This is a genomic window from Pseudomonas sp. FG86 (genome assembly GCF_057808775.1).
The window spans coordinates 1-114,716 of the sequence record NZ_JBMDIS010000016.1 but is presented as its reverse complement, the minus strand read 5'-3'; the positions used below and the strand labels follow the sequence as shown (position 1 = coordinate 114,716).

Below are 114,716 nucleotides of genomic sequence, written 5' to 3'. Positions count from 1 at the left end.
GCCTGAAGAGTCCACCGAAGGCCACCGTCGCCTATACCACTGGTATAGTTGAACACACTGCCTTCCGGCAACGGTGGCGGGCAACGGACGCAGAATGCCTCACGCCACCCTCTCATCCGCAGGGAGGTGCAAGATTCCACTGCGGCAGTGCGAATTCACAAACAGGCGTTCATGCGGTGCGGTTTGATGACTGACACCCTTCCGGCCAATGCCGATGCTGGCGACTCGTTTCCTCACCGAGATTCGTCACGATGGCCACCGAACCCGAATCTTCCCTGCAGTTGAACCTTGGGTCACTGCGCAGCGCGATGTCGCTGACGCTGCATACCCATCATGCGTCCCGTATCTGGCATGGACGCGCGCCCTCCGAGGGCAAGCCCGGCATTGTCGGGCTCAACGGTTTTGTCGCCATCATGACCAAGCTCAAACGCGGCTCCGAGCAGGATGATCCGTACTCCGACTGGTGGATGCTGCGCATTGAGGACAAGCTCAGCGTCACCAAAAAACAACTTCAGGCCTTACGCGAACAGATTGATCAGGCGCTGGCCGATGTGCCGGCGGCACTCAGTCTGGGCGAGAACCTCAACGTCCAGCCGGTAAAGCTGCCCCTGTTCGTGGCCTCGCAACTCGGCTTCATGGCGGTCTATCTGCTGGCCGACTACGACGACCTGGCCCGGCGCCTGATCTTGGCGCATCACACCGCTCTGATCGACCGCAGTACCCTGGAACGCTGGCTCAATGAAGGCGCACATACGCTGCGCAGTCTTTTCAGCCTGGCGCAGCAGTACCGCTACTCCGGTACGAAGCGCGATGATTTCGCCGCAAACAACGCCGCGGCGCGTGCCGCCCTGGAGAAATACGGTGAACTGCCGCAGGACGTGCTGGAAGGCACGCGCCGTTCACGCTTTGCACCGCCGCTTCTCCGTCGCCCTGCTCTGGCATCCGCTCCAGGCACGCCGACGGTTTCAGAGGTTGCGCCAGCCGGTGAACCCGACGCGGCTGAGCCAACCGTATCTGCCGAGGGGCCTCTGGGCGACGACTCTTCCGTGTTGTTGGACGGCGAGGACCACCCAGCATGACCGCATCCAACCGTTTCTTGGCACTGGAACAGGCGGACTTCCAGAGGCTGGAACACGCAGGCTACCTAAAAGGCCTTTTAAAGCCTTTTAAAGGTAATGGGGAGCTTGCGACCTGGGCCAGCCAGTGCGAAGCACTGCGGGACGATCTGATCGGACTGGCGCAGCGCAAGGTGCTGGCGCAGGCCCGCAGTCACCCCTTCAACCTCCTTCCCGTGCAACTGGCCCAGCAAACCACCGGCGCAGGCACGACCTTTCTGCGCTGGCGCAACCTTGATCGCTCGCGCATGGGCACTGCTTTGTGGGAAGAGCTGCTTGCCAGCCCCGGCACACCGACATCGCTGATCGACGACCTCTACGCCATCGAGGTGCAGCGCATCGTGCTGAACCTGCAGATCAGCCTCACTCACAGCATCGTCCGCCAAACCTCGGAGTGCACCAGCAAGTTGGCCCATGCCGAGAGGGCTTACCAACGGCGTGTCCACGCCACCAACCCCCAGGAGTCACACTCATGAGCACGCATTTCTACGGCGAGGGCAACATCGGTTCTGCGCCAGAATTCCGGTCCTTCCCCAATGGGAACAACGAACCACGCAGGCTGCTGCGCCTGAACGTCTACTTCGATAACCCCGTGCCGGTGAAGGACGGTTTTGAGGACAGGGGCGGCTTCTGGGCGCCGGTCGAAATGTGGCACCGCGATTCAGAACACTGGGCGACGCTGTACCAGAAAGGCATGCGTGTGTTGGTCGAAGGTCGTGCGGTGAAGGACGACTGGGAGGATGCGGACGAGAACGAACGTGTCACTTTCAAGATCGAAGCCCGTCGCGTTGGCATCCTGCCGTATCGCATCGAGGCCGTTGTACTTGGGGCTAAACCTACGTCCACCGAGCCGGCTGAAAACGTATAGTTCATTCCCCCATGGCTGCATGTTGAGAGGCTGCGGCGGCTGTCAGTTGTTCATCGTGCAGCATGGGTCACTTCAATCTCAGCTTACATACAGGTGTCGCTAAACGGACTGCCCACAGCGAGCATCTGCAGGACTTGGTTACAGGTGGAGCTTGAGTGCATCCGTCGCATCACGCCGTGTATTTCCACCGAGGTCCACTGAGGGCTACCAGCCGAGGCCCATGGCGACGCTCCTGGAAAACCAACCCGATGCCTTGTTCCCAACACATCAGCATGGATCAACGAGATATCCTCTGTTTCCAGTGGCTGTCAGTCGAGATTCTCGGCAATGCGAAATACCAATTCCAGTGGCTTTTCACTATTGGCAATCTGGAACATCATATCTCGCTTGCTCCTGGGCAACGTTTTCGCACAGCGCTTCGCAGCACCACGCACGGCTTCATCCGTGCCATGTATCGTTGCGCATAACAGCAACACCAGGTATGCATCTGTTAACGTCTTCGCCATTACTCGTTCCCACTACACACGCTTATTGCAAGATTGCCACCACCGCAGTGGATCTGCCCTCCTCCTCGATCAGTCATCACACGGTAGTGTGCACTGATGAAGTGAAGCCACAGCTATGGCAACTTCTTCTCGGTTTCACTACGTCACTCAGCCCGCTCGATTGTGATGGTGCCTATAGGTTTTCTGACGTTCCTTTGGCTCACTGCTGGCTGGATAGAGCGATAGCATCAAACGTTATACATTCCATCGTTCACTGTCACGCACAGTCTCCCTGCTGCAAGTCATCTCCTCACTCACGCGAAATACGGGCTTACACCGGTTCGATTAGGTTTTCGACAAGGCCGACCATCCCCGGCATCAATGACCTCATATCCAGCCGCTCCCAGTCGAAAACCATTTGCCTCACCAGTTACGTCATCAGCAGCGATGCCACGTCCGAAACTGATTAGCCAGCCGAGGACCATGTTTTCGAGGATTGCATTCAGCGAACAACGTGTCTTGACCTCACATTGAAAGGAGGACTTATGCGACTGCCATTTGAGCTCGATCCGCAGATCATTCATCACATTATCTACAGTCAGGCCGGCTCCATCGGTAAAGCGATCATCGAGTTGCTGATGAACTCTGTCGACGCTAAAGCCAGCACCGTATGCCTTTCACTGACGCGTAACGGCTTCACATGCAGCGATGACGGTCAAGGGTTTACCAGCAAGACTGACGTGGTCCGATACTTCGGTCGATTTGGAACCCCGCACGATGAAGGTGACGTGACCTATGGCCGTTTTCGTCTCGGACGCGGTCAGATCATGGCTCATGCAACGACAGTCTGGCATTCCAACACCTGGATGATGACCGTCGATACTCGTGCAATGGGCTATCACTATGATCTTGAGGAGCAGCAGGTCCACCTGCAGGGCTGCGCTATCTCTGGAAATTGGTACGAAGTGTTGAGCGATGCCGAACTCATGTCGGCGATTCAGGAGGTTCGTGACCTGGTGCGCTACACGCCTGTCATCGTCGAACTGAATGGTCACTGCATCACCCGCGAACCACGCACCGAACAGTGGGATTTCGAGGATGAGTTTGCGTGGTATCGCGTGAAAGTGGATGGGGCCGTGTCCATCTACAATCAGGGTGTACTCGTGCGTCACGATCCCGCTCACATGTGGGGAGCGGGTGGTCTTATCGTTTCCAAAAAAGCGATTAGCCTGAACGTATCTCGCACTGAAATCCTGCGCAAGACCTGCCCAGCGTGGAAATCAATCGCCAAACAATTCGGTCTGATGGCTGATCAAATGGCCTCCCGCCTGGGTGAGCATCGCAAGACCGAGGCCCGCCGTGAAAAGTCCGCCAGGGCCCTACTTTCGGGCGACGCGAACATTGTCCAAATCTACTCAAGTGAGGAAGTCGTCACACTGCTGCCAGGCAAGCGACATATAACGCTGGGGGACTTCCTGCGCAAATGCCGTTATAGCCACAACAAACAGCAGGGAGGTCGGTTTGCGGTCGTGGAAAATGCCTTCGACGTACCCAAGGGCGAGGCCATCGCACGGGAAGGAATCGCCGTGATTGTTCACCCTCACACACTGGACCGCTTCGGCTGCTACAACGCACAGGATTTCCTGGACAGCATCACTCGGATCATTGCCAATCTGCACCACTATGTGACTCAAAACGGCACACGGTTCTGGGGCTTGAATGGTCTTCACACACCGGTGTTGATCGCCTTCTCAACCCTACGCGATGCGTTCATCGATAGAACCAGTATCGTGACCGAGAAAGACGCACTTGATCGCGAAACGCGGCGTGCATGGATCGCTTTACGTTGGTGCCTGCATCACTACGCAGCATTATGCACCGGTGGCCAACCTTCGTATGGGGGCCGTGCGCATGACGGCAAAGCGTTCCACATCCTTCTTGGTAAATCTAATATTGCTGAGGCCTGGACCGACGGCAACAACTATATCGCGGTCGACGCCACTATCGTGCGACGGCTCAAATCCAGTCCTATTAGAACCGCAGCCTATATCTTTACCCTCGTCGAGCATGAGGTCGCCCACCAAGGAGACAGCCTCGATTGCGCCCACGACGAAGCATTCTATCAGCGCTTCCATGACTTGGCCCTGCGTCATAGCGAGCAGCGGCAACGCTATATGCATATGTGGCTGATGAAGTACACCATGAGCATTGAGGGCGACGGGAAACGCGCACGCGGAGAGGCTTGGCGGGAACGCTATCTGGTCGACCGTGCTGGCAGTGGCCGAGAGAAACGCGATCTCCCGCCGGCCATTGAGGACGTCAGCAATGACCCTGTTATCGTCGGTTCAGTTCCTGACGAAAATATGGCTTTCATCGAAAGGCAGAACATCCTTTTGGGCGGAGCTGGCACCTGCCTTCCTGCACCTGACTGGCCGGATATCCTGGCACGCGCCGAAGCCGATCAGAAGCTCATCGCGGGGCAACTTCGCGCTGAATCGAAACGGGGTGCAGCAACGCAGATCCAAATCAACGAGGAAGCCGCATATTGGGCTGAAATGGAGCAATCTGACCAGGTTCAGCTTGATAGCGAAAATGCCGCGCGGCGACGCTTTTCAGCTCTGTTCGATGTGCCGTTCGATGAGATTCACCCAGACGCACTGTGCTATCTGATGCACGAGGGACTGACCGACGAGCAGCTCCACTTCATGTGGGCCGCGAAACCTTGGGAACAGGACCAGTATGATGGATACGAGGGCGATTTCGAAAACTATGGGCTCGACAATGTCGAGCCGGACGACGAGCGTCAAAGGGGATCATCCACCAATGCTGTGACCGGTTTTTCCACAGATATCCAGGCCTTGATCCATCCCGGCGAAACCGCATGGACGCTGGAGCGCAATGCGGCCGCCGCTGGTTTTCTTCATGTTGATGACTACCTGAAATGGCGCGCTGGAATGAGCGGAACGGTCTCAACTGGGCTATTCACCAGAGCCTATAGGCCGTGATTTCATTGCACCTCAATCACTCTCAGAACAGCTTTGCAGGCTTCCACTTTCCTTAGCAACTACCTATGAGACCTCTAAATATTGATGTGATAATTCACTGGCCTGCAGGAGGGGTTCACCTTGCCAGATCACATACAAAGTATTGACCTTATTCTGGCCTTGCTCATAGGCCTCAAATGGGACATCCCACCGGACTGGTTGCGCGTGTCGTGACGATCCTCCCGCACGTGTATCCCAATAGCGATGAAGCGGATGTGCCGGTGAAGATCGACTCACGAAACGGGTAATGATGTCTTTTTCTACTGTTTGATGATTCGACAACAAATGCATGCCAGCATCCGTGGGGAAAGCCACACACGCTAAACCGTTATCTACAGCGATCTGGATCGCTACCTGAAAAAACGCATCGACCATTGAAGAAACCGAGTAGCTCGCCATCGCCTCGATCGTGGGATTTATCGCTCGGATTACTAAGCTCGGTACATCGGGGTTTATCCTTGACAGCACTTCCACATAAAGCATGGCCATACCGACGATGCACTTGCCTGCCGGATCAAAAACCACCAGATGTGAATGTCGTGATTCACGCCACATTTCGGTGTTGTGACGCGTACAAAGCTTGGCAGTTTCTTTGGCAAAGAAAGCTGCAGGGTGTTTTGTGACAACAGCCGAGACAGATGTGATCTTCTCTTCTTCCTCCCTGTCGCGCCTGAACTTCGCCAGCTCTCGTTTGGCCCATTTTCCGTAAACAGCGACCACCCGCGTGCGCGTGTTTATCAGTGCCACGCGGAGTTGGGTATGACCGTCTGCTCCCGATGTCCGAGCAGCCTCTCTATCCAGACGTGCTGCCAGGAGTGCTGCCTCCTCTTTAGTAAACCTTCGAGGCAACTGATCAAGAACTGCGTCCAACGCATCAGGCAAGGATGTCTCAAAAAGTGTCTGCAAGTTCTTCACATACTGGTAAGCCAGGAAGCTTTCCTCATCAACTTGTAAGAGATCTTCGAAACCTTTGCTTCGCCATTCGGCGACCACTGAATCCTCCCCCGCAACGGCCAATAGCACTCCCAAGTGGTGCACTAAGGTAGTGATATCCGCAGAGGGCTCGGTCAAGCGTTTGGAAAGGAGTGGTTTATAGAGGAGTGCTTGACCATCATTGCGGCGCGAGGAGATCAATTCCGCATACTTTCCGGCACTCACAAGTGCACGCAAACCCCGACGATCCAAGAGCCCGGCTATCTGCCAGTGCACCTGATGCCACGCCATGGGGTAGTAACCGCGCAAAGAAAGGTGTGCGATATCCTGTTCATGGCCAACCAGGCTTGGCCAAGTGGATGTCACCGTGTGCGCCGTTGTCCGGTACACAAGGGCAATCGCGTCGGCTTCCGGCTCACTCAAAGTACTGTTCGTTGGTCCGCGCCCCTCCAGCAAATCGTTGAGTATTGGAGACAAGAGATTCAACTGTGCGGTTAGCTCTGCGGGACCGCTCCATGCGGCCTTGAGCAGACTGCCCAATAGGATACCGCCCGTACGCTGCAGTAACGAAGGCAAAGCCGATTGGAGGGTCTCGCTCTCCTGCAGAAGGGTATTTTTCTGCGTGCATCTGTAGGAAGCTTTCGTCGCTTCGTCTGCATCGTAGGGGAATCTTCCGATAATACCGACGATCCGCTCATGCAGCGCGTCGGCTACACAGCTTTGATTCCCCTCCAAAAGATTAAAGCTCTTTCGTGCGAATGCATCGTCGAGGATTATTATGTCTAACGCGCCATATTCTCCTCGCGCACGATATCCCTGAATACCTTTAGCATCTTTGGAGTACCAATCGCGAATCGCCTTCAGCGTCAACAGCCCTTGATGTTCTACCAGATAACGCAGCAGTGCAGGCCCGAGTGGGCTCAGCTTGACGGCCTGTTGGAGTGAACTCATATCCACCATGTCTATCGCTGCTATCAGATACTCGAAGGAACTGTAATATCCACCTTTCCCGGCAAGCAGTACCCAGTCAATAATTTCCTCAGTCGGCACTTTATGGCCACGATCACCAACGATAGTCAGCATCCGCTTAAGCGATGCTGTTCCAACAACGCTATAGCATCTCTGGAACGCCATTACTGAGGCCGCATCACCGAAACCATGCGCTGACAAAATGCCTAGGAATTCAGGTAGATCGTTCCCGCTGTCCAGATACTTCTCGCATTGGGCAATCTGCGCAACCGTCAACCCATGCTTGGCGGAGGCCAACAAATACATTTCCTTTACCGGAGGTTGACTGCCCTCGTGGCGCGCGATGGCCAGCAACATCGATTGGCAACTGGCAAGCCCAGGCACGTCGGCGCCAAGATCCCTCAACGCAAGAACCATCTCAGATGACACGCTGCGATACGCCTCCAGCGACTGATTGAACTGGCTCACGTCTTCTGCGCGCTTTACCCCGACCGTCTGCGTCAGGAACAACCACCGCTCGGCGGAGGATCGCCAGAGCAACTCACCCGATGCAGCGAACACAGTTGAGACATCATCGATACCGGCATCACGCAAGACCTGCACAGTGGCTTCGAGACCCGCAGGGTCAAAATAATCGATGTTGTACTTGTAAATCGCCGCGACCAATCGGCGTGAAACACCATTCGCCAATAACAAGCGAATCATTAATCTCGCTTTACAAAAATCAGTATTTCCAAGCGTAGGCTGATAGGAATCGCGCTTGCGCCCTGCGATCCACTGCATTTCCTCCGGAGCTTGTATCACCTCCTCTTCCACCAGGATCTGAATCAACCCACCATCGACTCCAAAACCTTTCGGCATCAGGAACTTCATGATGTCCGCTACTGTACGCAACCCCAGCTGCGTTCCAGCGTTGACCAAACCGACATCCAGATGCTGGATCCTCCGCAGATCATCGCCCAGTAGTGTCACGTCGTAATGCCGTATGACATGGTCAAACGTTGCGCTGTAATGCCATTGGCTCGTTTGCCCAGGAAATGATGGTCGAATGAAGTGCTCGAAGAGATACTTACGGCCTTCAAAGCGCTTTACCATGCCAAGCAGACGGCGAGCACGATAGACACTGAAACGATCTGGCAGAAATATGAGGCCTATATTGGTCGCCATATCCCACTTTGTCGGTACAAGATGAAACTGGGAAGATATGCCTAAGGCTTTGCGAACATGATGTTCTAGCTCGGGATTCTCACGCAGCATTTTACAGCCATAGAAGCACAGATGACTCTGATAGGCGGCGATGTGAGCGCGCAGGCCAGCAATGGGGTTCAAGGGCTCATGATTCCACCCTTGTCTCTCATTATCTTTCTTCGGATCGCATACCTTAAGTATGGTGTCCCGAAAAGCTCGATAGCCTAGGTCGTGGTTTATTTCATTCAACGATATCCCCTCCACTTTCACCTCATGCTTCCGGCCTTGATGTGAAATTTTCCATCTTTGATGTCAGAACAGAGTTGGTGGGCTACGGGCCCACAAGGCTGGTTGTATAGCGCTAAAAGTATGCGCCGGTGCCGATTGTCTGGCATCAAGCAAGATGATGGCAAATCACCACCATCTCAAGCAATTACGCTTTTTACCGCCAAAGGTGCTAGAGGTAACGCAGCATCTGGGTCTACATCTCTCGAGCATGGTTGCCGCCGCGGCTGAACAGTGATGCCATCTCTCTCGAGGTTTCATCTCCGCAGCGCGGTTTTTTCGATTAACAAGCCGGTGTGTATTAAGTTCCTCTTCTTTGCTGCCTGACCCTATCCCGGCGGACAGGCTGGTGTTCATTCAACGGACACCACGCTTTTTCCCCGGAGGCTGCATGCGCGTGTATCTGTGCGAAAAGCCGTCTCAAGGCAAAGACATCGCTCGTGTACTGGGCGCCAAACAACGCGGCTCGGGATGCTACAGCGGTCTGGGTATCGTCGTGACCTGGTGCATCGGACATCTTGTCGAGGCGATCCCGCCTGAGGGTTACGGCGAGCAATACAAGCACTGGTCCATCGAACAGCTTCCGATCATTCCCGAGCATTGGCGAGTCGAGGTCAAGACCAAGACCGCTGCGCAATTCAAGATCGTAAAACAGTGGATCGGCCAGGCCAGTGATCTGGTGATCGCAACCGACGCGGACCGTGAGGGCGAGATGATCGCCCGTGAGATTCTCGACCTGTGTGGTTATCGCGGCACGGTACAGCGTCTTTGGCTGTCAGCACTGAACGATGCCTCGATCCGTAAAGCCCTTGCCGCGCTTAGGCCTTCGAGTGAAACGCTGCCGATGTACTACTCGGCGCTGGCTCGTTCTCGCGCCGACTGGTTGATCGGCATGAACCTTAGTCGGTTGTTCACGTTGCTTGGCCGACAAGCAGGTTACCAGGGCGTTCTGTCGGTCGGCCGTGTACAGACGCCGACATTGCGCTTGGTGGTAGACCGCGATCGCGAGATTGCTCAATTTGTCTCGGTTCCGTATTGGACTGTCGACGTGATGCTATCCCATGCTGGCCACCCCTTCACCGCGAATTGGGTGCCACCCGCTAACACCACGGATGCAGCGGGACGGTGTCTACAGCAACCAATTGCGCAACACGCGGCAGATCTAATTCGGACGAGCCCTAAGGCGCAGTTGCTGACGGTTGAGACCGAGCGCGTACGCGAAGCCGCACCGCTACCGTTTGATCTGGGCACGTTGCAGGAAGTGTGCTCGCGCCAGTTAGGTCTCGACGTGCAGGAAACACTGGACATCACTCAATCACTATACGAGACCCACAAGGCTACTACCTATCCTCGCACGGATTCGGGTTATCTTCCTGAGAGCATGCTGGCCGATGTACCTGCAGTGCTGGATGCCTTACTCGCAACCGACCCAACCCTACACGCCTTGATCGGACAGATTGATCGAACCCAACGCTCACGTGCGTGGAATGACAGCAAAATAACCGCGCACCACGGAATCATCCCTACGCTGGAGCCGATCAAACTGTCGGCCATGACGGAGAAAGAGCAGGCCGTATATGGCCTGATACGAGCCAACTATCTCGCACAGTTCATGCCCCTCCACGAGTTCGACCGAACGACTGCTACATTTTCGGCAAACGACCAGGCACTGAGAGCCACTGGCAAGCAGGTAATAATCCTTGGATGGCGCCTTGCGCTGATCAACAGCGGTCCAGAGTTTACGGACGATGAACCTGCCCAGCGCAGCCAGACTTTGCCACCTCTCTCAATTGGTACGCACGGCCGCGTTGGGCATGTGGATCTGAAGGCGCTAAAGACATTACCGCCGAAGCCTTTAACCCAGGGCGAGTTGGTCAAAGCGATGAAGACCGTCGCCAAACTGATTACCGACCCACGCCTAAAACAGAAGCTCAGGGACACCACTGGTATCGGCACCGAGGCGACTCGTGCAGGCATCATCAACGGTTTACTCGACCGTGGTTATCTGATGAAAAAGGGTCGCGCTATCCGCGCATCGGAGGCCGCCTTCACACTGATCGATACGGTCCCTGCGGCGATTGCCGATCCCGGCACAACGGCAATCTGGGAACAGACGCTGGACATGATTGAGGCCGGCCAAATGACGCTGGAAACTTTCATTGAGAAGCAGGCAGCCTGGGTGACCCAACTCATTAAACAGCATCGCAGCCAAACACTTTCCATCAAACTGCCGCCTGCGCCTGCCTGTCCATTGTGTGGCGCATCGATGCGCCAGCGTACCGGCAAAAACGGCGCCTTCTGGTCATGCACACGCTACCCTGATTGCAAAAGCACGCTGCCAGTCGAGGCTTCGTCAAGTAAACGCTCACAACCGAGTAAACGGCGCGCCTCACCCAAGGTGTCCTGACCTCCGTCCGGATAGCCACTTTCCTGTAGTAAAGCAACCGCCCCGCGTCTGCGGGCGACCCAAGCGCACGTTCCCTTCTGCAACGGTGCGCACGTCCCTGCCTAGCTTTGCGGCCACGGGGGCGTGAAGGCAATTTTCTCCAAGAGTTGCGCTCCCAGGCATTCCCTTGATCGACCCTCTTCCGTTCATCACGAGAGGTCTCCTGACCGCTTGCAGACCTTGTATAGCGCTACGAGCTGCCAGGAGACCTCTCAGGTCGACGGTATTCGGCACCGGTGCCCACCGGTGAAACAACGGGTTCCCTTTGTGCGCGGATGTGTGCCAGAGGTTTCCGGCCCCAGCCACGACACGGGCCGGGTGTGAATGCTGATGCAAAAAAGGCTCTGACGACAGCCTGAATCCTGCTTCAGCCCACAGGTGGTTCTCTTCTTCTACAGCCAAAGGCCCTAGGGCCTTTGGCGTATTGGTCTTTGCCTCGTTCCCTATACACCCGCCACACCACAACCACCCAGACATTACAGACCAAGGAGAGCGTCCATGAACACCATAGCGCTACCACTCCAGTACGAAAGCCTATGACTTATTGAGGCCTACAGCGGGTTCGGATTATTCCGCGACAAGCCCTCACCGCTCTTCGAAGCTAAGTCCATATGTTGCTGATGTTGTCAGCGTCATACCCAGGCAGCTCCGGTCTTCAAGGCTGCGATGCGGTTCGCCGCACTGACCGAACCAGTCCGCTTCGCATCGCATCGCCTGTGCGGACGCCGCCACGAGATGGCGTCGATGCTCTCATTTCAACCCACGGGAAGCAGCCATATCCCGTCGGGGTGTGGCGTGTCTTCCTCTCAAGGAGAACGTCATGTCCCCTCATCCAAACCCCTTCATCCGTGGATATCAGAACCTACGTATCGTTCGCACCCTTTGCATCAGCTACGAGAACGGTTGCTCACCAGTATGGCGGCCGCTCCACGCCAGCCAGTTACACCTGACTGATGATCAAGTCGCTCAATTCTCCTGCATCTTTTGCGGCGACTTCGCCTTGATCATTGAAGGTCAACAGATCAGCGATGAACTCGATGATCAGTGCAAAACCGAAGGCATTGTCATTACCGTGATCTATGCCATTTTGAGCGACGATATGGGACAGCCCGTCCATGTCGGTGACCACTATTCAGAAGAGGATGCACACAAGGTCATCCGCCGACTGGCGTTCGAAACCGGTTTTTACAGCCGATGCTGGGAAATCAGTTCGAGCCACATCACCGAAGCGGCTATGAGCTACCTCGGTGCACTGGCTGACGTCGCCACACCATCAGGTCTGATGATGGAAGCGTTTCGCATGCCAGACAGCCCCGTTGTAGGCGTCAAACTCTTCTCTACTCCTTGGACCGACGACAACCTGAGGGTAGTCGATGGCTCAGACTCGGAAATGTTACGACGCCAACATCAGGTGGCAGGTGTTCCCGAGTCTTTGGAGCATGTACTGCATCTTGCAGCGCAGGCCGACACGCGCTTTCTGTTGTTCGATCCCGACGCCCCGTTACTCGACGATCTGCCGCAATTTGAAGAGTAATCGATCGAGCAGACATGTCATGCCCAATGCCTTCCCCGGTATGGCTTGATGGCTCTCCATCTTCTTAAGCGTCTTTCACGTTTTCTCTTAACCCGACAAGGGCAAGCACCCTGTCGGGGCGCCTGCTCGCATCAATCAGAGGTATTCATCATGCTGCGATTTGTAGGTAATGATCTTCGCTTGGTATTGGCTGAAGCGAAGGCCAACCGCTGCCGTGTCATTTTGGTCAAGGACCATGGGGTTTACATCATGTCCGAGATTGGCGTTTCGAATGAGCAGGGTCAGCGAACACTGCTCGCTTACACGGTCGGTTGTAACCCAGATAAGGACGACTTTGATCAATGGTGGGAGCTCGCTCGCTCCGAATTTGGTGGTGATGATTTCGGAGAATATCTCGACATCAATGACCCGCTGCTTTCTGGTTTGCTGGAAAGTAGCAATGACCTTGTTGTCCGCGCCACCAACACACATCTGTATCTTGAAGCAGTAAAACCACTATTGGACACAAACTAGATCGATCAGTGGAAGCACTCATCCAAGCCTCCTCTCTGGAGGCTTTCTTTTGCGCAGGGCCTGCGCCAATCGACCACATACGCGGTGTTCACCCATAGATCTTACGGTCATCCACCATCAATGCCAGCGCCAATGGGCGGGTGGAAACGCCAGAAAACTTAAGCGCGTCACCCTCTTCACCGCTCACACATCAGTGGAATAGGGTATGCCCTATGTGCCGATTCCTGGTCGCAGACAGCCTGCCTACGTGCCACGCTGCCACCATGCTCTGCTGACTTCCCGTCAGCGACATGCCCAGGTAGCCAAGATCCTCAAGGCTACGACGCGATTGTTAACGCGTTGATCACCCCAGCTCGCACCGGCATCCAAGCGCGAGCGACCATCGATTTCGATGGCGATGCCATGATCCTGTTCATCAACCCACGCGGGGGTTCCACACCTCCCGTCAGGGTCGGATGTGTCTCCGCATCTTTTCTTTAGGAGATTCACCATGACAACTTCCAACGATAAATCTTTCTTCGACCTTCACATCACCGGTCTCGGTTACCTCAACCGTATCCGCGAGGTAACACCCAAGAAAGGCGATGGATTTCTAGCCTGCGATATTGCTGCACTCAATGGTCCCAGCGATAACGTCTCGTATGTGCGCTTCGACACGCGTGTCTCAGGCTCCGAAGCGCAAAACCTCGTTCGTCGCTGCATCGAAGCCGTCGAGGCTGAGAAGAAAGTGGTGATCGGCTTTCGCCTTGGTGATTTATGGACCGACACCTTCACCTATTCCAAGGGGAAACGTGCCGGCGAACAGGGCGTGAGTCTGAAAGCCCGCCTGCTGTTTATCAATTGGATCAAGGTTGACGGCAAGCTCGTCTACAAGGCAGAGCCGAAGGCAACCGATGGCGATAACCGCGACACGCAAGCTCCCGAAGTTGCTGAATCGTCTTCGCCGGAGATTCAAGATCAGGTCGCTCCCAGGGAGACCGTCGATGCTGCCGCTGCTGATGCAGAATCTCCCGCACTGGCCGTTGCCGAATCGTTCTGATCCACAAGGCCCCACTCCAGAGGCCTTGCTTTGAGCCACTGACCCAGGACTGGCACTTCACCGCTGCCTGACCACGTCGCATCGCGACATTCTACCACCCGCCGGGGTTCCACCCCGTCGGGGAAGGCTCCGGCTTCATTTTTCAAGGAGACCCTCATGGGCTGGTTTTTCTCACGGCAATCCCGCCACGACCTGATTCAAGAACTGATCTCGCCGTGCGACAACGAGCAACTTCGCGCCGAGGTCATCGCCCACACACTACGCGGCAATGTGCTGTGGTCGGTGGTTCGAATTCTCGCCAAGTCCGCTGACTTCAAATCGGGGATTTCTATCGGTGAATCCTACTGCTATATCCGTTGCGACCTGTTGCACCGTTCTGGTGATCAATGGGGCTACAAACCGCTGGATGAGTCAATGCATCCGTATTACTACACATGCCCTTTGTCCTATCTGGATATGGCACCCGAGCAATCTAAAGAGTGGCGCGAAGGCGTGCGTACCTATCACGCACGTCGCCGCTCACCGGCCATTCTGGCCTGATAAATGTTCGAACCTGGCGTCAGCGAAACAGGCCATACAGGCGCTGACGTATCGGCGACATTATCTGATCGAGGTACCACCTCGGACTCACGCGAATTCATAACCCGCGACCTTCGTTTACCGCCCCATTAGCGGGCTATCGCACCGATGGCGCATCCATCTGCATCGGCATTGCCGACATGCAAATGGCCCCCTCGCCCATCGCCGTTCAACCCCAACCCCGGGGACTTTTGTCCTATGCATTCGTACTCGCCTGGCCCCTCGCCAGTCGTTGCCGACTGCTTAATTCTCAAGGAGTTTGCCATGCAACTTGCATCTCGTTTTGCATCACATTCCCCGATGCTGCGTGCTGATCATCCGCTCTCCGATGATCAGATCCGAGCAATCGCCCCTTCAATCTTCGCGGAAACACCGCATGAAAGTCGTTCTGAACGGTACAGCTATATACCGACAGCCTCCGTACTTGCCGAACTGCGCAGAGAAGGGTTCTCGCCCTTCATGGTGTGTCAGACCCGAGTGCGTCAGGAGGACCGTCGCGAGTACACGAAACACATGATCCGCCTTCGTCATGCCAGCCAGATCAATGGCGCGGAAGCGAATGAAATCATTCTCTTGAACTCGCACGACGGTACCAGCAGTTATCAAATGTTGGCGGGCATGTTTCGATTTATCTGCGAGAACGGCCTGGTATATGGCGAAACCTTCAACGATGTGCGTGTACATCACAAGGGTAACGTCAGTGAACAAGTTATCGAAGGCGCTTATGAGGTTCTGCGCGGTTTCGAACAAGTGCAGAACACCCGTGAAGCAATGCGGGCTATCACACTCGACGATGGCGAGGCGGAGGTTTTCGCCCGTTCGGCCTTGATGCTCAAGTACGACAGCCAGGACAAGGTGCTGCCGATTACTGAGCGACAAGTACTGATGCCGCGCCGCTTCGATGACAAGCGTTCAGACCTGTGGTCGACGTTCAACCGGGTGCAGGAAAATCTCATCAAGGGAGGACTGTCTGGTCGTACCACTAATGGTCGCCATCAGCGTACCAAGCCCGTTCAGGGGATCGACCAATCAGTTCGTCTCAATCGGGCGTTGTGGTTACTGGCAGATGGTCTTCGGCAACTGAAAGCCTGATCAGCGCGGCTCATAGCCATCTCGGGTATGGGCCGTAGCTATCACACCGCGTTCTGGTGATGCGTTTTCCAACCCTCAAGAGGTGGTATCAGCCTCGCCGAGCGGAACTCCACAACCTAGGTCGAGGAGTTGGTCATCCGCTGATCATTGTTTACAGACGGCTCGCCGTCGTTATCCACCTATCGGGGTTTCGTCACCCCACTTGGGTGCTGTGGCCCCATCCACTATGAAGGAGAAATCCATGGCATCCCGTATCACTCATAACCACAGTCGTGGAGTGTTGTTCTCGATCGGAGCATTGATTTTCAGTGAGGGTATTGACCGGCTGATGCGTGAAGGCCGGCTCGACCCGATCCCGTTTTTCCAGCGTCATACGCGCGGCGATTGGGGTGATGTCTCAGATCACAAGTGGCAAGAAAACAATGCCGCTCTGAAATCCAGTTCGCGCCTCGAATCGCTCTACATGGTCACCCGGGAGCTGAGCATCTGCGTCTACACCGAGGCGGACCGTAGCGCCACTCATGTCCTGCTGCCAACCGAATACTGACCGAAGCGACAAACGTATCGGCTGTAAGCAGTTGTCTTCGCTCTTTCCAACCACTGGGGCTCAGTCACCCGGTGGGGTGCCGTAGCCCCATCATTCTCCAGGAGCTATCACCATGGCACACGCAGCACTCTTCATCAGCGTTATCGCCCCATCTCGGTTTCCGACCGGGCTTCTAGTCATGACCGCCGGGGTTGAGGAACTGGTCCACCAGGGTCGGTTCAACCCCAATTCGTACCTGCGTCGCCATCTCAGTGGCGACTGGGGCGATCTGGACGACAGTGATCGGCAGCAGAACGACGCCGCGCTGCAGTCCGGTGAGGATCGGCTGTTCTCGTCCTACCAGGTCGCGCCAGAGCTGAAACTCTGGATCATCACTGAATGGGATCGCAGCGTCACCACGCTGTTGCTTCCGTCGGAGTACTGATTCTCCAACGTCTGTGCGCCGTCTTCTCTTCCCACCACAATGGCATGTCAGCGCCCCGCAGGGGTTGATAAATATGCATCCCAAGCCATCGGGCAGCGCTAAAAATTGATGTCATAGAGTACAACGGGAAGTGTATCCGCCTCAGAGTTCGACGTTCTCAACCGGATCGACGACTTGGATTAGGTAGCCCTGACACGACAATTGGCACAGTGATGTATTGGTGTTTTTGACGGTCCCTTTGGGGCCGTTTTTTATGGACGATCCTCCCCAGCGGATGGCATCACTTCGCGCGTCCTAACGAAAGACTGCGTCGGCCGAAACGCGGTCGAACGTCCATTCGGTTTGTCGGCTGTCTTGCCCCACGTAACAGGCCATGGTGTTGCTTCACGATTTCGTGGGGATCGACAGATGCCATTGCCCTTGCAAACTTTTCGCGGCGCTCTGCCCTTAACCTTAATAGTCTGTATTGGTTTCCTTACGGGCTGCGCAACGACGCCTTCGCCTCAGCCGTTTCAGCCTGTGGTGTCGGGATCGCCCCCCACAGTTACCGCTAGCGCGGAAAACGAGTACGTGCCCGTTGCACGATATGGACGCTACACCCTGATCGAACTGGTACCAGAGTTCTCTCAGCGCGATCTGCTCCAACAAGTCATTGAGATCTCGATTCCGCCCACGCTTGATGCAAGCGTAGGCGATGCCATGCACCACGTGCTCCTTCGATCAGGCTATCGACTCTGCGATAACGCAACGGCCAAAGCACTCTATAACCTACCGCTGCCTGCGGCACATCTGCACTTAGGTCCACTCATCCTGCGTGACGCCTTGCTCACTCTGGCTGGCCCGGCATGGGATCTGTCCATCGACGACGCAGCGCGGCAGGTGTGCTTTACCCGTCATCCAACATCCGCATCACCTCTTCCGGACTCCACGAACACCGCAGGAGCCATATCGCCCACCACTGCCGAGAGGTCCTTCGCCCCCTCTGAAGAGGCCCGATCATGACAGTTATCCAAACCTCGGCCGGACAGGCTGGTCGTATCCGCTGGCTGAAAATCACTACGGCATTTTGGCTACTGCTCATCAGCGCGGTGGCGATCATCAATAGTGTAGGTCTGTCACGTCTCGCTGAAGAAGCTCAAACCAGCGCTCGCGATGGCCAGGTCAAAGCACTGACAGCGCGCGTGGCCGACCTGGAGCAGAAAGTCGATGCCGTCAGTCATCAGCCCAGGCCGATCACTCAGACAGACTTCGATCTCGCTCAGCAAGCGCTTGAGCAACGGTTGTTACACGTTGAACAAGCACGCAACGACGCAGATCACACCAACGCGTTGCAAGCATTACTGGTGCGGCTCGGGGAGGTGGAAAACCGCCTGGATAAAGCGAACCAGCTTGTCTCACCAGCGCCGGATGTTCGACGGCATGCACCCATTGTGCATCAGCCTAAAACAGCGAGACCGCCGTTCCGCCTGATGGGGGTAGAACTGCGTGGCGGGGAGCGGTTTCTGTCTGTTGCGTCGACGGTTTCTTCGACCCTCGCAGACATTCGCCTGTTGCGCCTGGGCGATATCGAGGATGGCTGGCAACTGGAATCCATCGATGTACATGACGCCGTGTTCCGTGTGAACGGACAGATCCGGCGCGTTGCGGTGCCGTAGGAGATCATCATGTTATTTCGGTCGCTCTGCGCCACTGCCCTTACATTCGCAGCGGTCACGGCATCGGCGCAATCAGCGCTCGTGACGAATTCCCGTGACGTTCTGAGCCAGACACAGGCAAGTACCGACGCGGCTCATGATGATCGCCAGGCTCGGGATTGGGGTCTACGCGTAGATGAGTGGGCGCGCTATCAGCAGCTGATGCAGGGCCCCCTGGGTGTCTATTCACCGAATCTGGACCCGCTCACTGCACTCGGCATCGAGGCTCGCAGCGATGAGGAACGTGATCGCTACGCATCCCTCCAGGTGCAAACCGAAGCCCGGCGGGTAGACAAGACGCTCGCTTATCAGCGGGCTTACGATACCGCTTGGAAGCGCCTGTTTCCCGGGCAACAGCGCGTGAACTTACCCGGTGCCAGAGACACCGCTGGTGGGAATGTCGGTTCCGGCCGGATCGCGGTGTTTGTCAAAGCAGATTGCCTGCCGTGCGATCAGCGCGTTCGACAATTGCAGGCCGGTGGCACTGACTTTGATATCTACATGGTCGGCAGCCGTCAGGACGACATGCGAATTCGTCAATGGGCGACACACGCCGGCATTGAACCCGAAAAAGTGCGTTCACGCGCCATCACGCTTAATCACGATGCAGGGCGGTGGCTGTCGCTCGGACTGCCAGGCAACCTGCCGGCCGTGGTGCACGAGGTGAACGGCCAATGGCAGCCGCAATAGATCGGTCCGCACCCCCTTATTACTGGGCCGGCCTGGGTGCACATGCGGCCATGCTTCGACGCGCCATAGCGTTGTGCCTTTCGGTCAGCTCATGGGCGAACGTGGCGCTCGCTCAGGAAGTTCCGCCACCTGCCTATCAGATCGCCGCACAGCGGGCAGGCGTTCCATCGGCGGTGCTGTTCGCCGTGGCCCTGCAGGAAAGCGGCACATCATTACAGGGTCGTTTGATTCCCTGGCCCTGGACACTCAATGTCGCCGGCATATCGGAGCGCTATGCCTCGCGCGATGAGGCATGCACCCGCCTAAAGCAGGTCCTCAATACGACACCAGCCGACCGTCTCGACGCTGGACTCGGCCAGATCAATCTCGGCTACCAGGCGCACCGTTACACCCATCCCTGTGAGCTGCTCGACCCGTACCAGAACCTGGCCGTTGCCGCCGACATCCTGCGCGAACAACACACTCCGGGTGAGGACTGGCGACTTGCAATCGGACGTTATCACCGGCCAGCCGGTGGCCTACCCGCCGCGCGCTACCGGAGCAGCGTGAACCAGCACCTGCTGCGTGTGCTGGGCCCAGATGTCTCCCTTTCCTCCACTCTGATCACACCACCATGAATCGTTCTGTTGCTGCTCTCATCGGGCTGCTGTCCATTGCGTGCGCTTCGGCCCAGACCATATCAACACCGCTGATTGTGGTCGAAGACCGTGGTGGCGTTTCTGCGCTGTCGTATTACGAAGCGCTGAATCCACAATCAGTTGCGGCGGACGCGCCGCCACCGGCATCTCCGCCACAACTAATCGTGGGTGCGGCCGGAAGTTCGGAAGCCGCCATGTTGCCTGTTCAGTCGACGCTCATGTCACCGGGCGCGGTGCAGCCCCGCCCCATCCATGCACCGGGTCTCACGCCGGTATTTCTGATCGGCGATGACGAGCGTTCCCGGACCTGGCTGCGGCAGAAGCATATGACGCTACGGCAGGTCCGTGCCGTAGGACTGGTCGTCAATGTCGCTTCGCTGGATGGGCTGGAGGCCTTGCGGCGTCTGGTGCCCGAACTGACCCTTTCGCCGGTTTCCGGTAACGACCTGGCCCAGCGACTGGGGATCACTCACTATCCGGCGCTGATCACCGCCACCGGCATTGAGCAATAGGTACCGGAAGTGGCTCAGGCGCACGCCGTAGAGGTTCTCCTGCGTCCAGCGGTGGAACTCTATAGCGTTGCGGTATGCATGGGATCTGGCTTCCTGTGCCTGGTCGCACCGTGGTCGCTCGCGCTCAATCCGCTGCTTGGACTGGTCTCAGCTCTGGCTTTCTTTACCTTCGGCTCAATCCGTCTGAGGGAAGCCTGGATCATCCTGCGCTACCGCCGCAACATTCGGCGATTGCCCCGCTACGTCATGACCAGCCGCGATGTGCCGGTGAGCCAACAACGGCTTTTTGTTGGCAGGGGATTTCGCTGGGATCAACGGCATACCCACCGCCTGATGCAGACCTATCGTCCGGAGTTTCGTCGGTATGTCGAGCCCACCCTGCTCTACCGAATCGCCAGGCAGTTGGAAGCGCGACTGGAATTTTCGCCGTTACCCCTCTCGAAGCTAGCGCGGACGCTGGCATGGGACAGCCCGCTGAATCCCGCGCGGCCACTCCCTCCAGTGGGTGGCCTTCCGCGTCTACATGGCATTGAACCTCACGAAGTCGACGTCACGCTTCCGTTGGGCGAGCGTGTGGGCCATACCCTGGTGCTCGGCACCACACGCGTCGGCAAGACACGTCTGGCCGAACTGTTCATCACCCAGGACATTCGTCGCAAGGTCAACGGCCAGCACGAAGTGGTCATTGTTTTTGATCCCAAAGGCGATGCCGATCTTCTGAAACGAATGTACGTGGAAGCCAAGCGCGCGGGGCGGGAAGGCGAATTTTACGTATTCCATCTCGGCTGGCCGGACATCAGTGCGCGCTACAACGCAGTCGGTCGATTCGGACGTATCTCCGAAGTGGCCACCCGCATTGCCGGTCAGCTGTCGGGGGAAGGAAACAGCGCCGCGTTCCGCGAGTTCGCCTGGCGGTTCGTCAACATCATAGCCCGCGCTCTGGTCGAACTGGGGCAACGGCCAGACTATCTGCTGATCCAGCGCCATGTGATCAATATCGATGCGCTGTTCATGGAGTATGCCCAGCACTTCTTTGCGAAAAACGAACCGAAAGCCTGGGAAATCATCGTCCAGCTCGAAGCCAAGCTGAACGACAAGAACATCCCGAGAAACATGATTGGACGCGAAAAACGCGTTATCGCGCTTGAGCAGTACTTGTCGCAGGTTCGAACCTACGATCTGGTATTGGACGGTCTGCGATCAGCTGTGCGCTATGACCGTACCTACTTCGACAAGATAGTAGCGAGCCTCTTGCCGTTGCTCGAGAAGCTCACCACCGGCAAGACGGCGCAGTTGCTCGCACCGAACTATTCCGACTTGGCCGACCCGCGTCCCATCTTCGATTGGATGCAGATCATCCGCAAACGCGCGGTTGTCTATGTCGGTCTGGATGCGCTGTCGGACGCGGAGGTTGCTGCCGCGGTGGGCAATTCGATGTTCAGCGATCTGGTGTCCGTGGCCGGGCATATCTACAAATTTGGCATTAACGATGGACTACCGGGTGCCTCGGCGAATACCAAGTTGCCAATCAACGTCCATGCGGATGAGTTCAACGAACTGATGGGTGACGAGTTCATCCCGATGATCAACAAGGGAGGCGGCGCAGGTATCCAAGTGACCGCCTATACCCAGACACTGTCAGACATCGAAGCTCGGATCGGCAACCGCGCCAAGGCTGGCCAGGTGGTAGGCAACTTCAACAACCTGTTCATGCTGCGCGTGCGTGAAACCGCTACTGCAGAGCTGCTAACGCGACAACTACCCAAGGTGGAGGTGTATGCCACCACTCTGATGAGCGGTGCGACCGACAGTTCCGATCCGCGCGGCAATACCGCGTTCACCTCCAACACCCAGGATCGCATCAGCAGCAATAGCGTCCCTCTGATTGAACCGGCACACATTGTCTCACTGCCCAAAGGTCAAGCGTTTGGACTCATCGAAGGCGGCAACCTCTGGAAGATCCGCATGCCGTTGCCCGCCCCGGATCCAGACGAAGTGATGCCCAAGGATTTGCAGGAGCTGGCAGGCTACATGCGCCAGCACTATGTCGAGGCCGGAGATTGGTGGGACAGCCAAGGCGCGCCCGGGCTGCAGGAAAACGCGTTGCCAGCCGATCTGCTGGACGACTTCCAGCATCTGCCCACCGGTAGGGAGGAAAACCGTCTGTGAGCGATCCGGCCACCGCGGTGAAACATCAGCAAGATCGTCAACAAGGCCTGATAGCCGGCCTTGTCACATTGCCATTTCGTTTTCTTGGCGTGCTGTTCGGTTCACTGTTTCTCTGTCTTGTGATCGAATGCATCGGAATGTACTTCTTCTGGCCAGACCAGGGCTGGCACCATGCCCAGAGCATGGTCAGCTATGAGTTGAACCAACTGTCGGCAGACTTCACACGCAGCGTACTGGTGGAGGAACCTGGACGCACTGCGAACTGGGTGATTGAACAGGCTTACGAATGGATGTTCGTGAAGAGCGGGCTGGCGAACTGGATACGCGATGCGTCCACACAGACGAGTGCAGCCAGCCATAGCGGGGCCAGAGATTTCCGCTACTACATGAGCCTGGTGTATGTGCATCTGGAAGGTTATTTGATCGCCTGCGCGTACACCATGCTCGTGTTTCTCGTTCGGCTGCTGGTGCTTTTTCTGACTCTGCCATTGTTCCTGATGACGGCGTTCGTCGGTTTCGTCGACGGGCTGGTACGTCGTGACATTCGCCGATTTGGCGCGGGTCGAGAATCGGGATTCATCTATCACCGCGCCAAGGCTAGCCTGATGCCGCTGGCTGTGCTGCCGTGGGTGACCTATCTGGCGCTTCCGGTCAGCGAGCCCCCATTGTTGATCTTATTGCCCAGCGCGTTATTGCTTGGGCTGGCAATGAATCTCGCCGCTGGCAGCTTCAAGAAGTACCTGTAAGCAAGCGCCAGGCGGCCTTCATCTCTGTGTTCGACGAAGCGAGCATGGTAGGAGCAGGTTCAACGCTTTACTTATGAGTCAGCGCGAGCCGGATACCCAGCCCAATGAATGTGACACCGATCATTCTGTCTATCCAAAGTCTGATGTGCGGCTGACCACTGACAGCACGTGCGGCTCTGGCAGCTAGCCACGCAACGGCAATATCGTTCATTAACCCCAGCAACACAAAAACTGCACCGAGAACCAGAAACGCCGCAGTTTTATCGGCACTTTCGGGAACTACGAATTGTGGAAAAAAGGCGACGTAGAAAAGTAAGACTTTGGGATTGGAAGCATTCGTCAGGAAGCCCCGGAACAACAGCGTGCGATTATTTAACCGGGGCGTCGCAGGGCGAACATCGCTAGTCACGGCCTTAGCCCAGAGTGTCCGCATTCCCAGCCATACAAGATATATCCCCCCCAGATACTTAATCGCGATAAAGGCTGAAGGAGACGCTGCCAGCAAGGCTGTGAGCCCAACCGCACAACAAATCGTGTGCAAACATCCCCCCAAAGCAACGCCAAAGGCGGAAAGGATTCCTGCGCGCCGTCCATGCACCATGCTTTGCCCGGCGACATAAGCGACATCTGGACCGGGCGTCGCATTGAGGGCCATGACTGCCAGTACAAACAACGGGAACTGGACTATACCTAGCATAAAGCGTTCTCCTTCAAGGGTGGTAGACAATGGCCAAATGCTGGGATTGATTGGAAGACGTCCACCATAGCCCAAACGCGGGGATCAAGAGAGTGTGTCGTTGACGTTCGTCCATCATATATTGCATCACCAGATTGGCAGATTGGCGTCACTGTGCAGGCAATCGTGAAGGCACTTAGTCCCTAGACGGTCAGCGGAGAATGTGAGCACGCTGGTCCCCCTTGGATTTACAGATCTGACTGACGTACTTGATGTCGCACAGACCACTACACTCCTTGCAACCTATCTCACCGTTACTCAATAGGGCATCCTGATCGTACCGCCCTCTTCATCTCTGCAACGCCCTGTGCTGCTCCCTCTTCCTCCTAGCCCGCTTCACTTGTTTCCCCCTCATGTGCCATCCATGGATTAGGCGAGCGCTCCTCTGAGAATGCGGTGACTAGCGAGTATTGATTGTTTGCAGCGCAGGCTGTGTTTGCGCTGCAGCATCGGAGCCATTCGCATTCACTGGGGATGGCTCGATGAACCAGATCACCCGCCACGCATGCATTTGGCGATATCCGGTCGCCATGATCCTGACCGTGCTGGGCTTGGTATTGCAATCCGCCTCCGCTGCCGACAGCGCTGCAGAACATGAGTACCTCACGGCGCTCGCACGTCAGGTCGATCTTATCGATCGCTTGGCCGAGCGATCAGCCGAAATATCTCCACATGACCGTGCCCGCTACCACTTCGACTACATCCGGCTGCGGGAGGATCTAAAGCACGTTCGCGCTGGCATCCAGGACTATCTGGTGCCACAGCGTGCCCAACCACGCGATCCCGTTTCCTTTACCAGCGGCTACGTTCGCAGCGACCGGGACGACTCTGGTGAGGAGTCGTCGCCATGACCCCGTCAGCCGATCAGATCTCAGCCTTCCAGGCGGGCGGAGGTTTTACCCCGTCTGCCGTGTCCGCCGCGGTGCTCGGACTCGTATTCGCAACGCTGCTCCTTTGGGGTGTCTGGGCCATGCGCTCCACGTATGTCGGCTGGTCCGAACACCGCATCACTCAACGTCAGTTCCTGGCAGTCATCATGCGATTCATCGCGATGTACCTGGTACTGACTTTCCTTCTTCTGTCCTGACCGTCATGAAGGCTGCATCAAAATGAGCATCTCACTCACCGCCCACCGTATTTCGTCTCGCGTCGTCATGATGCTCGCCCTGCTCCCGATTACCAGCGTGCCACTGTCGGCATTTCCAGCCGGTCTGCCGACCATGGAAGACCCGTCACGCGGCGCGGGCAATGGCATCCTGCAGACGCTGCAGAACTATGGCTATGACATCGTGATGCTGATCGCATTGCTCGTCGTCGCATCGATGTTCGTCGGCGTCTGCTACCACGCTTACACACGCTACTCGGAGATTCACACCGGTCGCGCGACCTGGGGTCAATTTGGGCTGTCCGTCGCGGTGGGTGCAATCCTGCTGGTGGTTGGCATCTGGCTGCTGACCAAAGCCACCGGCGTGCTGTAGGGGGCAACGATGACTGCTCCTTCGGCGCTCCTTCAAGATGCCCTGGTCACTTTCCTGCCCCACCGTCTGAACCGTCAGCCGGTGGTCGTCCGTGGACTGACGGCCGACGAGTTGTGGATGTGCGCCGCGCTATCGGCCGTGCTCGGCTTTCTGCTCGGACTGCCACTGGCATGGATCACCCGCAGCATCGCCATGATCCCCACGATGATCGTTGCGAGCATCGCCCTCGGCGTATTTGTCGGCGGAGGTTTTTTACGCAGGCAGAAGCGTGGGCGTCCCGACACCTGGCTGTACAGGCAACTTCAGTGGCGCCTGGCCTTGCGTCACCCAACGCTTGCAGCCTATCTGGGCGGCAGTGCTCTGATCACATGGTCCGGCTACTGGAGCACCCGGCGCGACACAGGGCGTCACGCGGGTCGAGGTCGCGCATGAGCCGTTTCAAGAACGAGGTCATCCATCTACAGGCCCATGTGAAGACGTTACGCTTCGGCATCGGTGCACTACTCGTCGCGGCTCTATTACTCGGTATCGGCTGGTGGAACGCGCCCAAGAATCTCACGATCCATGTGCCACCTGATCTTCGTTCAGGCAGCACGCGCAAGTGGTGGGATGTGCCGCCAGAGAGCGTGTATGCCTTTTCGTTCTATATCTGGCAACAGATCCAGCGCTGGCCCACAAACGGCGAAGACGACTATCCACGCAACTTGCGGGCACTGTCGGCCTATCTGACTCCGAACTGCAAGGCTTTTCTGCAGCAGGATTTTGAATACCGGCGCAGCAACGGTGAGCTGCGTCAGCGAGTGCGCGGCGTGTACGAAATTCCGGGGCGTGGATACGGCGATGAGCCCACCACCCGGGTCAAGGTTGTCTCCGATCACGACTGGATTGTCACGCTCGACCTCAGCGCGGATGAATACTACGGCTCCGAACAGGTCAAGCGAGCGCTGGTGCGCTATCCGCTGAAGGTCGTGCGCATGGACGTCAATCCCGAACTCAACCCATTCGGTCTTGCGTTGGACTGCTATGCCAGCGCGCCTCAGCGGATTGAGACGCCGCCTCCGCTCGGGTCGGGGGCCAATGCGCCGAGGCAACTGCAAGGAGGTAGCCGATGATCAGGCTTGCCCTGTCGGTCTTCGCCAGCGTCATGCTGAGCGTGTGCCTGGTGCCCGTCAGTCAAGCGGTCGAGATCCTTCGCTGGGAACGCCTGCCCTTGGCTGTTCCCCTGATCGTCGGCCAGGAACGGGTGGTCTTCATCGATCGTAATGTGCGGGTTGGCGTTCCAGCCAACTTACGCGATCACCTGCGCGTGCAAAGTGCCGCAGGTGCCATCTATCTGCGGGCGAGCGACCCGATTGCCCCAACACGGTTGCAACTGCAGGATGTGGAATCCGGCACGCTACTGCTGCTCGACATCGTGGCCGAACCACCGAAGGATGGTCAGCAACCGCTGGAGCCCCTCCGCATTGTCGAAGCCGAGGTCTCTGCCAACCGCTACGGCGTCGCCTCAAGCCAGGACAGCGACGAGCCAGAAGACACGAAGGAACCGCCGGCAATGTCACGCGAAACGCCACTTCCGGTAATCCTGACGCGCTATGCGGCGCAAAACCTTTATGCGCCCCTCAGGACCGTCGAGTCGGCGCCGGGTATTGCCCGCGCAAACCTTCGCCGCGACCTGTCCCTGGAGACCTTGCTGCCCACACTGCCTGTGTATGCCAAGGCACTGGCGGCCTGGCGTCTGGAAGATAAGTGGGTCACAGCCGTGCGGCTCACCAACACGTCGGCGCGCTGGATTGATCTGGATCCTCGTGCGCTGCAAGGCGATTTCACGGCCGCCACCTTCCAGCATCCCAATCTGGGGCCATCGGGCCAATCAACGGACACCACCGTGCTCTACCTGGTCACGCGCAACCATGGACTGAGTGAGTCGCTGCTGCCTGCAATAAGCACCATCGATGCGGGCCTGAATCTGCCACCAGCCGCAGCGGCCGGGTCGATCGAAGGCACGCATGATGAAAAGTAACGGCCTGCTCAAATGGTTGATGATCCCGATGGCCCTGCTGCTGGTGTTCGTAGGCATCAGGCTTTTTTCCGGCGAGCGCGGCAACAACCCAACACCAGAGGGCACAGGCAGTCAGCTCACGCCGGAGGAGATGAAGGCCCTGGGTATCGAAGGCGACACGCCCCGCGATACCGTCGCCACCCTGGTCGCGCAGGTCAAGCAGTTACGCAACGAATTGCAGACGACGCAGGGTGACAACAAAAACCAGAGGGCTGAGAACGAGCGCCTTCGCGCGCGTGAAAGCACAATCGATCAGCGTATCCAGAACGCGCTGGATGGCGAGCGCAGCCGCTTGCAGCAAGAACGCGACCAGGTGAGTAGCGACCGGCAGCACACGCAAGGCCTGCTACAGGATCTGCAACGGCGTCTGGACGGCTTCACAGATAAGAGCTCCGCAGATTTGCCTGTTGGTCTTGGCCTGAAGGATGGCGATGGCAAGGATTTCGGCGCATCCAGCGGCATACAATGGATTGAGCCCGACGACGCCAGGACCAACACGAAGAACACTGGAGCGAGCCAGGGCCCTGACCTTCCCACCAGCTTCGGTCCTGCGCAGAAGACCCTGTCGACGACGGTGGATTCCGTAGCAGACGCCGGCGGTCGCGCCGTGGTTGCCTCGAGCAAGCCGGTCTACACCGTTCCCACCAACTCGACACTCATGGGTTCGATCGCCATGACTGCATTGATCGGCCGTGTGCCGATTGACGGCACGGTGAATGATCCTTATCCGTTCAAGGTCCTGATCGGTCCGGACAATCTCACAGCGAACGGCATCGATATCCCCGACGTGTCCGGCGCGGTAGTCAGCGGTACCGCCTCTGGTGACTGGACGCTTTCATGCGTTCGTGGACAAATCCGCTCAGTCACTTTCGTGTTCCAGGACGGCACCATTCGCACCGTGCCCGAGGACAGCGGCAATGCTAATGGCAGCACCAACAATGCCCAGAACAGCAATGGGTCGACGATTCAGAGCGGTCTGGGCTGGATCAGCGATCCCTACGGAATCCCCTGCGTGGCTGGGGAGCGGCGCAGCAATGCCCAGCAGTACCTCGGTTCGCAGGCCCTCATCACTGCGGCAGGCGCTGGCGCGGCCTCGCTGATCAAGTCTGACAGCGGCAACGTCTCCTACATCAGCAATGGCAACGGCTCCTTCGGTACGGCCGGTATCTCCGGCAATGAAGCCATGGGCCGCATCCTCGCCGGTGGCGTGCAGGAAATGTCGCAGTGGGTCAATAAGTTCTATGGCCAGGCCTTCGCGGCCATTTACGTGCAACCCGGCGCAAAAGTCGCCGTGCATCTGGAGCATCCCCTGAATATCGATTACGACGCCAAGGGACGTCGGGTCAATCATCGCCTCGGAGGCACTCATGCGTCAGACCTGGATTGAAGCGACCATCCTGCTGCTCGCAGCCGTCGTACTGGTCGGCTGCTCGACCAGCAAGGAAAAGATGCTGCCGCATGGGGATAACACCATGCTCGACATCTGGAATCAGGAAACCGGCGGCGGCACAGGTGGCGGTCAGGCCGCCCGGCAGCTGCTCGACGCCCGCCAGACGCTACGTCGGCCCCTGGACGATGCGCAGGTGCAGTCAACCTCTGCGATCAACAAGACCTACACCCGCACGTCGAGTAACGAAATCCATCGACAGTTTCATCGCCTGCCTAACCCGGATCTTGTGATGTACGTATTCCCCCACCTGGCAGGAACAGACCCGGTGCCCGTGCCTGGCTACAGCACGGTGTTCCCGTTGTACCAGCGGGTGCAATACGCCATGCCGGGCGAACGGATGGAGGACTATTGATATGGGTTGGTCGCTGCCGTGGTCGCGCAAGGCGCCCGCTCCCTCGATATTGGCTGCTGACGCGTCTATCGGGGCGGGTGATATCTGGCAACAGCACGTATCAAAGCTCGCGGCACATGGCATTGCTGAGCCCGGTAGCGTACTAGGCAACGGCAAGCGCAATCCGGCGACCCATGCCGATGCAGCAGCCCTCTATGACGTGGCACCTTCCTTTGTAGCTCTGCTGCCTTGGGTCGAATACCTGACGGACAGCCACAGCATGTTGCTGGAGGATGGCCAGTCTGTGGCTGGATTCTTTGAACTCATGCCTCTGGGGACCGAAGGTCGGGAGATGGCGTGGCTGTGGCAAGCACGCGATGCCCTGGAAAACGCACTGCAGGACTCGTTCGATGAGCTCGATGACAATCCTTGGGTAGTCCAGCTCTATGCCCAGGACGAGTCCAACTGGGATCACTACCTGCACTCGCTTTCTGCCTACCTTCAACCCCGCGCCCGGGACTGCGCCTTCAGCGAATTCTATCTGCGATTCTTCGGTCATCACCTGCGCGCCATCGCCAAACCTGGTGGACTATTCGAGGACACGACCGTCACTCGTCTGCCATGGCGCGGCCAGGTCAGGCGCGTACGCATGGTGGTCTACCGACGCACGCCTACCGCGGCAGCTTCCCGTCGCGGACAATCGCCCGAGCAGGCGTTGGCCACGATCTGCGACCGGCTAATAGGCGGTCTGTCCAATGCCGGCGTGAAATCGCAGCGTCTGGGTGCGGTCGACATTCACGACTGGTTGCTGCGCTGGTTCAATCCAGCCCCGTCCCTGCTGGGGAATACCGACGAGGATCGGGAGCGCTTTTATGCGCTGACCCGCTATCCGGAGGAAACGACGGAGGGTGACATCGAGCTGGCCAGCGGCACGGACTTCAGCCAACGCCTGTTCTACAGACAGCCCTGCTCGGACGTCACCACCGGCACGTGGTGCTTCGACGGCATGCCTCACCGGGTGATCGTGACCGATCGCCTGCGTACGCCCCCCGTCACCGGGCACCTGACAGGCGAGACACACAAGGGCGGTGATGCCGTGAACGCACTGTTCGATCAAATGCCGGAAGACACGGTGATGTGCCTGACGCTGGTCGCCACGCCGCAGGATGTGCTGGAGGCGCATCTGAATCATCTCAGTAAGAAATCCGTGGGGGAAACCTTGGCGTCCGAGCAGACACGCCAGGATGTGCAACTGGCACGCAGCCTTATTGGCAGTGCTCACAAACTCTACCGAGGCGCGCTGGCGTTCTATCTGCGCGGCCGCGATCAGGCTCAGCTCGACGATCGCGGACTGCAGTTGGCCAATGTGATGCTCAATGCCGGACTGCAGCCGGTCCGCGAGGAAGACGAGGTGGCACCGCTCAACAGCTACCTGCGGTGGTTACCCTGCGTATTCGACCCGGCCATGGACAAGCGCCAGTGGTACACGCAACTGATGTTTGCGCAGCACGTCGCCAATCTCGCACCGGTATGGGGGCGCAGCCAAGGCACCGGGCATCCCGGCATCACGTTCTTCAATCGAGGCGGGGGCACGATCACCTTTGATCCTCTGAACCGACTCGACCGGCAAATGAACGCGCACCTGTTCCTGTTCGGCCCCACCGGGTCGGGCAAAAGCGCGACCCTCAACAACATCCTCAATCAGGTGACCGCGATTTATCGCCCGCGGTTGTTTATCGTCGAAGCTGGCAACTCGTTTGGTTTGTTCGGCGACTTTGCGGCACGCCTGGGCCTGACGGTGCATCGTGTGAAGCTCGCACCAAGCGCCGGTGTCAGCCTCGCGTCATTTGCCGATGCCTGGCGCCTGGTGAATACGCCGAGCCAGGTACAGACGCTCGATGCTGATGCGCTTGACGACGATCCAGCCGATATCGGATCGCCCGCTGACGGCGACGAGCAGCGCGACGTCCTGGGTGAACTGGAGATCACCGCGCGACTGATGATCACCGGCGGGGAAGACAAGGAAGAAGCGCGCATGACCCGCGCCGACCGCAGCCTGATCCGGCAATGCATTCTCGACGCCGCGCAACACTGTGTAGCGGCCAAACGTACGGTATTGACCCGTGACGTGCGTGATGCCCTGCGCGAGCGAGGCCGTGATGCCACGCTGCCTGAGACCCGGCGCACGCGGTTGCTGGAGATGGCCGATGCGATGGACATGTTCTGCCAGGGGGTCGATGGCGAGATGTTCGACCGGCCAGGTACCCCGTGGCCCGAAGCGGATATTACCATCGTGGACCTGGCGACTTTCGCACGCGAAGGCTACAACGCCCAACTCTCGATCGCCTACATCTCGCTCATCAACACCGTGAATAACATCGCTGAACGTGACCAGTTCCTCGGCCGCCCCATCATCAACGTCACCGACGAAGGCCACATCATCACCAAAAATCCACTGCTCGCGCCCTATGTGGTGAAGGTGACCAAGATGTGGCGCAAGTTGGGCGCATGGTTCTGGCTGGCCACCCAGAACCTGGACGATCTGCCCAAAGCCGCAGAACCCATGCTTTCAATGATCGAATGGTGGATCTGCCTGTCCATGCCTCCCGACGAGGTGGAAAAGATCGCCCGGTTTCGCGAACTGAACCCTTCGCAGAAAGCATTGATGCTGTCCGCACGCAAGGAAGCCGGCAAGTTCAGCGAGGGCGTGATTCTGTCGAAATCGATGGAGGTGCTGTTTCGCGCTGTGCCGCCGAGCCTGTATCTCGCCATGGCGATGACCGAGCCGGAAGAGAAGGCCCAGCGTTTCCAGCTGATGCAAGAGCACGGCATCAGCGAACTCGACGCAGCGTTCATGATGGCCGAGAAAATTGACCGTGCGCGTGGCATTGAACCGCTACCGTTGGACGCCCTCGCCTAGCCGGAGAAATCCGATGCACTTGCCTCTCTTGGTTCGATCCCACCCACGCGCCTTCGTCGGCTTACTGGTTGCAGCGGCGCTCGTCATCACCGGTTGGGCACTCCTTCCGGCGATACAGTCCATCAATGCTACAACACTATCGGAGAATGACGATGCCTCGAGGCTGGCAGGTCCGCCTTGGGTCTATGGCCACATGGATGCCCGCTTCACGGTGATCGAATACGCCGACCTAGAGTGTCCGTTTTGCCGTGCGTATTTCCCCGTGCTCAAGCAGTGGATCGACACAAACCCCGAGGTGAACTGGCAGTGGCACCACTTGCCACTGTCTGTCCACGAACCGGCCGCAACGGCCGAGGCTCGTCTTGTCGAATGCGCCGGTGAGGCCGATGGACAAAAGGGGTTCTGGCAAGCGGTGGCCTGGATCTACTCGCATACCCGCGGCGACGGGCAAGGCCTGCCGAAAGACGTGCAATTCCCATCCGCCATTCCGTCCGTTCAACGCTGCCTCGACAGCGATCGCCCCGATGGAGCGATTCGTGCGCAAGCCGCTGAAGCGGCGCAAAACGGGATCGCGGCCACGCCCACGCTGCGTCTGCGCGACCGTCATTCCGGTAAGACATTGCTGCTGCAGGGGCCTGTGGAGGGCGACGCATTGACGTCCGCCATCGACCTGCTGAGCAGCGATGCTGAGGTCGCGAAGATGCCTGCTGACGCCGGTGGCAACGTACCCAAATAAGCGTTGGCGTGGAATCAGGGCAAGCATCCACCCGTGATTGAAAACGGGGTATGTCGAATGCGGTTTGTTTGTCGTTCTCTCTCCTCTTTTTGGGGTCGACTACGCCATGGTTTGAGTTGGCGGAACCCTATTATGCAGATCCCGTTGCCCATCATCGCCGCGCTGGCGAGCGTGCCCTACATCGCCCTGTTCAGTCCGGCCGCTGCCGCTGAGGTGCTCGTAGTCACCGACTCTCTACATCCCGTGCAGAGCCCTGCAGGGACTCGGGTCATCGAACTGGACCAAGCTGAACGCATCGAAGCGCAACTGACCCGCAACCTGCCCGCTGCACCCGACGCTGCGGCGGCGTTGTTGCAGCAACGATTACACGACGGTGGCAGTGAACTGCAGCAGCGAATTGGTCAGGCTTACCAGGGCGTCGCCGATGCCTGGGGATTAGGCATTGCAAAGCTTCCGGCCGTGGTGGTGGATCGGCGCCACGTAATTTATGGGGAATCCGACGTGGCCAAGGCCGTCGCGCATATTGATGCCTATCGGAGTACCCACCCATGAACCGCAAGCCCCGCGCCTGTTCACGACGCCTGCGGTTCGCCGCGGCCTCCCTGTTGCTTGGCTGGGCGATGTCCGTCTTCGCCCTAAGAACGGCGACCATCATCCCGTCGGCACTATCCCCTGACTGCCTTGAGTACCGGGTCGTCGGGGTCTGCTACTGGCTGTACTGCTCGCTGGGCGGCTGCACGGTGCGCACTTCAGTCAAGGTCCGGCACTACATTCCGGAGGCGGTGGTGTCGAGCTACTCCAACACCGGCGCGAACCCGTGGACCGAAGTGGCGCTGATGAGTGTACCCAACCCCACCGCCCAAGCCGGTGGCGACGGTACGAGCAATCATGACAACGAGAACAACCTCGCCAAGTTTAAGAATGCCGACATCATCGGCCATCCCGGCAGTGCTGTTTTCAGTCGCTTCGCCAGCCAGTCCGGCTACACCTGCGTAGGTGCGGGAACCCCGTTCATGCCGTATCTGCTGAGCACCCTGGATACGGTGGCATGGCGCTATAACGTACCGGAAGCCGTTTATCCAGAGTCGCTGATCCCGGGCATGCGGGAGATCGGTGGTCGCACATCGGTGAACCTGTGGGGCAGCGTGTACCCGCGCGGGGGATCCCTTCATCAGGTCGATGACTACAAGAGCGGTGCGGTCGTCGCTCAGCGCGCAGGCGACATCGTGACCCGCCGGGGCCAGATTCACGTGTACCAGCCTCTGTTGGCCAACGCGCGCGATGGTTACTGGCCCGCGAGCGATCTGGTGGAAAACGATGTCTCCACAGGCAAGTGGCAGGAGCTCGCGCCGACGCTCTCGGCCACCTGCGCCGTCTTCCCGAACAGCGACGCTCATGTCCAAGCCACAGAAGGCGACTATGCCTGGGCACTCTGGCGGCCTTACGCCTGCTGCCAGCGCCGAGGACAGGTCTTCCTCAGCAGCGTGGATTTCATGTGAGGGCCTGACGATGAGTGCGTCCCCTTCCCTTCTCATCTGCTGGTCTCGTTGGATTCATTGCATGGCCCTCCTCGCCGCCAGCATGGCGCTCCTCGCAGGCCCCGCCTGGGCGCAAACTCGCCTCAGCAATGACGTCAACGTCAGCGGTAGCGTGATCGGTGACGACGTGCTCTACAGCATTGGCGGCGGTCGGGCCGTGTCCATGGGCGGGGCTGGCGGCATGCAGAGTATTGGGGTTGGCGCAGGCTGGAACAGCAACCTCATTTGCGGCGACATGAGCATCACGACCACGCTGCAGAACCAGCTCAATGGCGTGAGCAATGGATTCCAGTCGATCATGAGCACTGTGATCCAGAACGCTACAAGTGCTGTGGCTTCGCTCCCAGCACTGATCATCCAGCGTGCTGATCCTGGACTGTACAACCTGCTGACCAATGGCATCCTGCAGGCTCGCCTGGACTTTGATCGCTCAAAATCGACCTGTCGCGCGATTGCCAACCGGATGGCGGATATGGCGGGTGGCCAGGCAGGCTGGGACCAACTGGCTGAAGGCATGGCGCTCAAAAGTGCGGTGAGCAGCAATGACGCCGTCGCCGCGATTGAGCACGCCGAGTCCAGCAAAGGTAACAACGGCGTACCCTGGGTCGGCGGCAACAACGCAGGCGGTGCCAGCCAGAGATCGATCAAGGTGGTCAGTGATGTGACCCGTGCTGGTTACAACCTGCTCAATGGCCGTGGCGTCGACGATACCTCTTCGATTGACCGCACTGCCTGCGGCAACCGCCTGACCTGTCAGACCTGGTCATCGCCGCAGATAGCGTCCGACTGGGCGACCCGTGTGTTGGGTGAGCGCGAACAGCGCACGTGCGAAAGCTGCACCAAAACTCAGACCACTCCTGGCGTCGGACTGACGCCGCTGATTCAAGAGGAGTTCGAAACCAAGCTGCAGGCTCTACAGGACCTGATGACGGGTGCCAAGCCTACGACTGCCGCCAACCTCGCCGCGGCGGGTAGTAATTCCCTGCCGGTGACACGGGGCGTAATCGAAGCGTTGCGCGATGAACCTGATCAGGACGTGCTGGGCAATCGACTCGCCTCGGAGGCGGCGCTTGCCAGCGTATTGGAGAAAGCTTTGCTGCTTCAGCGCACGCTGCTCACGGGCAAGAAGGAGCCCAACGTCGCTGCCAACGAACTGGCCGTTCAGGCGGTCGATCAGGAGAACAGTGCGCTCGAGCAGGAGATCAACAACCTCAAGACCGAGCTGGAACTGCGGCGCGAACTGGCCGGTAACTCGGCCATGACCATCATCCAGCGGCAGAGCACCCGTGCCTCGGGCTCGCGCGGTATCTATGAGGGCGATACCACGCGTGACCGGCTGGATCAGATCCAGCGGCCCAGGAGCGGGAGCGGCATACCATGATCTGGCCGTCCTGGTTGCACTTGTCGCGGCTTTTCAATCGCCGCGTGGGTACGGCGCTGCTGTGGGTCTGTCTGGTGGCCGGCGCCGCGGTAGCCGTGAACATTGCCGGCATCCACCTGGTAGGCGACATCGAAGGTTGGGAGAGCTGGATGCAGGCGCACGCCGGCGATTTCTTGTTCTGGCGGGTGTGTCTGTATGCGATGACCACTGTTGGTTGGTGGTGGATGCGTGACCGTCTGCGACAACGCGAGCCTTCTGTTGAAACCCATCGTCGCTTGTTGCGCACTGAGATCGCGGCCGTGATCGCCATCGTGTCGCTTGAAGCCAGCACATTGCTTCAGCACGGTTAAGACAGGGAAATGACCATGATGCTCTACACGACGGATTATCTGGAGTACTACCTGACGCTGGTGGGCTGGATCGTCAACAACGGCATCTGGAACATCCTGGTTGCCAGCGGCGCATTCGCACTGCCGTTCCTGGCAATCATCATCCACGAGTGGCTCAGGGCGCGGGCTGAAGGCGCCGACGAGGGCAACAAGGGGGTGCTGTCTTCGATGCGCATTGAGAATCGAGTGTGGGTGGCGATCGTGGTCATCATGTTCGCTGGCATCCCCTTCATCCCGGTTGACTTCAACACGATCAAATTCGACACCACCCGCTCCGCACAGTGTCAGGTCAATGTGCCGCAGCCGGCCGACACTGGCTGGTCCAACTCCTACACCGCACTCAACAATCAAACCGCTCTGGTGCCCGTCTGGTGGTTTTTCATGCATGCCCTGTCCAAGGCGGTCACGAGCGCGGCAGTGGCGGCGATTCCGTGTGGGACGGATTTGCGGCAAATGCGCATGGACATTGATTCCACTCGGATCGACGATCCGGTCCTGGCACAGGAGATCGCCGACTTCACCCACGACTGCTATGGCCCGGCACGCGCCAAGCTGTTCATGAACCGACCAACGCTGGCCGAGGAGCAAATGAATGACGTGACCTGGGTCGGCTCAAGTTATTTCCTCAACACCGGCGGCTTCTACGATACCTATCACTCCAGCACGCCACGCACAGCCTGGCCTTACGACGCAAACCGCGACGTGGGACTGGCGCAGGTGGACAGCGGTGGCGGTTATCCGACGTGCGGGCAATGGTGGACGGACGACAGTGAAGGTCTGCGTAGCCGCCTACTGGCTCAAGTCGACCCGGGTCTGCTCTCGCGTGTCGCTCGCTGGGCGGGATTTCTGACACAGAGCGAGGTCGATGACTCGGTGATTCGCGCCATCGCTTCGCCCAGGCAGCAGAAGATGAATCATGGGCAGATTTATGCGGACTATGGCGGCCAGGTAGGCATGACGGTGCCGAACATCGTCACCCGCGGTGCGGCCGATGTCGGCTTGGCAGTAGGATCGCTGGGATACTTCCCCGCCATGGACGTGGTACGCCAGGCACTGCCGATGGTTTTGTCGTTGCTGAAAATGGCGCTGGTCATCTGCATCCCGTTGGTCTTGTTGGTAGGCACCTATGACCTGAAGGCGGTGATGACCGTGAGCTGCGTCGAGTTCGCACTGTTCTTCGTGGACTTCTGGTTCCAGCTCGCCCGCTGGATCGACAGTACGGTCCTCGATGCACTCTATGGCTGGGGATTCGGTGCCAACCGCCCTCACACCAATTTCAATCCTCTGATGGGGCTGAACAATACCTTTGGCGACATGCTGCTCGACTTTGTCATGGGGACGATGTTCATTGTGCTACCGGGTTTTTGGGTCGCTGCGCTGGGTTGGGTTGGCGTACGGGCAGGCAATATCGCGCAGATGCTCAACGCTGGCAGCGATGACGCAAAGTCGGCAGGAGGCAAAGGCACCGGTGCGGTTCTGAAGGCGATGAAGTAGGCATGCTATTCGTCATCGCTGCTTCCGGCGTCGATACGCATTCCGCCTCGGTATAGGCCATATCCGTCCAAACCGTTCCGCCATTGAGGTTTATCGTCGTTGTTACAGACATCAGCATTTCGAGCCGCCCAGGCAACCATAGTCACAAATACAATCAACAACGCGATCCAGAACGCCACATACAGCAGAGCGCCAAGCACGGCGATCTTGGCGACCCAGAGCACAGCCGCAGCAACGCCAGCAGGCACTCCTTCTGCCACCATCCAGATCACCGCCTGCCGCTCACGACGCACATAGCCGTGCCACAGCCCGCCCAGCCAGTGGCCAAGACGTTCTGCGTTGTTGATGTGCTTGTTCGTGCTCATCATCGTCACCTGCTACATGTGTTTTTACGCTATTCCGGTTTTGATCTCATGGATTCAGCTTGCAGTTTTCCCTACGTTCCAAACTTGCCTCAAGGCTCTTCAAACAAGTCAGAATCAGGCTGTACCACGCCGATGCGGTAGCTCGCCACGAAATGAGGCCAGTCCACATGGTCAGCCAAGTCGATGTCGGCGAATACCTTAACTTTCTTCTTCGCTCGCTCGAACAGGGCAATGCTTGCTGAAGGGTAGTTGTTGCGCGATGGATAAAGCACGCCGTCAAACAGCGGCACACCGTCTTTTCCTTGCATCGCATACACCTGTGCAGATACCTGCTGTGTGTGCAGGTAATCACGGCTGGCCAACTGCCCGAGATTAAGGCCGAAGTAGCCTGCCATAACGCCCTCGGCCGTGAGGTCCGCTAGACGTAAATCTTCCAGCACACCGACAGCGCGCACCAAACGACTTTGCACTTCCGCCATTGCGATCGAGCGATTCGTGTCCTTGTCCCACTCATGCTTGTGAAACACCGATTCCATCAACGCCGTGGGAAGGTCAAGGCCCAGATAGAGTACGCCATAGTCCAGATTGGGGGCGTCATAACGGTTAGTGCCATCGCAACCGTAATACAGCGGTTTGCTTCGATAGACAACACGGCTCACATGCTGGAGCATTTCACCTGCAACGATAGGGAAAGTCGGCAATCCAATAGTCACGCCAACCTCGCCTCAATGCACGCCTAACACGTTGAACACCACCCTGGTTACGTCATCAACCGAATCAGCAGTCACGGCATCCACAGGCGCCCTCTCCCCCAAGCCCTCGAGTGGCTCAGACAGGGCGCGATATAACGTCCAGCTGTCGACCTCGGCCGCCCCTTTCAGGACAGCCTGGGTTAACTGCTGCTTTACCGGGTCGAGCTGCCAGTCGGGCAGCTTCTGGCGGCGCGGCCCCACATTCAGCGCGAGCAGACGGCGGGCCTCGATGTCCTTGTAGATCTGCTGGCGCGACTTGTGCGCCAACTGCGCGAACTCGGACAGCGGCACGTTGTGCGGCAGATCGAAGGCTTCCAGCAATACGGCACGACCGCGCTGGATGTCGCTCTTGCCCGGTACCCACCGAGTGTCCGCGCGTAGTGCAGCTGCGTTGCGCGACAGGGTCTGCTCCAATGCTTCTTCTTCCGGCGGTACTTCCAGGGATTGGGGGAGTTCTACCGCCTCCAGACGTTCATGTACAAACACCTGCAACTCGGCCGCAAAGGCCCGGGCATCCCGGATTTCGACGGTCGCAGAGAAACGACGCACGTCGTCTACCGTGACTCGTGGAAGGTGATCGGCGATGTATTCAAGGGTCTTGGGCATGGTTGTCTCCCGCAGGCAGGATTGAAACTGAATTAACTTTGATCTCCTTTGTAAGCTTTGTCAACTTTGTCAACTAGCTCATTTCTCTTAATAGCCAATCTACTCCCGGTTCGGTGGACTTTCCTGATGACACCTGGCTGAACCCGCTATCCACTGAGAACCTGATCCATCTCAGCCATCATCAATCTCCGGCCCTAGCATTCAATGCGGGGAATGCTGTATCCCACATTGATCGTGGCCTGCGCGAAGTCACATCGCGTATACCCAAAGGGTTAAAGGCCAAAGGGCTGTAAGGGACAAGGGAACGGGGTCAAGGAGAAAGGCCCTACCCGAAAAGCAAAAAGGCTCTCCCGCCAGCCCGTCATTCGGGATTTGCCATGTTCTCGCTGTTCCGGCGCAAAAAGGTCCCGCCACCTCCTGGCGGGTCGAGTCCCATCATTGACATGCCCAAAGGGCTGACGCGACCCGAGTCGGCCGCGTCGCTGCTGGCGACGACACGGCGGCAGAGGCTGCTGGAACATATTTGGCAACGCACCTCCCTGTCGCGCAAGCAATTCTCGACACTGTACCTCGCCCCTCTCGAACGCTACGCCGAGCTGGTTCAGCAGTTGCCCGCTTCCGAAAGCCACCACCATGCTTACCCCGGTGGCATGCTCGATCATGGTTTGGAGATCGTTGCCTACGCACTCAAGCTGCGGCAGTCACACCTGTTGCCGGTGGGTGCGACGCCAGAAGCACAGGCTGCTCAGGCCGAAGCCTGGACGGCGGGGACCGCCTATGCAGCGTTGCTGCACGACATTGGCAAGATCGCCGTCGATCTGCATGTCGAATATGCCGACGGTGAGATCTGGCACCCCTGGCACGGCCCACTGCAGCGACCGTACCGGTTCCGCTACCGCAAAGATCGGGAGTATCGCCTGCACAGCTCGGCCAGCGGGTTGCTGTACGCCAGGCTACTTGATCGCGAGGCGCTCGACTGGCTCAGCGGCTATCCCGATCTGTGGAGTGCCTTGCTGTACGTGCTAGCCGGCCAGTACGAACATGCCGGCACGCTGGGCGAATTGGTCACGCGCGCCGACCAGGCCTCGGTCGCTCAGGCACTCGGCGGTGATCCCGGCAAGGCCATGGCCGCACCGCGCCATGCCCTGCAGCGCAAACTGCTGGAAGGATTACGATATCTGCTCAAGGAGGAGTTCAAGCTGAACCAGCCTCAGGCCTCGGATGGATGGTTGACGCAAGATGCCCTGTGGCTGGTCAGCAAGACGGTCTCCGACAAACTACGTGCCCATCTATTGTCCCAAGGTATTGACGGTATCCCGTCGAACAACACTGCAGTGTTCAATGTATTGCAGGACCATGGGGTTGCCTTACCAACTGCGGACGGCAAGGCTATCTGGAAAGCCACGATCACCAGTGATGCAGGCTGGTCGCACAGCTTTACATTCCTCAGGCTCTCCCCGGCGCTGATTTGGGACTCGGAGGACCGTCCGATACCGTTCACTGGAACCGTACAAGTGGAGCAAGATAGCTCGTCTGAGGAAGAGCCCGCACCGACCGAGGCCGCCATGGAAACACCGCTTGCGATCTCCAGCTCTTCCTCTCTGCCGAATTCTGATCTAACGCTTGGCGCTGTTGAAAAACCCGGGGCCGCAGATGGTGTCGACGATCTATTAGCGTTGTTCAGCACAACCGGCGCGCAGCCAACTGCCGGGAATGAGGCGGAAGATCCCGATAATCCACCTAGGTCTTCGACCGCCGCCGAACCAGCAACGCCCGTGGCAGCGGTCGCGATCACACCTAAGGCGGAACATCAAGCTGTCGACCTCGAAGCACCCTCTGGTGAGCATTTTATTCAGTGGCTTCGGCAGAGCGTTCGTGGCCGTCGGCTGATCATCAATGATGCAAAGGCACTGGTGCATACCGTGGCAAATACGGCCTACCTGGTGAGCCCCGGGCTGTTTCAGCGGTACGCCCAGGAACATCCACAGGTCACCGAGCTGGCGAAGCTGGAGAACGTGTCGGAATGGCAATGGGTACAGAAACAGTTTGAGCGGCTGCATCTGCACCACAAGCAGGAGAGCGGGTTGAATATCTGGACCTGCAACGTAACAGGGCCGCGCAAGTCGCGTCGACTGCACGGTTATCTGCTGCTGGAGCCTAAACATCTATTCGATGACGTACCGCCAAACAACCCCTACCTTTCGGTCATTCAATAACTTTTTATCGCACAGCTGTTGATACCAGACCGCGTACGGCGTGCTCTCAACCACATGCCTATTCAGTCCGGCGCTCCGCGATCCCACCAAATCGGCCCACGCTCCCCGAGGGCCACTTTGGCAACCTGTACAGCCGCGCGGGCAGTCTTCATGTGTCCTAAGTCACCTGAGGCCTAGCGGCCTTCACGGCTCGCCCGGCGTCCATCAGCTCACTCACTAATCGCCACTGCATTCCTGAAAAGGGCACAGAATCTAATATCCCCATTAGAAGTGTTCAAACGCATAGGATTATGGATCCAATAATTTTCCTTTTTAGCCATGGTTGCATGTACAGTAGTGGCACTGTGAATTGAATCCCTATGGGATTGCTCGTTTTTGGCAAGAGATCACCATATGTGGTGTTTTTTAAAAAAATTATTGGTATATGTTGTGTTTTTTCCGAAAAGGCATATTCTGCAGAAATCTAGCTGATCTCTGCCCCTACGCTTTTCAGTAGAAGACTTTGGTTAGGTCCATAATCTTTGGCCAGTAGTGGGGTGGTGTGTGTGTCAGTACCTCTCGATGCTCTGTATGACCAACAGCTGCGTGCCGCGCTTGAGGCATGGCAGCACTCCTCGACCAACCGCGTGGTTCTGGCGACGGAAACCGATGGCTGGAGATTCGCTTTTTTTCGGTTCGACACAACCAGTGCTGATCCGCTAGAGGCCATTACTGGGGATATTGGAGTCTTATCCAGAGACCTAGTATTGCAATGGGCAAGCGACAAGCAAATCGTCCCCAAGCTTGAACACACGGTGGTGCACGACGTCCCGCATGTATCTGTTAACACTGAGTCGTTTGCGGCTCAATTGCTCGCTCTCGTACACGCTAAGGCAACCAAGAGAGCCATCCAGGTATTTCTGAAACAGCGCGATTCTCTGCTCGAAGACATGAAGCGCCCCAATCTGCCGAGTGAAGTCATCAATTGGGTTTACGCACGGTCAGCCGGGATCTGTGAGTTCGAGGGCTGCCCTGCTGAGCTGTTCAGGGACAACTTGGGCAATTATGGGTACTACGGTTACCTAGCCCACATCGTTGCAGCCAAGCCAAAAGGTCCGCGTGGTGATGATCACCTGTCAGCAGAGCTGGCGCAGTCACCTTTGAACATCATGCTGTGTTGTGACATCCATCACCGGCTGATCGACAAAGTTGATCCGGATAGCTTTAGCCAGGAACGACTTCAGGCAATGGTCGCCACGAGGGTCAACTGGCGTATCAACCAAGCTGCGACATTGTCTTACCCGATTGTGCATGCCTTGGCATTCATAGGTGACATCGCCGGTCGCACAACAACATTCTCACAACACGATGCCCGAAAGGCCTTATTGGCCGCGCACCTGACACCTGTGAGCGAGCGTGTGGCCGAATATTTTTTGCGTGATGTCCAAGGTGGAAACGATGTAAACGACCCCGGATATTGGGCTAACTTCTTGCGAGTTTTCCGGGCGCAAATTCTCCACATCCATACCGCGATCAGGGGCGATGGTGCGTTCGGCGCTCAAGCCCAGGAGCTCGCCGTCTTCCCGCTGGGCAACATGCCGGCAATGCTGCTGGGCGGGTGGCTGGTCGGAGAAGCGAGACGGGTAGAGCTGTTTAGCTTTCGGCGTAACCCGGGAACCTGGGTGCGTCCTGAAGATTCCGAACCTCCTGTGAAATTCGAGTGGACTAAGACCCCCGATGCGGAAGTTGGCTCGCATATATTGATCACTTTGGAGATCACCTCAGAAATAACTGATGAAGCGCTAACGGCGGAAATGCTTAACATGCCCCGTATTCGGATTTTTCCAAGCACCTATGGTGTTGATGTCGTGGCACCCAAAGGGGCGATGGAGAGATTCAGAAATACCTGCCAGGAGGCATGGGCTTATGCGGTTGATGTGCTCCACGCCAAAGAAATTTCAATTTGTACCATCGCTCCGGCTACAGCAATTTTTGCTCTCGGAATGAAACTCCAGTCGCGTTTGCATCCGCCAATCCACATGTATCAGATGGCCCCTATGGCCTTGCCTTTCCACGCCTTCACATTGAACAGGCACGCGATTAGCGTGCCGCCGCATGCACCCGGCAGCGTGCTGCAGTTGGATGCCTGCTGAGTACACGCATCATCTATTCAACATCTCAATTCATGAGGAATTTCCACATGGACATCGAAGAACGCAGCTTGCTTGTCGCAGTAGAGACTTTAGAGCTTCCACCTAGTGCTTATGAGAAAGCGGTGCAGCGATACAAATCACTGGGCGAGTGGTTCAGCCGGCCCGAATCAACCGTCGCCAAGAACGATCCCCACATCTTTGTTCAAGGGTCGTTCGCTCTGGGGACGGCCATCCGTCCACTGCTTGCAGGAGAGAGTTACGACTTGGATCTCTCATGCAAACTGAGGGAAGGTGTTTATCCGCAGACTCACAGTCAGTCGGATCTAAAGGAACTGGTGGGAATTGAGTTGGAGGGGTACCGCGAAGCCAAGCGAATTCAAGAAGCTCTGGAAGAGAAGAATCGCTGCTGGCGCCTCTACTACCAGGATGGCGTCAGTTTCCACATGGACGTTGTCCCAGGAGTTCCCGTCGAGGAGGGCAGGCGCCAAGAGCTGGCTATCTCCATGGAGAGCTATGGTGTCAAGCAAGTGTTGGCTCGGGACGTTTCGAGTCTCGCTGTCTACATCACTGACAGGCGGCGTCCAGATTATGAGGACATCAACGCTGGCTGGATGGTCAGCAATCCGGACGGCTATTGCAAATGGTTCGAATCCAAGTCGGAGCCAATGTATGAGAAAGGACTGATTGCGCTCGAAGCGCAAGTCGATGAAGTACCGTTTTATCAACGAAAGACGAATCTTCAGCGGGCCATTCAATTGCTCAAACGTCATCGTGATGTGATGTACCGCGACAATCCCGACTCAAAACCAATCTCGATCATCATCACCACGCTGGCTGCGCAAGCCTATCGACCAGGCGGCTCGTTGAAGGATGCGGTGGCGTCGTGTCTCGCCGGCCTGAGCGCTTTCGTGGCCAGTAATTCCGACACTGTACCGAATCCGGTCAACCCTAAAGAAAACTTCGCCGATCGCTGGAAGATGCCTGAGGGGCAAAAAGATCGATTGAAAGAGCACTTCCACCTCTGGGTTCGCCAAGCTCTTGAAGATTTCAGGCAAATCAGGGATCTGGATGGACATCGTCTGGTGGAACACATCGAGGACTGCTTTGAAACCCCGACCTCGACTGCCGCTTTGGGCATTGCTTCAGCACCCGCTCAGGTCGCCGCCCCAGCCATCGTAGTTTCCCAGCCGCCTCGCCCTTGGGGGAGCAACGGTTGACTAAGCATGATTCGATGATCGAATCATTCTTGGCCGACTACCCGCGTATGAGGTTTCGGCCGACGGTGGACGGAACAATTTCACTTGTCGGCCGATTTCCATTTTCTGCGTCAGCTGAGGGGCTTCCCGACATAGCTGACGAGTACCGAATACGGATCGACATCGTTGATCAGTTGGACAAGGAGCTTCCTGTCGTCTACGAGACTGAGGGGCGAATTTCCTCTTCCGTAGACAATCACGTAAACGGGAATGGCTCATTGTGCCTAGGTTCACCGCTGAGTCAACGGCTGCAATTGGGCGCCACGCGGACGCTCACACGGTTTGTCGAGCTGTGCTTGGTGCCATTTCTGTATGCGCAGTCGTTAAGGGAGAGAGGCATTGCCCAATTTCCTTTCGGAGAGCTTGCACATGGTTCCCAAGGGCTGATTGACGACTACAGGATGATATTCAGGGTCGAGGATGCGAGCGTCCTCATGGGCTTGCTTGAACTGCTTTCAATGAAGCGCAGAAGGGCTAATAAGCTCCCGTGCCCATGTGGATGTGGCCGTCGATTCGCAGGCTGTAGGCTCCATACAACTGCCCATCAAGCGAGGGAAACTTTGTCTCGCTGGGATATCAAACGAGCCTATAAAGAACTTCAGGGGCAGATTGAGACCTGACTCAGTTCTGGGGCGTTGGCTCGGCTATGCGCCGTTTGTAACGCCACCAGCTAATGTCAGAAACCATGCTGTCAGAGTCTGAGCTTCGCGTAGATGCCATCAACGGTACATTCGTCTCCTTCGATCTCAAGCGATCCGGCGGTGCTCGCGTACATATCCAGGATGGCATTTTCGTTCATAGCCATGCTGAAGCAGTCGCTGGTGTGTACAAACAGGTTCTGGCCGAAGATCTCATACCAGTCGTCTCCCTCTTGGGTGACCTCGACCTGGTATTTTCCTGGGGCCTGTTGTGACATGCCAAGAATCGCTTTAACGGGGCACTCGTCTTTTGATTCCAGAAACTTCAGATCCCCCGTACCTCCAGTAGCCTCAAGGATTGCGGATTCACCGTAAGCATATTCGTAGCAATCATTGGTACGAATATAAATCTGCTGTCCATCTACTTTGTAGAGATTGGCACCCTTGCGTGTCACGCTAACCTGATAATTTTGAGCATATGCCGTGGAGACCATTGCAGCAGCTGCGTAGGCAATGATTGTCTTTCTGAACAGCATAAAAAACAGGTGCACACAGCGGCTTGAAGGATTGAGTTTACGCATTAGCAAAGAAATTCCATTTTCATTTAGGGAGGGTGGTCACCTCAGGGCAACGACCGCCTGCACGTAGCGTAGGGGTATGCGATTCTACTTAGTTTCAATGACGATCCCGCTATCTCCCGGAACCCTACGCAGAATAAGCTGAGAGAAAGGTCCACCTCAACTGTCCGCTTCTGGCCGATGGTGATCCAGCTATCCATGTGGCCAATGCTGCTTTAGTGGACCTAATCGAAGCGCGCATGCGTGCCCAAGATATCCTTGGGTGAATCGCCGGTAGTCAAGGTGGCGTCCTTTAAAGCTCAGCGGAGCCACCGCGATAACCGATCCGACCTACGCACCCAAAATCCGTTCTATACGCTGTCTTGCAGCCCCTGTAAGCCGTTTGACTCCAAGCAACCGCGCCACCTCCAATGCAGGGTCACCTGCGTCAATGATGCTGGCTGCGATCCGCAGCTCCTCAGCCGCAATCTCTTCGATAGAACGCGCGTCGTTGGCCGAAGCCGGAACGCGGTATGTCGACCACTCCATCACATCGCTTTCGGCGTGCCAAACGAATACCTCTTCAAATCCCGCCTGCTGAACGTGGTGGTGCTGCTCGGCCAACTCTAACACTCGGTCCCGAATGAGCCGCCCAGATCGTTGGAAGCCGTGTGCACGAGCTATCCGCTGGACCAGCAGAGCGTCGAGAATTGGCGCTTCTTGGCGCAGCACTTCATCGATGATCTGTCGCAGCACCGGTGTGTACTCAGGAACGTGAAATTGGTCTGCCTGGATCATGGCCGCTAGAGACGAGAGGTCCGCAACGCGATACTCCCCCTTCTGTCCCAGAGAAATCGACTGATCGTTGTGGGCCCGTGCGATGCGAACCTCTCCAATCTCCGCTGGCAATTCACTCTCGGATGCCAGGGGAGCTTCAGGCACCACGTCGTTGACAACGATGTCGGTCGTGAAATCAATCACGAGTGGAGCTACCGACGGCTCCTCGGCTACCTGACCGGCAGCAACCTCGATCCGAGATTGCTCCAGAAGGTCGTTCAGAGTTGCGTGCAGCTTCTGCAACGCCCCTTCTTTATCGACCCACCATTCTGTCGACCACAGCCGTACCAGGTTCCAGCCCAGGTCCTTGAGGATCGCACCCCGGACCTTATCGCGGTCCCTCGCGGTGGCAGCGCTATGGTAGGTAGCACCATCGCATTCAACACCCGCCAGGTAGTCGCCCGGACGATCAGGGTGAACAATGCCCAAATCGATGCGGAAACGTGACACGCCAATCTGAGGGACTACCTGCCAACCGAGGCGCCGCAGCCCTTGGGCGACGGCTTCCTCGAACGGCGAGTCGTAGCCACCTACAGAGCCTTGTATCGCCTCGGCCAAGGCCTTTGGACCGCGCTGCGCAAACTCAATGAAATGCTTCAAATCGCGAACGGCACGAGCGTTGGTCCGATTAAGGTCGATCATCGACGAGTCGAACGATGTGAATACCAACATCTCTCGTCGAGATCGGGTGATGGCAACGTTCAGCCTGCGCCATCCACCGTCTTTGTTGAGCGGGCCGAAGTTCATGGACATGACCGGCGCACCCGCTTCAGTAGGGCCATAGCCTATCCCGAGCATGATCAGATCGCGCTCATCGCCCTGGACCGTTTCCAGGTTCTTCACTACTACCGGTTCGGTCTGGGAGTCCTGGAAAAACAGCTCGATCTGCGGGTATTGCTTGCGTGCAGCGTCCAGCAAATCGTTGATCAGTTTTTGCTGGTCAGAGTTGAGCGTGATGATCCCGATTGAATGGCCGGCAGCGATGAATGCTGGATCGGTAAGACGCTTGACGGTCTCACTGACTATGGCCTCTGCTTCGGCCTGGTTATAGCGCCCCTTGCCTTTTGCGTACACGCCCTCGACTCGGCGCCATTCAACAGCGCTGGCACGGGTCTCGGCCGCAGGGAAGGTGATGAGGTTGCTGTCGTAATAACGGTGATTGGAGAACGCGATCAGGCTTTCGTGGCGACTGCGGTAGTGCCAGCTCAAACTGTGGCTTGGCACCCCTGCCCCCAAGCATTCGTCCAAGATGCTCTCCATGTCTTCGGCGGTATCGTCATCCCCGGCGTTCGGGCCACGGCTGAAGAAGTTCGTCGGTGGCATCTGACGCGGGTCACCAGCGATCACTACTTGCTTGCCACGAGCTATCGAACCGATGGCGTCCCATGGCGCAATCTGCGACGCCTCATCGAAAATGACGAGATCGAACGGCGGCTGATCGGCAGGCAAGAACTGCGCAATCGACAGCGGACTCATGAGCATGCACGGAGCCAAGCGATTCAATGCATCGCCCATCTCAATAGCCAACTGACGGACAGGTTTGTGCCTGCGTGACTTCTGCAATTCATGCTTGAGAATTGCGAAGCCGCTGCTTTTTGGGATGTCATTCTTGGACGGGATAAGGCCACAAAGTTTTGCCCGGATGTAACGTACCGTCAGTTTTGCCAGCTCATCGTCCAGGCGAGCAAAAGCGCCAATATCACTCATGTGTTCGGCTGCGACGAAGTTCCTCAGCAGCGGTTCGCTGTCAATGCCCTGAGTGGCAAACCACTGGGCATAGGCGGTGACGAAAGTTTTTTCAGTTGCCGTTGGCAGCAGGCTTCCTGATTCCAATGCCTGGGCCAGGCTGGCCAAACCCACCTCGGTAGCTTGCTCGCGCACTCGGCACCAATCGCACCAGGCCTTGAGCTGTTCTTCTTGCTGCTGGATGGACAGTGAAGTGGTCCGCAATGCGGCAACGCTCGGATGCGCGCCTGGGCTCGTTCCAGCTAATCCAGCGAACAGTCGGGCTGCATCGTCATAGCGGGACAAGGCCTGTTGCAACGTCGTTAGTGCAGCACCGATTTGTCCGCCCGGCGCTAGCATGTCATTGGCATCGACGACCAGACGCGCGACTGCGCCGCGCAATGAAACCAGGTGGTCTGGGGATCCAGCCAGGCTGCTCAGCAGCCCGCGCAGATTCTCGGCCAGTATGACGGCACGCAGTGTGCGGGAGGTATCGCTAGTCAGTCCTTGCCAGCCGGGGATCGACAGCATGTCACTCGACAATGCGTCTAGCTCCAGTAGCTGTGAATGCAGGCGCTCGAAAATGGCGAGGTCGGCAAGCGTATCTGGAAGACCCGCTGCGCCACCTAAAGACGCTAATTTCCTCGCCACCTTTTTCTTGGCGAATGTGGCCAGGAACCAGAACTTGCCCTCAGCCTCTCTCCACTCACTGTGCATTTGTTCGAACGGAATGCGACGACAAGCTTCATCGGCGTAATCCAAGGACAGGCTTTCTTCAAGATCGCGGTAACTTTCGATCAACTGACAGGCGCGACGGACTGATTCGATACGCGTGACAGCGTCGGGAGCAAATGCGAATGACAGGTTCTGGCCATAAGATTCCACAACCAGGGCTACCAAATCGCTAAGCTGCTGGACCTGCATTACCTCAGCGATTGGCAACGACAGGTGCGTCAGACCAACCAGTCTTTCGCTGGCGGCATTCAGCGCATCAAGCGCCTGAGGCAACTCACGCGAAGCACTGGCGATCTGCGCCTGCCAGGCGTTCGACCATTGCGTCTGCGCCAGAGCGCCGAACTTCCCTGACAGGTCGCGTGCAGCGGCCCCATTAAGGCCAAGTCGACGTGATAAGTCGAGGAGCTGGCCGTACTCGGCAGCGTCGTGTTCGGTGTTTGCAGGCCAGGCTAATCTTGGCGTCTGAGGGCTATGGTCACGAACAACACGGCCTATCGACTGATGCAGGGTAAGGCCATTGCCCCAGCGGCGATGCAGGACCTCGACCAGTTGGTTAAGACGCGAGCGCAGCGTCTTCAATCGAGAGGCTTCACGCTCCCATTCCTCAGCACTCAATGCGTCGCTAACATCCCAGGCACGATCCAACTGCTTGAGCACTTCAACCTTCGACGCTTTGCTTGAATGAAGCTCCAGGCAAAACTCGCCCAGCCCTTTCTCTGCCAGACGACGATAAACTACGTCGAGGGCTGCACGTTTTTCGGCAACGAACAGAACTCGCCGGCCAAGTGCTAGGTTGTGAGCAATCATGTTGGCAATGGTCTGCGACTTCCCGGTTCCAGGAGGGCCATCCATGACGAAGCTATGCGTACTGGCGGAGGCTACGACGGCTGATAACTGTGACGAGTCAGCCGGTAGCGGCGCAAAAAGCTGGGCGGGCGTTACTGTGGAATCCAGACGCTCAGGTTTAGGAAACTCGTCTGAGCCAGAAAAGCCTTCACCTGCCTCGTTGGGCTCCAACAAATGCCTGACCAAAGGGCTTTGCAGCAGCTGCGCCGCGTTGGCATTCAGATCTTTCCACATTAGATATTTGGCAAACGAGAATGTGCCCAGAACCAGCTCAGTGCTCACCTCGAATCCTGGGACATCGCGTACCGCTCGCCGCACCATGTTCCAGATGCCGGTCACATCAATGCCGCTTTCATCACTCGGTAGTTCGCCATCCAGGCCGGGAATCACCAGTTCAAAATCATGGCGGAGCAACTCAAGCAGTGTCAGGTTGAAACGCGGTTCCTCGTCGAGCAGGCTCAACGTTACCCCGGACAAGGCGCTTTTGCGTTCGAGTTTTACCGGAAGCAAAATCAACGGGGCTGAATACGTTTTCGGGTCTTCTGCGGTTTTCTTCCACTTGAGGAAACCGATGGCCAGGAAGAGAGTGTTTGCGCCACCCTCCTCCAAATCGCTGCGCGCCTTGCGAAACAGATCGATCAGCGTCGCTTCGAGCTTGACCTTCTCCAGACTGGCGAGCACTTCACCCCGTGCGAGTGCCTGACGAGCCACTTCATCGACCAGGCTTTCATTATTCTGCTGCTCGTACAGAGCCACATCACGGCCACTGCTTTTCAGGTCAGGTACTGGCATTACCCGAATGCGACCGCCACTGGAGAGGAGGTCTTCAAGCGCTGCTGGATCCGGGCAGAGAAGACGCACTCCTTTAGCGCTGTCCGGGAGATGGAGCAGACGGTTGCGTGTCGTCAGATCAAGGAGTTTGCGTTGCCAGAGAGTGAGCTTGCCGGCAGGACCTTCGTTACCTTCATTGATCTCGACATCGAAGCCCGGGAGTGCCGGGGCTTCCTCCAACCCTTCAGCGGTCGGTGGCGCATCATCGGTCGCGTCGGATGCATTCACGGCCGACACTAGTGCCATCGGGCGAATCTTTTGCATCCGGGCACGGTGCAGATCGATGGCCATGATGAACTGTTCATCATCGAGTTGCCGCTCAGCAGCCGCAACGGCTTGGGAAAAGCTAGGCGCAGGCGCCTGAGTAGCAAGGGTGGTTTCGAAAACCACCATCTCTTTCAAATCAAGACGCTTGCGTACTGCCGACGCTTCATCGGTCAGCAGTTGGGAAAACTCTTGGGGCTGCAACCAAACGCCTGCGAACGCATGCCCCTTGGTCATGATAAGCAGGGCATTGAGTCCAGCCTGCTCCAAAGCCGCCGCGAAGAGCAATGCGGTATCCAGGCACGTTGCAACGCCATTCTCCAGAACCACACTCGGGGGTCTGACCTTCTGGCCCTGTTGCTCGAAACTGGCTGGCGGCAATGCATAGCTCAATTGAAAGCTGCACACCCCAGACCAGATGGCGGAGGCAAGTTCCCAGCTGCGTGTGCGTGACTTGCTTTCATAGCCATCAATGCCGTCTTTCTTCCCGCCACGTCGCAAGACTTGAGAGGCTGCTTTGAGAACCCGATCTACAGCCGGATCGTTGGGCATGCAGAAAGCAGCCAGCAACTCCGGCATGGCGCTCAAACCGCCCCATTCAGTGCGGGCCAACAGTTCAGTCGGGAAGCGCTGCTCGACGAGTAGCTTATCGCCTTGTGAAAGGCGCATGACCACATCGGCGCTCAGGCTTTCAGTCAATCCCGACAGGTAACCAGCATTGAGCTTGATGTCGCGTTCAGAGATGCTGAGGCGATCACCCGCGTGGATGCGGTCGATGTGCCATGTTCGACTTTCGACGAAATCTGGGTCAGAGCTCAATGTCAGGATCAGGTTTTCAAAGTTTGTTTCTTCTTGGTTCCAGAGACTCAGTTCACGTACAAGCGGAACGGCGTTCTGGTGGGAGGCGAAGCCGATCTTGCGGGCGATCAGCGCCTCAATCTTGATATTCATTCACGGGCTCCTGGAGCTACGAGCGCTGGCCTCATGAAGAGGCCGCCAAATGGTGCCTATAGTCCATGAGTAATTGATGGTTGGGAATTATTTATCAGCGAGTCAGATGGCTTGCTGCGTTAATTTGTCCAAAATCTGCCGCTTTCGCCAAAAAAAGCTAAGCTCGCGTGCAAGCGATGGCTATGAACATCCGAATTTCAAGATTCCTTCTACGCTAGTAGGCAAAACCGCACGGTGTTCCCTCGCCGCTCCCCCCATCGAAGATTACTATCTAATTTTCTGTAGACTGCCGCCGCGAACTGTGGCAGCACGGAATAATACAAAGCGGCGAGGCTGCAACGACAAGTGAACGCGTATCCACGTAGGAGGTAGATCACTTACCCGTCCGGTCACATCCAAAATACCGAGCGGTACCAGAGATTTTGACACCAAAAAAACCACAGATTTTTCGTCTGTGGCTGATTCGTTTGGAGAGAGATTATGCCACTCGTTTTGAGTATTCACCCATCCAATCTGAGAGCGATTTCATATCTGTCTCGAGCTGGTCTAGCTCCGGCGGAACAGCCGGCAGATCATCCGATTGTGAGTGCTCGTAGACAGAATATCGGGTCATCAGATCGTCGATCAGATCGCAGTCTTCCTGGGTGATATTACTCAGCTGTCTGATGAGCCCTTTAGTCATCACCTCTCGCCTAAATCGCAGCACGACAGTGTTCAGCAGGACTACCTCGACAGCACGCTCTACGATTATCCGGAAGTCACTGCAAACGCTCTTGGCCATGAGGTCATAGCTCTCTGCGTCGCCATCGACCTGATGTTTTTTAAGCTTGGGCAAAGACTCATTCAAGAGCTTGTTAATGGCTGTCTTGGGTTTTGAGTCGCGGGCGCTTTGTCCGGTCAAATTTCCTGATGTTTTGTCGAGACGTCGAAGGGTTTTAACCTCATGGATAATATTCGGAATATCCGGATGGTCTGCTACTTTCTTCACGGCGGCGTCTAGGAGGGTGACCAACGACAATCTGTGCGTGAAGATGATGACCTGGCGGGTCTGCGCAAGATCAACGAGCCGCGCGACAACTCGCTCTTCAAAGTCTTGGTCCAGTGAGGAGATCGGGTCGTCGAAGATGAAAGGGGCTACCTGGTTCGAACCGGTGATGTCTGCCAAGAAGGCAGCGAGCGCAACAATCCGTGTTTCTCCTTCACTCAGGATTTGTTCCGGCGGTCGGACGCCTTTGGCTCCGACGAGCGCCAAGCCAAAAGTAGTTCGACCTTTGCCGACTGTCTTACTTTGCGGAGCTACAGGCAGCCTCAAACCACCTAGTAGTTTGAGTTCGGCGGCAAAACGAGTTTGATAGCCAGCCTCTACCTCGGATCTTGCCAGGTCATTATTCTTTGTCGTGAGCGAGTTTGTCGCGGCCAGCCGAATCGCTTTTCCGTAGAGGTCAACGGCTATCAGCCGATCTCGCTCAGCCAGGATTGACTGCTTGTTCTGAGCCAACCATTGAATCCCTTTCAGTTGGCGGACTCGTTCCTCCATATGCTGACGTTGGCCATCTTGAAGCAGTTCGTTTAGCGATTTTTCTTCCGTACCTAGCGTTTGGAATTGTTCGGCCAATGCCTGATCTACAGTCGACCAATCGAACCCATCAACGGCTTTTATTTGCTCTGCCGTATCCAAATCGGCCCGCCTTTTTACCAACGCCGCGTGCAGATCAATGGCGTGTTGATGGTCTATCTTGAGTAGTGACATATGCGCCAACCAATCTTGCTCGGTAGGTGATTGTGGGAGTGCGCGCAGCAAGCCTTTGAGTTTGTCTTCCGCATCCTTGGCCGCACGTTCCAGGCCGTCGACGACAAACTGTTCGAAGTGCCTTAACCGATCAGCAGAGCCATCTTTGAGCTCCTGTTGGCAGAGCACACATCTCGCCTCATCACCAACAACAGGGAATGCCTCGCCTGGATAGGCGTGCGTTTGGGAGAACAGTCGAGCTTGTGCCCATAGCTGTTGCCACATCGTTTCACCTACACCTTCGAGAGGGGCTTCAGCGAATAGTTGTTGAGCTGATTTCTGTGCTGCCTCACGTTTAGCTTTCGCGTCGGATCGAGCATTTATAACTGCTTGGGCAGCGTCATCGCAAAGCTTGCTCTTGAGCGAATTCATCGACAACTGAACATTAGCCAACCCTTGTTTTTCTTTTGTGATTGCAGCCAATCGTCCGGCTACATCTTTCTGAGCCAATGCACCTTCGATACCTACTCGTTCCGAGTCCTGTTCAGGGGTGTAGAGACAGGTTTTGTCGACAACTGCCGTAGTTGTTACAGGCTTAAGTCCGACAAGCCATTTACTTTCTTCGGTAATGCCTAAATCCAATGGAAATTGGGGCAACGAACTTACCAGTGCTTTTTTTTGTGTTCCTAAATGGTCGCTCACTCGGTCTGATACCGCGATCAGCGCTGCCACGAATTTCATCTGGCTAGGCTCGTAGCTTGCCTCGTTCTTGCCCATGTACTGGGTGGCTGTTCTAGAGTCAAAAATCTGAGAGTGGCGAAGCTTCGAATGCGCTCCGTCTGCGAGAGTCCACTCGATTGTTCCAGCTTTTCCTCCAACTGAAAGATGGAAATGAGCCCGGCAGGGCTCTGATTCCTCAATGAACACGTTAGGGTGAATGTCGTCCTTTGACCTAGAGCCACACGCCTGTTTTAGAAGTCGTGCGTAGCCGCTTTTTCCTGAGCCGTTCTGGCCATAAAACACAGTGATGTTCCCAGCGCCAAACGGGAGCTCTGCTCCAGCTTTTATGGCGTTTAATCCATATACCTCTGAAATGCCGTCGATTCGGATGGGGAGACGGTTTGCAGCTAGGGCCAGGGAGCCTGGCGCCACGATGCGAAAACCCGGGTCGTCAGCTTTGCTGGATTCAATCATGCAAAGCCGAGCCAGCTCTGCAATTTCATCATCCGTAGGAGGCCTTTTGGTATCGATGAGGTTCTTGGCTGCTGTTTGCAACCAACGGCTTCGCTCACCAAGCCATGCTTCAAACTCGTTGACAACCGGTACGCCTTGGTCCTGCACGGCAGACATCGGATCTCTCCTTGAAATACTCCAGAATGGGAAGCATAGCTCGGTACTGGCAAACTGCCTTTCGAACGATCAGATGAGTTTTTAGGCGCCGCAGCGGAGTTTAGAAGCGAGTACCTCGGCGTGCCCAGCGCTGGGAAAATGCTTCTTAAGCGTCTGTCTTACCGATTCGAGATGAGGGAGACTAAGTTGAGCATGCCTATGGGCTTAAAATTGACCAACCTGGCACAGTCGGCACTGGCCGGGTTCGTGAGCTATACCTCGCGCTGCCACGCCAACTCGCAGGTACGGTGCCGCCCCGTTCGTCCGGGGCAGCACGACATACGGTCGGGATGATTCAGGCTTCCAGCGCCCTCATCCTCTCGGCTCGGAGTTCGGCCTTGGGCTCGGCGGTCGACTGCAGCACGAAATCGAAGTCGATTTCGGCAAATCGTCCCGTGATGCCCCGCGCTTTGGCCTGTCGCTCATCGTCGACGAAGCGAATGTCGGCAATCAACTCATCTCGGGTGGCATAGGCAAAGTCGTCATGCAGGTATTCGTCACCGGCCAGGTTGATCTGCGTGGTCAGGTGACGATGACCCGGGGCCGAGATGAAGAAGTGCACATGGGCCGGACGCTGCCCGTGACGACCCAGTTGATCCAGCAGTTGCTGGGTCGGACCGTCCGGCGGGCAACCATAACCCGACGGCACGATGCTACGGAAACGATAACAGCCCTCGGCGTCGGTTTCGATACGGCGACGCAGGTTGAACTCCGATTGCGTGGTATCGAAGTACGAATAGGTACCACCGGTGTTGGCGTGCCAGACATCAACGATGGCCCCGGCCAGTGGCTTGCCGTCGGTGTCGCGCACCTGGCCCTGCATAAACAACACGGTGCCCGGGTCCTGACCGTCGTCCAGGCGCGCCTCATGCTCGCACAGTGGCGCACCCGCCACATACAACGGGCCTTCGATGGTGCGCGGCGTACCACCGGTACGACCGGCCTCCTCGTCCTCGGCGTCCATCAGCAGGTCAAGATAATGTTCAAGGCCCAGGCCGGCCACCAGCAGCCCGGCTTCTTGGCGGCGGCCCAGTTCGTTGAAATAATTGACGGCCTTCCAGAATTCTTCCGGAGTGATCTGCAGGTCTTCGATGATCTTGATCGAATCACTCAGCACCCGGTGCACCACCGCCTTTGCTCGGCTGTTGCCCCGATCGGTGCCAAAGCCACTGGCCTGTTCGAAAAAAGCCTGCACTTCGGCGGTCTGGGAAATACGGACGGTCATGGCGGGTTCCTCATCTTGTTTTTTTTGGCTCACCCAGTGGTCAATCCGGGGAAGCGGTCAATTCAGGTCGGCAATCAATGATCATCATCGTGAACAGAAGATGGGTGACGGCATAGGGCCGCGACCTCGATCTCCATGTAGGGGAACAGGGGTAACTGCATGAGCGTGTCGTGCAGGGCCTGATTGTCTAAGACGTCGAAAATGCTGACGTTGGCGTATTGACCAGCGATACGCCAAAGGTGGCGCCAAGTCCCCTCACGCTGCAGGCGTTGAGACAGTTCCTTTTCATCCTGCTTGAGGCGGCTAGCTTGTTCGGCAGGCATGTCCACCGGCAGTTTCACGGTCATACGTACGTGGAATAGCATTGGGATTCCTCTTTTCTCGTTATTACTGGCTGCCACGACCCCTAAGCGCGTCCGCTCGCAATATACGGCGTGCCACGCACCCAAGAAGTCGGATGTGGCGACGGCTTTGCGGGCAAGAACACTCTTCTACGAAAATCGCCTCCACCGGTGTTTTCTAGCGTTCAACGATCCCGGCGAAAATAGGTCAATCGCTCTTCATCCAGTTCAAGGCCCAAGCCAGGGGTCGTGGGGATCATCAATTGGAAGTCGTGGTAAACCGGAGCCTGAACCACCACGTCTTCGGTCAACAGCAATGGGCCGAACAGCTCGGTATGCCATTCGATCTTGCTCAGAGTGGCAAAGGCATGAGCTGAAGCTAAGGTGCCCACCGTGCCTTCGAGCATGGTCCCGCCATACAGTGAGATGCCTGCCGCTTCTGCGATCGCCGCTGTACGCAACACGGCGCGCGGGCCGCCGTTCTTAGCGATTTTCAAAGCAAATACAAGCGCCGAACCGGCACGCGCCAGAGCAAAGCTGTCCTCTACGCTCTCGATGGCTTCATCGACCATGATCGGCACCGGACTGCGGGCACTGACCCGCGCCTGCGCCTCACGGTCCTGACGGGAGATCGGTTGTTCAATCAGATCAACCCCGGCATCGCTGAGCATCTGACAGCCACGCAGCGCCGTCGCTTCACTCCACGCTTGATTGAGATCGACCCGCACGCTGGCGCGATCGCCCAAGGCACGCTTGATCGCAGCCACATGAGCGATGTCTTTGGCTGGTTCACCCGCACCGATCTTCAGCTTGAAAATGCGGTGGCGACGAACGTCGAGCATGCGCTCAGCTTCTTCGATGTCTTTCTCGGTGTTGCCGCTGGCCAAGGTCCAAGCCACTTCTAGGCCATCACGGACGCGCCCGCCCAACAGCTCGGCGATTGGCAGGCCCAGACGCTTACCTTGAGCATCCAGCAGCGCCGTCTCAACCGCTGATTTGGCGAATGTGTTACCCCGCGCAGCCCGTTCGATGCGCAACATGGCAAAGTTCAGGTTGCTGGCGTCCTGACCGATGAGCAAGGGCGCGAAGTAAGTGTCGATGTTGGTCTTGATGCTTTCCGGGCTTTCGTTGCCATACGACAGGCCGCCGATGGTGGTGGCCTCACCAATGCCTTCGATGCCATCGCTGCAACGCAGACGGAGAATGACCAGTGTCTGGTTCTGCATGGTATGCATCGCCAGTTTGTGCGGGCGAATGGTCGGCAGGTCGACGATGACAGCTTGCAGGCTTTCGATGCTAATCATGGTTAAATCCGGTGGAGATCTAATCGAGGCGTCATGGCGTTGAATCCATGTTCGCCGTGCTGTCTTTTCCTGAAGTCGAGGTTGCGCTCCCGGAACATAAGGGTCCAATGTTCCTTTGGTCTGGTTCAATACCTTGGAGGTATGGTGGAGCTTCGTCATTTGCGTTACTTCCGCGTAGTCGCGGAAACCCTCAATTTCACCCGCGCCGCCGAGCAGTTGCACTTGGCGCAACCGCCGCTGAGCCGACAGATTCAGCAGCTGGAGGCCGAGCTTGGCGTGGTCTTGCTCGAACGCTCTCGCCCTCTGCGCCTGACTGAGGCGGGGCGTTTTTTTTACGAGCATGCTTCTCAATTGCTGGAGCAGTTAAGCCGAGTCTGCGATGACACCCGGCGCATCGACAAAGGACAGCGGCGTTGGCTAGGCATCGGTTTTGCCCCGTCGACACTGTATGGGGCTCTGCCAGAGTTGATCCGTCGGCTGCGCGCCAGTGGAGATATTGAGCTGGGGTTGTCGGAAATGGTCACGTTGCAGCAAGTCGAAGCGCTGAAGACTGGGCGTATCGACATAGGTTTCGGCCGGATTCATATCGACGATGCAGCTGTGGTGCAAAAGGTGATTCGCGAAGATCCGCTGGTGGCCGCCCTGCCCGCCGGGCACCCTCTGCTGGCTGGGCCAGTCAGCCTTGAGCAACTAGCACACGAGCCATTCGTGCTGTATCCAGGCAACGTGCGGCCTAGCTACGCCGACCATGTACTGGAACTTTTTAGCCGCAATGGTCTTAAAATCCGCATAGCACAAATGACCAACGAACTGCAGACAGCCATCGGCCTGGTGGCTGCAGGCATCGGTATTACCTTGGTGCCGTCGTCAGTACAACGCCTGCATCGCGAAGACATCGGCTATACACCACTGCTGGATCCGCCAGCGACCTCCCCAATCGTTATCAGTCACAGGATTGGGGATGAATCAGAGGTCTTAAAGTTGTGCCTGCAACTGATAGACCAGACCGTAATCCCCATATTGCCGCAATAACCCTCCTAAATGCTGAGAGCATCACACACCATTTCGGTGGTCTCGCGGAAATTATCCGGAGTGATAGCCTCAACGGCTGACCGCCCACCTAAGCAATCCATCGGCCTCGCCAGAGCCTTGTACACCAGCCAGGTATCGACGCTGGCAGTCTGCCGTAGAACCCCATGTACCAGTTGCTGCTTTAGCGGATCGAGTTGCCACTCCGGTACGCGCTGACCGCGATTGCCCATGGTGAGCGTCAGCAGCTTGCCTGCTTTGATCTCGCGATTGACCTGGTCCCGGGATTTTCCAGCCAGCTTGGCGAACTGCGACACCGGCAGATTGCCAGGCGCCTCGTAGGTTTCAAGCATTTCCATTCGCTCGCGCTGCAGGTTGGAAACTGGCAACTTCGCCACCGGTTCAGGCTTGACCTGCACGGCGGCCAGCCGCCGGACCGCAACCCCGTCGCCTTTCAGCGGCACCTGGGTTTTAGACCTGTCCAAGGACGACCTCTCATCCTCACTCCGATCAGCCCCGTGTGACACAGCATCAGGCTCTGTGCCAAGCAATGCCGGGATACCATCAATCTGAATGGTCAGATGCCGACTGGCTTTCCCCACGTGCCCCTGTTCAAGCAGGTCGAGACGATCGGCCCAGTCCTGCATCATCCGACGGCGTTGCTCCACGTATTCGGCATGGTTGTATGCCGCACTCACCTTGTCAGGATCGGCATGCGAGAGTTGGGCGTCGATCCAGGCTTTTGGATAACCCATTTCGTTGAGGGCGGTGGACAGGGTTCCTCTGATGCCATGCCCTGTCAGCTGATCCTTGTACCCGATTCTTGTCAGCGCGGCGTTGAGGGTGTTTTCGCTGATGCGCTTTTTCAAGTCACTATAGTGGGCAAGCAGGTAAGTCTGGGCCGGCTTGACTTGGCCTAGCAGGTGGCGAACGACCTCCAGGGCCTGGACTGACAGCGGCACGATGTAGTCCGGGATATCGCGGGATCCCCTACCCTCCTTGCGCAGTTCGAGCTGCAACTGCTTCACCACTTCAGGCGGGATGATCCAGAGACCCTTGTCGAGATGGAACTGGTCCGGCGTGGCCAGCCGCAACTCTCCGGTGCGCACTCCGGTCAACAGCAGCAAGCGAAGACCCAGCTGGGTCTGCAGCTTACCAGGATACTGGCGGAGTTTCTGAAGCATGGCCGGTAGCTCGGGCAGGCGCAGGAACGGGTTATGGCGCACAGGAGGTTGAGGCAGCGCGATGACATCCAGATCGAAGGCAGGGTTCTGAGACAGCCCGGGAACGATCACCAGTGCATAACGGAACATCTGGCGAAACCAGGTACGGACCTTTTCGGCAGTGGTAAGCGCCTTTCTGCGCTCTATCCTCGCCAGGACGTCCAGCAGGTCGGGGCGCTGGATGTCGTAGATTGAGCAACGTCCGAGCGCGGGCAACACATCTTTGGCAAAGATGCGCTGGATTTGCGACAGCGTACTTTGCCGCCCTTCCTTGAGCACGAGGCTGCGGTGCACCACCCACTTGTCGAACACCACCTTGAACGTGCTCTGGTCTGCGAGCTGGACGAATTGCCGCTTCTGCTTACGGTGGACGCGGGGGTTGACGCCCTTGGTCAACAGAACCCGGGCGCCGTCGCGCAACACCCGTGCATCCCGGAGACTGACCTCGGGGTATGTGCCCAGTGACATACGCTTTTGTTTGCTAGCCCAGTAGTAGCGGAAGTGCCACGACTTGCCGCCAGTGGGCGAGACGGCCAGGGACAGGCCGTCGAGATCGTTGAGGGTGTACGTCTTGCCGGTCGTTTTCGCCTGCCGGACAACCAGATCGGAGAGTGCCATGCTCCAGCTCCTGAACTTTCGGTCAGGACCAAATCATTGCCGCGTCGACCTCGCTCCTCCAGCGACTATCCGGAAACCGCCACGCCCGTATTGATGGACTTAAAAATGGACTTAAAAGTCCTGGCTGTCAGTGGTTTTCAATGGATGTCGGTAGAACGAAAAAAGGACCCGAAGGTCCTGATTTCAATGACTTACAGACGTCAGTGGATGTCTGTAGATCATAAATTGGAGCGGGAAACGAGACTCGAACTCGCGACCCCGACCTTGGCAAGGTCGTGCTCTACCAACTGAGCTATTCCCGCGTCTTGGTGATGCGCATTCTATAGAATCCTCACCACCCGTCAACCCCTTGATTCAAAAAAGTTTTATTTCTTTTCAACGGTGGTACGCAGATGCGGCCAGGCAGCGCGTAAATACTGGAGCATGGACCACAACGTCAGGCCAGCGGCGATCAGGAGCAAGGCATAGCCCAGCAGCACCCAGAAGGTGAAATCCGACGGGTTGGCCAGCAGGATCACCAGTGCAAGCATCTGCGCGGCGGTTTTCCATTTGCCCATGTTCGAGACTGCCACATGGGCACGGGCACCAATTTCGGCCATCCATTCGCGCAGGGCCGAGACAACGATCTCGCGCCCGATGATTACGGCGGCCGGCAAGGTCAACCACAGGTTACCGTGCTCTTGCACCAGGAGGACCAAGGCCACGGCGACCATCAATTTGTCGGCCACCGGGTCGAGGAATGCGCCGAACGGCGTGCTCTGTTCCAGGCGGCGAGCCAGGTAGCCATCAAGCCAGTCGGTTGCGGCAGCAAAAGCAAATACCGAACTGGAGGCCATATAGCTCCACTCGTACGGCAAATAGAACAACAGAATGAAAATCGGAATAAGGAGAACGCGTAGAACGGTGATCAGATTAGGGATATTCATCGGCACAACTGGCTACGAGGTGAGAAGGCATTCTATTCGCTGTGCAGATTGGCATAAATCAACTCAGCGAGCTTTTTACTGATACCGGGAGCTTTGGCAATTTCGTCAATGCTGGCACGGGATAGCTCCTGCAAGCCACCAAAATGTTTAAGCAGATCGCGTCGGCGTGTCGGGCCAACCCCGGCAACCCCTTCCAGCGTTGAAGTTCGCCGGGTTTTACCGCGACGGGCGCGATGGCCGGTAATGGCGAAACGATGCGCCTCGTCGCGGATCTGTTGGATCAGGTGCAGCGCGGGGGAGTCGCCCTTCAAGGTGAACTCATGGGCGGCATCATTCAAGTACAACGTCTCGAAACCGGCCTTGCGCGTGGTCCCCTTGGCCACGCCGAGTAGGATCAGGTCAGGCACCGCCAGTTCGTTAAGCACGTCACGGGCCATGGACAACTGGCCCTTGCCGCCATCGACCAGCAGGATATCGGGCAGTTTGCCCTCCCCGTCCTTCAACTTGCTGAAGCGGCGCGTGAGGGCCTGGTGCATCGCGGCGTAGTCGTCGCCAGCGGTGACGCCTTCGATGTTATAGCGCCGATAATCGGACTTGATCGGCCCCTCCGGCCCGAATACCACGCACGAGGCCACCGTCGCCTCGCCGCTGGAGTGGCTGATGTCATAGCACTCCAGGCGCTGGGGTGGCTCGTCCAGGTTGAGGACTTCGGCCAGGGCCTCGAAGCGTGCGGCCACGTGCTGTCGATTGGCCAGACGTGCCCCCAGGGCCTGCTCGGCATTGGTCACGGCCAGTTGCTGCCAGCGGGCACGGGTGCCGCGCACGCGGTGGCTGATGTCCAGCTCGCGGCCACGCAGTTCGTGGATCGCCTCGATCAATGTGGGGAAATCTTCATGCACCACATTGACGATCAATTCGGACGGCAAGTCGCGCTCGGGGCTGCTGACGTAGTACTGGCCAAGGAAGGCGGCCATGACTTCGGCCACTTCCTCGTCGATACCGGTCTGCGGGAAGAAGTTCTTGCTGCCCAGCACCCGCCCGCCACGCACGCTGATCAGGTGCACACAGGCGCCGCCCGGGTTGACGAAAGCCGCGACCACGTCGACGTCGCCGGTGCCGCCCTCCATGCTTTGCTGGTCCTGCACACGGCGCAACAGGGAGATCTGGTCACGCAGCTCGGCAGCGCGCTCGAAATCCAGGGTGCTGGCTGCCTGCTCCATGGCACCGGACAGTTCATCGGTCAGGGCATTGCTGCGACCTTCGAGGAACATCACCGAGTGACGTACATCTTCGGCGTACTCCGCCGGCTCCACCAGACCCACACAGGGCGCCTTGCAGCGTTTGATCTGGTATTGCAGGCACGGCCGCGTACGGTTCTTGTAGAAGCTGTCTTCGCACTGGCGCACGAAAAAGGTCTTCTGCAGCAGGCTCAGGCTTTCGCGGATGGCGCCGGCGCTGGGGTAAGGGCCGAAGTACTTGCCCTTCTGCTTCTTCGCGCCACGATGGATGCTCAAGCGCGGGAAGTTACCGTCGGATAAAAACACGTAGGGGTAGGATTTATCGTCGCGCAGCAGGATGTTGTAGGGCGGCCGCCACTCCTTGATCAGCGTCTGTTCCAGCAGCAGCGCTTCGGTTTCATTGGCCGTGATGGTCGTTTCGACCTGGGCGATGCGCGCCACCAGGGCGGCCGTCTTGGGCGCCAGACCGCTCTTGCGAAAGTAGCTCGCCAGGCGGTTTTTCAGGTTCTTGGCTTTGCCGACATAGAGCAGGCGTGCCTCGCTGTCGAACATGCGGTACACGCCGGGGCGACCACTGCAGGTTGAGAGGAAGGCACTTGGATCAAACGGTGTGGTCATGTCAGGCGCTGGCGCCCACCATGCCGTGGCGGACCGCGAGCAGGGTCAATTCAACATCACTGCTGATGGCGAGCTTCTCGAAAATCCGATAGCGGTAGGTATTGACGGTCTTGGGCGACAAGCACAGCTTGTCGGAGATTGTCTGCACTTTCTGGCAACCGACAATCATCAAGGCGATCTGGATTTCCCGCTCGGACAGCGCATCGAAAGGCGAGTCGCTGGTGGGCTGGAAAGATTTGATGGCCAACTGCTGGGCAATCTGTGGACTGATATAACGCTGGCCTGCAAACACCAGGCGAATGGCTTGCACCATCTCTGCCAGGCCCGCCCCCTTGGTCAGGTAACCCGCCGCCCCTGCCTGCAAGAGGCGGGTCGGAAACGGGTCTTCCTCACACACGGTCACCACTACAACCTTGATGTCCGGGTGACTGCGCAACAACTTGGTGGTGGCGCCAAGACCGCCAATCCCAGGCATCTTCACGTCCATCAACACCACATCGGGCTTCAATTCCCGAGCCTTGATCAGGGACTCCTCCCCCGATTCAGCCTGGCCGACTACTTGCAGGCCATCGATGTCAGCCAGCATTCGTGTAATGCCTGTACGAACGAGATCATGGTCATCGACTACTAGCACCCTAATCAAGCAGACACCTCGCGATATGGTCTTATAGGTTGCCGAGCACCTTAGCAAAAACCAAGGCACAGACCTAGTTGCAAGTGTCATATATATAGAGTTTAAACGCGCTGCGCCTGTTCCTCGGGTGAGGAACAGCGTTGTTTCCTGGGCAAAAGGTCAGGAATCCTAGGGCAGCGACTTGAGTTTTTCGTTCACTATCGATGAAAGCTCCGCCAAGGTTGAGGTCAAGCGCCGGATCGCATCCTGGTCCTCCTTGAACATTGCCCGGTAGTTGCCCAGGACTTTTTCTTCGAGATGACTCAGGTTCTCCAGTTGCGTTGGAGTGGGAGTACCGGTCAACACGTACAGGATGTCCACACCTTTTGCTGCAACACGCGACAAGTAATCCGCTTTCGGTGCGCGCCCTCCGTTTTCATACTTGCCTTGAGCGTTGGCCTCTACGCCACCTATCTCGCCAAAATTTTTTTGCGACAGACCAAGTCGCTCTCTTTCTTGCCTTAAACGCAAACCGATTGCACTCATTTGGATGTATGATCCTAGATTGGCACACCCCAAGAGGTGATACGTTGATCCCTTGGTTAAACAAACTTGAACGGTTTTGAACTATGCCCGGAATCCGCACTGCTGCACAAGCCAAGGCCTGGCTTGAACACCAAGGTAAATCAGTTCAAGCATTCGCCCGGGAACACGGCGTGGACCCGGCAACCACGTATCAAGTGCTCGCTGGGCGCAAAAAGGGGCGGCGTGGAGAAGCCCACAAGGTGGCGGTCCTGTTGGGCATGAAAGAAGGGATTATCCTGGACGAACCTGAAGTCCAGCACAGCGATAGAGAAATAGTTTCGTAACGCCAGTATGCGCTAATTAAAGCGCAGTGCCTGTTTTAGTCGAGACTCTAACAAAGACGCTCCATTTGCCAGAAGCACTCTTCATCCCGGACGACATTCAATCCGTGCCGGAGATAAAGCAACCTGGCAGGATTGGTCTTGAACACCGTCAGACGCAGCCGCCTCAAACCCAACGCACGAGTCTTGAGGACCATCTGCTCCAACACCCAACTGCCCGCGCCTTGCCCGCGAAATGCCTCGACCAGGTGTAACTCGCGGATGAACAGCGCCTCATCGTCCCGGCTCAGGCTGATAAAACCTATCACGGCATCGTCGCGACAGATCAACCAGCTTTCTCGTCCCGCCCAGGCTGTATCGAAGCCGTCATTGGACCAAATGAAACCGAATTGCTCGTAGTAACGATTCATCGCTTCACGGGTGAGCGTACGTGCAAACAGCCGGTCCTGATCCGTCGCCGCGCGCAAGTGGAATGTCATACCGTCACGCCCTCCCTTTTCAGATCGCCACCTGCCGTCCGGTCCAGCGCCCAGCCTCGCGACGCGCAATGACCAGTGCTTCGCCAGTGCCAGGCGCCGCAGCAACCAGGCCACCGGCATCCCAGATAGCGCTTTGCCCGGCACAGGTCCAGCCGCCCGTTGGCCCCCCATGGTTGGCCATCACTACCAACAGGCGGTGCTCAGCCGCGTACCCCTGCAACAGAGTGGTATCGGCAGCATAGCCAGCCTCGCTGATCAACACGCTGGCGGCATACACGCTTGCTCCCGATTCTGCTGCATTGCGCGGATGACTGGAGTGGGAGAAATCTGCGCACACCGCCAGCGCAATCCGATCATCTCCCCACTCCAACGCTGCACCGCCCTGCCCTGCAATAAACGCCACCTCTTCGCCTGGATGCAGATGCTGCTTGGTGTAGACCCCCAAGGAGCCATCCGCCCCCAGCACCAGGGCACCGATCAACACGCCCGTACCTGGAGCCAATCGGATCGGCATGCCCACCACCGCCGTCAACCGCAGCTCTCGCGCCATTTCCCGCAGTGGCGCCAGCCGTGCGTCTTCAGGCGCTATGGCCAATTCATCCGCCAGGGACGGTTCATACCCGGTCAATGACAGCTCTGGAAACACCAGCAATTGCACGCCATGGCCGGCTGCCGCCCGCATAAACGCCAGGTGCCGCTGAAGATTGGCCGGCACATCGCCCGCGATGGAAGTTGTTTGGGCTGCTGCAAGGGTCAAGGCAGTCATGGTCGCGTCCCCGCAATCATTATCGAAGTGCGACCAGCATATCGGCACTCCCCCATAGTCGTAAGTACCTCCACGTAATAGAAATTACTGATTGAATCCAACCGCAAGCCTCTAGTAAGCTCCTCCCATCATTTGGAGACATACCATGTTGCAACTCACCCAAACCCAGGTTTGCCCTGCTTCCAGCGCCCCGCGCTCGGTCGTGGCTACCCGCGTTAACGGTTTGAGCGCACTGGTCAGCTTTTATTTTGGGTATTGGTTTAGCCACTGGCGCGCCTGATACCTGAAATCGGCGCCCACTACTCAAGGGGTCGCCTACCAGAGAAATCTAACCCCCGGTCGGCTCCCCGACCGGGGGTTTTGTTTTTTCAGGCCGCCACTATTTTTGATTGATCAAGAACACTTAAAGGAATCACGTCATGAACTACGCCACTTATTACCGCTACGACACTTCCACTGCATGGCGATTTAGCAAGCTCCGCTCGGGACAGCCTGCCGCCTCCGATCGGTCACCTATCGGTGGCAAGCCAACTCACGTAGCCAATACGGCCAATTGTCGAACACCCCAGTAGGGCCAAGCGTGCGGGAACAGCCCGCCGCTTGCCCAGGAAGCCTTGAATATGAACTCCTCCGTCGCCGCTCTGCCCCTCTCTGCCCTGAACAGCGCCTTGACCAGCGCCAATGAAGCCCTGACCCAGCGTTTGCCCAGCGCGCTTGAGCTCAAGCACCAGTTGCCCCTCAGCCCGTTCCTCGACCAGCAGATCCACGCCCATCGCCAAGCCGTGCGTGCCATCCTCAATGGCGACGACTCTCGCTTGCTGGTGATTGTCGGCCCCTGCTCGATCCACGACCCGAAATCGGCCATGGAATACGCGCGCAACCTGAAGAGGCTGGCCCTGGATGTCAGCGACCAGATGCTGCTGGTGATCCGCGCCTACGTCGAAAAACCGCGCACCACTATCGGCTGGAAAGGCCTGGCCTACGATCCCCACCTGGATGGCAGCGACGACATGGCCGCTGGCCTGACCCTGTCCCGCGAGCTGATGCGCGAAATGCTGCGCCTGGGCCTGCCGGTTGCCACCGAGCTGCTGCAACCCATGGCCGCCGGCTACTTCGACGACCTGCTCAGTTGGGTCGCCATTGGCGCGCGCACCACCGAATCGCAGATCCACCGCGAAATGGCCAGCGGCCTGGGCCTGCCCGTGGGCTTCAAGAACGGTACCGACGGCGGCGTCGCGATTGCCTGTGACGCGATGCGCTCGGCCTCCCACCCGCATCGACACTTCGGCGTCGACAGCCAGGGCCACCCGGCGATCATCCAGACCTCGGGCAACCCCGACACCCATCTGGTGCTGCGCGGCGGTCACCGTGGGCCGAATTACGACGCGCAGAGTGTGGCCCAGGTGAAACTCGACCTGGCCAAGGCCAAGGTGGCCGCGCGGATCATGGTCGATTGCAGCCATGCCAACAGCGGCAAAGACCCGCTGCGTCAGCCGGCGGTGTTCAATGACGTGCTGGAGCAACGCCTGCGAGGGGACACCGCGCTGATCGGCATGATGCTGGAAAGTCATCTGTTCGAAGGCTGCCAGCCGTTGAGCGCGTCGATGAAATATGGCGTGTCGGTGACCGATGGTTGCCTGGGATGGGATAGCACCGAGCAGTTACTGCGCAGTGCGGCAGAGCGTTTGCGGGAATACAGCACAGCCCACTGATGGGCATCTGGGAGGGGGCAAGCCCCCTCCCCCATGGGATGGATGTTCGGTTCAGGAAAGTGGGTGCAGCGCTTCGTCGAACTGCTCAAGTTTCGGGAACACCAGGGGCTGCTCATCCGCCAGCCCTTGCAGCCGCTGCTCGTACGCCGCAAGGAACGCCTGCCGCGCTTCAGTACTGATAGACGGCACATGCCAACTGCGAACGAAAAGCCTATAGCCGCACTCCCGGCATTCGTGACTTGCAGTCAAGACTCCTTTTCGGATTCAGCGGTTTTTCCGAAGGAACGACGGGCGGATACTCGGCGCCATTGTTTACCCCCTTCAGGAGTCACTGATGTCTATCCCCACGCACACCGTACCCGCCTTCGGCCTCGGCACCTTCCGCCTGCAAGGCCAGGTGGTGATCGACTCGGTCAGCACCGGCCTTGAACTGGGCTATCGCGCCATCGACACCGCGCAAATCTACGAAAACGAAGCCGACGTCGGCCAGGCGATCGCCAACAGCGGCATCCCCCGTGAAGAGCTGTTCCTCACCAGCAAGATCTGGATCGCCAATTTCGCCGAAGGCCAGTTGATCCCGAGCCTCCAGGAGAGCCTGCGCAAGCTCAAGACCGATTATCTGGACCTGACATTGATCCACTGGCCATCGCCGGAAGACCAGGTACCCGTCGCCGAATTCATGGGCCAGTTGCTGGAAGCCAAGCGCCTGGGCCTGACACGCCAGATCGGGATTTCCAACTTCACCATCGACTTGATGAAGCAGGCCATCGCGGCGATCGGCGCCGACAACATCGCCACCAATCAAATTGAACTGCACCCCTACCTGCAAAACCGCAAGGTGGTGGCGTTCGCGACAGCCCAGGGTATCCCGCTCACCTCCTACATGACCCTGGCCTACGGCGAGGTGCTGAAAGACCCGGTGATCCAGCAGATCGCCGAACGCCACCATGCGACCCCGGCGCAAGTAACCCTGGCGTGGGCCATGCAAAGCGGCTATGCAGTGATCCCATCGTCGACCAAGCGCGCCAATCTGGAGAGCAACCTCAAGGCCCTGGAGCTGACCTTGAGCGATGCCGACATGGCACAGATTGCTGGGCTGGAGCGCGGCCATCGCCTGACCAGCCCCAAGGGCATCGCACCGAAGTGGGACTAGACCCCAGCCACCGGCACGCGGGACAACTCCCGCAGCCACGGCAATACCCGAAGGCCCGTAGTGGCCTCGGGTGGATCAATGATGTCCATGAAATGTTCAAGGTTGATGGGGTCCGGCACGCCGGGCAGGCGCACCAGCACCGCCGGTGTGGCGCCGGTCGGTTGGCCCAGGTCCTGGTGGTCGTAGACCAGCACATGGCGTACCTGGGGTTGCGGCTCGCTGGCATGGGCCGCCAGCCCCGCATTGATGATCAGCACATCAAAGGGCTCGGCCGGAATGGCGGTGAGAATCTTGACTTCTTCGAAGGTCTGCACCGGAACGATCCGGTGGTACCCCAGCTGATTGAGCATTTTTTCGATGTATAGGCGTTGCAGGTGCTGTTCATCGGCAATCAGGATAGTCAGTGCTTTATTCGGCATGGCGAACCCCTGGGAGGCAGTCAGTGCTCGTCAGTGAGCGCCGCCCATTTTCCAGACATATCCCGAAGACAAAATCAGGCATATTCCCTCTTCGCGTAGGATTTCTCCCAAACCCACCGAGTGGCACTCAACCCCAGTCAAGGCTGATTGCAATAACGGCTCAGATGCTGATGCAAATCACCGATCGCTTCCCCGACCGCTTGCGTCGCCGCCTCCAGCGCAGTGTGATCGCGCTGCTCACACACCCTCTCCAGCGTCTCGCAGACCTCGATCAGCGCCTGTGCCTTGACCATCCGCGCGCCACCCTTGGCGCGGTGCGCAAGGTCGTGCAGCCCGGAAAAGTCAGCCTGGTGCTGCAGGGACGACAACCGTGCACGATCGGTTTCCAAACTCTCGAGTAACGGTATCAATAGCTCTTTCAGGGCGGCGCGATCATCGCCCGTCAAGGCGATCAGCGCGCTCAGATCAAACAGGGGTTCAGCCTCCGGCGGGGAAAAGCTGGCGCTGCGCACGGCCAACGCCGCGCGTAAATCTTCCAGGCCGGTGGGCTTGAACAGGCATCCGTCCATGCCCGCCTGGCGACAACGCTCGACCTCCTCAGGCTGGGCATTGGCGGTAAACCCCAGCAGCAGGCACGGCACCAACCCACGCTCACGCTCTTGCGCACGAATATCCCGCGCCAATGTGTAACCGTCCTTCAGGGGCATATTGCAATCGGTGATCACTCCGTCGAAGTGACCGGTCTGCCACAGCGCAAGCCCCTGTACACCGTCTTCCGCCGTGGTAATGCGATGCCCAAGGAAACTCAATTGCCGAGTCAGCAGCACGCGATTGGCCGGGTAGTCATCCACCACCAGGATGCTCAAGGCACACGCCGGCGGCAGGTGCGCGGCGGGTGCCAACCCCGGGGACGGCATGGCGTCGGTGGTGACCAGTGGCAGGCTCACATCCACCCGTGTGCCCTGCCCCAGCACGCTGGTCAAGTGCAATTGCCCCCCCATCATTTCGCACAAATTACGGCTGATCACCAACCCCAGGCCAGACCCGCTGCGCGCCGACTGCTCAGTGTTGCTACCTTGGATAAACGGGTTGAACAAGCGCTGCTGGTCTTCGGCACTGATACCGATACCGGTGTCCTGCACCCAGAGTTTGAGTGTCAGTCGCTCACCCGCTAACAGCCCTTGAGCGCCGAGCTGCACCTGGCCTTGGGCGGTGAACTTGATGGCATTGTTCAACAGGTTCGACACCACCTGCTTGAAGCGCAGCGGGTCGATCAGCACCGGGCGATCGAGCGACGGATCGAGCTCCACTTTCAGCGCCAGGCCCTTGGCTCGCGCCAGCCCTTCGAACACCCGCGCCACCGACGCCAGCAACTCATGCAGGTTGGCCGGCGCCTGGTCCAGGGACAGATGGCCGGACTCGATGCGGGCAATATCGAGAATGTCGCCAATCAACTCCAACATGCCGCGCGAAGCCACCGACGCCACCTCCAGCGCATCACGGTCGGCCCGGCCCTGCTCAGCGTTTTTCAGGGCCAGCTCGATCATGCCGATCACTGCGTTCATCGGCGTGCGGATCTCATGGCTCATCGTTGCCAGGAAGGTGGTCTTGGCGCGGTTGGCGGCGTCGGCTTCGTCCTTGGCTTCCTGCAACTGGCCGAGCAGGCGCTGGCGTTCGCTCACGTCCACCCAGCCGGCGATCATGCCCACCACATGGTCGTCGCCATCACGATACGGCAACATCCATTGATAAATGGTCAGGACCTCACCACTGGGCACCCGGAGTATGCGGTCATGAATCTGCGGCTCACCTCGCGCCATCAGCCGCAAGTAATCGTCATGATAGGACTGGGCTTGCGGCCGGTTACCCGTATCGGTTTCCACCACGGTCTTGCCGATCACGTCTTCCAGCCTGAAGCCGAATACCTCGAGGTAGGCGTTATTGCAGGCCATCAACCGACCCTGGCGATCACGGACGAAAATCGGATGGGGCGTACCGTCGATCAATACGCTCATAAAGCGCATCTGGTCGCTCAACGCCCGTTCGGCCTGGACCCGCTTGCGAATCAGATTGCGCAGGTACATGGCCCAGCCCAGGGTGACCAGCAACAACAATGCGGCCAGCCCGAACCCCTGGATGATTGCATTGCGATGGCGCAGCCAATAGCTGTCTTCGATGATCACTTCACTGCGCCAATGGTTGGTCAGTTCGTCCATTTCCTCGGGCGTGATGCTCAACAACGCCTTATCGAGGATCGAGTACAGCTCCAACTGGCTACGGTTCACACCAAAGGTGATGCGTGCCGGTTCGGTGCCGACCGTGCTGGTCACCCGCAGGCGGTCACGGTAATAGCGTGCGATCATGTAGCGCGCGCTGATCAATGACAGTACGGTCGCATCGGCGCCGCCGCTGGCCACCATCGCCATGGCTTGTTCAGGGTTCTCGGTGTCGACGAACTCGATGCGCGGGAAGTCGCGGGCAATACGCTCGCCCAACGTATTGCCACCGATAAAGGCCAGGCGTTTTCCAGCCATGTCCTCCAGGGTGAGCTGGCTTTTTCCATCAAGACGGCTGACCAGCACATAGGGATTGGTCAGGTAAGGTCGGGTAAAACGGACCTTTTCGGCACGCTCATTGCTGGGGGTGATCACGGCAATCATGTCCACGTCGCCCATGCTGGCCGCGTCGATTTGGCGAGGCAGCGAACTGCCTTTCACCACATCGAATTTCAAGCCGGTGCGCAGGCTGATCCGGGACAGCACTTCGGCGCTCAACCCTTCGAATTCGCCCTCAGCGTTAAAAAACGACAGGGGCAGGAACTTGTCGAGCACCGCGATTTTCACTCGGGGATGTTTCTCCAGCCAGCGTTGCTCACTCTGGCTCAGGCGCAGCCGGTCGACCTCCAGGAAACCACTGCTGCCCGCACTCCAGCGGCGCAGGATCTCCAGCTGCGTATTGACGGGGATGGTCGCCAGTGCCGCATTGAGGATGCGCAGCAATCGATCATCGCCCCTGGCCACGGCAAACGCGAACGGGTTGACCTCCAGGGCGGAAAAATCCGCCATGCGCACATTGTTGAGGTGGTTCTTGCTGATCAGATAACGGGTGCTGATGGCATCGCCCAGGTACACATCCGCTTGCTCGAAGGCCACGGCGCCAATGGCTTCGAAGGTCGAGGCAAACAGTTGCAGGTGGGCCCGAGGGTAAAACGCCTGCACGGCGGCGGGCTGCATGTAGTGATAGAGCATGGCCACGCGCTTGCCGGCCAGGTCGGCACTCAGGGCCTGGCTGTCCCCGGTGCGCGTGACCAGGGTCGGCTGATCATTGGCATAGGAGCGCGACAGCACCAGTTGCGGATCTGCGGCCTCATACCCATTGGCCGAACCGAGGAAATCCACCTGGCCGTGCTTAAGGGCTTCGATCACCTCATCGCGCGTGTCATAGCGCCGTACCTCGACGGTGATATTCAGCGCCTGGGCCACCAGCGCCGCATAATCGGCGGTGATCCCTTCAAGCTCATCATTATTGTTACTCAGGTCGAACGGCGCGTAGTCCGGCGCGGAGACGCCCATCAACACGCTGCGCCGCTCGCGCAGCCAGCGCCAATCGGCTTCGTCCAGGTCAACGCCGGGGGTTTCAAGGTGGGAGTGGCCCAGTAGCCGCAACGGGTGCGCTTCATCCAGGGCCACCGCGAACAGGGGCAACAGGCCCGCCAACAGAATGGCCGCGAGTCGGGTAAACGCGGAGGCGATCATTTCAAATCAGATGATTGCGCTGGGCAAATTTGGACAGATGCACCACCGATGACATACGCAGTTTCTCCTTGAGACGCGTCTTGTAGGTGCTGATGGTCTTGTGGCTCAGCAGCATGTCTTCGGCGATTTCCTTGTTGCCCAGGCCCAGGGCCAGTTTCTGCAACACCGTCAACTCACGATCCGAGAGCGCCTCCACCATTGCTTGCTCGGTAGATTGCAAATCGTCGCGACGCACCGAACTGGTGGGCAAGCTGGGGAAGCAGCTGTAGTTGGACATCACGGCCTTGATTGCCTTCTGCAGTTCGTCCAGCTCGCCGGTCTTGGCGACAAAACCCATGGCCCCGGCGCGCATGCAGCGGGTGGAAAAAAACACCGCCAGGTAGGAGGTCAGCACGAGGATCTTGCACGGCAGGCCAAGCGCCTTGATCCGAGCGATCACCTCCAGCCCGCCCAACTTCGGCATTGCCAGGTCGAGGATCACCAGATCCGGGCGCCCTTCCCTGGCCTTCTGCACGGCATCCGCACCATTGCCCGCCTCATCGATCTCAGTAAAGCCTTCCTGCTTCAACAGATACCGGACAGTGGCCCGGATAAACGGATGATCATCGACAATTAACGCTTTACTCATATAACTCCCCTGGGATGACAAAGTACGCTGACACATCACACGGGACTCGGGTACCTGTGAGAAATGACAGTTCCGACAAGCGGTACCGCCCCTCCCCTCAGGACGCCAGCCAGGCGGTGCCTGGTCCCTTCAATTGAAAAACACCCTGACCCTGTAAAGCCGTGCCTTTGCCGCCGGCCAGCTGCAAGCGCGCAACCTTAACAACGAGGTGATGTATTAATTGAAGGGATACTCCTGACTGTATGTAGGACTTTTCCTCACCAAGGCATAGCCCCCTGGGCCTGGATATGTTTGGCGTGGGGCGTCAGTCAGTGGTACTCGGGCTCCAGAAGGCCTGTACCACCAGCGTCGAGGTGGAAATGCGCGCAACCAGGGCATCCAGCTCGTCGCCGTCTACCGAGGTGGCCACCAGCGTGGCCTCGATTTCCACCTCGTCGCTGCCGAACGGCCGGACGTCGACATCGCTGGCCGGGTAGTTGCAGCGCGCCAATTCGGCCTCCAGCAAAACCATGACCGCCTGCTGCTGGCTACGCCGCGCAATGACATAGAGGATGTTGGTCACCTCCGCCGACACCACGTCCAACGGCTGGCGGTTGATGTTGTTCACGATCGGGCGCAGCAACGTGTTGGCCGCCAGTACAAACAGCGTCCCCAGCAGCGCTTCGAGGATCAGGTCGGCGCCGGCACATGCCCCCACCGCCGCCGAGGCCCAAAGCGTGGCGGCGGTGTTGAGCCCGCGCACATTGCCTTCTTCGCGCATGATCACGCCGGCACCCAGGAAGCCGATACCCGATACCACATACGCGACCACTCGCACCGCGCCCTCCGCGCCGCCCAGTCGGTTGGCCATGTCGACAAATATCGCTGCGCCCACCGCCACCAGCACATTGGTGCGTAAACCCGCCGTACGCTGGCGATATTGGCGCTCGAAGCCGATCAGCCCACCGAGGATAAACGCGGCGGTGAGGCTGACCAGGGTATCGATCAGGGAATTGAGGTTGATGTTGTTGATTGCCTGCATAAAAAACTCCATGAATGCCTGAGCAAATTGAAACCACCGCTGCTCCCGGTGGAGGCCCGTCAGCCGTGCCCCACAAGGGCCAGGGGTGGTCGATACAGCGTGTTACTGCCAGCCAAACTTACGGATGCGGCCCCCCTTTACTGCCGGGGCCAGGCCCCTATACGCCAGCAGAATCAGCGGCAGGAACACAACGTACAGCGACGGCAGCGCCTGTAATGCCAGGCGACGGAAGTGCCGGGCGATATGCCGGGTCTCGCAGGAAACCGGCGAAAAACGCTTTCAACAGGGTGAGGTTCATGGTGTGACTCCTGCGTGAGGAAAAAACCGTCATGCAGGTACTGCCCATCCGCGCCACGCCTGTCAGACAGGCATAGCCGGCGGGGCCCGCCTGCCGTAACAGGCAGGCACGTCCGTAGCATCCCGAGTCAACTCAGGTGCAGGTCAGCGTCGATGAGAGGGATCAGGCAGGCGCCAGGACTGGCTACTGCCGGGATGCCGCTTCTCGCTAAGTGGCGAGACAACGGCATCTGGAAAATGCGCGTTACCTTGCCAAGTATGGGCCGGTTACCGAGACCGGCTGACAACTGTCACTCGAACAAGTACCCACTGAGGGTCTCCGCTATTGATGAAAACGCGCGAAGCTTACGCGCCGATTACAGGAGAGTAAACCGTAGGAAATTTTCCGCATGGGGAATAAGAATATTCTTCAGGACGGGTTCAGGAAGCGATTTTCAACCCTCCCCAAAGCCCGCTCCCACAATGGAAGAGTGGACAACCATGGCTACTGCGCATCGGCCCGGTCCCGCGCCACGCGCCTCAAGTAATCATCGACCTGCCCACCGGCCAGCGCCTTCACCTGGATCGCCACGCGGTTTACCTGGCGCCCCATCCTGATCCCCTCCCGAGTCCGCACCGTCACGTACCCCAGCTTGGGCCAGAAGCGCTCAGCCTTGGCATTGCCAAGTACCACGGTCAGCCGTAGCCACTCGGCGCCCTGTGTCACCGCCCATGCCTCAAGATCCACATGCAGCCGCTGCGCCAGCCCTGTGCCGTGCAGGCGCGAGTCCACCAGCAGCAAGCCGATATGCCACACGCCCAACGCGAGCAGGTCCGCAGCGATATTGACCACGGCGACGAGTTGGCCTTGCCCATCACGGTAGCCCAGCCAGTACATCCGGCGGCAACGCCAGCCTGGCGGCAACTGGCCCTGCAGTTCCTCGCGGGCCTCGTTGGGCGTGGCTGGTTCACCGTTGACCGCCAGAAAGTAATCCGGCGCCTGCGCAAAAAACCGTTGCAGCTCAGCCTCATCGCGGCCCTGCAATTCAACCACCCGAATGCCCTCGATGGAGCAACCCGGTAACGCCTGTGGATCAACGTCCCTGTTCATGGCCTTTCAATCATCGCGCGTCAGTACTTCCAGCAATTCAATCTCAAAGCGCAAATCGCTATGGGGTTTGATATGCGCGCCCATCGAGCGCTCGCCGTAGGCCAGGTGCGCCGGCACGAACAACTGGCGCACGCCCCCCACCTGCATGCCCATCAGGCCCTGGTCCCAGCCCTTGATCACCCGCCCGGTGCCAATCACGCACTGGAACGGCTTGCCGCGCGCCCAGGACGAATCGAACACCGTGCCATCGACCAGGGTGCCAGTGTATTGGGTGGTGATCAGCGCGCCCTTGACCACGGCCTTGCCGGTGCCTGGGCGGATGTCGGTGACCTGGAGGGTGTCGTCGCTCATGGAGGCTCTCGTTGAATGCGCAAAGGCTGGGGTTTTCCCAGAATCAAACGCGTTTGGCAAGGCTGATCGCCAGCCGGCCACTGCGCGAACGATGCACCAGCAAGGTCTCCCGTGGATACATGCACGCGCTGTAAATGCAGCGGCCCCACGCGGGCGGGCTGCTTCGGCCACAGCGATGCTGCCTGCTCGAACAACTGTGGGCCGATCGCGCTCAGGTAACCCTCGATTTCACTGAACGAAGGCGCGGGGTCGATGGGTGGAACGTGCTCATGGCACTGGCTCCATGTTGATGAAAGAAGCATCAACATGGAGAGCGACAGGGGTTATTCGGTGTTAGACAGATAGCGTGGCAATGCGCCCTTCACGACACCAGACACTCCCCTCCTCAAGGCTCGAGCATGGCCAAAAAGGTCTTCGACTTTGCCAGCATCCCCAGGTCCTGCAGTACATCATTGACGGCATCGAGGGTCCCCAGGTCCTCTGGACTGCCGGCCCCATCGACCACATGTTTCAACGCGGTCAAAAACGCCACCCTGCCCGAATCCATGCGGTCTGACTTGGTCATCTTGGACGAGATTCGCTTACGGGCAGCAGCCATTTTTTCCTCAAGATGAACGCTAAACTCATTTTTTGTCATGGCCAGGCTCCTTACTCATCTATGCGATGGACACATGCACCAGCCTACGGTGGGTGTAAGGGCTTGCCTACTGTCAGAGTTCACAGGTCCATACCAGTTGGTTTTTAGATACGTAGCGTCGTGAGCGACTACGTTAATTGATAATAACGTGTCGAACACATTCCGTTGTGGCAAGGAGGCTTACTATCAGGAGCATGTCACGCCAACTACCCTTAATTGAATGGCATGTTGGTCCAGTCCCTCATAACAAGGTGTAAATCCCACTCATGGCTTTGCTTCCCGACCGTGACTTTCAGATCAAGTAGTTTTCACCTACAAAACAACGCGACCTTCCTTAGCCAAAAATTACAACCTGCCTATTCCCGCCCCGCGAAATCACGTTCACGCTGTAAAAAGCCAATCAATTATTAATGGACAATACCAAAATGACTATCGGATCAGACTTCAATTACCCTGCAGACATCGCCACAAAACCCCATAGAAAAAAACGCTCTTCCAAAAGTAAGTGGACGGCAACCTTTCCAAACCCGCCAGATCTGTGTTTTGACTACCGCACTCTATTAGAACAAAAAAACGGAGTGGCACAAGCAACAGAGCCCCGTCATAAAATCTGTGTGATAGGCGCAGGAATTACAGGCCTAACAACCGCACGAGAATTACACAGGTGCGGGTTCACCCATATCACCCTGATTGAAAAATCAACGCGTATTGGCGGAAGACACCTTACGGCACTTGGAAGCAACAACACCAACACCCTTGGCAGACCCCCATTTGAAATGGGTGCAATGAGAATGCCTTTCTTCAACAAATCAAATGAACAACCAAAAGATGGGCGCTCGCTTATGGCGTATTACGCAAATGAGTTCGAACTGGCCCACTCAAATTTCCCGAACCCTGGTAGTCCATGGGTCCGATCAACTGGAATCTACCTCCAAGAAGGATGCATAGATGACAACGATCAACCAATAATGCTGATCTGGAAAAACACGGATGGAAGAACACCACCCCCAGGCAAGACCTTAGGGGTTGTCTTCGCAAAATGGACGGCATTCGCCGAGCACATGACATCAACAATCGCCCACTACTACGGCACTGACAAGTGGGAAGACTATTGGGCAGCTATCGTAAAGAGATACGAAGGCATTACATTTCGCGACCTTGTCAAAACACCAACGATTAGCGCTTGGAACGCTAACGATCCTGGTAATTTTGGAGGTATGGGAATGACGGCAGAAGAATCAGCAATTTTTTACTCTATCGGAATCGGTGCCGGTAGCTGGGGAGCATTCTATGACATATGTTCTCTTTATCCGATACGCACAGCCATATTCGGATTCAGCAGTCATCTCCAATTAATTCATGGGCGTGTAAATCCCGATGGCACGCCTATACCGTCCCCCTATTTGAATGCTCCTGAAGTTGTCGACTCAAGAGGACTAAAATTCAATAAGCCACATTATATAGGCCTTGCATCTTTGGCAGAGTCTTTACTATTTATAAAACCGACCGAAACCCAGGAGTCTCTATACGAACACTTGATAAAACGAGAATCCGGATTACTCACCAGCAGTTCAGTAACGAAACTGGAAAAACTAAAAAACGGGCAAATCCGAGTTCACTACACCTGGCATCCCATTCAATCAAAAATCACAAACTCATATTTTATCGACTTCGACTCAGTGGTAATGACGCTACCTTCATGGATAATAGAGACGCAGATTCTTCTTGAAAACTTCAATCAGGACATGCTTCCATTTGAAATTATTGCAGCGTACAAAACCGCGCACTGGGAGACCAGTTGCAAGGTCTACGCCCCCCTCAAAGAAACGTTCCTATAAAATAACAAAAACATCCCACAAGCGATAGTTACCGACAGTTTCATACATGACGTATACACTTACCGCTACAACGAAAACAGCACCTATGATTGCATACTTCTCAGCTACACATGGGAAGATGACGCCACAAAATTGTCTTCATTCAGCGACAACGAACTCGTCGAAAAATGCATAGAAGAACTTGACAGAATCCTCCTGAAATCAACAAACATAAAAGAACGAATATCTCCCTACATAGGGCACAAACAAGCACTTGTTCAACGCTGGATGAAAAACAAGCACTCCTTGGGTTGCGCAAAACTCTATCGTGCGGGCACGTATTATGACGCTGTCAGCCTTATGAAATACAACAGGGACTTTTCATACACGTCGGGACTGTATCTTTGCGGCGAGTCATTTTCCGTTGACGCGGGCTGGACAGAGCCATGCTTCAGAGGCGCTATAGACACAGTGATAAATATTTGCAACAAAACCCACGCAAACTTTAACGGCGATTTCACAATGCAAGATTACCCCGAGTATATAAATAAAAATTAAAGACTCAACAGAATCAGACTACATCACGACAGGAATCATCTGACTTCCATTTAAACACTTCATCACTTCTTATAAACATTCAACCATCCCGGTTGCATAATAAGAGGTCACCCCCATGCAAGAACCGACAAGCCCTACCCGCGTTGCTGTTATTCAATTTGCTCCGCAAGTCGGCGTTTTCAATAGAGCCGAAAACCTGCGTCAGAGCCTCGAACTAGCAAACGAAGCAGTGAACGGTGGCGCCAACCTGATCGTTCTGCCCGAACTCTCCAACTGCGGGTATTTTTTCTGCAGTCGCAAAGACGCGTTCGATCACGCTGAAGCGATACCGGACGGGCCAAGCGTGCGGGCGTGGATTGATTTTGCATGCAGGCATCAGGTTTATCTGGTGGCAGGCCTGAGTGAGATTGAAGGGGTGCAGTTGTTCAACACTGCCGTGCTGTTGGGACCCGACGGATTCATAGGCAAATATCGGAAAGCACATTTGTGGAACCTGGAAAAGCTTTGGTTCACTCCTGGCGATACAGGCTTTCCGGTATTTGAAACCCCGATCGGCCGAATCGGTCTGCTGATTTGTTGGGATATCTGGTTCCCGGAGGTGCCGCGAATTCTCAGCCAACAGGGCGCCGATATCATTTGCAGCCTGAACAACTGGGTGTGGACGCCACCACCGCTTTTTGACGAGGCAGGCAAATGCATGGCGTCGTACCTGACCATGACTGCAGCCCATGTAAACAACGTGTTTATCGCCGCAGCCAGCCGCATCGGTGAAGAACGGGATGCTCGCTACCTCGGATGCTCGTTGATTGCTGGAACCAACGGTTGGCCGATTGGCGCCGTAGCTTCGGCCAATCGGCAGGAAATTCTGTTTGCCGACATTGACCTCACGAGTGCCCGTAGCGCCCCTATATGGAACAGCCTCAATGACCTGCAACGGGACCGGCGCAATGACTTATACGATCAGATGCTCGGGTATTCCCGACACCCAGCCCTGCCGCGCTGATCAGAGGGGACGTCATGGAAACTTCATTTACCAAGACAGCTCGCCCCCGTTCGTGGACGGATATAACAGTCCTTAGCCTCGCGTTGACCAGCATTCTGTTGGTGATATGGGTTGTATTCAGTTATCGGGGGTCATGGCCTGGATACGATGAGATGGTCGTCAGCTTGCCGCATCCAGCAGCCTGGCTGCGCTGGGTGCTGGGAGATATCAGCGAGGTTGCCTTCTACAAGCATGAACTTGCTTCACTGGGTCTATTAGGCGGTGCTTACCTGGCTTGGTGGGCGAGCAAGCGCAACAAAGCCTGGCAGGGTTTTCCCATTTCCTATGGCACTGGATTGTGGCCTTGGCTTGTGACCAGCTCCCTGTTAGGGCTGCTGTTGAGCAATCTGCTATGGGGTTGGAGCATCACGGCAGAAACATGGCAACCGACGTTTGCAGCATTCGTTTCGTTGCCGGCAGCGATGGTGCTGATGTTTGGCGGTGGCTGGAAGGTCACACTCAACGCCGCGGTGCTTGGGGCATTGCTGGTTACGCCGATGTGCTTGTTGATCGTCAACTTTGTATGCGTGCCACTCGGCTTGCCGGTGGTCATCGGTAATGTGCTGGGCATGGCGGTGGGCAGCGTCATCGCGTTCATGCTGCTTCGCCGAGCCCCCTCAATAGTGCGCTCGGATTACGTCGCCCCAACCAAACCATTGCCGACCAGTCCACCCACTTATGGTGTCGTATGGAGTCTGCGCCGAGTACTAGCAGACTTCTCCGAAGCACCATTCTTTGGGAATGAACTTGCCAGTCTTGGTCTGTTGGCGGGAGTGTTACTGGCCTATACCCTGAACCCCATGAGCCCGGCTTACGGATCAGGATTGGTGCTGCACATGGTCGTCGCACAGGCTCTGACGTCAGCGCTGGGTGTAGTGATATGGAGGCATCAATGGATCAAGCATGGTTGGTATCCGACTTACGTTCCGCTGGTCTCGGTGGTGCCTGCCGCAGTATTGACCCACGGCGGTAGCGGCGTCGTGATTGCCTTAAGTGCAACACTGGGTGCGTTAATCGCCCCGCCGTTGGCGTGTGCTATCACCCAGCGGTTACCTGGACACTTTCACCCCTATATCGGCAATGTAATTTCAATGGCGATCAGTACGCTATTGGTTGTGCCTCTGATCGGTAAATTAATCACATAAGCTTGAGTGGTGAGGGGGATCGTCCCCCTCCCATGAAATGGCGTAATAAGACCGAATATCTGCCTTTACGACATAGTTCATCCACCTCTCAGCCGGGTGCAGGTGCTCATTAACCTGATCAACATGAAGTGTCTTGACCCGCGTTGGCATGATTGCGCGACGCGTGTTCAGTGCCAGGCGGCCTGAGCAGGATTGCTTGCTGCGACACTGGTCGATTGCTTGCCATCGACGGCGGCCTGGTCGGTTTTCTACTCGACGTTGGCCGGATCCAGTCAGGCTTGCCGCTTTGCTTGAGCAAGGTATCCAGCTCGCTTTGCAGGCTGTTCCAGTCCAGCTGGATGCCCTGTGCGCTCAGTTGCCGCGATGCTATCGCCCATCCCCGGCGCTACGGCAGCGATACCACTGCCCGCAACCGACAGGCCTTTATCGACCCCATTGCCGGCGGTGCAGACCACACTGGCGGCCAAACCCGCGAGCAACCAGGTAGTGAGCAAGATGGTGAGGATCCGGGCCAGCACACCTCGCACCTGGTAAGTCAGCAGGGCTATGGCGCTACCGGCCAGGACGGAACTCCAGGATTCGCGAAACAGCAAACGGCGGGGTTCATAGACAGAGGCCATAGAGACTTACTTGCACGTTAACAAACATTGATCTGTGCCAAAACACCGCTCGCTCGGTAGAACCTTTGGCGCGACCTGTTAATTCTGACAGTAGTCAGCAATGATCAAAGGGTGTTTGATTTATTTTCCTCATTCCATCGCCTCACTCCAATAATGGAGCTTCATTATGGATACTCCAAGCACGTACGAAGAGCTTTTACCGCCGGTAAAGATTCATGGGATACAGGCTCAAATTCCAGAGGATATAGAGCGCCCTGAAAACCCCAATGGGCCAGCTGACGGAGGCATTGGCCTTCGCCACGTTGAGCATCCACTGGTCGTGCATATGGATAGACCCGATGGCACCCCTCCAGGCACTGAGTTTCGCCTGTACTGGGGTAACGAGAATAACCACGTAGCCTATAAACGTATAACCGAGGCCGACGAGGGATTGACCTATATTCCACTGACCGTCTTCAAAAATCACATTCGAGAGTATTGGGCCGAATCAGTATTTGTCGAAGTCGAGCGTCCGAGCGGCAATCTGAGGAAGACTCAGCCGTTACGCTTACGGATCAATCTGCAACGCCCAGGAGGGCGAGACCTCGATCACGATCTGCCAGGCAATCAGAATCTAATATTTGAACTGCCAACAGACGTACTCAGGGATGGGGTAAACGATGAAATAGCCACTCGTGGCTTCGAAGTACTCTTTCGGCAATGGCTGAATATGTCCGCCTACGACCAGATCGTCCTTGCCTGGGGCTCACAAACCGTAACGCATCGAGTTACGCTTGATGAAGTCCAAAAAGACATAAAGGTCCGGGTTAATTATCCAACCATCGATGCAGCTGGGAACGGCGAAACCATTCCAGTAGCCTTCCAAGTCATTGGTCCAACCGGTAACTACCCTGATGAATGGGCGCCATGGTCGGCGATAACATTGGTGGACGTGCATCTGAACACCCAACGCCCGGAAGCACCTAAGGTAGTGTTTCCTATCACTGAGCGGGACATCGACCTGGAAGAGTTAGATAACCGGAATGTAAAAATCCAGTTCGAGATCGACGAATCCGATGCTCGAAACTACAGTCTTGTAACCCTTATATGGGCGGGCGTAGACAGTGAGGGAAACTCGGTTCCAGCGACGCCTAGTCAGGCTATCTCAGGGGAAGGAACCTATGAGTTTGAAATCGACAATGCACTGGTCACCGCAATAGCGAAGGGCACTTCGACTGTGCATTACCTTCTGCAGGGAGCGCTCCTGCCAGACAAACGCTCCTACAACCGTCATTTGAGGGTCATCGGCGAAATCACTGAATGGCTTGCACCGACAATAGATCAACAAATAGGCGACGATGTGGATCCTAATCTGCCTAAGATCACTATCCGTTTCCCCGCACAAATGAGCTGGCAACCGTCCAACACGTTATCAGTGACCATGCTCGCAGCAAGTGAAGAGGACACTGTCGAATACACGGACAGTCGACTAGTTGAAGAACTTCCACCCGATGAGGACGTGACATTTGATGTCCCGCAAGTCCACCTCAGGCGCTTTAACAATCGCCTTACAGAGGTGTTTTACAGTATCGACCGAGGTTCAGAACCTTCCAAAGAATCCCTGCGACGAACAGTACAAGTCGGAGAGATTAAAAACCCTTTTAAAGACGATACAAACTTCGACAACCACAATTGGAATAGTTGGACCAATAAAGTATCTGGCCGAGGTGAACTCGTCATTGATGGCGCTGAGAATGTTTGCTGGAAGGCATCTAAAACCAGTTCAGAAATAGTCGAGCCCGGATTACAAAAAATTTACGATCACTTGAACAGCGACACACAATATGAAGTAAGCTTTTATTGCAAAACCTCAGGCAACAACACGCAACCTGCGATTAGAATCGAATTTTCCGGAATGACAGTTATAAAAATGGTGATACCGAACAGAAACTGGGTGCGGTTCAGCCATGTATTTACCACTGGCACTTTAACGCCTGATAACACCCATACTGCGAAGATCTACTTTTCCGTCAACACCACGGCAACATTTCTCGTGGATCAAATCCAACTCCTAGAGATAACTTAAAGAAAAACATAATTATCAATCTCCACGAGAGGCGACATTCAAAGTCGCCTCTCTTATTACCATGATGGTCTTTACACCCAAAAAAGCCTCTACACCACAGCGCATAATCAAAGACGCCGAACAAGACATTCATGAACGTTAATCAACTATTGCGCGTGTATCTATCGTGTCCGAGGATCGACATGTTGATTTTTAACATTCCCCCCCCACAGCACGAACGTCCCATCACTGCGCTTGGCTGCAAACGACGGATCTACCGGCTGGGGGACTGGAGGTGGTGGCGGTGGCGATTGAACATAGGGATAGCGTTTGATCGAATACAGCTCCGTCACGCCACTCCGCAAATAGACTTCCAAATCCGGAGGGATTTCTCCAGCATCCTCCATCGCCAATGTCGCTCCCCATACCCATACCGCCCCTTCCGTTCCTCCTGCCGTAGTGATTACACCATAGGCGCCATTGGTACAGTAAACATCACGAATGAGGCTAGCCATAAGTACTTGACGCAATGCCGCACTCATCTGCCCTCCATGTGTATTCAAACCTGTCGTTATGAGAGAACTGGTTCGACCATCCTCATACCGGCCCAGCACAAAAAAACTGACGTCATTTGAATAGACGCTCACACTTCCATTATTTGTATTGACCGACGAAGAAACATTAAAATGCCTTTTTTGCATGCTGGACTTCTCCGACATGCGCCGGGGATAACCAGGCACCGGATCTGCATCTTCTAACGCGGTACTAATTTCCTCTTTAGTTTGAAGGTCTAGGGGTGCACCACCGTATTTCGTCGCGCCCCATGCTTCTGCCTGACCACTGCCGTTCACCATTAAAAAAGCCCATCTGGCAGCCTTACAGATTACAATGTTCCCACGTAATGCCAGCGCAGCTGCAGACGCAGACATGTTCCCACCCTCGCCCTCGCGCCCCCAACTTATTGCCCGCTGCCTGTTTTTAGTTATTGCGCAAAATGCACAAGTCGCAGCAATGACTGACTGCACACCTCCGTCGTCCAAAATCCTTTCCAGACGGTCCGCCGGGATAGTTCCCCCACCTGTCGCATGCCCCCATACGACAATGTCGCCATCTTCTGCAATCGCGCAAAATGAAATCGCTGATGCGACTATTTTCACTACAAACATTCTATCGAGTTGTGTTCGTACATTGGCGGGAATGCTGCCACCATTCTCGGGAATCCCCCACGCGTAAACCCGCCCACCAACGGTTCGAACAGCAAACGCGTCATCGGCAGCATAGATGGCGTCAGGAGGATCAAACCATAATGCCCGTTGAATATCTGCGGGCACAGTGGACGCCGGATTATTCAAAGGGCCTAACGCACCAATGCTATTTTCTCCAGGCTGCGGCTTATCATAGATAAAAGCAAAAGCACTCCGAGTACTATAAACAGACCTTATCCCTTGCAAGGGCGGTAATATCGCAGGAATGGTCGCGCCCCAACACAACAATTGATTCGTAGTGCCTAAGCTGACTAACGCAGCAAAACTAAACTCGGAAGAAAACAACTTTATCGCACTATTATTTTTTAGATAATTTCGTATTTCATCAGGTACCGGCAAGCCCCAACCATTTTGCCCTTCCAAATAAACATCACCGGTCTCAGGCACCAGGATTGCAAACACGCCCCCAGTAGAGACAAGCAACCTGTCTGCGGGTTCGGGAATATGAAATGAGAAATTCCCTCGTTGTTTCATGTAACACCACTCATTCTCCTCATCCGAAATATTTTGAAATCCAGAACGAACCTCATAAAGATCAGAAAAGGTTTCGACCCCCTCACTGCCATCAGAAGCGACAGGAACAACCGAGAACTGTAGAAACTTCTTTGCATCAGCGGGCTTTAACTTTATATCCAGCAACCCCTCTTCCACCAAACGGACGCCATTAATATACCAATAGAAGCGTGAGATACCTTCTGCGGCTCCGCCATTGCGATCGTAACTATAAATACCATGTACAGTAGCACCGACTAGAATATCTCCGATAATCTCTAGATCAGAAGCAACAGGAGAACCTGCTTCCTCTTCTTTATGAATTTCCATTTTTTTGCTCCCAGCAACAATACCTATAGAAACAGAAAAGACCTTGGGCTTAGGGTGCAAGCCCAAGGCTGATTAACTTTTCGTGATAGCAATGCCGACTCCGTTACTTGGGAAAAATCACTTCATTGGGAACAAGAGTCCGCGCTCCCCATATGGCATAACTGCCATTTTTACTCCTTGCAGCAAACGCAGAAGGTAGCCGAGCGGCGGAAGGAGCTTGAGTAGGCATTTGCTTCATGGAATAAAGTTCTTGTACGTTTGCTGCCACATAACTCTTCAAGGGTTCGGGGACTTCACCTGCTTCGTTCTGAGCATTCGTTCCACCAAAGACATTGACAGCGCCTTCCACACTCCCTTGATCACTAATAATTCCGTAAGCACCATTAGTACATTTTATTGAAGTTATTTTACTGGCCATCAGCACTTGACGGACCCCCTGAGGAATCGAGCCGCCATATCCACTATTGCCCCATGCAATTAAACTCTCGGTGCGGCCATCTGCATGCTGACTACATAAAAAGAAGCTCGTGTCATTAGAGGACAATGTAATTGTTCCTGACTCGGTAATCAGCTTATAAAGACTACTGCTCGTGTCTCCGACACTATCACACACGCATGTAATGCTTTTATCCAGAAAACGCTTACGGTACCACTCCTCAACATTCATAGTTTTAAACACAGCCGAGATTCGAGCCTTTTCACCGCTCTCATTGAGTACTTGCTCAGCATCTCTCGCCTCACTTGAGGAGGGGGTCGTCCCCCCCATATCAGATTTCCCCCACGCTTCGATATCTCCGAATCTATTCATCATACAAAATGCCCAAGCAGACCCCTTGCACATGACAATACCGCCACGAGCGGATAGTGCCTTGGCCGCGTCGGTCATGGTGCCACCTTCAGCCCCTCCCCAGCTCACGGCTTTTCTCCTACGCCGTGTGATCGCACAAAAAGCATTACGACTGGCGACTACCTGAACAACGCCATCATCATCGAGAATAGTTTCAATATCCGAAGGGTTAGGAACTCCTCCCATTTGGATACTTCCCCATGTCACAATACTTTTAATACTAGGATCAGAGAATCGCTCATAACCAATCGCACAGAATGCACCGCCGCTACTGATGATTTGTTCAACATTGAGCCGGTCCAACTGGGTTCTGACAGTGCCTGAGATAAAACCGCCTCCATCACGATTGCCCCATGAATACACACGCCCAGCTTCAGTCAACACAGCGAAGGATAATGGAGCAGCATAAATTGCCCGAGGCTTGTCGAATAACAAGGTTCGCTGAATATCCTCCGGTACAACCCCGCCATTCGCCGCATGACCAAAAGCACCAATAGTATTTCTACCCGGAGGAGGATTATCATAAATAAATGCAAAAGCACCGAGATTACTATAAACATACCGTACATTATTCAGCTCAAGCTCCGGTGGAATTGCACCAATATTTGCCCCCCACAACAACAACCGCTTAGTACTACCTAACACTGGAACAAGAGCAGCAAAATCTTTTTCAGTTGAGTAGATACGTGTTGCGGGGTTATTCTGCAAATACTGTAGAATTTCAGTCCCTGGTGTTCCTGCATGCGCTCCACTTCCCTTAACCGTGACGCTTTGGCTACTCCCATCCATCACAGAATAGGCACCGCCACTTGAGATAAATATTTGATCACTTGGTTCGTGATTATAAATAGCAAAACTGCCACGTTGCTTTAGGAAGCTATTCTCACTCTCCTCGTCAGATATATTCTGATATCCAGTACCTATATGATAGAGCTGTGACACGACCTCGCTACCAATTGCACCGCTATCTGACTTTGGCGCAACGGAAAAGCGCAATGTTCTTCCCGCTGCACTGGACCTGATTGGAAAATCCAAATTTTCCGTTGGCGCATATTGCTGCTCATCTATAAACCACCTATAAATCGACCCTTCTTCCGGCCCAGTCCCAGCACCATCATAAAAATAACTTCCTCGAACCGAACCTCCAGGAACCAGCTCGCCTATAATAGTTACATTAGTCGCCTTCGGCAGCGCGATTGTAGAGCTTTTCATATCTTCATCTCCTACAAGTTATCTAGAACACTCAAAAAACAAACAAACCCCTTAAACGATATCTCTCCCTGACCGCCTCCAAAAATCAAAAAACACACCCCTAAAGACTAATACTTTTTGCCTTACAGCCTTTGATTTAAGCCGCATCAGAATTTAGTTAACCGCCACTTTCCAGCGACGTCTACTGTCATTTCTAACAGGTCAGCATACCGTTCGTCTTTTAACTTCATGAACTCAGACAAGACGCTCAAAAAAACCGACCAACACATCAATTAATTAGCGCTCAAATGGCGAGTTTATTGATAAATTTTGGCAACCCCATCAACAACCTTAATCATCATTTGCTTGTACTTATCGAGTGTTAACTCCGCCCGAACACAAACACAGCCTTCCTACCGGCACATTCGCCCCTGCCGCCGCTCAACAATTGCTGTGCACTATCTTGAAGCCCGGATGTCGTACTTCCCATGCGCCCCTCCCCCGCCCGGGACACGGATCGCCAACCACGGAGAAACCATGAGCCAGGACGTCTTAGCCAAAGAAACCAACCGCCGCCAACTGCAGCAGATCATTTCCGGTCTGTCCGATGGTGTGATACTGGCCGAGGTCGACCAGACCATCCTCTGGGCCAATGAAGCCGCGCTGACCATGCACGGTGTCAGCGACGTCCTGGCGCTGGGCGCCAACACCGAGCAGTACGCCAAGCGCTTCGCCCTGCGTTATCGCAACAACCACCCGCTGCCGCTGGACAGCTACCCGCTGAGCCGTGTGGCAGCCGGTGAAGAATTCAGTGATGTGGTGGTGGAAGTCACGCCCCTCGACGACGACCACCGCAGTTGGGTGCACCGCCTGCGCAGCCTGGTGCTGACCGACGCGCGCGGGGAGCCGGAGTTGCTGGTGCTGATCCTCAGCGATGCCACCGAATGGGCCAGCGCCGAACAACGCTTCGAGAAAACCTTCAACGCCAACCCGGCGCCCGCCGTAATCTGCCGCCTGAGCGACCTGCGCTATATCAAGGTCAATCAGGGGTTCCTGGAGATGACCGGCTACAACCGCGACCAGGTGATCGGCCGCTCGGTGTATGAACTGGATGTGCTGGAACAGGCCGAGCGCAAGGACCTGGCCATCCAACGCCTGAGCGAAGGGGCGACCATCCCGCAGATGCAAGCCGAACTGCGCCTGCCCGAAGGCGGCAGCAAGTTGGTGATCGTCGCTGGCCAGCCGTTGGACATGAATGAGGAAGACTGCATGCTGTTTTCCTTCACCGACCTGGAGCCACGACGCAAGGCGGAAATCGCCCTGCGCCAGAGTGAAGAACGCTTCGCCAAGTCGTTTCGACTGACCCCGGTGCCCACCCTGGTATGCAGCGCCGCCAACCGCCAGGTGGTGGATATCAACGAGGCGTTCATGAACATCACGGGCTACATCAGTGAAGAGTTGATCGGCAAGGCCATCGAAGACATCGACTTTATCGACAGCGCCCAGGCCTGTGCGCAGCTGTTCACTACCTTGGAAAAAGCCGGCAACCTCGATGGGCTGGACCTGAAGGTGCGCAAGAAAGGCGATGAGGTGATCGACTGCGTAGTCTCCGCCGACACCGTGATCATCCAGGACGTGCCCTGCTACCTGATGGTGTTGATGAACATCACCGAACGTAAACGCTCGGAGCTGGAACTGGTGGCGGCCATCGAAGAAGTGATGCAGGACGCTTCCTGGTTCAGCCAGACCCTGATCGAAAAACTGGCCAATGCCAAGAGCGTCAACAGCCCCAACCTGCCAAACGTTACCTTCACCGACCTCACTGCCCGCGAGCGCGATGTGCTCGGATTGATCTGCGAAGGCCTGGCCGACAAGGAGATCGCCTCACGCCTTAAACTGGCGCCGAATACCGTGCGTAACCATGTGGCGACGGTGTACTCCAAGCTGGGGGTGCACAGCCGTAGTGCAGCCATCGTCTGGGCCCGTGAACGCGGGTTGTTTGCCGGAGAAATGCGGGTCAAGAACAAGCGCTAAAAGTGCAAATGCACTAGTGAGGCTAGTGCGAATTCGCCTTATCGCGTGTCGTTGCAATCCTTAACCTTCCAGGGTGAGCACAGGTCTTTGAACCTGTGCAGTCGCAAAACGACCCCCTTGAAGGAACCCACATGTTCACCCTCTCTCAACTGCGAAATTGCATCGAAGAAGGCCTGGCGCCGCTGACCTGCGAATTCACACTGTGCCGGGACGCATCGCTGACCCTCAAGGTCTACGACGCTCAAACCGGTCGGGTCGACCTGGTCGTGACCGGCATCAACACCAATCGGCTGCAGACCCCACAAGAAGTGGAAAAGATGGTCGAAGAGCTGCGCTACGAACTGCAAAGCAACAACATGGGCAAGCTCATGATCGATGACTTGCCTTCAACGACGAACCAATGAAATAGAACACCCCGCCCGCGACGATAAACGCACCGAGCATGTAGAACATGTAGTGTGCCGGCAGGCTGGCCAGCACCAGCCCACACAATACCGGCCCCAGGGCGGCACCGAGGTTCGACAGGTTCTGCGCACCGTAGTACATGCCCCGCAGGTGGTCCGGGGCAATCCGATCGATAAACATATACTCGGCCGGGAACACGATGATTTCCCCAATGGTGAACACCGCCATCGCCAGCACCCACCACCACACGCTGGTGGACAGCGCGAAACCGATCAAGCCCAGCATGAACATGCTCAGGCCGAAGATCAGCCAGCGGCTCAGGTGACGGTGGGAAATACGTCGGCCGATCACATACTGCAAGGCAATCACCAGCACGGCATTGGTGGTGAGTACGGCGCTGATCACGGTGTAGGTATATTCCGCCGTGGTGGTGGTCACCAGGTACTGCGACAGGTACGCGGTGAACTGGCCGAACACCACCGCACTGAGCAGGCCACCCAGGGTGAAGCACACCAGGCGATGGTCGCGCAGCAGCACGCCGCCAACGGCCAGGAATGACACCGGTTTTTGCATCGCATCGGCGGTAGCCAATGAGCGATCACCCCAGCGCCAGTACAGCAGGAAAAACCCCACCCCCAACAGGGCCGACAGAATGAACGGCAGGCTGATATCCAGCTTGGCCACCATCGCGCCAAACCACGGCCCCACCGCATAGCCGATATTGGTCAGGGTGTACTTGATGGAAAACACTTCACTGCGCGCCTCTTCCGGCAACAGGCTGGCGAAACCGGCCTTGACGGCAATGTCGATCACCGCATAAGCAAGGTTGATCAGGATCAGGCAGCTGTAGAACGTCCAGATATTCTGCGCGAGTACCGTGCCGACAAAGCCCAGCGCAAATAGCACGCTCAACCCGAGCAGCAGCCGATAACTGTTGATGCGATCGACCAGAAACCCGCCATAGACGCTGAGCAGCGAACCGACAATCAGCGAACTGCCGATGACCAGGCCGACCTGGCTGATGTCCAGTGCAAAGTGGCTGGTCAGGTAGATCACGAGGTAGGGGAAGGTGATGGCTTTGGCCAGCGTCAGCATCAAGGTAGCCGACAGCAGCAGGTTCACGGTGCGGGGGTAGTTTCTTATTGTGGCAAGCATCCTGCTCTTTTCCTTAAAGGTAACGCGACCATTTCAGCCGGTTACCTTAACCCAGGAATCTCGAAAAAAGCAGGTGCTGCCACCTGCTTATTTCTTGACTGGGGTGATCTCGAGAATGGTGCCGTTGGTGGTTTTGAGCAGCACGAACTTGTCACCCACCCGTGCCCACTGGCTGTCTTCTTCGGGTTGCTTGAGGCCGCGCTTTTTCCAGTCGCTGACGGCCGACTCCTTGCGCATCAGGATATCCGGAGCGCGGTCGCCCTCTTTCAAGTCGCGGGTGTTGATGTTGGAGGGCTGCACAGTTTCCTGCGGGGTATCTCCAGCCTGCACGACAAAGCTGGCGGTGGACAGGCTGGCGGCGACCAGCAGGCAAGCAGCGAGTGTTCTGGACTTCATGGGGGCTCCTTCAATGAATGACACGTACCCAGGTTCCGACCGCAGGCACGGGGAATCATTCAGCCAGAAGTGAGCAGCACGAACGCCTGGCGCCGTCGAGGGCGAACAAACACGGCTCCGACTGCATGGGCATTGCCTGCGTGAAATTAATCCTGTAATTTTTCATGAAATTATTCGACATAAATTTCATGAGCCAACAAGAAGAACTCGCCACCCTGGCTGCGCTGATCCACGACCTGCGTAAGCACAAGAAGCTCACCCTCGCCCAATTGGCGCGAAAAATCGAGCGTTCGGTGGGCTTCCTGTCCCAGGTTGAGCGTGGCCTGTCGCGCCCGACCGTGGCGGATCTGACCGCCATCAGCCACGCCCTCGATGTGCCAACCACTTACTTCTACAGCCGGCCCAAACCCAAGGCCGTGGACTGGGTGACCCGCCCGAATGAGCGGCGCACGGTGTATTACGCCAACGGCATCACCGACATCCTCGTCTCGCCCAGCATGAACGGCGCGTTCTCGATGCTCGACAGCCTGCTGGCCCCCGGCGCCAACAGCGGCGAACAGAGCATGAGCGACCGCGCCGAGCAGGCCGGTTTTGTACTGGAAGGCGAGTTGACGCTGTGGGTGGAAGGCGAAGCCGAATCGGTGACCCTGGGCCCCGGCGACAGCTTCCACCTGGCCAGTTACGCCCATTGTCGCTATGCCAACCTGACCGATCTGCCCGCCCGCGTGCTGTGGGTCTACAACTAGGAGCAACACCCGTGAAAAGCCATGCCTCCACGTTACTGGCCGAAGTACGGACCTTTCGCCAGAACCATCCCGACGTGCGTTACGTCGACCTGATCGCCCTGGACATCCCCGGGCATTTCTACGGCAAGCGCTACCCGGTGGAGATGCTGGAAAAAGTCGCCGCCGGCGGCCCATTGAAATTGCCGCAAAATGCCGTGCTGCTGGGAACTCAGGGCGGGCTGTTCAAGATCGGCGACTACTGCTTCAACGACGGCGACCCCGACGCCAACCGCCGCCTGGTGCCAGGCACGCTCAAGCCAGTGAGCTGGGAGAGCCAGCCCCTGGGGCAGATGCTGATCACCTCGGACGGCACCGAGGCGCCCATCGAATTCGAGCCTCGGGAAGTGTTGGCCAAGGTGCTGGAGCGTCTGCACCACAAAGGCATTCACCCGGTGGTCGCGTTTGAGCTGGAGTTCTACCTGTTCGACCGCAAGCTCGACAATGGCCTGCCGCAATATGCCCGTGACCCGTTGAGCGACGACGCCGATGACCAGCCCAACCTGCATATCGAACGGCTGTCACGTTTCTCGCAAGTGCTCGACGATATGGCGCAAACCGCCAAGGACCAGGGCATCGACATCACGGTGATCACCGCCGAACTCGGCCCTGGCCAGTTCGAGATCAACTTCGGCCACTTGGACGATGGCCTGCGTGCCGCCGACTGGGCCGCCCTGTTCTGCCGCAGCACCCGTGGCGTCGCGCTCAAGCATGGCTACCGCGCCAGCTTCATGGCCAAGCCCTACCTGCAATTTCCCGGCAGCGGCATGCATGTGCATGTCAGCCTCTATGACGGCGCCGGCAATAACTTGCTCGCGGCGCACCAGCAACAACCCCTGCGCCATGCCGTTGCCGGCTGCCTGGAGTTACTGCCGCACTGCATGCCGATATTCTCACCGAACCACAACGCCTTTCGCCGCCTGGGCGGTACGGTCAACGCGGCAACCCGTGCGAGCTGGGGCTTTGAAGACCGCGATGCGTGCGTGCGCATTCCCGAGTCCGACCCACGCAACCTGCGCATCGAACACCGCCTGGCCAGCGCCGATGCCAACCCGTACCTGGTGCTGGCGGCGATCCTGGCCGGGCTGGAACATGGGCTGGAGGCCAAGCGCGAACCCATCACACCGCTGAACGAGGACCGCACCAGCGGCGCCGACTTCCCCCTGGAAATGCTCGACGCCGTGCGCGCCATGCAACATCACCCCGTGGTACGCGATAAGCTGGGGGCGGAATTTGTCGACGTGTACTGCGAAAACAAGCGTCAGGATCACTTGGCGTTTCAGCAAGAGATCAACGCGCGGGAGTACCGCTGGTTTCTCTAACCCCCACAGGAATCACCGATGACCGACCAAAGCGCCCCGGCCCTCAAGGAAATCTTCAACGTCGAACGCCTGCAACACATCGCCACCGAAATGAGCGCGGTGTATCCGGCGTTCGACGCCAAGGGTTTCCTCAAGCATGCGAAGGCCGGGTTGGCCGAGTTGTCGGTGATGCAGCGCATGGCGCGGGTCAGCGAGAGCCTGCACGCGGTAATCGCGCTGGATTACCCGCAGACCCTGAAATTGCTCTACGCCTTGGCGCCGCGCCTGAACAGCGGGTTTGTCAGCCTGTTCCTGCCGCACTACGTGGCGAGTTACGGCCGGGATGACTTCAAGCGCTCCATGGCCGCGCTCAAATACTTCACCACGTTCGGTTCGGCCGAATTCGCCATCCGGCACTTCCTGTTGCACGATTTCCACCGCACCCTGGCGGTGATGCAACAGTGGTCGCGGGACACCAACGAACACGTACGTCGCCTCGCCAGCGAGGGCTCGCGGCCACGCCTGCCCTGGTCGTTTCGCCTGGCCGAAGTGCAGGCCAACCCCGAGCTGTGCGCGTCGATCCTAGACAACCTCAAGGCCGACAGCAGCCTCTACGTGCGCAAGTCCGTGGCCAACCATCTCAACGACATCACCAAGGACCACCCGGACTGGGTGCTCAGCCTGATTGAAGGCTGGAACCTCGACAACCCCCACACCGCCTGGATTGCACGCCATGCACTGCGCAGCCTGATCAAGCAAGGCAACACCCGGGCACTGACGATCATGGGCGCAGGGGCCAAGGCCGAGGTGAAGATTCATCATTTGAACGTCTCGCCGGCGGTCATCAAACTGGGCGAGCGCATCAACCTGTCGTTCAGCCTGGAGTCCACCGCCGCCACCGCGCAAAAGCTGGTGGTGGACTACGCCATCGACTATGTCAAAAGCGCCGGCCACAGCGCGGCCAAGGTGTTCAAGCTCAAGGCCTTCACGCTGGCGGCGGGTGAACATCAACGCATCAGCCGCGAGCAGCACATCCGCGAACTGACCACGCGCAAGCACTACCCTGGCAGGCATAAGGTGCATGTGCTGGTGAATGGGGAGCGATTGGGCAGTGCGGAATTCGTATTGCGCGATTGACTCGATTCAACCAACGCCACCCATCAAAGTGGGAGGGGGCTTGCACCCCCATGACCGCATTTTTGCGGCGAACGGGCTGTTGTGGCTAGCCGGCTTGTTGTGGCGAGCGGGCTTGCCCCGCGTTGGGCTGCGAAGCAGCCCCAATAAAGCAGAATGCGGTGTATCAGATATTGCCGGGGCGGCTGGTCTTGGGGCTGCTTCGCAGCCCAACGCGGGGCAAGCCCGCTCGCCACAGGGGCTCCAGTTTGCTGCGCGACAGCGCCAAGTTGGAGATTTAGCGGAGCCTCCCACATTGTTGATCCGGTTTCTTCAGTTGGATTCGCCGAGCAGCAGCGGCTGCTCCCGCGCGCACAACTCCACCACGTAATCCCACAACACCCGCAGCCGCACCGACTTGTGCAACTCCCTGCGCGAGCTGATCCAGTAGCTGCGCTGAATCCCCTCCCCCGGCAGCAACGGCACCAGGTCGGGGTCGCCGGCGGCCATGAAGCACGGCAACACGGCAATCCCCAACCCCGAGCGTGCCGCCTGGTGCTGGGCGATCACGCTGGTGCTGTGGAACACCACCTTGGGGTTACGGCAGAAACTGCTAAGGAACTTCAATTCCTGGCTGAACAGCAGGTCGTCGACATAATCGATCCATGAATGGGCCGCGAGGTCTTCGCGTTTTTCAATCGGTGGCGTGCGCGCCAGGTAGGCGCGGCTGGCGTAGAGGGCCAGGCGGTAGTCGGTGAGCTTGCGCGTTACCAGTTGGTCGACGCTGGGGCGTTCGAGGTGAATACTGATTTCCGCTTCGCGGTTGAGAATGCTGACAAAGCGCGGCACCGCCACCAGCTCGACTTCCAACCCTGGGTAGCGCTCGAACAGCCCGCCCATGCGGCTGGCGAGGAACATCACGCCCAGGCCCTCGGCCACGCCCAGGCGGATCTTGCCTAGCGGAGCGGCGCTGTGGGTGAGTTCGTCTTCGGCCAGCAGCGCGACGTTTTCCATGGCTTCGGCGTGCTTGAGCAAGGCTTCGCCAGCAGGCGTCAGCTCGTAGCCCTGGGCGTGCTGCACAAACAACGCCGTACCCAGGCTTTTCTCGATGGCCTCGATATGCCGCGCCACCGTGGCGTGGGTAGTTTTCAGGCGCTGTGCGGCAGTCAGCAGGCGGCCGCTGCGCTGCAACTCCAGGAAATACCGCAGGTCATTCCAGTCGAACATGTCGCCTTTCTCCCTTGGGCATAAATAATGACTTAAGCCTCGCCACAACAAGCTCGTTCGCCAAAGGGGCTGGCGCCTACCGGCAGCGCTGTTTAAAAACGCACAGCAGCTGGGTAAAAACTAACATTTTTAAGACGAAAACTAACAACTAGGATGGAGCCAATAAGAAAAACAAGCGAGACCTCAGATGCCCATTGCAGCTGCGCAATACGATTACGTGGTAGTAGGCGCCGGCCCCGCGGGTTGCCTGCTGGCCAATCGACTGTCCGCCAACCCCGCCCACCGCGTGCTGCTGCTCGAAGCCGGTGGTCGCGACAATTACCCCTGGATCCATATCCCCGTCGGCTACCTGTTCTGTATCGGTAACCCGCGCACCGACTGGTGCTTCAAGACCGAAGCCCAGGAGGGCCTGCAAGGCCGCGCCCTGAGTTATCCACGCGGCAAGGTGCTGGGGGGCTGTTCCTCCATCAACGGCATGATCTACATGCGCGGCCAGGCCCAGGACTATGACGGCTGGGCGGCGGCAGGCAACGCCGGCTGGGCCTGGAAAGACGTGCTGCCGCTGTTCAAGCAGAGCGAAAACCATTTTGCCGGCGGCTCGGAATTCCACAGCGATGGCGGCGAATGGCGGGTAGAACAACAACGATTGTCGTGGCCGATCCTGGATGCGTTTCGCGACGCCGCGGCGCAGAGCGGCATTGCCAACATCAGCGACTTCAACCAAGGCGATAACGAAGGCTGCGGCTACTTTCAGGTCAATCAGAAGGCCGGGGTACGCTGGAATGCGGCCAAGGCATTTCTCAAGCCAATCCGCCAACGGCCTAACCTGACCGTGCTGACCGAGGTGGAGGTCGACCGTGTGCTGCTGGAGAACGGCCGCGCTTCCAAGGTACTCGGGCGCCAGCACGGCCAGCAGGTCAGTTGGGAAGCCCGCAAGGAGATCGTGCTATGCGCCGGCGCCGTCGGTTCGCCGGGTATCCTGCAACGCTCGGGAATCGGCCCCGCCCATGTGCTCAAGCCGCTGGGCATTGACGTGGTGCATGAACTGCCGGGTGTCGGCGGCAACCTGCAAGACCACTTGCAACTGCGGCTGATCTACAAGCTGGAAAACGCCCGCACCTTGAACCAGATCGCCGGCACCGTGTGGGGCAAGATGGGCATGGGCCTGCGCTACCTGTATGACCGCAGCGGCCCGCTGTCGATGGCGCCCAGCCAGCTCGGTGCGTTTGCCCGCTCCGGCCCGGAACAGACCTCGGCCAACCTTGAATACCATGTACAGCCGCTGTCCCTGGAGCGTTTTGGCGAGCCGCTGCATGCCTTCCCGGCCTTTACCGCGTCGGTCTGCGACCTGCGCCCGCACAGCCGCGGCCGCATCGATATTCGCTCAGCCAACCCGGCGGATGCACCGCTGATCCAGCCCAATTACCTCAGCCATCCGGAAGACTTGCGCGTCGCTGCCGATGCCATTCGCCTGACCCGGCGCATTGTGGCGGCGCCGGCCCTCAGCCAGTTCAAACCCGTGGAGTACCTGCCCGGCGATGCGTTGCAAACCGAAGAGCAACTGCACGAAGCCGCCGCGCGCATCGGAACGACTATCTTCCATCCCGTGGGCACCTGCCGCATGGGCGATGACAAGGACGCGGTGGTCGACGCGCAACTGCGCGTGCATGGCGTGCCCGGCCTGCGCATCGCCGATGCCTCGATCATGCCGCGCATTACGTCCGGCAATACCTGTTCACCGACGCTGATGATCGCCGAGAAAGCCGCGCAGTTGATCCTTTCACCGAATACTGCAGGAGCAAGCCAGCTCGGGAACAACGCAAAGGCGCCGCGTTCATCCAGGTTTCCCGCGTAATCGTTGACGATTTTCGCGAGCAAGTCCGCTCCTACCGAGGAACGGAAAACAGACCGGCGCCGAGGTTGGCGCCGACAGTGGAACAACAATAAATAATCACTGTGAGGGATACCCGATGTCAGAACATGCTCAAGTCCTGGGCTCGGCGGTCAGCCCGAGTACCGCCAGCGAATCAAGGAAAGTCATTTTCGCCTCGTCCCTGGGGACGGTGTTCGAGTGGTATGACTTCTTCCTCTACGGCGCCCTGGCGGCGGTGATCAGCAAACAGTTCTTTGCCGGGGTCAACGACACCACGGCGTTTATCTTTGCCCTGATGGCCTTTGCTGCCGGCTTTGTCGTACGACCGTTCGGCGCCCTGGTATTCGGTCGCCTGGGCGACATGATCGGACGCAAATACACCTTTCTCGTCACCATCATCCTGATGGGCGTCGCGACCTTTTGCGTCGGGCTGTTGCCCACTTACGCCAGCATCGGCATCGCGGCGCCGATCATCCTGATCGTGCTGCGCATGCTGCAAGGCCTGGCGCTGGGTGGTGAATATGGCGGTGCGGCCACCTATGTCGCCGAACATGCGCCGGTCGGCAAACGCGGTCTCCACACCAGCTGGATTCAATCCACTGCCACCCTCGGCCTGCTGCTCTCGCTGCTGGTTGTGCTGGCATGCCGTTACTTCACCGGTGACCAGTTCGAAGTCTGGGGCTGGCGCATTCCGTTCCTGTTTTCCATCGTACTGCTGGGCATTTCCACCTGGATCCGCATGAGCCTGCATGAGTCACCCGCCTTCCTGAAGATGAAAGAGGAAGGCAAGGCGAGCAAGGCGCCGATCCGCGAGTCCTTTGGCAAATGGGAAAACCTCAAGGTGGTGCTGATTGCGCTGTTCAGCATCAACGGCGGGCAAGCGGTGACCTTCTACGCGGCGCAGTTTTATGTGCTGTTCTTCCTTACGCAGTTCCTGAAGATGGACCCGGCCCTGGCCAACATGCTGTTGATCATCAGCGTCGTGATCGGGGCGCCGTTCTTTATCTTCTTTGGCTGGCTCTCGGACAAGGTTGGACGCAAGCCGGTGCTGATGCTCGGCCTGCTGCTGGCCACCGCGTTGTACTTCCCGATCTTCAAGAGCCTGGCGCACTACACCAACCCGGCGATGGACCAGGCCAGCCACCAGGCGCCAATCACCGTACTGGCCGACCCGGCCACCTGCACCTTCCAGTTCGACCCGGTAGGCAAGGCGCGTTTCGACAGCCCCTGCGACAAGGTCAAGACCTTCCTGGTCAAGCAAGGCCTGCCCTACAGCAGCGCCGCCGCCCCGGCCGGCAGCCCGGTGCAAGTGAGCGTGGGTGAAGTGCGTATCGATGGTTTTGACGAAGCCGCCCTGCGTGGCGCGGTGGCGCTGGCGGGTTATCCGACTTCGGCGGATGTGGCCCAGGTCAACAAGGTGATGGTGGTGGTGCTGATCGTCGCGCTGATCCTGATCGCAGCCATGTGCTACGGCCCGCTGGCGGCACTGATGGTGGAACTGTTCCCGACGCGCATCCGCTACACCTCGATGTCCCTGCCTTACCACATCGGTAACGGCTGGTTTGGTGGGTTCCTGCCAACCGTGTCGTTTGCCCTGGTGGTGTACACCGGCGATATCTTCTATGGCCTGTGGTACCCGGTAGCGGTGACTGGCGTTAGCCTGATCGTGGGGATGTTCTGCCTCAAGGAAACGCGGCATGTGGATATCGATAACAACTAAACCGATCTTCTGAACACAGGAGATCCCCTGTGGGAGGCTGCCCCTCCCACATTTTTTCCAGCGCCACACAAATAGCTGTATATCCATCCAGATAAAGGTTGATCATTTCCCGTCTTTTGCCCATCCTGCTCCCCATTCAACTCTGTATCGAATGGGCTGACCATGCGGCTGTTCCTCTGTGAAAAACCCTCCCAGGCCAAGGATATCGCGGCCGTGCTCGGCGCCAGTCGCCGTGGCGACGGTTGCTGGCTGGGCAACGGAGTCACCGTCACCTGGTGCATCGGCCACCTGCTGGAAACCGCCCCGCCCGACGCCTACGACGCCAAGTACAAACGCTGGGTGCTCGCCGATCTGCCGATCGTCCCGCAAACATGGAAAATGCGGGTCAAGCCCAAGACCGCCAGCCAATTCAAGGCGGTCAAGCGCCTGCTGGGGGAAGCCCAGGAACTGGTGATCGCCACCGACGCCGACCGTGAAGGCGAAATGATCGCCCGGGAGCTGGTGGAACATTGCCGTTATCGCGGGCCGATCCAGCGGCTATGGTTGTCGGCGCTGGACGACGCCTCCATTCGCAAGGCCCTGGCCGCACTCAAGCCCGGTGCCGAGACCTTCAGCCTGTATCACTCGGCGTTGGGCCGCTCCCGCGCCGACTGGCTGATCGGCATGAACATGAGCCGCCTGTTTACCTTGCTCGGCCGTCAATCCGGCTACCAAGGCGTGCTGCCAGTGGGGCGCGTGCAAACCCCGACGTTGCGCCTGGTGGTGGACCGCGACCGCAGCATCGCCGACTTCGTGCCGGTGGCGTACTGGGCGATCGATGTCGACCTGCGTCATGAGCACATGACGTTCACAGCCCAATGGCGCGCCGCCGAGGACGCCTGTGACGACCAGGGCCGCTGCCTCAACCCGCAACTCGCCCGGGACGCCGCCGACGCCATGACCCAGGCCGCCCGCGCACAGTTGGTGAAGTTGCGCACCGAACGCATGCGCGAAGTGGCCCCCCTGCCCTTCGACCTGGGCACCCTGCAGGAAATCTGCTCGAAGAAGCTCGGGCTCGGCGCCCAGGAAACCCTGGATATCGCCCAATCCCTCTACGAAACCTACAAGGTCATCACCTACCCGCGCAGTGACTGCGGCTACCTGCCATTGAGCCAGCACAGCGAAGCGCCGAAGATTCTCGCCGCGCTGGGCCGCGCGGATGCGGCAGTGAACGAGTTGATGCCGCATATCGACCCCCAGCGCCGCTCACGAGCCTGGAATGATGCCAAGGTCAGCGCCCACCACGGCATCATTCCCACCGGGGCCGGCAAGGACGTTGGCCAACTCACCGGCAAGCACCGCGCGGTCTACACCCTTATTCGCGCGCGCTACCTGGCGCAGTTTCTGCCCAACCACGAATACGATCGCACTCAGGCGGATTTCGACTGCGCGGGCCAGGCGTTACGCGCGGTGGGCAAAGTCGTGATCGAAGCGGGGTGGAAACGGGCCTTGCCCGAAGCCCTCGCACCGGCCAAGGGGCGCGAAGCCCCGGCCCCCCAGGCCTTGCCAACACTGGTGCAAGGCCAGGAATACGCAGTGGCCAAGGTCAACCTGAAGGACCTGTGGACCCAACCGCCCAAACCCTTCACCGAAGGCGACCTGATCAAGGCGATGAAAAACGTCGCGAAACTGGTGGAAGACCCACTGCTCAAGCAAAAACTCAAGGACACCACCGGCATCGGCACCGAGGCCACCCGCGCCGGCATTATCCAAGGGTTGCTCGACCGGGGTTACCTGGTGAAGAACGGCAAGGCCTTGTCGGCAACCCCGGCAGCCTTCAGCCTGATCGACGCGGTACCCCGCGCCATCGCCGACCCCGGAACCACCGCGATCTGGGAGCAGGCGTTGGACATGGTGCAAAGCGGCGAGATGAGCCTGGAAGAATTCGTCGCCAAACAGGCGGCCTGGATGAGCAAGCAGGTGGCGCGCTGCAACGGCATGCGCATGACCATCATGGGGCCGGCCAGCCCGGCGGGCCGAGGCGCCGCACCGTGGAAAAAGAAGCGCAAGGCCGCACCCCGCAAGACCGCCGGCAGCCCCAAGCGCGGCAAAAAGCCAGCGAATGCGGGATGAAAGGTAAAAAAAACCGGCGAATGACGTTTTTCGACGGGTTTAACGCCGCTTTGGACCTTGCCGCCGCGCGGGCCGTCTAGGATTCTGTAGGGGGAGCCAGACTAACTAAAAAAAACCGGAGTGGTCGCCATGAAAACCGTTGCACAAGTGCTCAAAGCCAAGGACCAGAAAAACCAGGAAGTCCATGTCATCAAACACGACCACACCGTGTTTGAAGCACTGGTCCGGATGTCGGAGAAAAACGTCGGGGCCTTGCCGGTCGTTAAGGATGGCGTGGTGGTAGGCATCATCAGCGAACGTGATTACGCGCGCAAAATCATGCTCAAGGGTCTGTCGTCGGTCACTACAAAGGTCCATGAGGTGATGAGCTCTCCGGTGATCACCGTCGACACCCATAAAAAGGTCGATGAGTGCATGAACATCATGACCGACAGTCACCTGCGCCACCTGCCGGTGGTCGAAGACGGCAAACTGCTGGGCCTGCTCTCCATCGGTGACTTGGTAAAAGAAGCCATTGCCGACCAGGCCGACCTGATCAAACAGCTGGAGCAATACATCCGCGGCGAATAGGGGACCCCATGCTCGACACGCTGGAACATCAAGAGGATCACCTCGACACCCTGCACCGGGCCCTGGCCGAACGGCGCTTTCTGGTGTTGACCGGTGCAGGGATCAGTACGTCGTCGGGGATACCCGATTACCGTGACAGCGAAGGCGTACGCCGGGGCAAGGCGCCGATGATGTACCAGGAGTTCCTGGCCACACCGCAAGCGCGACGCCGTTACTGGGCGCGGGCAATGCTGGGTTGGCCGCGAGTACGTATCGCCCAACCGAACAACGCCCACCGCGCGCTGGCGACCCTGCAGCAACGCCAGCGCATCAGCGGCCTGATCACGCAAAACGTCGACACCCTGCATGATCAGGCCGGTAGCCACGATGTCATCGAACTGCATGGCAGCCTGCATCGAGTACTGTGCCTGGATTGCCAGCTACGCAGCCCCCGCGATGGCGTTCAGCGGCAAATGGAAATCGCCAATCCCTACCTGGCGCAGGTGCATGCCGTCCAGGCGCCTGATGGCGACACCTTGCTTGACCCGACCTTCGAAGAGCAGTTCCAGGTACCCCACTGCCCCCATTGCGATGGCGAACGACTGAAGCCGGATGTGGTGTTTTTTGGCGAGAACGTCGCGCCGGCCACTGCGGCCAGGGCGATGGCCGCAGTGGCGCAGGCCGAGGGCTTGCTGGTGGTGGGCTCTTCGCTGATGGCCTATTCGGCATTTCGCCTGTGCAAGGCGATGGTCGAACAGGGCAAGCCGGTGATCGCCATTAACCTGGGCAAGACCCGAGGCGATGAGCTCTTGCAGGTGAAAATCGAAGCCTCTTGTGAGCGGTTGTTGCCTTTGCTGGCCGAGCGGCTGGGAGCCTAAAGACACCACAGATCAACCCGTCGAAGGGGGCGGTGCGACGATTCGACTTACCCCCTCCCACCAGGGTCAAGCGCTGCATGGCCACTTGGCGCCGGCGACTAATCAGCACAAAAAATGACGCCCAAGTCACCTTCTCCTGCATCCTCCCGTCCCCACGGCGATTTATGTAGTGATCGAGAATAATCACTACATAACCGTTGACGTAACCTTTTTGTCCTTGCATGATCTAGACGTCTCCCGGATCGGGAGCGTTGGCAACAAGCGTTTTGAACAAGCTCGTCTGACCGCCGAGCTGTTTTTTCCGGATGTGCACTGCCCACAAGGCAGATTGATGAAGCTGACCGGCCCGAAAGGATCGGTACAAGGAGCTCAAACGCTGCTTGTCTTCGTTATGAAACCATTGCGTAGCAGTTCATCAGCAAGACTACATGCATCAGGTTCAAGACCCTGCCCGTATTCGGCAGACAGTCGCTGACGCCCGGTTTTCGGAACCGGAGACAACTTAAACGTGTATTAACGAATCAATTGATAGATCGCCAACTGGTCAAGGGGCTTACACATGAATCTGAACAACCAACCAACTATCGATGAATTGGCTGATATGTTCGCAGCGCAGAAAGACAAACTCGACGACCATATCCTGTGGATTGGTAAATCGGGCGAAGTCAAAATTGACTGCCTGGCGCCCCACACCGAAGAAGCGGAGTTCGACCGCAATAACCGTGAACTGGCGGCGCGCCTGCGGATGTACCGCCGCGGCCAGGGTTATGTCGGTAAAAAAGCGGCTGCCGATCGTAACTTTATCGAGCAGGTGTTCCATACACTTAATACCGAATGGCAGAACATCAAGGGCCAATCGCAAGTTAAAGTGATTGATAAATACTGCTGATAAAAAATCATTACAACATTAAGTCCGCCCGGTTAGCCGAGCGGACTTTTTTATGCGCGCGATTATTTTTTATTCATATAAACCGGCGCTGACGCAAGCGTCACAGCGGGAACCGGCCCTTCCCCGCCTCATCGCGAAAGATGTCAAACAACGCCTGCGCGGCGGCTGACAGTTCATACCCCGGCTTGGTCAACACCCCAATCGGCCGCTCTATCACCGGGTCGGTCAAGGTAATGCAATGGGCTCCCGCCTCCCGCATCTGCTGCGCACATAACGCCGGTACCGCGCTGACGCCCAAGCCGCTGGCAACCATCTTGCCCACGGTTGCCAATTGGTGGCTCTCCAATGCCACCGGTAGCTTGCGTTTTAAAGCGCCCAGGTGTTCTTCGAGCATCACCCGCACCGTAGAGGGCCGCTGCAAGGTAATAAACGGTTGCTCCAGCAGGGTTTGCCAATCGATCTCGGCGTACTGCGCCAGCGGTGAATCGCCAGGCACCACGGCAATGAAGCGGTCCAGGTACAGCGGGGTAAAGACCAGTGACGAGCCTTCCGCCGGCTCAAACGCCACGCCCAGCTCCACCTGGCGGTCGCGCACCATTTCCAGCACCTGTTCGTTGATCAGGTCGTGTACCGTCACATTCACCTGGGGGTAACGTGCGCGGAATATCTTCAGGATCGGCGGCAACAGGTTACCGGCGAACGACGGCATCGCGGCCACCGTTACCCGCCCCCGCTGCAGGGTGAACAACTGGCGCAGTTCGTCCTCGGCATTGTCCCAGTCAGCCATCAGCCGGCGTGCCAGGGGCAGCAGGGATTCGCCCTCGGGTGTCAGCGCGACATTGCGTGTATTACGGCTGAACAAGCGCCCGCCCAGCCCTTCTTCCAGGCCCTTGATGGTCAGGCTCAAGGCCGATTGGGAGAGGTGCAGGCGTTCGCAGGCAGCGGCAAAACTCAGGCTCTGGGCCACGGCAAGAAAGGCACGCATCTGTTTAACTGTCATGAGGCTACTCCGTAGACGGCTCGACTATGCTGTTTTCTAAATCAATCAACCTTAAAAAACAACTTAACAAATCAATCCGTCGGCGCAACACTTCGTTCAATGGCTGGACCACAAACAATAAAAGAGGTGCATATGGCAGGTTTCGATAAACGCGTGGCGTCCTATGAAGAAGCGCTGGCAGGCCTGGAAGACGGCATGACCGTGCTCGCGGGTGGTTTTGGCCTGTGCGGCATTCCGGAAAACCTCATCGCCGAAATCAAGCGCAAAGGCACCCGCGACCTGACCGTGGTTTCCAATAACTGCGGCGTCGACGGTTTCGGCCTGGGCGTGCTGCTGGAAGAAAAGCAGATCCGCAAAGTGATCGCCTCCTACGTCGGTGAAAACGCGCTGTTCGAGAAGCAATTGCTCAGCGGCGAAATCGAAGTGGTGCTGACTCCCCAAGGCACCCTGGCGGAAAAAATGCGCGCAGGCGGTGCTGGCATCCCAGCGTTCTTCACTGCCACCGGTGTCGGCACGCCCGTCGCCGAAGGCAAGGAAACCCGTGAATTCAATGGCCGCCCCTACCTGATGGAAGAGTCCATCACCGGTGATTTTGCCATCGTCAAGGGTTGGAAAGCCGACCACTTCGGCAACGTCATCTACCGCCACACGGCCCAGAACTTCAACCCGCTGGCCGCCACCGCCGGCAAGATCACGGTGGTCGAAGTCGAGGAAATCGTCGAACCGGGCGAGCTGGAACCGTCGCAGATCCACACCCCTGGCATCTACGTCGACCGGATCATCTGCGGCACCTTCGAGAAGCGCATCGAACAGCGCACCGTCCGCAAATAATCCACGTCCAGAACAATAAGAGGAAGTCACCATGGCTCTCACCCGCGAACAAATGGCTCAACGCGTCGCCCGCGAAATGCAGGATGGTTTTTACGTCAACCTCGGCATCGGCATTCCGACCCTGGTGGCCAACTACATCCCCGAAGGCATGGAAGTGATGCTGCAATCGGAAAACGGCCTGCTTGGCATGGGCCCGTTTCCCACCGAAGAAACCATTGATGCCGACATGATCAACGCCGGCAAGCAAACCGTGACCGCGCGTATCGGCGCCTCGATCTTCTCCTCCGCCGAGTCCTTTGCAATGATTCGCGGCGGCCACGTCGACCTGACCGTGCTGGGTGCGTTTGAAGTCGACGTCCACGGCAACATCGCCTCGTGGATGATCCCCGGCAAGCTGGTCAAAGGCATGGGCGGCGCCATGGACCTGGTGGCCGGCGCAGAAAACATCATCGTGATCATGACCCACGCGTCCAAGGACGGTGAGTCCAAGCTGCTCAGCCAATGCAGCCTGCCGCTGACCGGTGCGAACTGCATCAAGCGTGTACTGACGGACCTGGCCTACCTGGAAATCGAAAATGGCGCTTTTGTCCTCAAGGAACGCGCACCTGGCGTCAGCGTTGAAGAGATTGTGAGCAAGACCGCCGGTAAACTGATCGTCCCGGACAACGTTCCAGAAATGCACTTCCAGTGAGGACTGATTCCATGCAAGACGTCGTGATTGTCGCTGCCACCCGCACCGCCGTGGGCAGCTTTCAAGGTTCGCTGGCCAGCATCCCGGCACCGGAACTGGGCGCTGCCGTGATCCGTCGCCTGCTGGAGCAGACCGGCCTGGACCCGGCCGAAGTCGATGAAGTGATCCTCGGCCAGGTGCTCACCGCCGGCTCAGGCCAGAACCCGGCGCGCCAGGCCTCGATCCTGGCCGGCCTGCCCCATGCCGTACCCGCCCTGACCCTGAACAAGGTCTGCGGTTCGGGCCTCAAGGCCCTGCACCTGGGCGCCCAGGCCATCCGCTGCGGGGACGCCGAGGTGATCGTCGCTGGCGGCATGGAGAACATGAGCCTTGCTCCCTACGTGTTGCCTGCTGCGCGCACCGGCTTGCGCATGGGCCACGCCAAGATGATCGACAGCATGATCACCGATGGCTTGTGGGATGCGTTCAATGACTACCACATGGGCATCACCGCCGAGAACCTGGTGGACAAATACGGTATCAGCCGCGAAGCCCAGGACGCCTTCGCCGCCGCGTCCCAGCAAAAAGCCGCGGCCGCCATTGAAGCCGGGCGCTTTGCCGATGAGATCACGCCGATCCTGATTCCCCAGCGCAAGGGCGACCCGATTGCCTTTGCAGTGGATGAACAGCCGCGCGCCGGCACCACCGCCGAATCCCTGGCCAAGCTCAAGCCGGCGTTCAAGAAAGACGGCAGTGTCACCGCCGGCAACGCCTCCAGCCTCAACGACGGCGCCGCTGCGGTGCTGCTGATGAGCGCGGACAAAGCCAAGGCCCTGGGCCTGCCGGTGCTGGCCCGTATCGCCAGCTACGCCAATGCTGGCGTCGACCCGGCAATCATGGGCATCGGCCCGGTCTCGGCGACCCGTCGTTGCCTGGACAAGGCCGGCTGGAAACTGGGCGACCTGGACCTGATCGAAGCCAACGAGGCCTTCGCCGCACAATCCCTGGCGGTGGGCAAAGAGCTGGAATGGGACGCCGACAAGGTCAACGTCAACGGCGGCGCCATCGCCATCGGCCACCCGATCGGTGCTTCAGGCTGCCGCGTACTGGTGACCCTGCTGCATGAAATGATCAAGCGCGACGCCAAGAAAGGCCTGGCGACGCTGTGCATCGGTGGCGGCCAAGGCGTGGCCCTGGCACTCGAACGCAGCTGATAAAAGAGCAACACTGAAAAGGCCCGGCTCCACGAAAAGCCAGGCCTTTTCTTTACGCGGTTTCCCTGAAGAAACACAGTCCAAATGTGGAAGGGGGCTTGCTCCCGATAGAAGCGGGTCAGCTACAGATGTATTAACTGACCCACCCTCATCGGGGGCAAGCCCCCTCCCACATCAGATATTCATTGCCTGTCAGATTGAGGCACGGCAAACACCGCATTAGCCCGCGCGACTACCTTCTCCCCCACCCGCAAACCCACGGTGGCAAACGCCATCTGCCGCCCCCGCTTGTGATGCTCCAAGCGCACGGTAATCCACTCCCCCACCTGCACCGCTCCCAGGTAATCAACCGTCATGCTTGCCGTAATCAACGGCAACGGCGGCTCACTGGAAAACGCCATGGCATACCCCATGCCGATATCCGCCAGCGTCGCCAACACCCCGCCATGCACCGTGCCGCGTCCATTGGCGTGACGGTTGTCGGCACGCAAGCCGATCTCCAGTTGCAGGCCCTCTCCCCGGCAATACGCCGGGCCCAACAAGTCAAGAAGCGGACTGCTTCGGGGCAGCGAGACAAAACCTTCGGGCACAGCGTGAGCGATCATGGCGAGTACGTCCCTGGAATAAGGCTTGAGGTGTACGCCGGGTCCGAAACGACGGCCATCACCATCAGCGCTGCAAATCCCCTGGGATGCTTTGCGTTAATTGGCCAGACCCGCTTTAATCGCCGCCAATGTCTCCTGCACACCTCAAGGAATCGCAATGCGCCACCTGGACGGCAACTCCCACCCGCTCCGCATGCCTCTGATGATCTTGTTCGCCGGCCTCGCCCTGGCCGGCTGTTCGCCCAAGGACCACTCCCGCGCCACGGTGATCAGCGGCGAACAAGGCCGGGCCGGCGCGCAACTGGCCTATGAACATGAGTTGACCCTGGCCCTGCCTGGCGCCTTGCTCGCACCACGCATGCAGGCCACTCGCGAAGCCTGCGAGTCCGCGCGGTTTGGCGCCTGCAATATCCTCGGCATCACCGAAGACGGTAATGGCGGCGAGATCATCCTGCGCATCGCGCCTGGCGGCGTGGAACCGATGGTCACCCTGGCTGCAGAAGGCGGCAAACTCGGACAGCGCATCACCCGCGCCGAAGACCTGGCCGATGCGGTCGCCGATGTGCGCCGTCGCCAGGATCGGCTGCAAGCCCAGCAGCAACGCCTCGACGAACTGGCCAAGCGCAAAGACATCACCGTCAGCGACCTGATCGCCTTGAGCAAGGAGCAAGCGGGCATCGAAAACGAGTTGCAGGCATTGGCCCAGGTCGCTGCCGGCCAGCAACATCGCCTCGATACCAACCGCGTAACGCTGAACTTCCGCTCCTCCGACGGCGCGAATCAAGCGTCACGCTTCAGCCGGATGTTCAGCAACCTGGGCACGAACCTGGTGGACGGCACCGCAGACGCCCTGGAGCGCGCCAGCTACGTGCTGCCGTTCGTGATCCTGGCGTTTCCGGTGGTGTGGTTGTGGGTGTGGCTATGGCGCAGATTCGTTGTGTCGCACAGGCTTGCTGTGGCGAGCGGGCTTGCCCCGCGTCGGGCCGCGAAGCAGCCCCGGAATCAGGAGCCAAAAGATACCTGATACACCGCATTCTGCTTTATTGGGGCTGCTTCGCAGCCCGACGCGGGGCAAGCCCGCTCGCCACGACAAGCCTACTAGCCAGAGCAAGCCTACTGGCCAGAGCAAGCCTACTGGCCAGAGCAAGCCCGCTCGCCACAGTGATTCGGTGTCAGCGCTTCATACAACGCTGATACCGCTCATCCACGCGCTTGGCAAACCACGCCGTGGTCAGGTTACGGGTGATCTTCGGGCTCTTGAGCACAATGCCCGGCAGGATCGCCCGGGGCAGCGGCTTGCCAGCAGCTTTGTCGGCCAGGGCAAACACCCGTGTGTAGAGGGTCGTCTCTTCAAAATCCAGCTGCTCACCCTGCTCCAGTTGGCTACGGATGCTGGGGTTGCGCATGTCCAGCTTCGCGCCCAATGAGCGCACCGCCAGTTCGGTGGTGCCGGGCAACAAGGAACCGTAGTTGATCAGGTCGCCATCCAGCGCCAGTTCTTTACCCGAGACACGGCTGACAGCAGCCTGGAACGCCGCATTACGGCTGGCGTACCAACCCGCATTGAAGTCGGCGAAGCGATACAGCGGCTGCTCGTAGCTCACCGGATACCCCAGTAAATGGGCGATACCGAAATACAGGCCGCCACGCCGGGTAAAGACCTCGCGGCGAATCGTCCCCTCCACCGTGTAGGGATAACCCCGCGCGTGTTTTTGCGCAAAATCGATGCTGACCTGCATGGGCCCAGCAGTGTGCACTGGGTTGAAACCGCCAAACAGCGTGTTGCCCAAAGGCACCATGCTGATGAAATCGTCGAAAATACCGCTGAGGTCTTTCTCCGTGCGCGCGGCGTTCAAGCGATCGGCGTAGGACTTGCCGGTGGGTGAACGCAATTGCAGCGCACTGCGTACGACAAATGCCGGCACATGGACCTTACCGGCACGGCGCAGGATTTCATCCTGGGCGATCTTGCCCATGCCGGGTACTGCCGGGTCGACCTGGTAGGTGGACTCTTGCTCGGTCACCGCCAACACAGCGCAGATATTTTCAGTACTGGGGTAGATATTCTGGGTGTCGAAGGCCGTGTAAATGTCTTGGGCCCACCCATTCCGGTCCGCCACCGTTGAGGGCAGCAGTCGCACGATCTGCGCTTTCACCTCAGCCTCGCTGCGCTCCGGCTGTTGCGGGGCCCGCGATGTAGAGCAGCCGGCCAGCACCAGCAAGGGGGTGAGGCACAGGATCAGGCAGCGTACGGACATGGGGCTTCCTTGAAAGACAATGGTCAGGCATTGCGGGGTTCGACCGGTAAGTCTAACGCGGGTTCGCCAATCGCCCCTCTCGCCCTCCCAGGCCGAACGTGACAGGATCTATCAACGACCATTCCTACACGGAGTTTGAATGCCATGCTTAGCCTGAACTTTTTCGTCACCTGCCTGATTGTCGTGCTGATTCCCGGCACCGGCGTGATCTTCACCGTGTCCACAGGCCTCACGGCCGGCAAGCTCGCCAGCGTCTTCGCCGCCCTGGGCTGCACGGCGGGCATCCTTCCCCACCTGCTGGCGTCGGTGCTTGGCCTGTCCGCGCTGCTGCACACCAGTGCGCTGGCCTTCGAAGCGTTGAAGTACGCCGGCGTCGCCTACCTGTTGTACCTGGCGTATGCCACCTGGCGGGATCGCTCGGCCTTCGCCATGAACGACGCGCCAACGGTCGCGACTGCACGCAGCTTGATGGTCCGCGGTTTCCTGCTGAATATTCTCAACCCCAAGCTGACCATTTTCTTCCTGGCCTTCCTGCCCCAGTTCGTCACCCCAGGCAGCACCGCGCCCGCCCTGCAAATGCTGGTGCTGAGCGGCGTGTTCATGGCGATGACCTTTGCGGTGTTTGTGGTCTATGGCCTGCTGGCCAACGGGTTCCGCCGTACGGTGGTCGAGTCGCCACGGGTGCAGAACTGGTTGCGGCGCAGTTTTGCGGCGGCGTTTGCGGGGTTGGGGCTGAACCTGGCATTTGCGCAGCGTTGAAAGCTTACATTCGCCTGGCCGCCAAGCCCTTTCGAGCTGGGCCGAAAGAAGACGAAACGTCCCACCCAATCGCCGGATAACCTCTACTCCCCTTCCCTGAGAACATCTGCAAAGTCCCTCGCCTGAATACACAGTGCGAGGGATTGCAGATGGCGTTTTTTATTGAGGCCCCGATGGCGGGGGCTGCCGCTTGAACCCGGCCATTGGCAGGTTAGTCCTGACCCCAATGGACGTGAAGACGGTCGACGTTGAAGGCGTCTTCCGCGACTTTCGTGAATGCCTCAACACCTTTGACACCTGGGCGGCGAGCTTCTGGAGCTTTTCGGCACTCGATGTCGAGCAGGTATTCAAGGTAGGGGATGAGGTGGCGCTGGTCGCACCGACGACCCGTTCCCTCTATCCGAGCAGCACCGTCGCCACATGCCGGGCCGATGGCACGCTGACGCTGGTGCATATGTTCCAGAGCACGCGCTTCGTCCCCATCGGCAATACACCGGTGGTGCTGCAACGCGTTGATCCAAACGGCGGCCCGCTGGGTGAACCGATCCACAAAACCATCGGCGCGAGCGGCATCCTCGAAATCACCGAGTGCGATCGCAACCAGCAGTACCAAATCACCTTCTATCCCAACGTTTCCAAGGATCACGTCAAGGCGCTGTATGCGTCTTATCAGTCGGTGATCGCCGAGCTGGAAGTGCGCCTGCGTGAAGAGTGGGCCGGCGCTTTCCAAGCTCAGTGGCAAGGCTATACGGACACCAGCCCACTGGACCGGCGCAGGCTGCTGGAGACCGCGTTCCTAAGTGGTATCGGCAAAGCGCTCTACAGCCTGTGGGACAACATTACGCAGCTGTATGAGCTGCTGAAGGACATCAAGCCCAACAGCGAAAAGCTGCTGCAATACCTCTCCCAGGCCGAGCTCGATGAGCTGTTGAAGCTGGGCAACGACAAGATCGCCCATGGCCTGCTGATCCTCAGCGATGAGCCGCTGCTGTTCATCTATGTGTCGGCGATGGTCAGTTGGATGCGCCTGCTGCCGCCCCCGCAAATGCATGAACTGTGGGGCGAGATCACCGGTGAGGTGCTGATCAACCTGCTGCTGATTCGGGTGACGGGCGGGATGGGGGTTGCGGTGCGCCTGGGCTCCCAGGTGCTGAGCCAGGTCAAGTCCGGACGGGCGCGGGAGCTGCTGGAGTTGCTCGCCAAGCAGGTTGCAGGACCGACGTTGGAGCCCCATGTGGCAGCGGCGAAACCGTTGTTGCTCGGCGGCTCGATGATCTCGAAGTCTGTACCTGTTGCACCGCTGAAGGCGGGTGAGAACCTGGTTTCAAACTCGGTGCCGGCAGTTCGAAACAAGACCCCGCAAACGGTATTGGTCCGGCAAGAGCACGTGGATGATGCGCCTCTTTCGGGGAAAAACCCTGCGGGGGATGCTGC

Annotated in this window: 95 protein-coding genes, 1 tRNA gene and 4 pseudogenes; 62 read left to right on the top strand and 38 right to left on the bottom strand. The window is 57.7% G+C overall.

Annotated elements, in window-relative coordinates; translation table 11 throughout:
- Nucleotides 1-251: 251 nt before the first annotated feature.
- The 3 genes from ACODSV_RS13480 to ACODSV_RS13470 are packed head-to-tail and all read left to right on the top strand — an operon-like array spanning nucleotide 252 to nucleotide 1,983.
- Entirely contained in the window at nucleotides 252-1,079 is an 828-nt protein-coding gene (locus tag ACODSV_RS13480) for a PFL_4669 family integrating conjugative element protein (protein ID WP_489045685.1), read from the top strand.
- Nucleotides 1,076-1,591 (top strand): DUF3158 family protein, encoded by a 516-nt coding sequence (locus ACODSV_RS13475; RefSeq protein WP_489045683.1) that lies wholly within the window; start codon nucleotides 1,076-1,078, stop codon nucleotides 1,589-1,591. The genes ACODSV_RS13480 and ACODSV_RS13475 overlap by 4 nt, the downstream gene beginning before the upstream one ends.
- Nucleotides 1,588-1,983, top strand: a complete 396-nt coding sequence (locus tag ACODSV_RS13470; RefSeq protein ID WP_489045681.1) for a single-stranded DNA-binding protein — start codon at nucleotides 1,588-1,590, stop codon at nucleotides 1,981-1,983. The genes ACODSV_RS13475 and ACODSV_RS13470 overlap by 4 nt, the downstream gene beginning before the upstream one ends.
- Nucleotides 1,984-2,291: 308 nt before the next feature.
- Here the strand turns inward: ACODSV_RS13470 and ACODSV_RS13465 are convergent, their stop codons facing one another.
- Nucleotides 2,292-2,489, bottom strand: a complete 198-nt coding sequence (locus ACODSV_RS13465; protein ID WP_489045679.1) for a DUF7740 domain-containing protein — start codon at nucleotides 2,487-2,489, stop codon at nucleotides 2,292-2,294.
- A 524-nt stretch (nucleotides 2,490-3,013) separates the two neighbouring features.
- Between ACODSV_RS13465 and ACODSV_RS13460 the strand changes: the two genes are divergently transcribed.
- Complete coding sequence (locus ACODSV_RS13460) at nucleotides 3,014-5,473, top strand: ATP-binding protein (RefSeq protein WP_489045677.1); 2,460 nt, start codon at nucleotides 3,014-3,016, stop codon at nucleotides 5,471-5,473.
- Nucleotides 5,474-5,536: 63 nt separating this feature from the next.
- On the opposite strand, the gene ACODSV_RS13455 is transcribed toward ACODSV_RS13460, so the two are convergent.
- Complete coding sequence (locus tag ACODSV_RS13455; protein WP_489045675.1) at nucleotides 5,537-8,743, bottom strand: hypothetical protein; 3,207 nt, start codon at nucleotides 8,741-8,743, stop codon at nucleotides 5,537-5,539.
- 535 nt (nucleotides 8,744-9,278) lie between these two features.
- On the opposite strand from ACODSV_RS13455, the gene ACODSV_RS13450 reads away from it, so the two are divergent.
- From ACODSV_RS13450 to ACODSV_RS13380, 15 genes are all read left to right on the top strand, one after another.
- Complete coding sequence (locus ACODSV_RS13450) at nucleotides 9,279-11,294, top strand: DNA topoisomerase III (RefSeq protein WP_489045673.1); 2,016 nt, start codon at nucleotides 9,279-9,281, stop codon at nucleotides 11,292-11,294.
- An 859-nt stretch (nucleotides 11,295-12,153) separates the two neighbouring features.
- Nucleotides 12,154-12,867: a DUF5983 family protein gene (locus tag ACODSV_RS13445; RefSeq protein ID WP_489045671.1), complete on the top strand. Its 714-nt coding sequence runs from the start codon at nucleotides 12,154-12,156 to the stop codon at nucleotides 12,865-12,867.
- Nucleotides 12,868-13,017: 150 nt separating this feature from the next.
- Nucleotides 13,018-13,380, top strand: coding sequence for a DUF3085 domain-containing protein (locus ACODSV_RS13440; RefSeq protein ID WP_489045669.1), 363 nt, complete (start codon nucleotides 13,018-13,020; stop codon nucleotides 13,378-13,380).
- A 490-nt stretch (nucleotides 13,381-13,870) separates the two neighbouring features.
- Nucleotides 13,871-14,419 carry an STY4534 family ICE replication protein gene (locus tag ACODSV_RS13435; protein ID WP_489045667.1) on the top strand — a complete coding sequence of 183 codons (549 nt, stop codon included), beginning with the start codon at nucleotides 13,871-13,873 and terminating at the stop codon, nucleotides 14,417-14,419.
- A gap of 156 nt (nucleotides 14,420-14,575) precedes the next feature.
- Nucleotides 14,576-14,959, top strand: a complete 384-nt coding sequence (locus ACODSV_RS13430) for a hypothetical protein (protein WP_489045665.1) — start codon at nucleotides 14,576-14,578, stop codon at nucleotides 14,957-14,959.
- Nucleotides 14,960-15,262: 303 nt separating this feature from the next.
- Nucleotides 15,263-16,090: a DUF932 domain-containing protein gene (locus ACODSV_RS13425; protein ID WP_489045663.1), complete on the top strand. Its 828-nt coding sequence runs from the start codon at nucleotides 15,263-15,265 to the stop codon at nucleotides 16,088-16,090.
- Nucleotides 16,091-16,331: 241 nt separating this feature from the next.
- Complete coding sequence (locus ACODSV_RS13420) at nucleotides 16,332-16,637, top strand: hypothetical protein (protein ID WP_489045661.1); 306 nt, start codon at nucleotides 16,332-16,334, stop codon at nucleotides 16,635-16,637.
- 178 nt (nucleotides 16,638-16,815) lie between these two features.
- Nucleotides 16,816-17,061 carry a plasmid related protein gene (locus ACODSV_RS13415; protein WP_489045691.1) on the top strand — a complete coding sequence of 82 codons (246 nt, stop codon included), beginning with the start codon at nucleotides 16,816-16,818 and terminating at the stop codon, nucleotides 17,059-17,061.
- 408 nt (nucleotides 17,062-17,469) lie between these two features.
- The gene (gene pilL2, locus ACODSV_RS13410; protein ID WP_489045659.1) at nucleotides 17,470-18,063 is read left to right on the top strand and encodes a PFGI-1 class ICE element type IV pilus protein PilL2; all 594 of its coding nucleotides are present in this window, start codon (nucleotides 17,470-17,472) and stop codon (nucleotides 18,061-18,063) included.
- Nucleotides 18,060-18,716, top strand: a complete 657-nt coding sequence (locus ACODSV_RS13405; protein WP_489045657.1) for a hypothetical protein — start codon at nucleotides 18,060-18,062, stop codon at nucleotides 18,714-18,716. Before pilL2 ends, ACODSV_RS13405 begins: the two co-directional genes overlap by 4 nt.
- A 9-nt stretch (nucleotides 18,717-18,725) precedes the next feature.
- Complete coding sequence (locus tag ACODSV_RS13400; protein WP_489045655.1) at nucleotides 18,726-19,445, top strand: TIGR03759 family integrating conjugative element protein; 720 nt, start codon at nucleotides 18,726-18,728, stop codon at nucleotides 19,443-19,445.
- Nucleotides 19,446-19,495: 50 nt separating this feature from the next.
- On the top strand, nucleotides 19,496-20,062 hold the full coding sequence (locus ACODSV_RS13395) for a lysozyme family protein (protein ID WP_489045653.1): 567 nt from the start codon (nucleotides 19,496-19,498) through the stop codon (nucleotides 20,060-20,062).
- On the top strand, nucleotides 20,059-20,595 hold the full coding sequence (locus tag ACODSV_RS13390; protein ID WP_489045651.1) for an integrating conjugative element protein: 537 nt from the start codon (nucleotides 20,059-20,061) through the stop codon (nucleotides 20,593-20,595). The genes ACODSV_RS13395 and ACODSV_RS13390 overlap by 4 nt, the downstream gene beginning before the upstream one ends.
- 9 nt (nucleotides 20,596-20,604) lie before the next feature.
- On the top strand, nucleotides 20,605-22,764 hold the full coding sequence (traD, locus tag ACODSV_RS13385) for a type IV conjugative transfer system coupling protein TraD (protein ID WP_489045649.1): 2,160 nt from the start codon (nucleotides 20,605-20,607) through the stop codon (nucleotides 22,762-22,764).
- Nucleotides 22,761-23,510 carry a TIGR03747 family integrating conjugative element membrane protein gene (locus ACODSV_RS13380; RefSeq protein ID WP_489045647.1) on the top strand — a complete coding sequence of 250 codons (750 nt, stop codon included), beginning with the start codon at nucleotides 22,761-22,763 and terminating at the stop codon, nucleotides 23,508-23,510. Before traD ends, ACODSV_RS13380 begins: the two co-directional genes overlap by 4 nt.
- 67 nt (nucleotides 23,511-23,577) lie before the next feature.
- On the opposite strand, the gene ACODSV_RS13375 is transcribed toward ACODSV_RS13380, so the two are convergent.
- Nucleotides 23,578-24,207, bottom strand: a complete 630-nt coding sequence (locus ACODSV_RS13375) for a LysE family translocator (protein WP_489045645.1) — start codon at nucleotides 24,205-24,207, stop codon at nucleotides 23,578-23,580.
- Between the two features lie 521 nt (nucleotides 24,208-24,728).
- Between ACODSV_RS13375 and ACODSV_RS13370 the strand changes: the two genes are divergently transcribed.
- From ACODSV_RS13370 to ACODSV_RS13300, 15 genes are all read left to right on the top strand, one after another.
- A complete protein-coding gene (locus tag ACODSV_RS13370) occupies nucleotides 24,729-25,097 on the top strand; it encodes an integrative conjugative element protein, RAQPRD family (protein ID WP_489045644.1) in 369 nt (122 codons plus the stop codon).
- Nucleotides 25,094-25,333, top strand: a complete 240-nt coding sequence (locus tag ACODSV_RS13365) for a TIGR03758 family integrating conjugative element protein (protein ID WP_489045642.1) — start codon at nucleotides 25,094-25,096, stop codon at nucleotides 25,331-25,333. The genes ACODSV_RS13370 and ACODSV_RS13365 overlap by 4 nt, the downstream gene beginning before the upstream one ends.
- A 22-nt stretch (nucleotides 25,334-25,355) precedes the next feature.
- Entirely contained in the window at nucleotides 25,356-25,724 is a 369-nt protein-coding gene (locus ACODSV_RS13360; RefSeq protein ID WP_489045640.1) for a TIGR03745 family integrating conjugative element membrane protein, read from the top strand.
- A gap of 9 nt (nucleotides 25,725-25,733) precedes the next feature.
- Nucleotides 25,734-26,156, top strand: coding sequence for a TIGR03750 family conjugal transfer protein (locus tag ACODSV_RS13355; RefSeq protein WP_489045638.1), 423 nt, complete (start codon nucleotides 25,734-25,736; stop codon nucleotides 26,154-26,156).
- Nucleotides 26,153-26,836, top strand: a complete 684-nt coding sequence (locus tag ACODSV_RS13350) for a PFL_4703 family integrating conjugative element protein (protein WP_489045636.1) — start codon at nucleotides 26,153-26,155, stop codon at nucleotides 26,834-26,836. The genes ACODSV_RS13355 and ACODSV_RS13350 overlap by 4 nt, the downstream gene beginning before the upstream one ends.
- On the top strand, nucleotides 26,833-27,744 hold the full coding sequence (locus tag ACODSV_RS13345; protein WP_489045634.1) for a TIGR03749 family integrating conjugative element protein: 912 nt from the start codon (nucleotides 26,833-26,835) through the stop codon (nucleotides 27,742-27,744). Before ACODSV_RS13350 ends, ACODSV_RS13345 begins: the two co-directional genes overlap by 4 nt.
- Nucleotides 27,734-29,170, top strand: coding sequence for a TIGR03752 family integrating conjugative element protein (locus tag ACODSV_RS13340; protein ID WP_489045689.1), 1,437 nt, complete (start codon nucleotides 27,734-27,736; stop codon nucleotides 29,168-29,170). The genes ACODSV_RS13345 and ACODSV_RS13340 overlap by 11 nt, the downstream gene beginning before the upstream one ends.
- Nucleotides 29,151-29,585: a TIGR03751 family conjugal transfer lipoprotein gene (locus ACODSV_RS13335; RefSeq protein WP_489045632.1), complete on the top strand. Its 435-nt coding sequence runs from the start codon at nucleotides 29,151-29,153 to the stop codon at nucleotides 29,583-29,585. The genes ACODSV_RS13340 and ACODSV_RS13335 overlap by 20 nt, the downstream gene beginning before the upstream one ends.
- A gap of 1 nt (nucleotide 29,586) precedes the next feature.
- Nucleotides 29,587-32,484: a conjugative transfer ATPase gene (locus ACODSV_RS13330; protein WP_489045630.1), complete on the top strand. Its 2,898-nt coding sequence runs from the start codon at nucleotides 29,587-29,589 to the stop codon at nucleotides 32,482-32,484.
- 13 nt (nucleotides 32,485-32,497) lie between these two features.
- Nucleotides 32,498-33,220, top strand: coding sequence for a DsbA family protein (locus tag ACODSV_RS13325; protein ID WP_489045628.1), 723 nt, complete (start codon nucleotides 32,498-32,500; stop codon nucleotides 33,218-33,220).
- Between the two features lie 132 nt (nucleotides 33,221-33,352).
- Nucleotides 33,353-33,772, top strand: coding sequence for a TIGR03757 family integrating conjugative element protein (locus ACODSV_RS13320; protein WP_489045626.1), 420 nt, complete (start codon nucleotides 33,353-33,355; stop codon nucleotides 33,770-33,772).
- Nucleotides 33,769-34,719: a TIGR03756 family integrating conjugative element protein gene (locus tag ACODSV_RS13315; protein ID WP_489045624.1), complete on the top strand. Its 951-nt coding sequence runs from the start codon at nucleotides 33,769-33,771 to the stop codon at nucleotides 34,717-34,719. The genes ACODSV_RS13320 and ACODSV_RS13315 overlap by 4 nt, the downstream gene beginning before the upstream one ends.
- A 61-nt stretch (nucleotides 34,720-34,780) precedes the next feature.
- Nucleotides 34,781-36,139 carry an integrating conjugative element protein gene (locus ACODSV_RS13310; RefSeq protein WP_489045622.1) on the top strand — a complete coding sequence of 453 codons (1,359 nt, stop codon included), beginning with the start codon at nucleotides 34,781-34,783 and terminating at the stop codon, nucleotides 36,137-36,139.
- Nucleotides 36,136-36,489, top strand: a complete 354-nt coding sequence (locus ACODSV_RS13305; RefSeq protein ID WP_489045620.1) for a hypothetical protein — start codon at nucleotides 36,136-36,138, stop codon at nucleotides 36,487-36,489. Before ACODSV_RS13310 ends, ACODSV_RS13305 begins: the two co-directional genes overlap by 4 nt.
- 15 nt (nucleotides 36,490-36,504) lie before the next feature.
- Nucleotides 36,505-38,022, top strand: a complete 1,518-nt coding sequence (locus ACODSV_RS13300) for a conjugal transfer protein TraG N-terminal domain-containing protein (protein WP_489045618.1) — start codon at nucleotides 36,505-36,507, stop codon at nucleotides 38,020-38,022.
- Nucleotides 38,023-38,027: 5 nt separating this feature from the next.
- Here the strand turns inward: ACODSV_RS13300 and ACODSV_RS13295 are convergent, their stop codons facing one another.
- From ACODSV_RS13295 to ACODSV_RS13285, 3 genes are all read right to left on the bottom strand, one after another.
- Complete coding sequence (locus ACODSV_RS13295) at nucleotides 38,028-38,387, bottom strand: DUF3742 family protein (RefSeq protein WP_489045616.1); 360 nt, start codon at nucleotides 38,385-38,387, stop codon at nucleotides 38,028-38,030.
- 89 nt (nucleotides 38,388-38,476) lie between these two features.
- Nucleotides 38,477-39,058 carry an RES family NAD+ phosphorylase gene (locus ACODSV_RS13290; protein WP_489045687.1) on the bottom strand — a complete coding sequence of 194 codons (582 nt, stop codon included), beginning with the start codon at nucleotides 39,056-39,058 and terminating at the stop codon, nucleotides 38,477-38,479.
- A gap of 54 nt (nucleotides 39,059-39,112) precedes the next feature.
- Complete coding sequence (locus ACODSV_RS13285; RefSeq protein ID WP_489045614.1) at nucleotides 39,113-39,745, bottom strand: integrase; 633 nt, start codon at nucleotides 39,743-39,745, stop codon at nucleotides 39,113-39,115.
- A 377-nt stretch (nucleotides 39,746-40,122) separates the two neighbouring features.
- Between ACODSV_RS13285 and mobH the strand changes: the two genes are divergently transcribed.
- The 3 genes from mobH (at nucleotide 40,123) to ACODSV_RS13270 (ending at nucleotide 45,310) form a co-directional block, all read left to right on the top strand.
- Nucleotides 40,123-41,961 carry a MobH family relaxase gene (gene mobH / locus ACODSV_RS13280; protein ID WP_489045612.1) on the top strand — a complete coding sequence of 613 codons (1,839 nt, stop codon included), beginning with the start codon at nucleotides 40,123-40,125 and terminating at the stop codon, nucleotides 41,959-41,961.
- A 545-nt stretch (nucleotides 41,962-42,506) separates the two neighbouring features.
- Nucleotides 42,507-44,093 (top strand): SAVED domain-containing protein, encoded by a 1,587-nt coding sequence (locus ACODSV_RS13275; RefSeq protein ID WP_489045610.1) that lies wholly within the window; start codon nucleotides 42,507-42,509, stop codon nucleotides 44,091-44,093.
- A gap of 47 nt (nucleotides 44,094-44,140) precedes the next feature.
- A complete protein-coding gene (locus ACODSV_RS13270; protein WP_489045608.1) occupies nucleotides 44,141-45,310 on the top strand; it encodes a nucleotidyltransferase domain-containing protein in 1,170 nt (389 codons plus the stop codon).
- A 730-nt stretch (nucleotides 45,311-46,040) separates the two neighbouring features.
- On the opposite strand, the gene ACODSV_RS13265 is transcribed toward ACODSV_RS13270, so the two are convergent.
- The 6 genes from ACODSV_RS13265 to ACODSV_RS13240 all read right to left on the bottom strand — a co-directional run bounded on the left by ACODSV_RS13265 (nucleotide 46,041) and on the right by ACODSV_RS13240 (nucleotide 58,721).
- Nucleotides 46,041-46,568 (bottom strand): hypothetical protein, encoded by a 528-nt coding sequence (locus tag ACODSV_RS13265; protein WP_489045606.1) that lies wholly within the window; start codon nucleotides 46,566-46,568, stop codon nucleotides 46,041-46,043.
- 327 nt (nucleotides 46,569-46,895) lie between these two features.
- A complete protein-coding gene (proA, locus tag ACODSV_RS13260; protein WP_489045604.1) occupies nucleotides 46,896-52,733 on the bottom strand; it encodes an anti-phage protein ProA in 5,838 nt (1,945 codons plus the stop codon).
- 478 nt (nucleotides 52,734-53,211) lie between these two features.
- Nucleotides 53,212-55,812, bottom strand: coding sequence for an AAA family ATPase (locus tag ACODSV_RS13255; RefSeq protein WP_489045602.1), 2,601 nt, complete (start codon nucleotides 55,810-55,812; stop codon nucleotides 53,212-53,214).
- A gap of 334 nt (nucleotides 55,813-56,146) precedes the next feature.
- Nucleotides 56,147-57,076, bottom strand: a complete 930-nt coding sequence (gene catA, locus ACODSV_RS13250) for a catechol 1,2-dioxygenase (protein ID WP_489045600.1) — start codon at nucleotides 57,074-57,076, stop codon at nucleotides 56,147-56,149.
- Between the two features lie 74 nt (nucleotides 57,077-57,150).
- Nucleotides 57,151-57,441 (bottom strand): muconolactone Delta-isomerase, encoded by a 291-nt coding sequence (catC, locus tag ACODSV_RS13245; protein ID WP_489045598.1) that lies wholly within the window; start codon nucleotides 57,439-57,441, stop codon nucleotides 57,151-57,153.
- A gap of 161 nt (nucleotides 57,442-57,602) precedes the next feature.
- On the bottom strand, nucleotides 57,603-58,721 hold the full coding sequence (locus tag ACODSV_RS13240) for a muconate/chloromuconate family cycloisomerase (RefSeq protein ID WP_489045596.1): 1,119 nt from the start codon (nucleotides 58,719-58,721) through the stop codon (nucleotides 57,603-57,605).
- Between the two features lie 144 nt (nucleotides 58,722-58,865).
- Here ACODSV_RS13240 and ACODSV_RS13235 point away from each other — a divergent pair, with 144 nt between their 5' ends.
- The gene (locus tag ACODSV_RS13235; protein WP_489045594.1) at nucleotides 58,866-59,753 is read left to right on the top strand and encodes a LysR family transcriptional regulator; all 888 of its coding nucleotides are present in this window, start codon (nucleotides 58,866-58,868) and stop codon (nucleotides 59,751-59,753) included.
- Between the two features lie 5 nt (nucleotides 59,754-59,758).
- Here ACODSV_RS13235 and ACODSV_RS13230 read toward each other — a convergent pair whose 3' ends face one another.
- The 6 genes from ACODSV_RS13230 to ACODSV_RS13205 all read right to left on the bottom strand — a co-directional run bounded on the left by ACODSV_RS13230 (nucleotide 59,759) and on the right by ACODSV_RS13205 (nucleotide 65,532).
- Nucleotides 59,759-61,591 (bottom strand): tyrosine-type recombinase/integrase, encoded by a 1,833-nt coding sequence (locus ACODSV_RS13230; protein ID WP_489045592.1) that lies wholly within the window; start codon nucleotides 61,589-61,591, stop codon nucleotides 59,759-59,761.
- A gap of 226 nt (nucleotides 61,592-61,817) precedes the next feature.
- Nucleotides 61,818-61,893: transfer RNA gene (locus ACODSV_RS13225), tRNA-Gly, on the bottom strand.
- A gap of 63 nt (nucleotides 61,894-61,956) precedes the next feature.
- Complete coding sequence (gene pgsA / locus ACODSV_RS13220; protein WP_012723427.1) at nucleotides 61,957-62,517, bottom strand: CDP-diacylglycerol--glycerol-3-phosphate 3-phosphatidyltransferase; 561 nt, start codon at nucleotides 62,515-62,517, stop codon at nucleotides 61,957-61,959.
- A gap of 32 nt (nucleotides 62,518-62,549) precedes the next feature.
- Nucleotides 62,550-64,373 (bottom strand): excinuclease ABC subunit UvrC, encoded by a 1,824-nt coding sequence (gene uvrC / locus ACODSV_RS13215; protein WP_024074542.1) that lies wholly within the window; start codon nucleotides 64,371-64,373, stop codon nucleotides 62,550-62,552.
- 1 nt (nucleotide 64,374) lies between these two features.
- On the bottom strand, nucleotides 64,375-65,016 hold the full coding sequence (gene gacA / locus ACODSV_RS13210) for a response regulator transcription factor GacA (RefSeq protein ID WP_489045589.1): 642 nt from the start codon (nucleotides 65,014-65,016) through the stop codon (nucleotides 64,375-64,377).
- 159 nt (nucleotides 65,017-65,175) lie between these two features.
- Nucleotides 65,176-65,532, bottom strand: a complete 357-nt coding sequence (locus tag ACODSV_RS13205) for a helix-turn-helix domain-containing protein (RefSeq protein ID WP_150054672.1) — start codon at nucleotides 65,530-65,532, stop codon at nucleotides 65,176-65,178.
- A gap of 83 nt (nucleotides 65,533-65,615) precedes the next feature.
- Here ACODSV_RS13205 and ACODSV_RS13200 point away from each other — a divergent pair, with 83 nt between their 5' ends.
- On the top strand, nucleotides 65,616-65,855 hold the full coding sequence (locus tag ACODSV_RS13200; protein ID WP_150054673.1) for a DNA-binding protein: 240 nt from the start codon (nucleotides 65,616-65,618) through the stop codon (nucleotides 65,853-65,855).
- Nucleotides 65,856-65,902: 47 nt separating this feature from the next.
- Here the strand turns inward: ACODSV_RS13200 and ACODSV_RS13195 are convergent, their stop codons facing one another.
- The gene (locus ACODSV_RS13195; protein ID WP_150054674.1) at nucleotides 65,903-66,331 is read right to left on the bottom strand and encodes a GNAT family N-acetyltransferase; all 429 of its coding nucleotides are present in this window, start codon (nucleotides 66,329-66,331) and stop codon (nucleotides 65,903-65,905) included.
- Between the two features lie 19 nt (nucleotides 66,332-66,350).
- On the bottom strand, nucleotides 66,351-67,097 hold the full coding sequence (locus ACODSV_RS13190) for a carbon-nitrogen hydrolase family protein (protein WP_150054675.1): 747 nt from the start codon (nucleotides 67,095-67,097) through the stop codon (nucleotides 66,351-66,353).
- A 620-nt stretch (nucleotides 67,098-67,717) separates the two neighbouring features.
- Here ACODSV_RS13190 and ACODSV_RS13185 point away from each other — a divergent pair.
- Nucleotides 67,718-68,809: a 3-deoxy-7-phosphoheptulonate synthase gene (locus tag ACODSV_RS13185; protein ID WP_150054676.1), complete on the top strand. Its 1,092-nt coding sequence runs from the start codon at nucleotides 67,718-67,720 to the stop codon at nucleotides 68,807-68,809.
- Between the two features lie 51 nt (nucleotides 68,810-68,860).
- Here the strand turns inward: ACODSV_RS13185 and ACODSV_RS13180 are convergent.
- Nucleotides 68,861-69,007, bottom strand: a pseudogene (locus ACODSV_RS13180) (NAD(P)H-dependent oxidoreductase); the annotation flags it as partial.
- 136 nt (nucleotides 69,008-69,143) lie between these two features.
- Here ACODSV_RS13180 and dkgB point away from each other — a divergent pair.
- Complete coding sequence (gene dkgB, locus ACODSV_RS13175) at nucleotides 69,144-69,962, top strand: 2,5-didehydrogluconate reductase DkgB (RefSeq protein WP_150054677.1); 819 nt, start codon at nucleotides 69,144-69,146, stop codon at nucleotides 69,960-69,962.
- Here the strand turns inward: dkgB and ACODSV_RS13170 are convergent.
- The 8 genes from ACODSV_RS13170 to ACODSV_RS13135 all read right to left on the bottom strand — a co-directional run bounded on the left by ACODSV_RS13170 (nucleotide 69,959) and on the right by ACODSV_RS13135 (nucleotide 78,160).
- Nucleotides 69,959-70,381: an ANTAR domain-containing protein gene (locus ACODSV_RS13170; RefSeq protein WP_024074528.1), complete on the bottom strand. Its 423-nt coding sequence runs from the start codon at nucleotides 70,379-70,381 to the stop codon at nucleotides 69,959-69,961. The genes dkgB and ACODSV_RS13170 overlap by 4 nt on opposite strands.
- A gap of 137 nt (nucleotides 70,382-70,518) precedes the next feature.
- Nucleotides 70,519-74,136: a transporter substrate-binding domain-containing protein gene (locus tag ACODSV_RS13165; RefSeq protein WP_150054678.1), complete on the bottom strand. Its 3,618-nt coding sequence runs from the start codon at nucleotides 74,134-74,136 to the stop codon at nucleotides 70,519-70,521.
- A gap of 1 nt (nucleotide 74,137) precedes the next feature.
- The gene (locus tag ACODSV_RS13160) at nucleotides 74,138-74,764 is read right to left on the bottom strand and encodes a response regulator transcription factor (RefSeq protein ID WP_024074526.1); all 627 of its coding nucleotides are present in this window, start codon (nucleotides 74,762-74,764) and stop codon (nucleotides 74,138-74,140) included.
- Between the two features lie 304 nt (nucleotides 74,765-75,068).
- Nucleotides 75,069-75,785, bottom strand: a complete 717-nt coding sequence (locus tag ACODSV_RS13155; protein ID WP_024074525.1) for an MgtC/SapB family protein — start codon at nucleotides 75,783-75,785, stop codon at nucleotides 75,069-75,071.
- A gap of 157 nt (nucleotides 75,786-75,942) precedes the next feature.
- The gene (locus tag ACODSV_RS13150; RefSeq protein WP_454844037.1) at nucleotides 75,943-76,083 is read right to left on the bottom strand and encodes a hypothetical protein; all 141 of its coding nucleotides are present in this window, start codon (nucleotides 76,081-76,083) and stop codon (nucleotides 75,943-75,945) included.
- A 483-nt stretch (nucleotides 76,084-76,566) separates the two neighbouring features.
- Nucleotides 76,567-77,172: a GNAT family N-acetyltransferase gene (locus tag ACODSV_RS13145; protein ID WP_150054679.1), complete on the bottom strand. Its 606-nt coding sequence runs from the start codon at nucleotides 77,170-77,172 to the stop codon at nucleotides 76,567-76,569.
- Nucleotides 77,173-77,178: 6 nt separating this feature from the next.
- A complete protein-coding gene (locus ACODSV_RS13140) occupies nucleotides 77,179-77,523 on the bottom strand; it encodes an FKBP-type peptidyl-prolyl cis-trans isomerase (protein ID WP_069076237.1) in 345 nt (114 codons plus the stop codon).
- Nucleotides 77,524-77,908: 385 nt separating this feature from the next.
- Nucleotides 77,909-78,160, bottom strand: a complete 252-nt coding sequence (locus ACODSV_RS13135; protein WP_069076238.1) for a hypothetical protein — start codon at nucleotides 78,158-78,160, stop codon at nucleotides 77,909-77,911.
- Nucleotides 78,161-78,585: 425 nt separating this feature from the next.
- Here ACODSV_RS13135 and ACODSV_RS13130 point away from each other — a divergent pair.
- The 3 genes and pseudogenes from ACODSV_RS13130 (at nucleotide 78,586) to ACODSV_RS13120 (ending at nucleotide 82,722) form a co-directional block, all read left to right on the top strand.
- Nucleotides 78,586-80,535: pseudogene (locus tag ACODSV_RS13130) on the top strand (flavin monoamine oxidase family protein).
- A 115-nt stretch (nucleotides 80,536-80,650) separates the two neighbouring features.
- Nucleotides 80,651-81,538, top strand: a complete 888-nt coding sequence (locus ACODSV_RS13125) for a nitrilase family protein (protein ID WP_024074520.1) — start codon at nucleotides 80,651-80,653, stop codon at nucleotides 81,536-81,538.
- Nucleotides 81,539-81,552: 14 nt separating this feature from the next.
- On the top strand, nucleotides 81,553-82,722 hold the full coding sequence (locus ACODSV_RS13120) for a hypothetical protein (protein ID WP_190300924.1): 1,170 nt from the start codon (nucleotides 81,553-81,555) through the stop codon (nucleotides 82,720-82,722).
- Between the two features lie 176 nt (nucleotides 82,723-82,898).
- Here the strand turns inward: ACODSV_RS13120 and ACODSV_RS13115 are convergent.
- Nucleotides 82,899-83,342 (bottom strand): annotated as a pseudogene (locus tag ACODSV_RS13115) (hypothetical protein); the annotation flags it as partial.
- A 166-nt stretch (nucleotides 83,343-83,508) separates the two neighbouring features.
- Here ACODSV_RS13115 and ACODSV_RS13110 point away from each other — a divergent pair.
- Nucleotides 83,509-85,407: a hypothetical protein gene (locus ACODSV_RS13110; RefSeq protein ID WP_150095199.1), complete on the top strand. Its 1,899-nt coding sequence runs from the start codon at nucleotides 83,509-83,511 to the stop codon at nucleotides 85,405-85,407.
- 161 nt (nucleotides 85,408-85,568) lie between these two features.
- Here ACODSV_RS13110 and ACODSV_RS13105 read toward each other — a convergent pair whose 3' ends face one another.
- Together ACODSV_RS13105 and ACODSV_RS13100 are read right to left on the bottom strand one after the other, a co-directional pair.
- Entirely contained in the window at nucleotides 85,569-87,473 is a 1,905-nt protein-coding gene (locus tag ACODSV_RS13105) for an RCC1 domain-containing protein (protein WP_150095198.1), read from the bottom strand.
- Between the two features lie 103 nt (nucleotides 87,474-87,576).
- Nucleotides 87,577-89,532, bottom strand: coding sequence for an RCC1 domain-containing protein (locus tag ACODSV_RS13100; RefSeq protein ID WP_150054683.1), 1,956 nt, complete (start codon nucleotides 89,530-89,532; stop codon nucleotides 87,577-87,579).
- Between the two features lie 516 nt (nucleotides 89,533-90,048).
- On the opposite strand from ACODSV_RS13100, the gene ACODSV_RS13095 reads away from it, so the two are divergent.
- On the top strand, nucleotides 90,049-91,545 hold the full coding sequence (locus tag ACODSV_RS13095; RefSeq protein ID WP_024074518.1) for a PAS domain S-box protein: 1,497 nt from the start codon (nucleotides 90,049-90,051) through the stop codon (nucleotides 91,543-91,545).
- A gap of 131 nt (nucleotides 91,546-91,676) precedes the next feature.
- The gene (locus ACODSV_RS13090; protein ID WP_024074517.1) at nucleotides 91,677-91,949 is read left to right on the top strand and encodes a DUF1652 domain-containing protein; all 273 of its coding nucleotides are present in this window, start codon (nucleotides 91,677-91,679) and stop codon (nucleotides 91,947-91,949) included.
- Here the strand turns inward: ACODSV_RS13090 and ACODSV_RS13085 are convergent.
- Both ACODSV_RS13085 and ACODSV_RS13080 read right to left on the bottom strand, forming a co-directional pair.
- Complete coding sequence (locus tag ACODSV_RS13085) at nucleotides 91,912-93,105, bottom strand: MFS transporter (protein ID WP_024074516.1); 1,194 nt, start codon at nucleotides 93,103-93,105, stop codon at nucleotides 91,912-91,914. The genes ACODSV_RS13090 and ACODSV_RS13085 overlap by 38 nt on opposite strands.
- 87 nt (nucleotides 93,106-93,192) lie before the next feature.
- On the bottom strand, nucleotides 93,193-93,501 hold the full coding sequence (locus ACODSV_RS13080; protein ID WP_024074515.1) for an RcnB family protein: 309 nt from the start codon (nucleotides 93,499-93,501) through the stop codon (nucleotides 93,193-93,195).
- A gap of 188 nt (nucleotides 93,502-93,689) precedes the next feature.
- On the opposite strand from ACODSV_RS13080, the gene ACODSV_RS13075 reads away from it, so the two are divergent.
- The 3 genes from ACODSV_RS13075 to ACODSV_RS13065 are packed head-to-tail and all read left to right on the top strand — an operon-like array spanning nucleotide 93,690 to nucleotide 96,721.
- A complete protein-coding gene (locus ACODSV_RS13075; protein ID WP_041160891.1) occupies nucleotides 93,690-94,247 on the top strand; it encodes a helix-turn-helix domain-containing protein in 558 nt (185 codons plus the stop codon).
- Between the two features lie 11 nt (nucleotides 94,248-94,258).
- Nucleotides 94,259-95,605 (top strand): glutamine synthetase family protein, encoded by a 1,347-nt coding sequence (locus ACODSV_RS13070; RefSeq protein WP_024074513.1) that lies wholly within the window; start codon nucleotides 94,259-94,261, stop codon nucleotides 95,603-95,605.
- A gap of 18 nt (nucleotides 95,606-95,623) precedes the next feature.
- Nucleotides 95,624-96,721: a DNA alkylation repair protein gene (locus ACODSV_RS13065; RefSeq protein WP_024074512.1), complete on the top strand. Its 1,098-nt coding sequence runs from the start codon at nucleotides 95,624-95,626 to the stop codon at nucleotides 96,719-96,721.
- Between the two features lie 309 nt (nucleotides 96,722-97,030).
- Here ACODSV_RS13065 and ACODSV_RS13060 read toward each other — a convergent pair whose 3' ends face one another.
- The gene (locus ACODSV_RS13060) at nucleotides 97,031-97,924 is read right to left on the bottom strand and encodes a LysR family transcriptional regulator (RefSeq protein ID WP_069076241.1); all 894 of its coding nucleotides are present in this window, start codon (nucleotides 97,922-97,924) and stop codon (nucleotides 97,031-97,033) included.
- A gap of 187 nt (nucleotides 97,925-98,111) precedes the next feature.
- Here ACODSV_RS13060 and ACODSV_RS13055 point away from each other — a divergent pair, with 187 nt between their 5' ends.
- From ACODSV_RS13055 to ACODSV_RS13030, 6 genes are all read left to right on the top strand, one after another.
- On the top strand, nucleotides 98,112-99,779 hold the full coding sequence (locus ACODSV_RS13055) for a GMC family oxidoreductase (protein WP_150054122.1): 1,668 nt from the start codon (nucleotides 98,112-98,114) through the stop codon (nucleotides 99,777-99,779).
- A gap of 115 nt (nucleotides 99,780-99,894) precedes the next feature.
- Nucleotides 99,895-101,517, top strand: coding sequence for an MFS transporter (locus tag ACODSV_RS13050; RefSeq protein ID WP_024074509.1), 1,623 nt, complete (start codon nucleotides 99,895-99,897; stop codon nucleotides 101,515-101,517).
- Nucleotides 101,518-101,679: 162 nt separating this feature from the next.
- Entirely contained in the window at nucleotides 101,680-103,629 is a 1,950-nt protein-coding gene (locus tag ACODSV_RS13045) for a DNA topoisomerase III (RefSeq protein WP_150054121.1), read from the top strand.
- A gap of 129 nt (nucleotides 103,630-103,758) precedes the next feature.
- Complete coding sequence (locus tag ACODSV_RS13040; protein WP_024074507.1) at nucleotides 103,759-104,199, top strand: CBS domain-containing protein; 441 nt, start codon at nucleotides 103,759-103,761, stop codon at nucleotides 104,197-104,199.
- Nucleotides 104,200-104,207: 8 nt separating this feature from the next.
- Entirely contained in the window at nucleotides 104,208-105,056 is an 849-nt protein-coding gene (locus ACODSV_RS13035; RefSeq protein ID WP_102625477.1) for an NAD-dependent protein deacetylase, read from the top strand.
- 559 nt (nucleotides 105,057-105,615) lie between these two features.
- Nucleotides 105,616-105,945, top strand: coding sequence for a hypothetical protein (locus ACODSV_RS13030; RefSeq protein ID WP_069076246.1), 330 nt, complete (start codon nucleotides 105,616-105,618; stop codon nucleotides 105,943-105,945).
- Between the two features lie 100 nt (nucleotides 105,946-106,045).
- Here the strand turns inward: ACODSV_RS13030 and ACODSV_RS13025 are convergent, their stop codons facing one another.
- Entirely contained in the window at nucleotides 106,046-106,945 is a 900-nt protein-coding gene (locus ACODSV_RS13025; RefSeq protein WP_069076247.1) for a LysR family transcriptional regulator, read from the bottom strand.
- A 132-nt stretch (nucleotides 106,946-107,077) separates the two neighbouring features.
- Here ACODSV_RS13025 and ACODSV_RS13020 point away from each other — a divergent pair, with 132 nt between their 5' ends.
- From ACODSV_RS13020 to ACODSV_RS13010, 3 genes are read left to right on the top strand one after another with little or no spacing between them, the layout of a single operon-like run.
- On the top strand, nucleotides 107,078-107,776 hold the full coding sequence (locus ACODSV_RS13020; RefSeq protein WP_010566044.1) for a CoA transferase subunit A: 699 nt from the start codon (nucleotides 107,078-107,080) through the stop codon (nucleotides 107,774-107,776).
- A gap of 31 nt (nucleotides 107,777-107,807) precedes the next feature.
- Nucleotides 107,808-108,467, top strand: coding sequence for a CoA transferase subunit B (locus ACODSV_RS13015; RefSeq protein WP_024074503.1), 660 nt, complete (start codon nucleotides 107,808-107,810; stop codon nucleotides 108,465-108,467).
- 11 nt (nucleotides 108,468-108,478) lie between these two features.
- Nucleotides 108,479-109,660, top strand: a complete 1,182-nt coding sequence (locus ACODSV_RS13010; RefSeq protein WP_102625476.1) for an acetyl-CoA C-acetyltransferase — start codon at nucleotides 108,479-108,481, stop codon at nucleotides 109,658-109,660.
- A gap of 182 nt (nucleotides 109,661-109,842) precedes the next feature.
- Here the strand turns inward: ACODSV_RS13010 and ACODSV_RS13005 are convergent, their stop codons facing one another.
- Nucleotides 109,843-110,265, bottom strand: a complete 423-nt coding sequence (locus ACODSV_RS13005) for a PaaI family thioesterase (protein ID WP_024074501.1) — start codon at nucleotides 110,263-110,265, stop codon at nucleotides 109,843-109,845.
- A gap of 157 nt (nucleotides 110,266-110,422) precedes the next feature.
- Between ACODSV_RS13005 and ACODSV_RS13000 the strand changes: the two genes are divergently transcribed.
- Nucleotides 110,423-111,289, top strand: coding sequence for a DUF4349 domain-containing protein (locus ACODSV_RS13000; protein WP_024074500.1), 867 nt, complete (start codon nucleotides 110,423-110,425; stop codon nucleotides 111,287-111,289).
- A 148-nt stretch (nucleotides 111,290-111,437) separates the two neighbouring features.
- On the opposite strand, the gene ACODSV_RS12995 is transcribed toward ACODSV_RS13000, so the two are convergent.
- Nucleotides 111,438-112,523, bottom strand: coding sequence for a DUF1615 domain-containing protein (locus ACODSV_RS12995; RefSeq protein ID WP_069076249.1), 1,086 nt, complete (start codon nucleotides 112,521-112,523; stop codon nucleotides 111,438-111,440).
- Between the two features lie 144 nt (nucleotides 112,524-112,667).
- Between ACODSV_RS12995 and ACODSV_RS12990 the strand changes: the two genes are divergently transcribed.
- Nucleotides 112,668-113,282 carry a LysE family translocator gene (locus ACODSV_RS12990; protein ID WP_150056463.1) on the top strand — a complete coding sequence of 205 codons (615 nt, stop codon included), beginning with the start codon at nucleotides 112,668-112,670 and terminating at the stop codon, nucleotides 113,280-113,282.
- 226 nt (nucleotides 113,283-113,508) lie between these two features.
- Nucleotides 113,509-114,716: pseudogene (locus ACODSV_RS12985) on the top strand (type IV secretion protein Rhs); the annotation flags it as partial.

Coding starts and splice junctions, on each gene's coding strand:
- ACODSV_RS13120 (WP_190300924.1), top strand. CDS start 81,553: ATGGAAACTTCATTTACCAAGACAGCTCGCCCCCGTTCGTGGACGGAT.
- ACODSV_RS13265 (WP_489045606.1), bottom strand. CDS start 46,568: ATGCGTAAACTCAATCCTTCAAGCCGCTGTGTGCACCTGTTTTTTATG.
- catA (WP_489045600.1), bottom strand. CDS start 57,076: ATGACCGTCCGTATTTCCCAGACCGCCGAAGTGCAGGCTTTTTTCGAA.
- ACODSV_RS13005 (WP_024074501.1), bottom strand. CDS start 110,265: ATGATCGCTCACGCTGTGCCCGAAGGTTTTGTCTCGCTGCCCCGAAGC.
- ACODSV_RS13135 (WP_069076238.1), bottom strand. CDS start 78,160: ATGACAAAAAATGAGTTTAGCGTTCATCTTGAGGAAAAAATGGCTGCT.
- ACODSV_RS13315 (WP_489045624.1), top strand. CDS start 33,769: ATGAACCGCAAGCCCCGCGCCTGTTCACGACGCCTGCGGTTCGCCGCG.
- ACODSV_RS13060 (WP_069076241.1), bottom strand. CDS start 97,924: ATGTTCGACTGGAATGACCTGCGGTATTTCCTGGAGTTGCAGCGCAGC.
- ACODSV_RS13390 (WP_489045651.1), top strand. CDS start 20,059: ATGAATCGTTCTGTTGCTGCTCTCATCGGGCTGCTGTCCATTGCGTGC.
- ACODSV_RS13295 (WP_489045616.1), bottom strand. CDS start 38,387: ATGAGCACGAACAAGCACATCAACAACGCAGAACGTCTTGGCCACTGG.
- ACODSV_RS13085 (WP_024074516.1), bottom strand. CDS start 93,105: ATGCTTGCCACAATAAGAAACTACCCCCGCACCGTGAACCTGCTGCTG.
- ACODSV_RS13340 (WP_489045689.1), top strand. CDS start 27,734: ATGAAAAGTAACGGCCTGCTCAAATGGTTGATGATCCCGATGGCCCTG.
- ACODSV_RS13420 (WP_489045661.1), top strand. CDS start 16,332: ATGGCATCCCGTATCACTCATAACCACAGTCGTGGAGTGTTGTTCTCG.
- ACODSV_RS13255 (WP_489045602.1), bottom strand. CDS start 55,812: ATGTCTGCCGTGCAGGACCAAGGCGTACCGGTTGTCAACGAGTTTGAA.
- ACODSV_RS12990 (WP_150056463.1), top strand. CDS start 112,668: ATGCTTAGCCTGAACTTTTTCGTCACCTGCCTGATTGTCGTGCTGATT.
- ACODSV_RS13065 (WP_024074512.1), top strand. CDS start 95,624: ATGACCGACCAAAGCGCCCCGGCCCTCAAGGAAATCTTCAACGTCGAA.
- ACODSV_RS13425 (WP_489045663.1), top strand. CDS start 15,263: ATGCAACTTGCATCTCGTTTTGCATCACATTCCCCGATGCTGCGTGCT.
- dkgB (WP_150054677.1), top strand. CDS start 69,144: ATGTCTATCCCCACGCACACCGTACCCGCCTTCGGCCTCGGCACCTTC.
- ACODSV_RS13405 (WP_489045657.1), top strand. CDS start 18,060: ATGACAGTTATCCAAACCTCGGCCGGACAGGCTGGTCGTATCCGCTGG.
- ACODSV_RS13110 (WP_150095199.1), top strand. CDS start 83,509: ATGGATACTCCAAGCACGTACGAAGAGCTTTTACCGCCGGTAAAGATT.
- ACODSV_RS13305 (WP_489045620.1), top strand. CDS start 36,136: ATGATCTGGCCGTCCTGGTTGCACTTGTCGCGGCTTTTCAATCGCCGC.
- ACODSV_RS13325 (WP_489045628.1), top strand. CDS start 32,498: ATGCACTTGCCTCTCTTGGTTCGATCCCACCCACGCGCCTTCGTCGGC.
- ACODSV_RS13040 (WP_024074507.1), top strand. CDS start 103,759: ATGAAAACCGTTGCACAAGTGCTCAAAGCCAAGGACCAGAAAAACCAG.
- ACODSV_RS13300 (WP_489045618.1), top strand. CDS start 36,505: ATGATGCTCTACACGACGGATTATCTGGAGTACTACCTGACGCTGGTG.
- ACODSV_RS13360 (WP_489045640.1), top strand. CDS start 25,356: ATGAGCATCTCACTCACCGCCCACCGTATTTCGTCTCGCGTCGTCATG.
- ACODSV_RS13140 (WP_069076237.1), bottom strand. CDS start 77,523: ATGAGCGACGACACCCTCCAGGTCACCGACATCCGCCCAGGCACCGGC.
- ACODSV_RS13095 (WP_024074518.1), top strand. CDS start 90,049: ATGAGCCAGGACGTCTTAGCCAAAGAAACCAACCGCCGCCAACTGCAG.
- pilL2 (WP_489045659.1), top strand. CDS start 17,470: ATGCCATTGCCCTTGCAAACTTTTCGCGGCGCTCTGCCCTTAACCTTA.
- ACODSV_RS13020 (WP_010566044.1), top strand. CDS start 107,078: ATGGCAGGTTTCGATAAACGCGTGGCGTCCTATGAAGAAGCGCTGGCA.
- ACODSV_RS13145 (WP_150054679.1), bottom strand. CDS start 77,172: ATGAACAGGGACGTTGATCCACAGGCGTTACCGGGTTGCTCCATCGAG.
- ACODSV_RS13000 (WP_024074500.1), top strand. CDS start 110,423: ATGCGCCACCTGGACGGCAACTCCCACCCGCTCCGCATGCCTCTGATG.
- ACODSV_RS13320 (WP_489045626.1), top strand. CDS start 33,353: ATGCAGATCCCGTTGCCCATCATCGCCGCGCTGGCGAGCGTGCCCTAC.
- mobH (WP_489045612.1), top strand. CDS start 40,123: ATGTTCTCGCTGTTCCGGCGCAAAAAGGTCCCGCCACCTCCTGGCGGG.
- ACODSV_RS13440 (WP_489045669.1), top strand. CDS start 13,018: ATGCTGCGATTTGTAGGTAATGATCTTCGCTTGGTATTGGCTGAAGCG.
- ACODSV_RS13075 (WP_041160891.1), top strand. CDS start 93,690: ATGAGCCAACAAGAAGAACTCGCCACCCTGGCTGCGCTGATCCACGAC.
- ACODSV_RS13055 (WP_150054122.1), top strand. CDS start 98,112: ATGCCCATTGCAGCTGCGCAATACGATTACGTGGTAGTAGGCGCCGGC.
- pgsA (WP_012723427.1), bottom strand. CDS start 62,517: ATGAATATCCCTAATCTGATCACCGTTCTACGCGTTCTCCTTATTCCG.
- catC (WP_489045598.1), bottom strand. CDS start 57,441: ATGCTATTCCACGTACGTATGACCGTGAAACTGCCGGTGGACATGCCT.
- ACODSV_RS13160 (WP_024074526.1), bottom strand. CDS start 74,764: ATGAGTAAAGCGTTAATTGTCGATGATCATCCGTTTATCCGGGCCACT.
- ACODSV_RS13205 (WP_150054672.1), bottom strand. CDS start 65,532: ATGAGTGCAATCGGTTTGCGTTTAAGGCAAGAAAGAGAGCGACTTGGT.
- ACODSV_RS13185 (WP_150054676.1), top strand. CDS start 67,718: ATGAACTCCTCCGTCGCCGCTCTGCCCCTCTCTGCCCTGAACAGCGCC.
- ACODSV_RS13170 (WP_024074528.1), bottom strand. CDS start 70,381: ATGCCGAATAAAGCACTGACTATCCTGATTGCCGATGAACAGCACCTG.
- ACODSV_RS13335 (WP_489045632.1), top strand. CDS start 29,151: ATGCGTCAGACCTGGATTGAAGCGACCATCCTGCTGCTCGCAGCCGTC.
- ACODSV_RS13375 (WP_489045645.1), bottom strand. CDS start 24,207: ATGCTAGGTATAGTCCAGTTCCCGTTGTTTGTACTGGCAGTCATGGCC.
- ACODSV_RS13190 (WP_150054675.1), bottom strand. CDS start 67,097: ATGACTGCCTTGACCCTTGCAGCAGCCCAAACAACTTCCATCGCGGGC.
- ACODSV_RS13435 (WP_489045667.1), top strand. CDS start 13,871: ATGACAACTTCCAACGATAAATCTTTCTTCGACCTTCACATCACCGGT.
- ACODSV_RS13240 (WP_489045596.1), bottom strand. CDS start 58,721: ATGATTAGCATCGAAAGCCTGCAAGCTGTCATCGTCGACCTGCCGACC.
- ACODSV_RS13045 (WP_150054121.1), top strand. CDS start 101,680: ATGCGGCTGTTCCTCTGTGAAAAACCCTCCCAGGCCAAGGATATCGCG.
- ACODSV_RS13030 (WP_069076246.1), top strand. CDS start 105,616: ATGAATCTGAACAACCAACCAACTATCGATGAATTGGCTGATATGTTC.
- ACODSV_RS13430 (WP_489045665.1), top strand. CDS start 14,576: ATGGGCTGGTTTTTCTCACGGCAATCCCGCCACGACCTGATTCAAGAA.
- ACODSV_RS13450 (WP_489045673.1), top strand. CDS start 9,279: ATGCGCGTGTATCTGTGCGAAAAGCCGTCTCAAGGCAAAGACATCGCT.
- ACODSV_RS13165 (WP_150054678.1), bottom strand. CDS start 74,136: ATGATCGCCTCCGCGTTTACCCGACTCGCGGCCATTCTGTTGGCGGGC.
- ACODSV_RS13080 (WP_024074515.1), bottom strand. CDS start 93,501: ATGAAGTCCAGAACACTCGCTGCTTGCCTGCTGGTCGCCGCCAGCCTG.
- ACODSV_RS13445 (WP_489045671.1), top strand. CDS start 12,154: ATGTCCCCTCATCCAAACCCCTTCATCCGTGGATATCAGAACCTACGT.
- ACODSV_RS13090 (WP_024074517.1), top strand. CDS start 91,677: ATGTTCACCCTCTCTCAACTGCGAAATTGCATCGAAGAAGGCCTGGCG.
- ACODSV_RS13330 (WP_489045630.1), top strand. CDS start 29,587: ATGGGTTGGTCGCTGCCGTGGTCGCGCAAGGCGCCCGCTCCCTCGATA.
- ACODSV_RS13050 (WP_024074509.1), top strand. CDS start 99,895: ATGTCAGAACATGCTCAAGTCCTGGGCTCGGCGGTCAGCCCGAGTACC.
- ACODSV_RS13345 (WP_489045634.1), top strand. CDS start 26,833: ATGATCAGGCTTGCCCTGTCGGTCTTCGCCAGCGTCATGCTGAGCGTG.
- ACODSV_RS13200 (WP_150054673.1), top strand. CDS start 65,616: ATGCCCGGAATCCGCACTGCTGCACAAGCCAAGGCCTGGCTTGAACAC.
- ACODSV_RS13460 (WP_489045677.1), top strand. CDS start 3,014: ATGCGACTGCCATTTGAGCTCGATCCGCAGATCATTCATCACATTATC.
- ACODSV_RS13270 (WP_489045608.1), top strand. CDS start 44,141: ATGGACATCGAAGAACGCAGCTTGCTTGTCGCAGTAGAGACTTTAGAG.
- ACODSV_RS13415 (WP_489045691.1), top strand. CDS start 16,816: ATGACCGCCGGGGTTGAGGAACTGGTCCACCAGGGTCGGTTCAACCCC.
- ACODSV_RS13350 (WP_489045636.1), top strand. CDS start 26,153: ATGAGCCGTTTCAAGAACGAGGTCATCCATCTACAGGCCCATGTGAAG.
- ACODSV_RS13035 (WP_102625477.1), top strand. CDS start 104,208: ATGCTCGACACGCTGGAACATCAAGAGGATCACCTCGACACCCTGCAC.
- ACODSV_RS13025 (WP_069076247.1), bottom strand. CDS start 106,945: ATGACAGTTAAACAGATGCGTGCCTTTCTTGCCGTGGCCCAGAGCCTG.
- ACODSV_RS13100 (WP_150054683.1), bottom strand. CDS start 89,532: ATGAAAAGCTCTACAATCGCGCTGCCGAAGGCGACTAATGTAACTATT.
- ACODSV_RS13230 (WP_489045592.1), bottom strand. CDS start 61,591: ATGGCACTCTCCGATCTGGTTGTCCGGCAGGCGAAAACGACCGGCAAG.
- ACODSV_RS13105 (WP_150095198.1), bottom strand. CDS start 87,473: ATGGAAATTCATAAAGAAGAGGAAGCAGGTTCTCCTGTTGCTTCTGAT.
- ACODSV_RS13365 (WP_489045642.1), top strand. CDS start 25,094: ATGACCCCGTCAGCCGATCAGATCTCAGCCTTCCAGGCGGGCGGAGGT.
- ACODSV_RS13285 (WP_489045614.1), bottom strand. CDS start 39,745: ATGCCCAAGACCCTTGAATACATCGCCGATCACCTTCCACGAGTCACG.
- ACODSV_RS13475 (WP_489045683.1), top strand. CDS start 1,076: ATGACCGCATCCAACCGTTTCTTGGCACTGGAACAGGCGGACTTCCAG.
- ACODSV_RS13400 (WP_489045655.1), top strand. CDS start 18,726: ATGTTATTTCGGTCGCTCTGCGCCACTGCCCTTACATTCGCAGCGGTC.
- ACODSV_RS13015 (WP_024074503.1), top strand. CDS start 107,808: ATGGCTCTCACCCGCGAACAAATGGCTCAACGCGTCGCCCGCGAAATG.
- ACODSV_RS13010 (WP_102625476.1), top strand. CDS start 108,479: ATGCAAGACGTCGTGATTGTCGCTGCCACCCGCACCGCCGTGGGCAGC.
- ACODSV_RS13370 (WP_489045644.1), top strand. CDS start 24,729: ATGAACCAGATCACCCGCCACGCATGCATTTGGCGATATCCGGTCGCC.
- ACODSV_RS13395 (WP_489045653.1), top strand. CDS start 19,496: ATGCTTCGACGCGCCATAGCGTTGTGCCTTTCGGTCAGCTCATGGGCG.
- ACODSV_RS13355 (WP_489045638.1), top strand. CDS start 25,734: ATGACTGCTCCTTCGGCGCTCCTTCAAGATGCCCTGGTCACTTTCCTG.
- ACODSV_RS13290 (WP_489045687.1), bottom strand. CDS start 39,058: ATGCTCCAGCATGTGAGCCGTGTTGTCTATCGAAGCAAACCGCTGTAT.
- ACODSV_RS12995 (WP_069076249.1), bottom strand. CDS start 112,523: ATGTCCGTACGCTGCCTGATCCTGTGCCTCACCCCCTTGCTGGTGCTG.
- ACODSV_RS13195 (WP_150054674.1), bottom strand. CDS start 66,331: ATGACATTCCACTTGCGCGCGGCGACGGATCAGGACCGGCTGTTTGCA.
- proA (WP_489045604.1), bottom strand. CDS start 52,733: ATGAATATCAAGATTGAGGCGCTGATCGCCCGCAAGATCGGCTTCGCC.
- ACODSV_RS13465 (WP_489045679.1), bottom strand. CDS start 2,489: ATGGCGAAGACGTTAACAGATGCATACCTGGTGTTGCTGTTATGCGCA.
- ACODSV_RS13480 (WP_489045685.1), top strand. CDS start 252: ATGGCCACCGAACCCGAATCTTCCCTGCAGTTGAACCTTGGGTCACTG.
- ACODSV_RS13150 (WP_454844037.1), bottom strand. CDS start 76,083: ATGAACCTCACCCTGTTGAAAGCGTTTTTCGCCGGTTTCCTGCGAGAC.
- ACODSV_RS13470 (WP_489045681.1), top strand. CDS start 1,588: ATGAGCACGCATTTCTACGGCGAGGGCAACATCGGTTCTGCGCCAGAA.
- ACODSV_RS13155 (WP_024074525.1), bottom strand. CDS start 75,785: ATGCAGGCAATCAACAACATCAACCTCAATTCCCTGATCGATACCCTG.
- ACODSV_RS13310 (WP_489045622.1), top strand. CDS start 34,781: ATGGCCCTCCTCGCCGCCAGCATGGCGCTCCTCGCAGGCCCCGCCTGG.
- ACODSV_RS13125 (WP_024074520.1), top strand. CDS start 80,651: ATGCAAGAACCGACAAGCCCTACCCGCGTTGCTGTTATTCAATTTGCT.
- uvrC (WP_024074542.1), bottom strand. CDS start 64,373: ATGACCACACCGTTTGATCCAAGTGCCTTCCTCTCAACCTGCAGTGGT.